The sequence below is a fragment of the Microbacterium sp. MYb66 genome (genome assembly GCF_002979435.1).
Classification (GTDB): domain Bacteria; phylum Actinomycetota; class Actinomycetes; order Actinomycetales; family Microbacteriaceae; genus Microbacterium.
The window spans coordinates 54,807-166,851 of the sequence record NZ_PCOV01000007.1 but is presented as its reverse complement, the minus strand read 5'-3'; the positions used below and the strand labels follow the sequence as shown (position 1 = coordinate 166,851).

Here is a 112,045-nt window from a genome sequence, read left to right as displayed (position 1 = left end):
GCAGCTGTCGCCGCACGATCTGATCGCGCAGCACCGCTGCCAGCTGGTCTCCGAGCGCCGGCGCTCGGGTGGGCCTCATCGTGACCACTGCGTCACCCCTTCGTGTACCGTTAACGATCGACAGTTAACTGGAATCGATTTCAGAAGTCAACTCGACGCATGAAAAGCCCCGCCTCGCGAGAGCGGGACGGGGCGGGCGATTCGGCCGGCGCGAAGGCCGGAGAGAATGTGGCGGGCGCGACTGTGCGGTCAGGCGCTCCCGCGCGGATCCCAGAGCACGACCTCGGTCGAGCGGCGCAGGCGGCGGCCGGTCGGCATCGGGACGACACCGGCGGATCCGGCGGCGAACACCCGCACGCCCGGACGGTTCTCCCGCTCGGCGCGCAAGGCACTTTCGAGCACGGCGATGCGATTGCGCAGCATCCGGTTGTCGTCTTCGAGATCGAGCAGACGCGCGATCGCGGGAAGGCTCACGCCTTCGGAGGAGAGCTGGGCGACCTCGCGCAGCTGCTCGATGTTGCGGGGCGAATAGCGGCGGGAGCCGCCGGAGGTGCGTCCGGGGACGACGAGACCCATGCGGTCGTACTGACGGAGGGTCTGCGGGTGGAGACCGGAGAGTTCGGCGGCCGCGGCGATCGCGAACACCGGGGTGTCGGCGTTCATCATCAACGCCTCCGCCCCCGGTGCCCGCTTCGACGACTGGTCATCGCCGTGCCTTCGCCATCAGCTCGGCCCGCGGGTTCTCCTCGGGCTCGAGCTCCTGGAACTTCTGCAGCGCCGCGCGTGCGGCCTCGTCGAGGTGCGTCGGCACCGCGACCTGGAGTTCGGCGAGCAGGTCGCCCGTCCCCTTCGAGGTCGCGACACCGCGTCCCTTGACGCGCAGCACCCGCCCGGAGGGGGTGCCGGGCGCGACGCGGAGCTTGACCACGTCGCCGCCGAGCGTCGGGACCTCGATCGTCGCGCCGAGTGTCGCCTCGGTGAACGTCACCGGGACCACGACGCGCAGATTGAGACCGTCACGGGTGAAGACCGGGTGCGGCCGCACCGCGATCTGCACCACGATGTCACCGTTCTCCCCGCCGTCCGGCGAGGGGCGGCCCCGGCCCCGCAGACGGATCTTCTGCCCGTCGGCGACACCCGCAGGGATCTTCACCTTGAACGGCTTGCCGTCTTCGCCCTGCAGGGAGATGGTCTCTCCCTGCACAGCAGTGACGAAGTCGAGCGTGGTGCGGGCTGTGACGTCGGCGCCGCGCTGCGGACCGCCGTAGCCGCGATAGCCGCCGCTCGGCTGTCCGAACCGGCCGTTGCCGAAGCTCGCACCCTGCCCCTGGTTGAACATCGCGAAGATGTCCTCGAAGTCGGCGGACTGTCCGCGACCCTGCTGACCGAACCGACTGAACACGTCTTCGAAACCGCCGGCCCCGGCACCGCTCGCTGTGAAGCGAGCGCCCGAGCCCATGGCGCGGATCTCGTCGTATTCCTTGCGCTGTTCGGCATCGGAGAGCACCGAATAGGCCTCGCTGATCTCCTTGAACTTGGCCTCTGCTTTCGCATCACCCTGATTGGAGTCCGGGTGGTACTTCCGCGCGAGCTTGCGATACGTCTTCTTCAGATCCGCATCGCTGACGTCCTTGGAGACCCCGAGGGTCTTGTAGAAGTCCTTGTCGAACCAATCCTGGCTGGCCATCGATCACCTACTCCGCAGGGACAGCGACGACGACCTTCGCGGGACGCAGCTCGACATCGCCGAGGCGGTAACCCACCTCGACGACCTCGAGGATCGTGGTCTTCTCCGCGCCCGGGGTGGGCTGCTGGAAGATGGCCTCGTGGCGCTGCGGGTCGAACTCCTCGCCCTTCTCGCCGTACGCGACCACTCCGAGGCGCTCCACCACCGTGCGCACCTTGTCGGCGATCACGGCGAACGGCGTGCCGTCGACGAGGTCGCCGTGCTGAGCGGCGCGGTCGAGGTCATCGAGCACGGGGACCAGACCCTTGGCGGCCTCGCCCTTCGCCCGCTCGATCTCGACCTGGCGCTGCTCTTCCGTGCGGCGACGGTAGTTGGCGTACTCGGCCTGAAGGCGCTTGAGGTCGTTCAGCAGCGTGGACTCGAGGTCGGCGAGCACGGCGTCTTCCGCCGCGGCCTCGCCGGTCTGCGTGGCTCCGAGGATGTCGTCGACCGTCAGGTCGTCGGGCGCGCCGTCGACCGGGGTCTCGTCCGACCCCTCGGCGGCTGCCGCCTCAGTGGAATCCGGGTTGCCGAAATCCGGCTGGGGGCCGGACGCGTTCACGTCCGACCCCTCTTCCGGAACTCCGGCGTTGTCGTCGAAGTTCTTGTCCGTCATGATTACTTCTTCTCGTCCTCGTCGTCGACGACCTCGGCGTCGATGACATCTTCCTCGGAGGAGGAGGAATCACCGGCCGGAGCGTCGCCCTCGGGTGCGGCGCCGGGAGCGGCATCCGCCTGGGACTGCGCGTAGATGGCCTCGCCGAGCTTGCCCTGCGACTGGTTCAGCTTCTCGAACGCGGTCTTCACGGCCTCGTCGTCTTCGCCTGCCAGCGCCGTCTTGAGCGCGTCGACGTCGGCCTTGACCTCGGTCTTCACGTCTTCGGGCAGCTTGTCGTCGTTCTCGGTGATCAGCTTGTCGATCGAGTACGCGAGCGTCTCGGCCTGGTTGCGGACCTCGGCGGCCTCACGGCGCGCCTTGTCCTCAGCCGCGTGCTCCTCGGCCTCGCGCACCATGCGCTCGATGTCTTCCTTCGACAGCGAAGAACCGCCGGAGATGACGATCGACTTCTCGGTGCCGGTGCCCTTGTCCTTGGCGGACACGTGCACGATGCCGTTGGCGTCGATGTCGAAGGTGACCTCGATCTGCGGGATGCCGCGAGGGGCCGGGGCGATACCCGTCAGCTCGAACGTGCCGAGCGGCTTGTTGTCGCGCGTGAAGTCACGCTCGCCCTGGAAGACCTGGATCGCGACGGACGGCTGGTTGTCGTCTGCCGTGGTGAAGGTCTCGCTGCGCTTGGTCGGGATGGCCGTGTTGCGCTCGATGAGCTTGGTCATCATGCCGCCCTTGGTCTCGATACCGAGGCTCAGGGGGGTGACGTCGATGAGGAGGACGTCCTTGCGCTCGCCCTTGAGGACACCGGCCTGGAGGGCCGCGCCGACGGCGACGACCTCATCCGGGTTGACGCCCTTGTTCGCGTCCTTGCCGGTCTCGCGCTTGACGAGCTCGGCGACCGCGGGCATACGCGTCGATCCACCGACGAGCACGATGTGGTCGATCTCGGACACCTTGATGCCGGCTTCGCGGATGACGTCCTCGAACGGCTTCTTGGTGCGGTCGAGCAGGTCCTTCGTCAGGTCCTCGAACTTCGCGCGGGTGATGGTCTCGGACAGCGACACCGGTCCGGACTCGGTCAGCGACAGGTACGGCAGGTTGATGCTGGTCGAGGTCGAGGAGGAGAGCTCCTTCTTGGCCTGCTCCGCGGCCTCCTTGAGACGCTGCAGGGCGATCTTGTCACCCGAGACGTCGACGCCCGTGGTCTCCTTGAACTGCTTGATCAGGTAGTCGACGAGACGCTGGTCCCAGTCGTCTCCACCGAGACGGTTGTCACCGGCGGTCGCACGCACCTGGATCGTGGAGAAGTCGTCGTCCTTGCCCACCTCGAGGAGCGAGACGTCGAACGTTCCGCCACCCAGGTCGAAGACCAGGATGAGCTCGTCTTCCTTGCCCTTGTCGAGGCCGTAGGCCAGAGCGGCCGCGGTCGGCTCGTTGATGATGCGCAGGACGTTGAGGCCCGCGATCTCGCCAGCCTCCTTGGTGGCCTGACGCTCGGCGTCGTTGAAGTACGCGGGGACGGTGATGACCGCGTCGGTCACGGTGTCGCCCAGGTACGACTCGGCGTCGCGCTTGAGCTTCATGAGGATGCGCGCGGAGATCTCCTGCGGCGTCCACTTCTTGCCGTCGACGTCGAAGGTCCAGTCGGTGCCCATGTGGCGCTTGACGGAAGCGATCGTCCGGTCGACGTTGGTGACGGCCTGGCGCTTCGCGGTCTCACCGACGAGCACCTCCCCGTCTTTGGTGAAGGCCACGACCGAAGGGGTCGTGCGGAAGCCCTCGGCGTTGGCGATGACCTTGGGCTCGCCGCCCTCGAGGACGCTGACGACGGAGTTGGTGGTTCCGAGGTCGATACCGACAGCACGTGCCATGTGTTCTCTCCTTTGTTGGAAGTTTCGTTCTGGTGGGGAAATCTGCGGCGACCAGAGAAACCTGAGTCGCTATGGCTCAACTGTACTCCGCCCCCTCGGACCTGTCAAATGAACTTGATAGGAGGTGGCTCAACTTTGCGGATCTGCACCCCGGTGCTCCCGGCGCTCCTTCGCGGACTCCGGCTCAGAAGGGTGCGGGCGCACAGTCTTCGACGAACGTGACGGTGTTCTGAGGCTGCGGTCGGTCGATGTAGACCCTGCCCGTCGGGCTCGTCCAGACATAGGCGCCGCCACCCAGGGGCTCGACCGCCCACGGCGAGTGGTGCTTGAGCATGTGATGGCGTCGACACAGATGACCGAGATTCGATTCAGTCGTGGGGCCCCCGAGCGCGGCATCGTGATGATGGTCGATGTCGCAGTCGGTGGACGCGTACCCGCAGGCGGGGAATCGGCAGCGTTGGTCCCTGGCCCTCAGATGCCGTTTCAGCTCCGACCCCGGGCGATAGCGGTCGACGGCGAGGAGCGCTCCGCTGATCGGGTGAGTGAGGATGCGATCCCAGCCGGATGCCGCGTCGGCGAACCCGCGGGCGGTGGCCGGGTCGATCGGGGTGCGGCCGTTCAGCTCGGCCGCGGTCGCGTCGAGCCCCATCAGCGTGGTGACGGGAACGGTGACCGACACCGAGCCACGAATGGCTCCGAGGAGCCCACCCGGCACGTCGTGTCCGGCCGGAGCGCCCGTGAGGAGCAGATCGAGGGCGAGGTCGGCGCGGAGGTGCGCGATGGTGCGCGGGTCCGGCTCCCGCGATGCGAGCTCAGGAGAGGCGAGCTCCCGGGAATCCGACTCCTGCACAGCCGTGGACATCTGCGTCAGTCGCTCGAAGACGCCGTGGACGAGCGCCGACGGACCGAGCAGCCCGAGCTGCGTCATCCCGTCACCGAGGTCTCTCATCCACACGGATCTCTTCTCCCGTGCGTCGCGGTGGCGCTCGGTGATCGGCCGCGACGGGAACCGCTCGGCCACCCGCCGCGCCATCCGGCCGACCCGCGCCGGGGCTTCCGTCTCGGCGAAGACGATCATCTGCGTCGCATAGGCATCGCGGATCGCGGCATCGTCGAGGTGTTCGCCCGCTTCACAGACGGCGCGGGCGTGCGCGGCGCTGATGAGACCGGAGCCCTGCGCTTCCCACACCAGCGGGAAGCGCTCCACGACCCAGGCCGCATCCGCCATGCGGCGCTGCACCGTCCGATCACTCACGCGCAGCGCCGTGGCGAACTCTGCGGCCACGGTGCGCGCCGACATCTCCCCGTGGTCGGGATGCTCCGCCTGCTCGGCGACCTCGAGCGCGAGCCGCGATCCGACCGCCAGGATGCCGTCGCGCGCAGCCTGCAGACGGCTGATCGTTCGCTCGACCTCGACGAGCATGTCCGTGAGCGCAGAGAGCGCATCGATCTGCTCGATCGTCGCATCCGCCAGTGCTGCCATGCCTTCAGTGAATCAGTGACCACCGACATTCAAAGCCCCAGATCAGCACGGAAAAGCAATATCTCGGAACGTCGCACGACGCGATGCGATTCCCCGTCCGCCGCACACCCCCGCCGCACCCGAAGCGCACCCGCCCCTCCGCGATACTTGACTCTGACACTGTGGCAGGCGGGAGAACTGAGACATGTTGTCCATCGGAGCGTTCGCGCAGATCGGTCAGGTGACCCACCGCATGCTGCGGCACTGGGACACCGCCGGGCTGCTCGTGCCCGCGCACGTGAACGAGTTCAGCGGCTACCGCTCGTACGACCCCTCCCAGCTGGAGAGACTGCATCGGATCGTCGCCCTGCGCCAGCTGGGCTTCGGACTCGATGACATCTCGGCGATCCTCGAAAGCGGGGTCGACGCGGATCGCATCGCCGCGCTGCTGCGGATCCGCCGCGCCGAGGTCGAGCTCGAGCACCGGGTCGCCGCCGCGAGACTCGTCGACGTGGAACGGCGCCTCCACCTCATCGAGAAAGAGAAGCACATGTCCGACATCGAGATCATCGAGAAGCCCCTTCCCGCCGTCCGCCTCGCAGCCGTCCGCAGGGTCGTCGCCGATCAGCCCGCAGTCGCCGGCGTCGTCGGCCCCGCCTTCGACGCCGTCGCGGAGATCATCGGCGACACCCACTCCCTGGCCACCCCGATCGCCGAGTACGAGACGCTCGACGACGGACTGCAGGTCATCGTCGGCTACGCCTACACCGGGCCGGCGGCAGACGGGTTCGAGATCATCGAGCTCCCCGCAGCGGAGGAGGCGGTGTGCGGCATCCACCTCGGCTCGATGGAGCACATCGCCGAGAGCTGGCAGGCGATCCACGGGGAGATCTTCGCCCGCGGCCTGGTGCACGACGGCCCCTGCCGGGAGCTCTATGTGCGCGCGGTCTCGGAGGACCAGTCCGACTGGGTCACCGAGCTGCAGCAGCCGGTGCGACGCGGCTGAGCAGGATCCGCCCGTGTCGCGGACGGCATCGCGCGCGACACGGCTCTCGCCCGGGCGAACGATGGCAGGATGGGAGTAAGGCGAGCCTTACCGGGTCGCCCGGCGGTGTCGCCTCGGCAGACGCCGCGCGATGAACCGCCCTTCTCGGAAGGACGACGCGGATGACGACACCGGCGACACGCCTGACCGGGAGCGCCGATCACGACGTGCTCATCATCGGCGGAGGACCCGCCGGCCTCTCGGCGGCACTCAACCTCGGCCGCTCGCTCGCACGGGTGCTCGTGATCGACGCCGACCGGCCGCGCAACGCGGCGACGCTGCGCTCGCACGGATTCCTCACGCGCGACGGCGTCCCTCCCCAGGAGCTTCGGCGCCTGGCCAGGGAGGAGCTGACGACCTATCCGAACGTCGAGGTGCGCACCCGGATGCGGGTCACCGCGCTGCGTGCGACCGCGACCGGCTTCGCCGCGGAGATCGGGCGGCGGGACTCGGAGGAGACGGTGACGGCCGGAGCGGTGCTGCTGGCGAACGGACTGCGCGAGACGCTCCCCGCAGTGCCGAACCTGCGCGGCTACTACGGCATGAGCCTGTTCAGCTGCGCCGCCTGCGACGCGTGGGAGCTGCAGGGCCGCCGCCTCGCCCTCATCGGCGAGACGTCCGACCTCGCCGATCGAGCACGCCTCATCGGCCGCTGGACCGAGAGTCTCACCGTCTTCACCCACGGCGCCGACGTCGTGACCGCGACGGAGGAGGCCGAGCTCGCCGCTGCCGGGATCGCCGTGCAGCGGCATCCGATCGTCGAGCTCGTGGGCGACCGCGGCCGCCTCGAGGCCATCCGTCTCGCCGACGGAACCCTGGTCGAGCTCGACGGCGGGTTCGTCCGCCCGGAGTGGGAGAGCACGCTGTCGTTCCTCGACGGCATCGCGCCGACGCTCGACGAGGCAGGCCACCTGATCACCGACCGCTCGGGCCGCACCGACTTCCGCGGGCTCTACGCGGCCGGCGACGCCGCCGCGCCCGGACCTCAGCAGCTGATCGTCGCCGCGGGTGCCGGCGCGCGCGTCGCCGCGGTCATCGTGCACGATGCGATCGGCGTCGCGACCGCGCACTGATCCCCTCTCCCTTGCACCGAGCCACGGCTAAGCTGACCGGCATGACGCCCACCACGTCCGTCCCTCGCCCCCTGCTCCGTCTCACCGCCGCGGCGGTGGTGGCCGTCGCGGTGCTGCCGCTGGCCGGATGCCTGTACTCCCAGATCCCTGCCGCCGGGCCGTCGGAGAGCGCGACGACCGAGCCCGAGTCCACGGATGCGCCGGTCGACGAGCTCGCCGGATCGACGCTGACCTTCGCCGAAGGGCTCGACCTGCCGAGCACCGCCTACATCGAGTGGGGCGACGGCCTCCTCACCGACGACACGTGGGAGACGATCTCGCCGGACGACGGGAACGGCGGGTGGACCTACGGCACCGTCGACGGGACCTGCACCGCGCAGTTCTGGCAGGGACTCATCTCGGACGTGCCGGTCGTGGCCGACGACGACAGCGCCTCCTCCGATGCCATCCTCGGCGTGCTGCTGCAGACCCCGACCGCCGAGATCACCCCGCTCGCGAACACCGGAGAGTTCAGCTACCTCGTCGGCGGCACCGGGGGCGTCGAGAACCGCTGGGTCGCCGGGGAGGACGGAGACCGCTCCTGGATCATGGCCGCACGGGCGTTCACCCGCACCGGTGTCGGCCTCTACGTGATCGTCGACTGCACCGGCGCTGATCCGGAAGCGACGATGGATGCCGTCAACGAGGCGAACGCGATCGTCGTCACACCCTGACTTCTGCGAGCTCGAAGCCCTGGGGACTCAGACCTCGGGGGCTCAGACCCCGCGCGGATTCACTTGCCGCCGGGAGGGCCGACCAGCAGCAGGATGACGTAGAGCGCGACGATGCCGACCGCGAGCAGAGCCGCGAGCACCCACGGGCGCCGCAGGAACCAGCGCATGAGCCGGTCGTACCAGCGGCGATCGCGGGGATCGTCGCTCACCTCGAGTCGCCAGGCGCCGTCGAGCCGCCCGGTGCGGTGCAGCCAGATCTCGGTCGGGATCGTGGCGTACGGGACCACCGCGCTCGCGACCGCGAGCGCTCCGACCCCGAGGTGCCAGCGCTGGTTCAGCGCGACCAGGATCGCCGTCGCGGCGTATGCCAGGAAGACGAAGCCGTGGATGCCACCGCCCACGGTCACCACGACCCCGGGCGCACCGACGGCGCGGGCGATGATCGCGGCGATCAGGATCGTCCAGGTGATCGCCTCCGCGATCGCGAGAACTCGGAACAGGCGGTCGGGGGTGCGGAACACGGGTCTCCTCGGGTGGGGTCCTCCCACCGTATCCGGCGGTCATCCTCTTCGAATCAACCGAATGGTTGAGAACGTCAGGACGATGCGACCCGTTTCGCGCCTCGAAGAAGTCGGCTGCGGAATAGCAGGCCCCGCGGCGGCGTTGCCGAAGGCATGGTGACAGTGGACGCGGACGCGATCTCGCAGGTGCTCGGCACCGTCGATCTGCGCGTCGGCGTCGGTCGGCGGGTGCCGCTGGCATCCGGCGCCCTGCTGCCGATCCCCACCGGCACCATCACCCTCGTATACGTCGCCGAGGGCAGCGTGCACGGGCATCCTCCGCTCGGCGACGGGTGCCGCCTCGACGTGGATCCCGAGTCGCGCCGCATCACGGTCGACCCGCCCCTCCGTCGCGACCTGCTCGTGGCCGGAGACGCGTTCCTGACGCTCGGCGGCTCGCCCTTCGCCCTCGAGGCCGAGGACGCTGCGAGCCTCATGATCGCCGACATCGAGCTCGCCGACGAGACATCGCCGTTGCGCGCGCTGCTGCCGCCGTTCCTCACCGTCACCGGTTTCGACGCCCTGGAGCCCGCTGCGGCGGCCCTCGCCGTGAACATGGGCGTGGTCGATCCGGCCGCCTTCCCGGTGCGTCAGGGCGACCCGGTGATCTGCCGCATGATGGCGAAGACCGTGCTGCTCTCGGTCATCCGCGCCTGGGCGGACAACGGCTGCGCTCCCGCCGGCTGGCCCTCGCTGTCGAACGACCCGTTCCTGGACCGCGTCGTCGACGCCATCCACGAGGAGCCGGGCCGCGACTGGACGGTGGACCGCCTCGCCGGCATCAGCGCCATGTCGCGGTCGACCTTCGCGGAGCGGTTCCGCAGCGCGGTCGGCCGCTCTCCCGCGGACTACGTCACCGAGGTGCGTGTGGACGCGGCGAAGCGGATGCTGGATGCCGGGCGAAGCGTGTCGGAGATCTCGCGCGAGCTGGGCTATGCCTCGGACGAGGGGTTCAGCCGGGCGTTCCGTCGTCGCACCGGCATGACGCCGTCGTCGTGGCGGATGGCCCACCGCACGCCCGTCTCCGCCTGACGAGCGACGCCCGACGAGCGCCGCCCGACCCGCGTCAGGCTCGGCTGCTGAGGCGGTTCGAGGCGCCGAAGAGCACTGCACCGGCGAGCAGCGCGATCGCGCCGATCGCGTAGACCAGCTCGACGTTCAGCGTGTCGACGAGCAGTCCGCCGATGCCCGCCGCGAGCGTGATGGCACCCTGGAACCCGACGACGACGAGGCTGCCACCGGCCTCGAGTCGATCCGGCATCCGGTGCCCGACCCAGGTGTTCGCGACGATCAGCCAGGACGAGAAGAAGAAGCCCCACACCAGCACCACGATGCCGACGCCCAGGATCGATCCGGAGAACAGGATAATCGAGATCACCGAGACGGCGATCACCAAGGGCGCGAACACGGCGAAGAAGGCGAACGTGCGGTCGATGACGAGCCCGATCGTGATGTTGCCGAGGAGGCCGCCGACGCCGAACAGGGCGAGCAGCACCACGATCGTCGAGGCATCGACGTCGGGGATGCGCTCCAGCGCGAGGCGTACGTAGGTGTAGGCGAGGAAGTGCCCGAGCACCACGAGCACGTGCCCGATCATGCCCAGCCCGATGCCCGGGCGACGCAGCGTGTCGACGAGCAGCCGCAGGCTCGACGCCCGCTCGGCCGGCACCGACGGCAGCGTGAACCGCAGGACGACCGCGAGCACCACCATCAGCGCACCCGCGATGGCGAAGACCATCCGCCAGTCGACGAGCTCGCTCAACATCACACCCAGGGGCACACCCGCGACCGTCGCCAGCGAGACTCCGGCGGAGGTGAACATGACGCCGCGGCCGAGGTTCTCAGGCCCCGCGAGGCGGGCGGCGACCGTGATCGACATCGCCCAGAACGCGCTGATCGCAGCGCCCAGGAGGAAGCGCGCCAGCAGCACGATGATCAGGTTCGGCGCGATCGCCACGATGAGGTTCGATACCGCGGCGGCGAGGGCCATCCACACCAGCAGCGACCGACGGTCGAGCCTCGGGAAGATGAGTCCGACCGTCGGCGCGACGACGAGTCCGACCAGTGCCGTCACCGTCACGGTCTGCCCGGCCTGACCGGGAGTGACCCCGAGCCCGTCGGCCATCTCGGTGAGCACGCCGTTGGGCAGGAACTCGGCGGTGACCAGCAGGAAGCCCATCAGCATCAGCACGATCAGCCCGCCGTACCGGATGCGGGTGGCAGCGGTGGGCGGCACGGTCGGGACGGGCGCTGTGGTGGTCATGGTTCCACGGTCGCAGCATCCGGATGCCGCCGCCCGACCGGTCGTCCGCGCGATCCGACCATTCGTCCGACGGCACGGGCACACCGATCTCCCAGCCGGAGCTTGCAGAGTGTGGACATGCATCATCGGGGAGGGGCACGGCGGCGGATGCTGCGCGGCGCCGCGGTCATCGCAGCGATCATGTTCGTCTCCGGGTGCACGCCGCCCGCGCCGGGACCCGACGACTGGGCCCTGGAGCCGATCTCGTTCCAGACCTCCTTCGTCGGCTCCGGACCGCAGGCCACGCCGGCCGGTCCGCCGACCGACCTGACTTACGGGATGCACGTGCTGTCGGCCGATGGGGCGGGCGGGTTCTGGACCGCGTCCTCCGGGTCGTGGCTGCACGTCGGGGCCGATGGCGAGACGCTCGCCAGCTTCGCCACCGAGACCGGCGACCCGCTCTCGCTGATCGGGGCGATGGCGCCGCTGTCGCCGACCGAGCTCGTCGTGGTGCAGGGCGACCGGGCACACGTGATGCCGATGCTCTCGGTGGTCGACACCACGACCATGACGGTGCGAGATCTGCCGGGCGACGCCGTGGGCGACGAGGGCGCTCTCGACTTCGGGGACTTCGAGTTCGGCGACGTCGCCGTGCACGAGGGCGACGCGATCGTGGTGCGCTACCAGCCACGCCCTCCCGAGGACTACCTCGACTACGAGGTGCTGCGCGTCGACCTCGACAGCGGCGCGCGGACCGTCCTGCACAGCGGCCCGGTCGAAGTCGACGACGCTCCGAGCGCTCGACCCGGTGTCCCGCCGATCAGCATCGACGTCGACGATGCGGGGCGCATGTATCTCGCGACCCCGACCGCACGGATCGTGCTCGCGGCCGACGGCACGGAGCTGAGCCGCGAGCCGCAGGTCGCGAACCATCCGCTCGTCGCCGTCGCGCCCGACGGAACGGCACTGTGGTGGGGCGGAGAGCCGGAGCAGAGCGACGTGCAGGGCGTGGTCGTCGGCGGCTCCTCCGAAGCGCGAGAAGCGATCGAGCCCCGCCTGCACTGCGCCGAGACCTCGGGTGACGTCGTCCTCCGCCGCAGCGACGCCCTCCGCCTCAGCGACTCGGGCGGACAGCATCCGTTGCCCTTCCTGTGCGGAGCGAACGCCGCCGCGTGGACGGGCGGGTCCTGGGTGGTCGCGACCGGCGGCGAGGGTGACGGCGTGGTGATTCGGCTCACGCCGCCCGCCGGGACCTGAGGCGCGCCGGGTGGATCAGGCGGCGAGGCGGGCGGCCAGCAGCGTCACGAGCTCGTAGACCACGTGACTCGCGGCGATGCCGGTCATCTGCGCGTGGTCGTAGGCGGGCGACACCTCGACCACGTCGGCGCCGACGATGTTCTGCGAGGTCAGGGCACGCAGGATGCGCAGCAGCTCGCGGCTCGTCAGGCCGCCGGCCTCGGGGGTGCCGGTGCCGGGCGCGTGGGCGGGGTCGAGCACGTCGATGTCGATCGAGACGTACAGCGGCTTGTCCCCGATGCGCTGCAGGATGCGGGCGATGCCGGCCTCGACCCCGTGCTCCTCGATGTACTCGCTCGACACGATCGAGAAGCCCAGACGCTCGTCGTCTTCGAGATCCTGCTTCGAGTACAGGGGTCCACGGGTGCCGACGTGGCAGCTCGCGGTGAGGTCGATCAGGCCCTCTTCGCTCGCGCGGCGGAAGGGGGTGCCGTGCGTGATGGGAGCCCCGAAGTAGGTGTCCCACGTGTCGAGGTGGGCGTCGAAGTGCAGCACCGCGACCGGGCCGTGCTTCGCCGCCACCGCCCGCAGCAGCGGCAGAGCCACCGTGTGATCGCCGCCGATCGTGACGATGCGCTGCACCTGCTCGCCGAGGGCCAGCGCCGCACGCTCGACCTCGGTCACGGCCTCGGTCAGGTCGAACGGGTTGACAGGGATGTCACCGGCATCCACCACCTGCGCGATCGCGAACGGGGACACGTCCTGCGCGGGGTTGTACGGCCGCAGCAGGCGTGACGACTCGCGCACGTGCGACGGACCGAACCGCGTGCCCGGCCGGTAGCTCACGCCGGAGTCGAAGGGGATGCCGACGACGGCGATGTCGGCGCGCGGCACGTCTTCGATCCGCGGCAGCCGCGCGAAGGTCGCGATGCCGGAGTAGCGGGGGTTCACGGACGCATCGACGGGTCCCACGTTCTCGGTCATTGCTCGTTCCTGTTCGTCGGGGAGAGGGTTCATCTCGGAGTGCGGAGGTCAGAGGGCGTGCTGCGGGATGTGCACCAGCTGCACTCCCCCGTCGGCGATCGCGGCGCGGATGCTCGACGCGATGTCGTCGCGTCGCTCGACGCGCCGTCCACTCGCGCCGAAGGCCGTGGCGAGCGCGGCCCAGTCCGGCTGCACCAGGTCGACGCCGACCGGCGTCATGCCGCGGTCGACCTCGTTCTGACGGATCTCGGCGTAGCCGCCGTTGTCGACGCATACGACCGTGACGTCCAGGCGCTGCTCGACCGCGGTCACGAGCTCGTTCACGCAGAACATCAGGGCGCCGTCGCCGATCACGGTCACGACCGGGTGCTCGGTCTGCGCGACCCGTGCACCGATCGCGGCGGGGAGGCCGTAGCCGAGGGTCGCGTAGGTGGGCGTGTACAACAGGGAGTGGGGATGCTCGGATCGCAGCACGCTGCCCAGAGCCATGTACACGATCTGGGACGAGTCGCCCGCGACGATCGCATCGTCGGGCAGAGCTTCGGCGATGATCTCGGCCAGGGCCACCGTCTCGGGTGCGGTCTCCCGCATCTCGGCGTCGATCGCGGCACGTTCGGCGGACAGGTCGCGCGGCGGGCGGGCCTCGGCGGGGACCGCGGTCAGCAGCGCCTCCAGCACGGCGGCCGCGTCACCCGTGAGGCCCACGGTCGCGGCGAGGTTCTTGTCGCGCTGCGTGGGCGAGATGTCGATGCGGATCACGGTTCCGCGCGCCTCGAGTCGCGGCGCCCACAGCTCGGCCTCGCCCAGCTTCGACCCGACCACGAGGAGCACGTCCGCGTCTTCCGCGATCGCGCGGGCGGCGGCGAGCCGCAGGTTCGAGCCGAGGGAGAGCGGGTGATGCTCGTCGACCACGCCCTTGCCGTTCAGGGTGGTCAGCACCGGGGCTCCGAGGCGCTCGGCGAGAATGGTGACCTCGTGCGCGGCATCCACCGCTCCCCCGCCGGCGACGATCACCGGGGTGGTCGCGGCGGCCAGCAGCCGTGCCGCCTCGGCGAGCGCAGCCGGCTCACCGGAGACCCGCGGAGGGACCGGACGCGGCTGCCGCGCCTCGGCGGGGACGTCGGCCGGAGCCTCCAGCACGTCGAGGGGGATCTCGATGTGCACGGGGCGAGGGCGACCGGTGCGGAACAGGGCGAACGCGTCATGGACGGCTTCGACCGCCTCGGCCGCGCTGGTCACCCGGCGCGACCACTCGGCGATGGCGCCGACCATGGCCGTGGCATCCTTCGTCTCGTGCAGCGTGCCCACATCGGCGAACTCCGCACCGAGCGGCACTCCCGGGGAGAGGACGATGAGCGGCCGCGACTCGCAGAACGCCGTGCCGATCGCGCTCATGGCGTTCTGCAGTCCGGGGCCGGACGTCGTGATGACGACGCCGGGGAGGCCGGTCTGCTGCGCCCAGCCGTCGGCGCCGTAGCCGGAGCCCTGCTCGTGGCGGTTCGTCACCGCGCGGATGCCGAGGTCGGCGAGCGGCCGGTACAGCTCGAGGTTGTGGGTGCCGGGGATGCCGAAGATCGCGGTCACACCGTAGGCGCGGATCGTCTCCAGCACGGCCCGTCCGGCGGTATCGGCGTACTGCTCGGCGGGCGTGGTCTCGGGGCTCATCGAATCATCCTCACACCCGGTGACGGCGCACGCCGTCGACCCAGGTCTCGCGCACCGTGATCGCCGAGATCTCCTCGGCGGGAACAGCCAGCGGGTCGCCGGACAGCACCGCGAAGTCGGCGTACTTGCCGACCTCGAGCGAGCCCAGGTCGTCTTCGCGGCCGATCGACACCGCGCCCTCGATCGTGTGGGCGCGGAGGGCTGCCAGTGCCGAGACGCGCAGGTCGTCGGGGCCGAGCTTGTGGCCTCGGCGGGTGACGCGGGTGACCGCGGTCTGGATGGCCTCGAGCGGGATCGGCTCGGCGACCGGAGCATCCGACGAGATCGTGAACGGCACGCCGGCACGCTCGAACTCGCCCAGCGGATTGAAGCGCTCGCCCGGGGTGCCGATGGCCTCTTCCACGCCCTCGCCCCAGTTGAAGTAGTGCTGGGTCTGGTTGACCGGACGGATGCCGGACACGGCCATCCGCTCGATCTGCTCGGGCGTCGGCAGGCCGCAGTGCTCGATGCGGTGGCGGGCGTCGGCATCCGGATGCTCGGCGAGCGCTGCCTCGATCGCCGACACGACCATCTCGATCGCCGTCGGCGACTGCGCGTGCGTGGCGGTCTGGAGTCCTGCGGCGTGGGCCTTGCTGATGAGCCCGGCGTACTCGGCGGGCTCGTGGTAGAGCTGACCGGTGCGGCAGGGGTCGCCCACGTAGCCGTCGGGGAAGTACGCGGTCCAGCCGCCGAGGGTGCCGTCGGCGTAGAACTTGATGCCCGCGAAGCTCAGGTGCGCGTTGCCGAACTGGCCGACGAGACCCATCTCGAGCGCCTCGTCGAGCAGGTGCGAGAGCAGGTACATCGACACGCGCAGCTCGAGGCGCCCGGCCTCGGCGAGGCGCAGGTACATGTCGAACTCGCGCCGTGTGACCTGAGCGTCGCCGATCGAGGTGACGCCGCCGGCGAGGAAGCGCTGGGTCGCGGCGTCCAGCTGGCGCAGGTGCTCCTCCGGCTCGTCGGCGAGGTGGAAGTTCGGACCGTGGTGGCCGATCTTCACGCCGTGCACGCCGGTGAGGATGTTGCACGCGGCATCCGACAGCTCGCCCGTCAGCTCGCCGTCCGCATCGCGGAAGAACTCGCCGCCGTCGGGGTTCGGGGTGTCGCGGTCGACGCCGTTGACGGTGAGGGTGTGGGAGTTCACGACCCCGCCGTGACCCGACGCGTTCATGAGGTACACCTCGCGGTCGGCCGCGACCTCGTCGAGTTCGAAGCGGGTGGGATGCCGCTTCTCGGCCAGGTTGCGCTGCTCGTAGCCGTAGCCGCGCACCGGGCGCCCCTCGGGGAGGTCGGCGGCCGCCGCCTTCAGCAGGGCCACGATCTCGGGGATGCTGCCCGCCTTCTCCGGCCCGCAGTCGACCCAGCTCATCATCTGCCCGAACATGAGCGGATGCGCGTGGGCGTCGACGAAGCCGGGGACCACGACCGCGTCTCCGAGGTCGATGCGCTCCGGGGAGAGCCCACCCCGCTCGGCCGCCGCCTCGCACTCGGCGGGGGTGCCGATGGCGAGGATCCGCCCGCGCTCGGTCAGCATCGCCGTGGCCGTCGTGGCCGCGGCATCCGCCGTGTGGATCGCGTGCGCGGTCAGCAGGACGGGTGCCGTCTGGGCCGAGCGGTCGAAGGGGGTGAGCTTTCTCATGGCAGCCTGTTCGCGGTCGTGTCGGTGCGGGCGGTGAAGGACGCGGTGACCGGAGCCTCGTCGGAGTGCTGCGGCGCGAGGCGCGTGCAGATGCCGGCGATCACGGCCATCCCGATGAACATCGCGATGACGGCCCAGATGCTGCCCGTCCAGGCGATGAGCTGCGTCGCGAACCAGGGCGAGAATCCGGCCCAGATCGCGGCACCCACGCCGTAGGACAGCGCGATCGAGGTGTAGCGGGCCTGCGGGCGGAACATCTGCGAGAGCAGTGCGGCGATCGGGGCATACGTCGCACTCATCGCGATGCGCACCAGCGAGGCGAACAGGAAGATGAGCGGTTCGACGCGTCCCGGCAGGATCAGCAGGAACGGCACGAACGTGAGCACCGAGGTGATCAGGCCGATGTACATGACGTTCTTTCGACCCCACTTGTCGCCCAGCCAGGCGACCGGGAGCGTCACCACGAACTCGACGAACGAGGCGATCGTCATGGCGTCGAGGATGACCTGCTCGCTGATCGCGACCGTGTCGCCGGTGGCGTACGCCGTGGCGAAGGTGGTGGCCAGGTAGTAGCCGCCGGTCGAGATCGGGAGGATGCCGATGCCGAGGAGGATCGGACGCCAGTTGGTGCGCAGCGCGAAGGCCAGCGGCATCGACTGCTTGCGGCCCTCGATCTTCGCCTCGAAGACCGGGGACTCCTCGACGCGGTAGCGCACCCAGAAGCCGACGCCGACCAGCACGATCGACAGCAGGAACGGGATGCGCCATCCGCCGTTCATGATGAAGTCGTCGCCCATGCGGGTCATGATCGCGAAGATGCCGGAGGCCAGCAGGGCACCGGCCGGGTTGCCCAGCTGCGTGAAGCCGCCGTAGAACGTCTTGGACTTCTCGGGGGCGTGCTCGACGCTCATGAGCACCGCGCCGCCCCACTCGCCGCCGACGGCGAGGCCCTGCACCGCGCGGAGCAGGATCAGGAGGATCGGGGCCAGGATGCCGATGTTCTCGTAGGTCGGCAGGCAGCCGACGAGCACTGTGGCCGCGCCCATCATCAGCAGGGTGATGACGAGCGACACCCGGCGTCCGAGCTTGTCGCCGATGTGGCCGAAGATGATGCCGCCGAGGGGGCGGACGAGGAAGGCGACCGCGAAGGTCGCGAAGGCCGCTGCGGTCTCGGCCAGCCGGTCGCCGCTCGGGAAGAACAGCGGACCGAAGACGAGCGCCGCGGCGGTCGCGTAGACGTAGAAGTCGTACCACTCGATGGTGGTGCCGACGAAGGCGGCGATACCGGCACGTCGTGCCCGGCTGTGGGTGCCGCGGGTGGGGGTGGTGGTCATGGGGGTGCCCGCTCCTTTGCGGAAGATGTCGGATAGCGAAGGATGCTACGGACGTGCGGGGCCGTCAGCAAGGGCAGAACTCCAGCGAGAACGAGGATTCACTGGACATCTGATCGCGCGAGCGTGCATTGCGTGCCTTCCCGGCGGCGAACAGCCCGCTTACACTGAACATGCGCGCGCCGAAGCGTGCGATCGCGGGAAACTGAGGAAATGGGCGGAACCATGGATTTCGACGCTGAGCTGATCCGCGCGCTGCAGGAGGACGGGCGCGCCAGCATCCTCTCCCTCGCCCAGCGACTCGGGCAGTCGCGGGCCGCTGTCGCCGCCCGACTGCGCACCATGCTCGCCGACCGCACGGTGCGGGTCGTCGCTGCGGTCGACCCCGTGTTCCTCGGGCAGCACGTGCTCGCCCACGTCTCGATCCGCACCGACGGCACCGTCGAGCTCGTCGCCGAGCACCTTCGCGACATGAGCGAGACCGTGCTGGTGTCGGCGGTCGGCGGCGCGCACGACGTGGTCACCGAGGTGCGCGTCGGTTCGATGTCGGAACTGCACGACCTGCTCGCCCTGATCCGCGCGATCGACGGCGTGCTCGACATCAGCACGATCATCTACTCCACCGTGATCAAGGGATTCTTCGTCTCGGAGTATCACGGCGGCGTCACCCTCGACACGATCGACGAGGCGCTGATCGAGCGCCTCCAGGCCGATGGCCGCGAGAGCTTCCGTGCGCTGGGCGAGGAGGTGCGCCTGTCCCCCTCCGCCGTCGCCACCAGGGTGCAGCGGCTGATCGACGCCGGGGTCATCAAGATCAGCGCGGTCGAGGCGCGTGGCCTCGCGCACCGGCAGCTGTCGATGGGGGTCGGCATGACCCTCGGCGACGACGACGAGGCCGTGATCGACGAGCTGCGGCGTGGGCGCGGGGTGGACTTCGCCGCGCGCACGCTCGGTCGGTTCGATGCCGTGGCCACGCTGGTCGAGCCCTCGGCCGGCGCGCTGTACGCCAGCCTCGAGCGACTGCGCGCGCTGCCCGGAGTGACGCGCATCGAAGCCTGGCTGCACCTCGCGGTGCTCAAGGAGGACTACGCCCGCACGCTCCGGCCGCTGCGCACGGACTGAGCGCAGCATCCCCTGCACTCCCTCCCGTCGGCGGCAAGGAGGTACAGGGGATGCTTCGCGAGATCAGCGCTCTCCGGTGATCGACCAGAGGTCGTAGGAATAGAGCGAGTCGCAGGTGGCCTGGCTCCAGTCCTGGTCATCCACGGTCGGCAGGCTCGAGCACGAGCTCGTGAACACGACCTCCGGCGCGTCCGGCGATGCCAGAGTCCCGGTCCACGTGCGCACCAGCCCCGCGTTGTGCACCCGGTCGAATCCGGTCAGCTCCTCGTCGATGTCGCCGGACGGCGTCCACGTGCCCGCTCCGCGCAAGAAGTCTTTGAGCGGCATCCGATCCACCTGCACCGAGGGGCCGATCCACCAGGGGTTGTCGTTCGGGTACGGGTGCTGCTCGCGCACGACGACGATCTCCTTCCGCGCGGCGTCGAGGGCCATGTCGAAGCCGTTGAGATAGTCCGGGTCGCCGTCGGCGCCGGTCAGCCCGGCGATGGAGATCTGGCGCTCCGGCGCGACGCGCATCCGATCCGGCTTCGACAGATCGATCGTGGTGACGTAGGCGCGCGTCGAGGTGTCTCCCCGCGTGTAGCCCAGCAGGATTCGGCCGGATTCGGCGGACAGCGAGACTGCCGTCGGCTGCCCCACACCCCAGCTCGTGCCGTCGGGGGTGGTGATCACGGGATCGGGATACTTGACCCAGGGCCCGTCCGGCGTCACCGCGAATGCGACGCCGATCTGGTTGTGCGCGCTGGCGTCGACGTCATTCCCGAGGTAGAACATCGCGTACCGGTAGCGCGTACCGGCGTAGTCGAATCGGCCCTTCACCACGCTCGGGTCGCACGTGTGGAAGCTGTCCCAGGCCGGGGCCGGCGACGCCTGGAGCACGGAGGCCGTGCTGACGACCGATCCCGCCACGCGCTTGGTCAGGTAGATGTGATCCTCGATCACACGGAACTCGTCGTTGTGGCAGGTCCAGATCCATTCGGTGTCACCGTCGCGCACCACCGACGGCGCGTACGCGTAGTACCCGTCGGCCGGCGCGTACACCGATTCGACCGTGCCGGGATCCCAGTCGATACCGCCGGGCACGTCGGCTGCAGCCTGCGTCTGCACCGCGAGCGCCGCCACCACGACGGCCGCCGCTGCTCCCGCCCCCGCCATCGTCCATCGTCTCTTCCGTCCGAGCATCATCGCTCCTCTCCTCCGGGCACAGCGCCCGATCAGTGGTTCAACGGCCCCGCGTAGGTGCGGGGCTGCGGGTCGCGCAGGGTTCCCGTGGTCGACCCCTGCCACCCGGGCGGGACGAATCCGCAGTACAACGCCGGCAGCGCCTCCTGGAGAGCGCGCTCGTACTGCTCGGGATCGTCTCGCCGGAAGACGCGCACCCCGTCGTCGGCGACCACGTCGGTCTCGAACGTGTACAGCCCGGTCTCGTGCGTGCGCGCTCGCGCGGGGACGAGCTCGTTCGCGATCACCTCGTCGTCGGCGACGACGTCTGCGGCGTCGATGATCCGGTGCGTGCCGTCGGCGCGACGCACCAGCGCGGATCCGGAGACGATCATCCAGGCGGCGGTCTCCCATACCGCGTGCCGACGCTCGTACACCCGGCGTGCCACCGCGGGCGAGGGATCCTCATCGAGGGCGCGGAGGAAGTCGATCCGCGTCTCGCCGCCGAGCCCGTACAGGAGATAGCGGCGGAGGGCGGGATGCATCTGCTCGATCCAGGCGAGATCCTCGAGCCACCACACCGTGTTGTGGGCGTCGAGCGTGTAGCAGTCGACATCCGAAGCGCACGGATACAGCGCGAGAGGGAGCCCGGAGTCGACCACCCGGCGGGCGGCGATCGGATCGAGGTAGATGTTCCATTCGAGGTAGTCGAGAGTCGTCGACCCGGCTGACAGGTGCACCGCCGCGACCTTCTCCCGCATCAGCTCCGGGTCGCGGTTGAAAGCCACGGCGATCGGTCGCGCCGACCCGAACGACATGATGTGCACGGGTTCGCTCGACGTCCGCAGCACTTCGAGGAGCAGCTCCGGCCCCTGCTGCTGGAACCCCGGCACATCGCGCATCTCGTCATCGAGGCAGCGCATGCGGGCGAACGGCGAGATCCCCCACGGCACGCGCGTCCCGAAGAGCGCGTTGAGCTGCGCAACCGGGACCACGCCGGGGTCTCGGGGACCCGGATAGCCGATCACCCCTTCGCGCACGGACTCGCGCTTCTCGATGGAGACGTCGAGTATCACGGCGCGCAGGTCGACCCGTTCCGAGGCGAAGGGGAACAACAGATCGAAGTTGTCACCCGGGTCCTCCGGGGGCAGGTAGAGGTCGGTCACGACGACGACAGGGGTGGGCATGGCGTTAATCTACTCGAATAGACTCGCAGAACGAAGACATACTTGACTCGGGCAGTCCACCCGGAGAGGAAGCACCCCGTGCCGAAGCAGGATGCGCAAGAGCAGCCCAAGAGGGCGGCGACCCGCACGGATGTCGCCCGCCTCGCCGAAGTCAGCACGGCGGTCGTGAGCTACGTCGTCAACAACGGACCGCGCCCGGTCGCGGCATCGACGAGGACGCGGGTGCTCGCGGCCATGGAGGAGCTCGACTACCGACCGAACGCCGTCGCCCGAGCCCTGCGCATGCGCAGCGCACAGGCGGTCGGACTCGTGGTGCCCGATGTGAGCAACACGTACTTCGGCGCTCTCGCCCGGGAGTTGTCGGTACAGGCTTTCACCGCCGGCTACGCACTCCTGCTCGGCGACGCCGACAACGACATCGACCGCGAGCGCGCCCAGGTCGAGTCCCTCGTCAGCCACCAGATCGACGGCCTCGTGATCGTGAGCCTCGATCCGGCATCCGTCGCCGAGACGGGCACGACACCGACCGTGTTCCTCGACCAGCGCTCACGCCCCGGCCAGCTGTCCGTCATCGTCGACGACCGGGGCGGTGCGGCGCAGGCCGTCTCGCATCTGATCGGTCACGGGCGCACGCGCATCGCCCTGCTCAGCGGTCCCGTCGGTGCGCCCGGCGTCTCCGAGCGTGAGCAGGGCTGGCGGCAGGAGCTCGAGACCGCCGGGCTCCCGACCGGCGACGACCTGATCGCACGAAGCGAGTTCTCGCGCGCGGGCGGCTTCGAGGCGGGTCAGGATCTGCTCTCGCGCGCGCAGCGGCCGGACGCCGTGTTCGTGACCTCCGACGTGCAGGCGCTCGGGCTTCTGGCCGCGGCCCGACGGCGCGGAGTGGAGGTGCCCCGAGATCTCGCCGTGGTCTCCTTCGACGGCACCGAGGACGCCCTCTTCAGCGACCCGCCGCTGACGGCGATCGAGCAGCCGATCCACCGCATCGCCGAGGCCGCCCTCAGCGCCGTGCTGGAGAAGGGGCTGGAGCACTCGCCGCTGACGATCCCGGTCGAGCTCGTCGTGCGGGACTCGTGCGGCTGCGAGAGCACCGACGCCGAGAGTCGGTAGCCCGCGTCACCCCGCCTGCGTCCCGATCCATGCGCGCAGCTCCTCCGCGGTGGGATACGACGACTGGGTGCCCTCGCGGGTCGCGGCGAACGCCCCGACCCGGACCGCATGCTCCGCCGCCTCGGTGAGCGTGCGACCCGCGGCGAGCCTCTCGACCAGCGCCCCGAGGAACGCGTCGCCGCAACCGCTGGTGTCCACCGCCGCGACGGAGACCGCGGCCACCGACGTCACCGTACGGCGCTCGACCACCACGGCGCCTCGCGCTCCTCGCGTCACGACCACCGCCGTCGCCTGGAGTTCGGGAGGGACCTCCGGCGTGATCGCCGCGCCGTCGGAGGCGTCGTCGAGCACTCCGCCCAGCAGTGCGAACTCGTGTTCGTTGACGACCAGCACCTGCGGATGGGGCATCCCAACGGGCAGCGGACGATACGGCGAGGGATTGTGCACGACGATCGCTCCCGCAGCAGCGGCGTGCTCGGCCGCGGCGACCGCGACCGCATCCGTCAGCTCGTTCCCCGTCACCACCACGTCGGCGTCCGCAAGGTCGTCGCGCACGTGCTGCGGGTCGACCGACGCGTTGGCGCCGCCGTCCACGACGATCATGTTCTCGGCGGAGCGGTCGACCACGATGGTCGCCTGACCGGTCGCCCCCGGCACCAGACGCACGGTGGAGACGTCGACTCCCGCCTCGCGGGCGGCGGCGGTGAGCATCCGGCCGGCGGCATCGTCTCCCACGGCTCCGACGAGTGCCACGCGCGCACCGAGGAGCGCGGCGGCGACGGCCTGGTTCGCCCCCTTTCCTCCGGGCGAGCACAGAGCGGGCGCGGAATGCACGGTCTCCCCCGGCGCGGGCAGCCGATCGACGCGCAGGGTGCTGTCGAGATTGAGCGAGCCGACGACGACGATCCTTCCCGTCATCCCTTCAGCCCCGTGGTCGAGAGCGACTCGGTGTACTGCTTCTGGAAGAACAGCAGCAGCACCATCGGGATGACGCTCAGCACGAACGACCCGGCGAGGATCTGCCCCAGATCGACCGTGAAGGCGGTGCTGAGGTTCGCGAGCACGATCGGTGCGAGCTGACGCTCGGGCGAGGTGCCGATCAGCAGCGGCCACAGGTACGCCTGCCATTGCGAGAGGAACAGCATCATTCCCGCGCCGATCAGAGCGGGCTTCGACAGTGGCAGCACGATCCGCCACAGGGTGCCGAACCGGCCGAGTCCGTCGACCTCGGCCGCGTCGATGAGCTCGCCGGGCACCCCCATGAAGAACTGCCGCAGCACGAAGATCGCGAAGCCGTTCGCCAGCGCCGGCAGCACCAGACCCGCATACGAGTCGCTGAGACCCCAGCCCTGGAACAGCGACGACAGCGGGATCGCGATGGCATCGAACGGGATCATCGCGACCACGATGATGAAGCTGAAGATGATCCCCCGTCCGCGGAACTCCATGGTGGCGAGAGCGTACGCGGCGGGGATGGCGATCGCGAGACCGACGAGGATCGTCAACGCGGCCACGAGGAAGCTGTTGAACAGACCCAGCAGGAACGCGCCGGATCCGAGCGCCGAGTAGTTCGTGAAGTCACCGCCGATCGGGATGAAGGCCAGCCACGACAGCGGGGCCATGTTCTCGACGTAGCTGTTGCCCGGTCGCATCGACGAGGCGAACACCCACCACAACGGGAGGAAGACCGAGACGGCGACCAGCGCCGCTGCCGTGGTGAGCAGGATGGTGGCTCCGCGCCGACGCCTCATGAGCGGTCCTCCTTCAGGAGCCGGAACTGGACCAGCACGATGACCGAGAGGATCAGCATGAGAACGACCACCTCCGCCTGCCCCACTCCCATGTCGCCGAGCAGGTAGGCACGGTTGTAGATGTCGTACATGATCAGGTTCGTCGAGCCGTTCGGCCCGCCCTTCGTGAGGATCTGCACGGGCGCGAAGAGCAGGAACGACCCGACCGTGCAGGCGATCAGGACGAATGCCATCGGCCGCTTGAGCAGCGGGAGGGTGATGGCGAAGAGCCGCCGCCACCAGCCGGCACCGTCGAGCGCGGCTGCTTCATAGAGGGATCCGGGGATGTCCTTGAGACCCGCGATGATGAAGATCATCCAGTAGCCGAGCGCACCCCAGGTCACCATGATGCCGATCGAGAACGCCGCCTGGTTGGCCGAGGTCAGGAACGGCTGGGCGGGGAGGCCGACCGCTTCCAGCAGACCGTTGACCAGACCGTCCGGCTGGAGCGCGGTGCTCCAGATCAGCGCGACGACGGCTCCGGGCACGGCGGCCGGGACGAAGATCATCGAACGCCACAATCCCACCAGCGGGATGTTCTGCACGAGCAGCAGCGCCAGTGCGGTCGAGACGATCACGATCACCGGGTTGAGCACGAGGTTGAAGACGAGCGTCACCACGAGCACGGAGTGGAAGTTGGGATCGCCGAACAGGTAGATGTAGTTCGCGAGCCCGTCGAAAGTGGTCTCACCGGTGGCCAGGGACACGTGCTGGAAGCTGAGTCCAACCGCGCTGACCAACGGCACCACGCGCATCATCACGAGCGTGACGAGCGCCGGCGCGAGCATGGCCAACGCGATGAGGGTGATGCGCCGGGCTTTGCGGCGGCGGAGCGGACGGAGGTCGCCGCCCGCAGCGACCGGGGCCGGGGCCCCGATCGCTGCGGAACGGTCTGCACGGGTCTTTGTCATGTCACTTCACGGTCTGTGGCGGGTCATGCCACGTCGGGGCGGGTCACTTGAGGCGGGCGATCTGCGCTTCGATGTCTTTGTCCGCCTGAGCCGCCCGCTCTGCGGGATCGGATCCGTTGCGGATGTCGGAGAACATCTGGTTCGCCCCCGGCTCGAAGACGCTGTAACCGACGACTCCGGGACGGTGCACGGCGTTGTTCTCGAGCTGATACTGCATGATCGCCCCGAAGTTCGCGGTCGCGTCTCCGCCGACCGCGCTCATGCTCTCGGCGTAGGCGGCGTACGCTTCCTTGTTCGTCGGCGCGATGCCGGCGACCTCGGCCGATTCGGCATTGCCCTTCGGATCGATCGTGAGGTACTCGAGGAACTCCCTCGCTGCCTCTTCCTTGGCGGACTTCGCCGAGATCGCCACGGACCAGGAGTCGGTGGAGGTCGCGGCCTCGCCGCCCTCGAAGTAGGGGGCGGGGGCGACACCGTAGGCGATGTCACCGGCCTCCGCGACGCTCACTCCCCATGGGCCGGAGATGATGAACCCGGCTTTGCCGGTCTGGAATAGAGCGCCGTTCTTGTCGTTCGTGATGCCGCGGGGAGACAGGCCGTCCTCGAACAGGTCGTGGTACCAGGTCAGCGCCTTCTGCCATCCGTCGTTGGAGAAGTCGACATCACCGTCGGCATCGATGCCGTCACCGCCACCTGCCGAGGCGCCCACCATCTGCAGCTGGTAGTACGAGTCCCACTGGTCGAAGAGGAACGGATACTCAGCGGCTCCGGCATCCTTGATCTTCTGCGCGGCGGCGGTGAGTTCCTCGTACGTCCACGGCTGCTCGGGATCGTCGCTGGGCAGCTCGACGCCGGCCGCAGCGAGGATGTCGGGGTTGTAGTAGAGGAACTGCGACGTCGTCCAGGTCTCGAGCGCGTAGAGCTTGCCGTCGGCTTCCCGCGCGGTGACCATGTCCTCGCTGACGGCGGCGGCGACGGCGTCGTCCTTGAGGTCGGAGATGTCGGCGAGGAACCCGCGGTTCGCCCAGTCGAGCACCGCACCACCGGCATCGACGACCATGAGGTCGATGTCGCCGCCACCGCTCGTCATGCGCTGGTTGATGGTGCTGGTGTACTGCGCATACGGGATGTTGAGCTGCTTGACGGTGATGTTCGGGTGCGACTTCTCGAACGCCTTGATCACGACGGCCCAGGTCTCGGCCGGATCGGCGTTGGCGAAGGTCAGCGTGACTTTCTCGTCGCCGCCGGAACCGGCGTCGGACGGCGCGCAGGCGGCGAGGCCGACGGTGCCCATCGTCAGCGCCGCGGCGAAGGCGCCGAAACGGAGTGCTGTGGTCTTCATGGTGTTCTCCTCATTGAGTGGTGTTCGGGTTCGGTCTCGAAGGGGTGGGTCAGGGGCGGATCTGCGCGGCGCGCAGGATCCGGCCGAGGATCTCCGCAGCCACGGCATCCGCATCCATGTCGACGACGATCGAGTGCGGGCCTGCCCCCGGAGTGAAGCGGGTGCGGCCGGCGTCGACCCCGTCCGTCTGCACGGTGATCTCCCCCTGCGCGACCTCGAAGAGATCGGGACGGGCGAGAGTCAGGACGGCGATGGGGTCGTGCGGCACGTTGTAGTCCTGCTCGGCGAACGACCAGAAGCGGCGCATCTCCGCTCCGATCATCGCGCCCAGCGGTCCGGCATCCGCGATGCGGTCGAGTTCGGCGTGTGCGAGTCGGATCCGCTCGGTCTGCTCGAGCCCGACCGCCAGCGTCGGCACTCCCGAGCGGAAGACCGCATCGGCTGCGGCGACGTCGCAGCGAATGTTGTGCTCGACGACGCCCGCGGTGAACTCTCCGCCCATCATGACGATCCGCCGGATGCCGTGACCATCGGTCTCCACCGCGGCAGCGATGTCGGTGAGCGGGCCGATCGCGGCGATGGTCGCGGCCGCGGCGAGCTCGGCGACGCCGTCGCGGTCGGCGGCGTAGGTGTGCGCGGTGAGGTCGGCGATGGTCTCACCTTCATGACCGGGCCACCAGACCTCGCGACCGGAGCGGGTCTCCCGCTCGCCGAGCGCGATCGGCGGAGCCGGACGACCCACCGTCGAGAAGACGGCCGCTACGATCTGCGCACGCAGGTGCACGTCGCCGTATACCGTGCAGACCGCCTCGAGATCGAGCTCTGGACTGCCGAGGATCATCGCGATCGCGAGCAGGTCGTCGACATCCGTCCCGATGTCGGTGTCGAGCGTGAAGGCGGTGGTCGTCATCTGCATGTCCAGGACTCTACACGAGTAGACAGATGTGCTTCAACCCTCTTGTCGGCGCACCACCGCAGTCCGCCCCGCGGCGCGTCGTCACCCGCCGTTCACCGGGCGCGGCCAGACTTCGATCATGAGCGAACCCGAACCTCGCCCGGTCGTTCCGGAGCCCGTGGCGACCGCGAACAGCGGCGCCGTCGCCGTCGTCGGCCTCGATCTGCGCGGCGAGACTCCCGCCCCGAAGAAGCAGGTGTACTCGTGGGCGCTGTGGGACTGGGCGACGCAGCCCTTCAACACCGTCATCCTGACGTTCGTGTTCACGGCGCTCTACCTCGTCGGCGAGGGCTTCCTCCCCGCCGATATCGCCGCCCTCGATACGAACGACCCGGCTCGAATGGCCGCGGAGGCAGACCTCGCCTCCGGCCTGGGGCTCGGCTCGACCATCGCCGCCTTCGGGATCCTGCTGCTCGCCCCGGTGCTCGGACAGCGGGCGGATGCCGCAGGGCGCCAGAAGCTCTGGCTCGGCATCGGCACCGGAGCCCTGATCCTCTGCATGCTCGGCCTGTGGTTCGTCGAGCCCACCCCGAGCCTGTTCTGGCTGGGCGTCGCGCTGATCTCGGCCGCGACCGTGTTCCAGGAGATCGCCGCGGTGAACTCGAACGCGATGCTCATCGGCATCGCGAACCCGAAGAACGTCGGCCGCATCTCGGGGCTCGGGTGGGGCTTCGGCTACCTCGGCGGCATCATCGCCCTGGTGATCGTGGTCGTGCTCGACACCTTCGACTGGTTCGGCATGTCGACCGACAACGGCCTCGCCTATCGGCTGATCGCCGTCGGATGCGCCGTGTGGGCGATCATCTTCAGCATCCCGATCTTCCTCAACGTGCCGGAGCCGTCGCTCGGCCGCCCGGAGCGCAAGGTCGGCTTCTTCGCCTCCTACCCGCTTCTGGTGAAGGACGTCGCGGGGCTGTACCGCAACGAAGAGACGCGGCCCACGTTCTGGTACCTGCTGGCGAGCGCCGTCTTCCGCGACGGCCTCGGGGGCGTGTTCGCATTCGGAGCCATCATCGGCACGGCCGTCTTCACGTTCGACGCGCAGGAGATCATCATCTTCGGCATCGTCGCGAACCTGATCGCCGGCGTCTCCACGATCGCCGCCGGCCGGTTGGACGACCGGCTCGGCCCGAAGCGGATCATCCTCGCATCCATCGGATCGATGATCGTCGCCGGACTCGCGGTCTTCTTCCTGCGCGACGCCGGACCGATAGTGTTCTGGATCGGCGGCCTCATCCTGTGCGCCTTCGTCGGTCCGGCCCAAGCGGCGGCACGCTCGTTCCTGGCCCGCGTCACCCCGGCGGGGCGCGAAGGCGAGATCTTCGGCCTCTACGCCACGACGGGTCGAGCCGCGAGCTGGATGGCGTCCGGCGCCTGGACGGTCCTGATCGTACTGACGAGTCAGACCGCCTACGGCATCCTGGGCATCGTGGTCGTCCTGATCGCCGGCTTCCTGCTGCTGCTCCCGGTGAAGGCGCCCCGCTGAGGCCTGAACGCCCGCGGCGGGAGTAGCCTGACCGCGTGACCGTGATCCTCGCCTTCCTCGCCAACATCCTCGTCGCGGTGGCGAAGACGATCGCCGCGATCATCACCTCCTCGGCGTCGATGGTCGCCGAGGCGGCGCACTCGTGGGCGGATGCCGGCAACGAGGTGTTCCTCCTCATCGCCGACCGCCGAGGCGCGAAGGCGAAGGATGCCCGGCATCCGCTCGGATACGGGCGCAACGCGTTCGTGTGGTCGCTGATCGCCGCGTTCGGCATCTTCACTGCGGGGTCGATCGTGTCGATCATGCACGGCATCCAGGAGCTGTCCGACACCGGCCCCGTCGAGAGCCCGATGGTGGCCTACATCGTGCTGGGCATCTCGTTCGTGCTCGAGGGCGCGTCGTTCACGCAGGCGATGGTGAAGTCGCGCCGCCTCGCCAAGGAGCGCGGGGCCTCGACCTGGGACTTCGTGCTGGAGACGAGCGACACCACGCTCCGCGCCGTGTTCTTCGAGGACTCCGCCGCGCTCATCGGACTGGTCCTGGCCGGCGGCGCCATCGCGATGCATCAGATCACCGGCGTCGCCGCGTGGGATGCCGTCGGCTCGATCCTCGTCGGTGTGCTGCTCGGGGTGGTCGCGGTCATCCTGATCCGGCGGAACATCGCCTTCCTCGTCGGCGCTTCGGCCGCCCCCGAGCTTCGGGCCCGGGTCGGCACCGCCCTGTTGAGCCTCGATCGGATCGAACGGGTCACCTACCTGCACATCGAGTACGTGGGACCGAACCGGCTGTTCATCGTGGCCGAGATCGACCTGGCCGGCGACGCCCGCGAGCACGACGTGGCACGGCGCCTGCGCGAGGTCGAGCAGCGGATCGAGGCGCACGAGGCGGTCGAGACCGTCGTGCTGTCGCTCTCGGTCGACGACGAACCCTCACTCGACTTCGCGCACGTGTAGAAGTCGGAGCTGCCCGTCGTCGGCGAACTCGTTCAGCGCTGCCGGTCGTCGGCGAACTCGTTCAGCGCTGCCAGTTGTCGGCGAGCTTGTTCAGCAGCCGGGCGAGTTCGGCGCGCTCGTCATCGGTGAAGGACGAGAGTGCGGTCGAGAGCATCTCCCGGCGTTCGCCGCGCATGCCGCGGGCGAGTCGGCGCCCCTCGTCGGTCAACGCGATCCGGGTGCGACGCGCGTCGTCGGGGTCGGCCTCGCGCCGCACGTAGCCGTGGTCGACGCCCTGCTGCACCAGTCGCGAGGCACGCGGCTGGTCGACCCCGATCGCCGTACCCAGCGCGCTCACACTGAGCGGGGTGGATGCGGCGGCGAGCGCCTCGAGCATCCGCATGCGGGCAGGTCCCCCGAGGCGTCCGGAGGGATCGGCCATCCACGGCGGCATCCCGGGGTGTCCGCGGTGGTGCTCGAAGTGATCGCGCGGGTCCTCCCCCGGCCCGCCACCGTGGGGCCCTCCGCGCCAACCGTGGGGGCCACCGTGTCCACGTCCGCCGGATCCCCGCTCACCGGGACCACCCGGACGACGACCCCGCAGACGGGACAGCGCCCTGGCGATGGCTTCGGCGGGATCCTGCGCGGCGGAGTCGTGCGGTTCGGTGGTCACGTCTTGATTTTACATGCGACTTGACATGTATAACGACTCCATGTCACACTACATGTACATGCACTGTGACATCCACATGCACACTGACAACCAAGGACTTCCCATGAACACCTCTGAATCACAGAACCCCGAGAACACCACCCGCCCCTTCGGCTACTGGCTGAAGGCCGCCGACCGCCTGATGGCGGCCGAGTTCGCCGCCGCCTTCGACGGAGAGCATGCGAGCCGCCGTGATTGGCGGATCCTCAACATCGTCGACGGCACGGTCGCGTCCGACCGCCCGCTGAACGCGCACAAGCTGCACGGACTCGTCGAGCGCGGCTGGGTCGCCTCCGAGGGCGACGGCTGGACGCTCACCGACGAGGGACGTGCGGCGAAGGAGCGCCTCGGCGCCCTCGTCGACGGCATCCGCGCGAAGGTGTCGAGCGCCGTCTCCGACGAGGAGATGGCCACGACTCTCGCGTCGCTCGAGAAGATCGCCCGCGCCTTCGGCTGGGACGAGGAGACACCTCTTCCCCGCGGCCGTCGACACGGCTTCGGCGGACCGCGCCACGGCCGGGGCTTCCCGCGCGGGTTCGGTCGCGGCTTCGGTGCCGGCTTCGGTGCCGGTCACGACCGCGGCTTCGAGCACGGACACGACTCCGAGCACGGGCGCGACCGCGGCTTCGGCCCCGGACACGGGTTCGGGCCCGGACACGGATTCGGGCCGGATGCCGACTCCGAGCACGGATGCCGCGACGGCGAGCCGGGCTCGGACCACCGCGACCACGGACGCGGTCGCGGCCACGGACACCCCGGGCACGGCCACCGCGGCCATGGCCCGCACCGTGCCGAGCGGATCGCTCAGCATGCGTTCGAGCGCGGTTTCGACGCGGGCTTCACCCGCGGGCGCGACGCCTGACGCCTGCTCCGCTCCGAACCACACAAGGTCGAGCCACCCTGTTCCGTGCGAGCCACCCTCTTGAGTGCGAACTCAAGAGGGTGGCTCGCGTATAGGGGGGTGGCTCGGCGAGGTGGGCAGGACGGCGGCGGCTTCGGAAGTCAGCGCGAAGCGCGCCGCACCAGCGGGACGACGGCAGCAGCCGTCACCACGACGGCCGCCACGAGCACCGCCGCCACGAAACCGCCCGTGACGAGGACGGCGGCGATGGTCCCGAACACCGCGATGCCGAGCCCGCCTCCGAGCGCGAATCCCACCTCCTGGATCGCGCCCACCTGTCCGGCCTGATCCTCGGTCGTCACCTCGAACAGGGCGGTGGCGGCGAGCGTCGCTCCGACTCCGAAGCCCAGACCCACCAGCACGAGCGGCACCGCCACTACGGCGGGATCGAACGCGAGCCAGACCAGCCCCACCGCCTGCAGCATCAGCGCCAGGACGGTGAGGGCGTTCGCCGAGAGCCAGCGCAAGGCGAGCGGCGCCACGACACCGCCGATCGCGATGGCTACGGCCTGCGGCAGCAGTGCGATGCCCGCTTCAGCTGCACTCTGGCCCCGCGAGTCCTGCAGGTGCAGGCTCACCAGCAGCACCGACGCCGACGACACTCCGCTGCTCACGATGATCCGGATGATCGCGGGACTGAACCCGGGCATGCGGAACAGTCCGGTGTCGATGAGCGGGTCCCGCAACCGCCGCTGCCTGCGCACGAAGAACACCAGGCTCAGGATCGCGACCACGGCAGCGACCCCCGCCGACACCGGCGCCGCGAGAGCCTCGTGGAGCGCGAACACCAGAGCACCGAGCGCGACGATCGACGACAGGATGCTGGGCACATCCCACGAGGGCCGCAGCGAGCTGCGCGAATCGGGCACCAGCCACAGCGCCAGCACGCCGGCGAGCACCGCGAGCGGCACACTGCCCAGCAGCAGCCAGCGCCACCCCGGCCCCTCCGCCAGCACTCCACCGAGCACCGGCCCGAGCGCACTGCCCGTGCCGAAGGTCGCCGTCCACAGCCCGTATGCGAGCACACGTTCGCGCGCCTGGAACTTGGCGCCGATGGTCGCGACGACACCTGCGATGACGAACGCCTCGGCGACTCCCAGCAGGGCGCGCACGACGATGAGCACCAGCCCGCTGGTGGCGAGCCCGCCGACCACATTGAGGACCGCGAACCCCGCCAAGCCGATCAGGATGATGGTCTTGCGCCCGAACGCATCGCCGATCCTGGCGGCGACGATCAGGGTCGCCGCCAGGGACAGCGCGTACACGTCGACGAGCCAGAGTCCTTCTGTGCCGCTCAGGCCGAGGTCGCCGCGGATCGCGGGGAGGGCCGTCGAGACACTGCTGATCGCGAGGGCGCCGATGAGCACCCCGAGCAGGAGCGGGACCATCGCGAACCAGAGACGGACGGACGAACGGGTGCTGACGAGAGTGGGGGTGGAAGTCACGGTCTCAGTCTGTAAAGTACAGGCAGAGGCCACAAGTACGGTCATTTCTGATACGTACTGACACTTTGGATACCAAGGGAGCCGTACCGTGCGTGAGAAGACCGAGCGGATCGTCCGCGAGTGGACCGAGACCTGCGACGCCGAGGTGTCGATCGCGGTGCTCGGAGGGGCCTGGAAGCCCAGCATCCTGACTCTGCTCGGCGAGCACGAGGTGCTGCGCTTCGGCGAGCTCGGGCGCCTCCTGGAGAACCCGACCGCTCGCGTGCTCACCCGACAGCTGCGCGAGCTCGAGGAGGACGGCCTCATCACGCGGACCGTATACCGGGAGGTGCCGCCCAAGGTCGAGTATCGACTCAGCGAGCTCGGCGCGAGCGCCGGGCACCTGCTGACGGAGCTGACGCGGTGGGGCACCCTCTACGCCGGTCGGCAGCGGAACGCCGTGGACGAGCGTCTCGTCGCGGAGGCCACGCGCGAGCCGCTGAGCGAGGCGACCGCGTGATCACGTGCGTCGTGACGTACACGATCGACCCCGCCCGGATCGAGGCCTTCGAGGCGTTCGCGCGCGCATGGATGGACCTCGTGGATCGCCACGGCGGCATCCATCACGGATACTTCCTGCCGTCCGAGGGAGCCAGCGACGAAGCCCTCGCGCTGTTCACCTTCCCCTCCCTCGCGGATTACGAGGTGTACCGGACGAGGTTCGGCGTCGATCCGGAGTTCATCGCGGCCGACCGCATCCGCGACGAGAGCGGATGCGTGCTGCGCTACGAGCGCACGTTCATGCGGCCGCTGCTGCCGTCGGACCTCTGACCGAGGAGTCGACCGGCCCCCGGCGGACCGGCGTCAGATGCGGCGCGGTCCCGGCCCGTCGATGCCGAGCGCATCGTCGGGGTTCAGCAGACGGCACGCCTTGAGCGACAGGCAGCCGCAGCCGATGCAGCCGGTGAGCTCGCGCCGCAGGTGCTCGAGCTGCGTGCGTCGGAGGTCGAGCTGCTCGCGCCACAGTTTCGCGACCCGCTGCCAGTCGCGCTGCGAGGGCGGCTCATCCGTCGGCAGGCTCTGGAACACCTCGTGCACGTCGGTGAGAGGGATGCCGAGGCGCTTCGCGACCACGATGAGCGAGATCCGTCGCAGCATGTGACGCCGATAGCGGCGCTGATTGCCCGCGGTCCGCGTCGACACGATGAGCCCGAGCTGCTCATAGAAGTGCAACGCCGTCGCGGGCACGCCGCTGCGGCGGACGACCTCGCCGATCGCCAGCAGATCGTCGGGTTCCAACGACATCCGCACCCCCTCTTGACCTCGAGTTTACTCGAGGTATTAGCGTGACGATCGGCCGCCGAGGGACGGCGCCGCCGGGCGGATGACCGCCTGCTTCCGACGCCACGAAGGGCACCCCATGACCCACACCCCCGAGCGCAGCGCCACCGCAGGGAGCTGGCGCGAACTCCTCGGCAGCCGCTACGCCCCGATCGCCTCGGTCCTCGCGGGAGGCGTGCTCCTCGAGGCGAGCAACGTGTACCTCACCACCAGCCTGCTCCCCACGATCGTCGGAGATATCGGCGGCGCGGAGTTCTACGCCTGGACGATGATGACGTTCCTCCTGGCATCCGTCGTCAGCGCGATGATGGTGAGCAGGATCCTCACGCAGCAGGGCGCCGTACGCGCCTACCTGCTCGCCCTCGGCCTGTTCGCGCTCGGGTCGCTGCTGTGCGCCGCGAGTCCGTGGATGTGGGCGCTGCTCTCCGGCCGCGCCGTGCAGGGACTAGGCGGCGGACTGCTGGGCGGCCTGGGTTACGCGCTCATCCAGCGCGCCCTGCCCGAGCGGCTCTGGGCTCGAGGCGCGGCACTCGTCTCGGCCATGTGGGGCGTGGGCAACATCGTCGGCCCCGTCGTGGGCGGCGTGTTCGCGCAGTTGGACGCCTGGCGGGTGACGTTCGTCGGGCTCGCCGTCGTCTCCGCACTGATCGGCATCGTCGTGGTGCGCGCCCTGCCGAGGACCGCCCGAGCCCGTTCGAGTGAGTCGATACCGTGGACCTCGCTCGTCCTCCTCTCCGGCGGTGTCGCCGCCGTCGGCATCGCGAGCGTCGTCCCCACCGGCCTCGGCACCGGGGCCGCCCTGGTCGTCGGCGCCGTGCTGGGCGGATGGTTCCTGCGTCACGAGCGCCGCGGGCGCACCGGCATCCTCCCTCGTGTCACGTTCGTCTCCGGCTCGTCTCTGGGCTGGGTGTACCTGACGGTCGCGGTGCTGGCGTTCGCGATCGGCACCGAAGCGTTCATCCCGCTGTTCGGCCAGGAGATCGGCGGGCTGATGCCGTTCGTCGCCGGCCTGCTCGGCGCCGCGCTCTCGCTCGGCTGGTCCGTCACACAGATCTTCACGGCGAACGCGACGGGGATCCGCTCCCGTCGCGCGCTCATCACGATCGGCCCCCTCGTCGTCGCCGCGGGCCTCGCCTCGTTCGGCCTGCTCCAGCAGCAGGGCCCGTCCGCGCTCGTCATCACCCTGTGGTTCGTCACCCTGTTCCTCGCCGGCGCAGGTATCGGGCTCAGCTTCCCGCACCTGACCGTCGCCGCACTGGGCAGCACCTCGGGCGAGGAGGAGGGAGCGAAGGCGGCCGCCGCCGTGAACACCGTCTTCATCATCGCGAGCGCGTTCAGTGCCGCCCTGGCCGGAGTCCTGGTCAACCTCGCAGCCCCTGACCACGTCGCGTCGGCGCAGCTGCTGATGTTCGTCTTCGCCGGAATCACCGCGCTCGGCGCGTTCATCGCGCGCGGCGCCAGTTGGGGAATCGGTCTCGCCCGCGAGGACGAGCACGCGTCCACCACCCCGGCAACCGACTGAACGAAAGGAACAGACACATGAGCACGGATAGGAACACGAGAAGCGCCACGCGGGTCACGGTGGTCGGCCTCGGCAAGATGGGCTCCGCGATCGCGAAGGCCCTCCTCGATCATGGTCACCCCACGACCGTCTGGAACCGCACCGCGAGCAAGGCGGCTCCGCTGGCCGCGGCCGGCGCCGAGGCCGCCCCGACGGCGGCGGATGCTGTGGCGGCGAGCCCGCTCGTCATCCTGTGCCTGCTCGACAGCGCCGCGGTGGACGCGGTGCTCGGACCGCTCGACGGGGCGGTGGAGGGGAAAGTCGTGGTGAACGCGACCAGCGGCTCCCCCGCGCAGGCGCGACGCATCGCGGAGTGGGCCCGCACGCACGGCGCGAGGTACGTGGACGGGGGGATCATGGGAGACCCGGCGGAGGTCGGCACACCGAACGTCCTGCTCTCGTTCAGCGGCGATCGCGACGGCTTCGACGCCCACCGCGAGGTGCTGGACGACCTCGGCACCCTCACCTACTACGGCGAGGATGCGGGACTGGCCGCCGTCGAGTTCCTCGCTCAGGTCGCGGTCGGCTACGAGTTCCTCCTGGGTCTGCTGCACACGTTCGCCCTGGTGAAGGCGGAAGGCGCCGACGTCGAGGGGTTCGCCGCACGCGTCGCCGGTTCGGTCGGCGGCTACGTGCCCCTGGTCAACGCCTTCGGGGCCGCTGTGACGAGCGGGCAGTACGGCCCCGACCTCGGCCCGCTCTCCGTGCAGGCGGCGCTGATGGACGACCTGATCGACCACCGCGAGTCCCTCGGCGTCGACACCCTGCGCATGCGCGAGGTCAAGCGCCTGATGGACCGGCGCATCGCCGACGGCCACGGCGACCAGGGGTTCTCGAGCCTGTTCGAGCTGCTCGGCGGCGAGTGAGCGGCGCGATGCCGTGCGCCGCCCCGAGGTCAGGGCCGCGGCATCCGAGAGGCATCGGCGTGGTCGACGAGAGCGATCTCCTCGCGGAGGATGCGCTCGCGCAGCGACCGACGGCGACACCGTACTCGTGCTGATCGGCTTCGCCGTCGCTTACACGGGGATCGGCCCGGTGGCGGCGCTCGCGACCGACCTGGTGGTCGGGTCGGCTCCGCCGGAACGGGCCGGATCGGCGTCGGCGCTCAGCGAGACGAGCACGGAGATCGGGGGGTCGCTCGGCATCGAGTGATCAGGCGGGATCCGCGCCGCTTCCGAGCCGCCTGACCATGTCGAGGAACCCGGCGCGCTCCTCTTCCGCCAACGGCGCGAGGAAACGCTCCTGAGCGTGGTCGACGACCGCATCGAGACGGGCGAGCTCGGCGCGGCCGGGAGCGGTGAGCGCGACCAGGATCCGGCGCCGGTCCGAGGGATGCGGCGCACGCGTGACGAAGCCGCTCGCCTCGAGGGCGACGAGGGCGACCGAGACGTCGCTGCGATCGAGTTCGGCGGCTCGACCGAGGTCGGCCTGACTGATCGGCCCTGCTTCCTCGACCGCGGCGAGGAGTCGATAGTGGTACGCACGGGCGCCCGCGTCGGCGAAGAGTTCCTGCAGCAGCGCGTGCGCGCGGAGGTGCGCGCGGCTGACCCACCAGGTCGCCCTGCCCTCGAGTCGGTCCATGGCGTCACTCTACTCGTTGGTGATACCAATGATCTGTTATCGTTGGCGACACCAACGATATGGAGAAGTCATGATCCCCTTCGGACCCCCACTCATCGGACAGACCGAGAAGGCGCTGGGCGCTCTGCTGCAGACCGTCCTCGCCCGCCGCGACCTCACCGAGCGGGAATGGGTGACCCTGCGGCTCGCCTCGCAGTCCGACGGCGACCTCGACGCCTTCGTCGCCGAGCGGCTGCACGATCCGGACGCCGGTCTCCTCATCGCCGCTCTCCGTCGGCGCGGACTCCTCACCGGCTCCTCACTGAGCCCCGAAGGGGCGGCCCTGGTCGCCGACATCGGCGACGAGATCGCGGCGCTCACCCGGCCGCTCTGGGAAGACATCGAGCCGCAGGATGCCGAGGCCGCGGCGCGCGCGCTGAACATCGTCCTCGAACGGACCAGGGCGGTGCTGCGGGGGTGAGGCCGCCGGCCCCTCGAACGGAGGGGCCTCATCCGCGGGATCTCCGCATCACAGACGACGGTCGGCGGCGAGCGCTCCCAGCCAGGCGAGAGAAGGCTTCGGGGTGCGGGCGAAGGTCTCCCTGTCGACCGCGATCAGCCCGAATGTGGGCTCCCAGTTGCCCCACTCGAAGTTGTCGAGCAGGCTCCAGTGGAGGTATCCGCGCACATCGATCCCCTCCTCGAGACAACGGCCGAGACCCTGCAACGCGTCGCGGGTGTACGCGATCCGCTGCGAGTCATCGCGAGTCGAGATGCCGTTCTCCGTGACGAGCATGGGGACTCCGGGGATCACATCAGCGGTATGGCGGATCGCCTCTTCGAGCGCAGCGGGGTAGTACTCCCAGCCGGTGGTGGTGCGCGCGACGTGCGCTTCCGGTTCCACCTTCCCCTCCGGGCCGAAGACCGTGCGGGTGTAGGCCTGGACGCCGATGTGATCATCTTCCGCCGCCGCGCGCAGCCACACGTCCTCGATCGCCTCCCGGTACGCCGATGCGCGCTCCTCACCTCCGTCGACGAACTGCACCGCCTGGTTCGCCACCGACCACCCGACACGGAGTCCCCGGTGGCGGGTGTGCAGGAACTCTCTAGCTCCCTGGTGCACCCGGATGAGTGCATCCCTCACCCCTTCGTGCGGTAGCGGGAGCCCGCCCCCGAGACCGTTGTCGAGGTGGGCGTCTCCGGCGAGCACGCGGTGCATGATCGCGACCATGTTCGGCTCGTTGATCGTGATGACGCGTTCCACACCCGCGTCCAGTACGGGCGCGATCCGTTCGAGATAGGAGACGAAGCGTCGAGTGGCATCGGAATGCAGCCATCCGCCGCCGTCGACGAACCACGCGGGGTTGGTGAAGTGGTGCAGTGTGACGATCGGCTCCAGGCCACGCTCCCTCGCGCCGACAACCATCCGGCGATAGTGCTCGACGGCCTCGTCGGAGAACTCGCCGTTCACCGGCTCGATGCGAGACCATTCGATGCTGAAGCGGTATGCCTGCAGCCCTGCGGCGGCGAGAAGATCCATGTCCTCTGGCCACCGATGGAAGCTGTCGCAGGCTGAGCCGCTGGGCTGGAGGCGATCCGGGTGCGCTTGCTCGTATGCCCACCAGTCGCTGGCGGTGTTGCCGCCCTCGATCTGGTGCGCGGCGGTCGATGCGCCGACGATGAAGCCGTCCGGTAGAGCGGGGGTGTCCGCGCTCATGCGCCGAAGACCTCGACGGAGCGGTAGTACGACTCGAACCCGAGTCGTTCCCAGACCGAGGCCTGGGCGGCCGCGGCGGCGATGACATCCTTCCGATCGGCGCTCTCATCCCAAGCGCGCTGGGCGATCAGCGCCAACCGTGGGAGCAGCAGGGTGGCGACATCGTCGAAGTCGCGCACGGTCTCGCACCACAGCGCCGCTTCGATGCCGGCGACCCGGACACCGGCGTCGACGATGTCCTCCTGCGTCGACGGAGACCACTCCAGCACGGAGGTCGTCGAGGTCGCGTCGTAGCCCGGATTGCCCAGGCGCGCCCAGACATCATCCTGGGCGCGGTCACGGCTCGAGTCGGATGTTCGGCGATCGAGGTACAGCGGATCGCTGGATGAGACGATGGTGGGGATTCCCGCCGCACCGATGAGAGCCGCATCCTCGACCGAGAGCGCGAATAGCTCGGCCGCCTGGGTGAGGAGCGGGTGATACTCCTCCGGGAACGTCCTCTTCGCCTTGTCGAGGTCGAAGCGATCGCGCTCCGCGATCCACAACTGCACGAGGTCGCGATCTCCGAGCGCGTCCGCCCGCACCGCTTCCTGCCAGCCGAGAGGGGTGCGGCCGAGGCCCCGGATCACCTCGGCGCTGGCTCGAACGAACCGCACGTACTCGTCGTGCGGCGCCCCGAAGGCCTCGTCTCCCCCGAGATGCAGATACGGGCTCGCGAAGTGCTCGGCGAGCACCGCGAAGCCGTCCCGCACGAACCCGGCGACCCCGGCTCCGCCCCAGGTGAGGTAGCGGACGAACGGGTGGTCGCCTTCGACGACCTCGATGCCATCCACCTCGACGAGCGACGCGGCGACATGCCCCGGGACGTCGATCTCAGGCACGATCGTCACGTATCGAGCGCGCGCGTAGTCCTCCAGCACGCTGAGGTCTTTCAGCGAGTAGGACTCCCCCGGAGCAGCGACGCCGGGGTGGTCGGGAACCTCGAAGCGCCACGCCTGCGAGTCGGTGAGGTGCAGGTGCAGCACGTTCATCTTGTGCACGGCGAGGAGGTCGATGATCCGGGTGACCTCCTCGACCGGGAACCACCGTCGCACGACATCCAGCGAGAGCCCGCGCCAGCCGTGATCCGGGTGGTCGTCGACGTGCAGGGCGGGGAGGGTGCCGTCGGTGACAGCCCCGACGATCGTGAGGAGTCCACGGAACGCGCCCTCCCCACTCGCCGCGGTGAGCAGCAGCCCATCCTCTTCGACGCGGATCCGATAGGCCTCGGATTCGCCGCGGCGGTCAGCGGGACGCGGGTCCGCGCCCGTCGGTGCTGAGGTTCCTGCGTCGTCGTATCGGAGCACGACATCGGCATCCTCATCGACCACGACGATCACGATTCCGAAGGCGGCTGAACTCACGGCGGAGGCGGCCTCGATCATCGACGACGGCGCGGTGCGCACGCGCAGAACGCCATCGCGGAGCCCACGCAGCGTGCCACTCGCCTCCATACTCTTCGGAAGCGGGATGATTTCGGTGACGGTCATGCGGTGGCCTCTCTTCGGAATGTCTGATCGAATGCCTCACGACGTGCACGCTGGCGAGCGGGGTCGACGACAGGGGCGGCGAGCAGCAGCTTTCGGGTGTAGTCGTTCTGCGGGTTCTCGGTGACCTCCACGGTGTCGCCGTGCTCCACGATCTCCCCGCGATAGATCACCGCCACGCGGTGGCTCATGTGGCGGACCACCGTGAGATCGTGCGAGATGAAGAGGTAGGACACCCCCGTGTCTTCCTGGATCTCAGTGAGCAGCTCGAGCACGCGCGACTGCGTCGTGAGATCGAGGGCGGAGACCGGCTCGTCGCACACGATGAGCTTCGGCGCGAGCGCGAGTGCCCGTGCGATCGCGATGCGCTGGCGCTGGCCGCCGGAGAACTCGCGAGGGAGCCGCCCCGTCGCCGATGACGGCAGCTTGACACGGTCGAGGAGCTCCACGACCCGCACGCGGGCTCGCGCTCCTGAGACGCCCTGCGCGATGAGCGGCTCGGCAAGCGTGTCACCGATGGTGAGCGCAGGGTTGAGCGAAGTGTACGGATCCTGGAACACCACCTGGATGTCTCGCGAGAGCTCGCGGCGACGCCGACGCCGCGCGGTGTCGATACGCGTCCCCTCGAAGGTGATGGTCCCGGCGTCGATCGGGACGAGTCCGAGCACGGCACGACCGATCGTCGTCTTCCCCGAGCCGGACTCGCCGACCAGCCCCAGCGTCTCGCCTCTTCGGATGTCGAGGGAGACGCCCCTGAGCACCTCGTTGCGCGGCGCGCGCAAACCCTTCCCGGGGAAGGACACCCGCACCTGATCGATGGACAGCAGCGGAGCGATCATCGCACTCCTTCCTTCGCGGTCGTTTCTTGCCATGGCGAGCGCGTCACAGCTTCATCGGGCACCGCGGCGACGAGCTGCTGCGTGTACGGATCGCGGGGGCGGGTGAGAACGTCATCCACCGCTCCCTCTTCGACGATCCGGCCGCCGTTCATCACCGCGACCCGATCGCACAGATCGGCCACGACGCCGAGGTTGTGGGTGACGATGAGCACGCCGACACCACGCTCATCACGGAGCCTGCGCAGAATGCCGAGGACTTCGGCCTGCACGGTGACGTCGAGCGCCGTGGTCGGCTCGTCGGCGATCAGCAGATCCGGATCCGTGGACAACGCACCGGCGATCAGCACACGCTGAGCCATTCCGCCGGAGATCTCGTGCGGGTAGGAGGAGAACACTCGCGCGGGGTCGGCGATCTCGACGGCGGCGAGCAGTTCCAGCACCCGGGAACGGGCAGCAGCCGCCCCGACTCCGCTGACGCGGAGGGGCTCGGTCAGCTGCGAGCCGACGGTGAACGACGGGTCGAGGTTGCTCATCGGCTCCTGCGGCACGTAGCCCAGCGCGCGACGCGATCGCCGTGCGGTGTCTGCAGGAGCGTCGACGACCTCGGCGCCCTGGATCAGGATGCTCCCGGCGCTGACATATCCCCCGGCGGGAATGATACCCAGCGCGGAGAAGGCCGTCTGGCTCTTGCCGGACCCGGATTCGCCGACGAGTCCGACGATCTGGCCTCGCGCCACGTCGAGATCGACGCCGTGGACCACCTCGATGTCGTCATTCTCCGCCTGCCGGTACGCCACCCGGAGTCCGCGGATGGAGAGCAGATCGCCACGCCCCTGGCCCGGGAGCTCGGCCCTCGAGGCCGAGCGGTCTCGCGACGCCTGATCGCGGGAGCGCCGCGATACCGACCGCAGCTCTCCACCGCGGTCGTCGAGGGCGTCGCGGACGCCGGATGCGAGGAGGACCAGTGCCGCGCTGGTGAGCCCGAGCGCGAGGCCCGGCCACACCAGCAGCAGAGGCGCCCGATTGAAGTTCGTGAAGGCCTCGTTGAGCATCGCGCCCCAGGTGGGGATGTTGCCGCTGCCGATCCCGATGAACTCGAGCCCGGCCTGCAGCCCGATCGCGATGCCGGCCACGAGCGCGATCTGGATGATGACGGGGGCACGCACGACCGTGAGCACATGACGGCCGATGATCCGGGCGTCCGAGAGTCCGGAGACGCGTGCGGCGTCGACATAGAGCTCTCCACGCACTGCCGCGACGGCGCCACGTACGAGCCGGAAGAACGAGGGGGCGACGAGGAAGCCGAGCACGATCATGAGCACCCACACCGTGGGGCCGAGCACGGCCCTCGATGCCAGCAGGATGATCATGGCCGGAAGGGACATGACCAGGTTCGTCACCCAGTTGGACGCCGAATCGAACCAGCCGCCGTAGTACCCCGCGAGCAGACCGGACGGGAGCCCGACGACCAGAGCGACGACAAGGGCGATGACCGCTCCCCCCATCGTGTTCTGCGCCCCGTAGAGCAGGCGGGAAAGGACGTCGCGGCCCGCCGAGTCGAACCCGAGGAGATGACCGGCCTCCGGGCCGCCGAACGCGTTCTTCGGAACGGCGAAGTTCGCGTCGAAGGGTGCGAGGAGCGGCGCGAAGATCGCTGCGAGCACGATCAGGGCGAGCACGATCGCCGCGGCCACCGTGAGCGGCCGCGAGAGCAGCGCACGCCAGACGCCCCGCGGACGGATCTCGCGCAGTGCCGCGGTGGTGTCCGCGACGGGTGCGATGGTCTCGGTGGTCATGACACTCTCGCCTTCGGAAGCAGCCAGCCGATGCCGAGATCGACGAGCAGGTTGACGATGACGACTCCGATGGCGGAGAGCATCACCAGGCCCATGATGATCGGGATGTCCCCACGCGTCGTGTACTGGATCGCCATGCTGCCGATGCCGGGCAGACCGAAGATCTGCTCGACGATCACGGCGCCGCCGAGCAGCCCGACGAACTGCATACCGAGCACGGTCAGCGCCGGGGCCGACGCGTTGCGCAGCACGTGACGGAACAGGATGCGGCGCGGCGGCAGTCCGCGAGTTTGCAGGGTGCGGATGTAGTCGGAGCGGACCACTTCGATGACCGAGGAGCGCACCTGCTGCGCGATGCCGGCGACGGCGGAGATCGACAGGGCGATCACCGGGAGCGTGATCGTGGAGAGCCATCCGGTGAAGGACTGGGTGATCGGGATATACCCGATCGCCGGAAACCAGCGGAGCTGCACCGCGAACACGATGACGATGACGATGGTCACGAGGAAGCCGGGCAGGGCGTACCCGGCGACACTGAAGATCTGCACGAATCGGTCGATGCGTCCTCGGCGTACTCCCGCCCAGACACCGAGCAGGTAGCCGACGACGGCGGTCACGAGGGTCACACCGATCACGAGACTCAGCGTCACCGGAAGGCGATTCCCGATCGCGATGGTGACCTGCTCGCTGGAGAACCAGGAGCGACCGAGATCGCCCTGCATCGCGTGGGCGAGCCAGTCGAAGAACCGGATGAGGATCGGTCGGTCGAGACCGAGCTGGGCGTTCTTGGAGTCGATCGCGGCCTGCGAGGCGTTGATGCCGAGCAGCTGCCGACCGACGTCCTGATTCGGAATCGACAGCAGGACGAACGTGAGAAGGGCCGTCACGAACAGGAGCACGACGCTGGCGCCGAGTCGTCGCGCGATGAAGCCGACCATGGGGTCTCCGGGGGGACGGGTCGTGGGGCCGACTTGGGCCGGCCCCACGACAGGATCAATCAGTGAGCGAGTAGTTGTAGATCGACGGCACAGCCATACCCGACTGGGGCTGGGCTTCGATCCCTGCGACGGTGACGAGCTTGTACGTCATGCGGTAGAAGGGCAGGAACCACGCCTGTTCGACGATGTGCTCGTTCATCTGCGTGTACAGATCCGCAGACTCGTCCGTCGGGAGCGCGCGCGCCTCGGACGCCAGCTCCTGCACCGTGTCATCGCTCGTGCCGAAGAAGTTGAAGGTCCCGGGAGCGATCAGGCTGGTGTAGACGATCCAGTCATCGGACGACTGCCCCATGTTCATGACCATGCCGGAGAACTCCTTGTCGACGAAGATCTGCTGCAGTGCCGTGGCGCTGTCGATGTCCGCCCAGGTGAGGGTGACTCCCACCGCCGCCAGATCCGTCTGCAGAGCCGTGGCGATGTTGTCCGTGACGATCGTGGTGAGTCGGGGGAGCACGAGCTCGAAGCCGTCTTCGTAGCCCGCGTCTTCAAGGAGCTCAGCAGCCTTGTCGGGGTCATAGCCGTAGTAACCGTCCAGCGCCTCGTCGTACCCCTGGGTATCGACGCCCCATACCTGGCTGGTGATCTCGCCGCGTCCGTCCCGCACCACCTGGAGCAGAGTCTCGCGATCGATCGCATAATTGAGCGCCTGACGCACCTTCGGATCGGCGAGGGCGGGGGTGATCACGCCGTCTCTGTCGAAGAGCAGCACCCCCTGGAAGTCGAAGAGCACGTCCTGCAGCGTGAGGTTCGCGTCCTGCTCTGCTGCGAGCTGTTGGTCGGCCACCTGCAGCAGCGCCGAGTCGAGCTGACCCGTCTTCAGTCCGTTGACCATAGCGTTCTCGTTGTCGAAGACGGAGATCGTCAGCGTCGAGAAGTCGGGCTCGTCTCCCCAGTAGTCCTCTCGGCGGTCGTACGACCACGTGGTGCCGATGGCGGTCTCCTCGCTGTCCAGGACGAATGGCCCGGTGCCGTCGGGGGTGGTGACGAGGGCGTCGTCGGTGTCGAACTTCGACGGGTTGGCCATGAGGCCGGCCGAGTCGGACAACGAGAAGAGCAGACCGGGGTCCGGCTGAGGCAGCGTCAGAGTCACATGCGTGTCGTCGACGACAGCGACTTCGATGCCCGCGAGGTAGGCGGCGTTCGGCCCGCCTCCGTCACGGAAGCGGTCGAGGTTCGCCTTCGCGGCCGCGGCGTCGAAGGCTGTTCCGTCGTCGAAGGTCACGTCATTCCGAAGCGTCAGGGTCAGCACCGTCTGCGTGTCGTCGTACGACCATTCTTCGGCGAGCATCGGCTCGTAGGCGCCGTCGGGCGTGCGGTGCAGCAGGGTGTCGTATACCGCCTGGAAGAAGGGTAGACCGCTGCCGATCGCATCGATCGGATCCAGGCTGGTCGGTACGGTCATGGTGCCCAGGCGAAGTGCGTCGTCATGGCTGGCGGTCTCCGCTCCGCCCGCGCATCCGGACAGGACGAGCACCGACACCAACGCGGCACCGATGCCGCCGAGAGTTCTCTTCTTCATGTACAGACTCCGTTGTGTGCTGTGATTACGAGCGTTCCGGACGTGGAGCGCGGGGACAGTATTACACATTTTCTACCACGTGGTAGATTTTTGATTCCGTACCGAGGAAGGGCGAACATGAGCGAGGCGAAGATCGTCCGTCGAGGCACCAAAGGCGAGCGGACACGTGAGCGGATCCTCCAGGCCGCACTCGAGCTGTTCAGCGAGCAGGGGTTCACGGGCACGTCGGTGCGCGACATCGCCGCACGGGCGGAGATGACCCACGCGGGACTCCTCCATCACTTCCCCAGCAAGGACGGGATGCTCGTGGAGATCCTCCAGTACAGCGAACAGCAGGACGAGATCAATGCCCGCCGCTTCTCGGACTACGGGATCGACCGCCTCTTCGCGTGGATCATCGACGTCGTGGAGGTCAACGTCAGCCGGCCGGATCGCGTCACCCTGTACGTGCGGCTCTCCGCTGAGGCGACTGACGCGGAGCATCCGGCACGCGCGTACTTCACCCGCCGCTACACACGGATCGTCGCCGCGCTCGAAGGCGCCTTCGCCGAGCATTTCGTCGTCTCGCCGCCGAGTTACGAGCTCTCGGCCCGCGAGGCTGCGGTGAGCATCGTCGCACTCATGGACGGACTGCAACTGCAGTGGCTCCTGCTGCCGGGGACCATCGACATGCCGACCTTGGTTCGCACCCATCTCGCCTCTCTCGGCATCCACGTCCCCGCACACCCCTGGATCGAAGGACCTTCCCGTGACTGAACCGACGTTCGACGACAAGGCGCGACTCGTCGCCGGCGCATCGACCTGGAAGACCGTCGACGGCGGCCCCGGTCTGCCGCCACTTCTGCTTGCTGATGGTCCACACGGCCTTCGCAGCCAGGGCGCCTCGGGTGACTCGCTGGGAATCGGAGACAGCCTCCCCGCCGTCGCCTTTCCGCCCGCCGTCGCCCTGGGTTCCACGTGGAATGTCGAACTGGTGGAGCGCGTCGGACGAGCCCTCGGCGACGAATGTCGACGACTCGGCGTCAACGTCCTGCTCGGACCGGGCATGAACATCAAGCGCTCGCCGCTGGGTGGCCGCAATTTCGAGTACCTCTCCGAGGATCCTCGGCTGACTGGCACGCTCGCCTCCGCACTCGTGCGCGGCATCCAGTCACGAGGGGTGGCTGCGACACCGAAGCACTTCGCAGTCAACAATCAGGAGACCGATCGCATGCGGGTCGACGCGATCGTCGGCGAGCGTGCCCTCCGTGAGATCTATCTCGCTGGCTTCGAGCAGGTCGTCCGAGAGGCGAAGCCCTGGGCGATGATGTCGGCATACAACCGCATCAACGGAACATTCGCCAGCGAGAGCCGACACCTCCTCGAGGACATCCTTCGCGGGGAATGGGGTTTCGATGGTCTGGTGATGTCGGATTGGGGCGCCGTCGACGACCCTGCGGCCGCCGTGTCGGCTGGACTCGATCTCGAGATGCCACCAAGCGGGAGGCACCGGCGGATCGTCGACGCGCTCACCGCCGGAGAGCTCGACGAAGCGGTCGTCGACACGTCGATCGAGCGCCTGCGCGTGCTCGCCGCCCGGACGACAGAAGTGCTCCCGGTGGCTCCTGGCCCGGCAGCCGAGCTCGTCGCAGCAGAAGCGGCCAGGGAGGCGATCACCCTCCTGGAGAACGACGGGATCCTCCCTCTGACAGCAGAAGCCTCGACGCGGGTGCTCGTCATCGGCGAGTTCGCCCGCACGCCGCGCTTCCAGGGCGGAGGCTCATCGCGAGTTCGCCCGACGCGTGTCATCGCGGCGCTGGACGTCCTCCGCGAGCTCTCCGCGGCGACGATCGATTTCGCCGCCGGATTCACACTCGACGCCGGCGAGGAGACAGCCCTCGCCGACGCCGCGGTCGAAGCCGCTTCCTCGGCGGATGTGCTCGTCCTCTTCCTCGGCCTGCCCGACCATGCCGAGTCGGAGGGCTTCGATCGATCCGACATGCTGCTGCCGGCTGATCAGCTCGCACTCCTGGAACGCCTCAAACGCCTGGACGTGCCCATCGTGGTCGCCCTCTCGAACGGCTCGGTCATCGACATCGCCGGATGGCGCGACGGCGTGGCAGCGATCGTGGAAGGGTGGCTACTCGGCCAGGAAGGCGGGACGGCGATCGCCGAGGTGCTCGTGGGGCACACGAACCCGAGCGGGCGACTGGCGGAGAGCATCCCCCTGCGCCTTGAGGACTCTCCGAGCCACCTCACGTTCCCCGGTCAGGATTCGCAGGTGATCTACGGCGACGATATCTACGTCGGCTACCGTTCATACGACTCCCTGGGCACGCCCGTCGCCTACCCCTTCGGTCATGGCCTGTCGTACACGCGCTTCTCTCACGACGGGTTGGTCATCGCCGATCGCGGCGACAACTGCTGGTCGGTTCAGGCGACGATCCGCAACATCGGCGATCGCGACGGCGCCGAAGTCGTACAGCTGTACATCGCATCGGAGACCGACAGGATCCGCCGACCCGTCCATGAGCTCCGCGGGTTCACGAAGGTGCACCTTGCAGCCGGCGAGGAGAAGACCGTGAGCTTCGACATCACGCCGCGCGACCTCTCTTACTGGAACGCGCGTACCGGACGCTGGCAACTCGAGCCGGGGAACTACCGCGTCGAGATCGGGGCATCCTCGCGCGACATCCGCCTCGAGGGTACGATCTCGAGCGCCGGCGACGGAGTGATCGACCCTCTCCGGACCGATTCGACGCTCGCGGAATGGGCACGCAACCCGGTGAGTGCCCGGGTGCTCGACACGATCAAGGCGGGCCTGCCCGCGGGGCTGGCCGAAAAGGCACCCGAGCTGGTCGCTATGGTCCAAGCGACCCCCGTCATGAAGCTCACTACCTGGGGACTCGGTCTCACCGAGGACATCGTGCATGATGTGGTCGCGCAGGCCAACGGCGCGCTCGGCGCGGACACCCCGTGAGCACCCGCAAACGTCAGAGAAGCAGCGCGAACGTGGACTGCGAAACGGCGTCGGCCGCACCCGCGAAGGGGAAGCTCGTCGTGTTCAGCAGGTACACGCCCACGGCGATCGCGGCGACGAGGAGCAGGAACAGGAACGCGAAGATCACGATCGTGAGCACGCGGTAGCCGCCCGACGTCGGCACCTCGGGCGCGACCGACGGCTGCGCCCAGTCGTCGGCGACCGCGGCGGGCTGCTCGCCGTCGAGGATCGCCGGGGTCGGGCGCGGACGATCGGAACCGCGGCGGGTCGCCTGCGGAGACGGCGGGATCACCGCGTCGGCAGGAGGGATCTCCGACGGCGGCGGGGCGAGCAGGCCGTCCGGGATCGGGATCTCGGGCGGAGGCGGCGGGATGACGGCATCCGCGGGCGGGATCACCGGCTCGTCCGGAATCGCGCTCTCGTCCGGGATCGCGCTCTCCACCGGGCTGCCCGGCTCCGGCGAGGCGACCGGCTCCTCCGGGATGCCCGACTCCTGCGGGGACGTGCCGCTGCCATCGCTCATGTCAGCCTCCGACTGCTCCGATGTCGGTGGTTCCGACATCCGTCCGGTGGAAGTTCTGGAACGAGCGGGATGCCGTCGGTCCCCGCTGCCCCTGGTACCGGTTGCCATAGGGGCCCGAGCCGTAGGGGTTCTCGGCGGGCGAGGTGAGGTTGAAGAAGCAGAGCTGCCCGATCTTCATCCCCGGCCACAGCTTGATCGGAAGCGTCGCGACGTTCGCGAGCTCGAGCGTCACGTGGCCGGTGAATCCGGGGTCGATGAAGCCGGCGGTCGAGTGCGTGATGAGTCCGAGGCGCCCGAGCGACGACTTGCCCTCGAGGCGGGCGGCGATGTCGTCCGGCAGCGTGACCTGCTCGAACGTCGCGCCCAGCGCGAACTCGCCGGGGTGCAGGATGAACGGCTCGTCCGGGTCGACCTCGATCAGGCGGGTGAGTTCCGGCTGATCCTCCGACGGGTCGATGAACGGGTACTTGTGGTTGTCGAACAGCCGGAAGTACCGGTCCAGACGCACGTCGATGCTCGACGGCTGGATCATCCCCTCTTCGCGAGGATCGAGGCCGATGCGGCCGGAAGCGAGTTCTGCCTTGATGTCGCGGTCGCTGAGAAGCACGGCACCAGCCTAGTTGTCGACGCTGATCCCTTGGAGGTTCATCTCCTCGCGCATGCGCAGCACCGCGCGCCGCAGCGGCTCCACCATCGAGTGCGGCCACCGCTCGTCGGTACGGCTGGTCGGCATCGTGATGCTCAGCGCAGCAGCCACGCCGGTCTCCTCCGGCCACGTGAGCGGCATCGCGACGCACCGGCATCCGTCGATGAACTCCTCGTCGTCGACGAAGAACCCCAGTCCCCGCCCCTTGTCGATCACCGCGAGGATCTCGTCCGGATCGGTGATCGTGCGGGCGGTCAAGCGCGGGATCGCAACCTGGTGCAGGCGGCGGATCACGTCGTCGTCATCGAGGGTGCTCAGCAGCGCCTTGCCGATGCCGGTCGCGTGCGCGTGCAGCCGCATCCCGACGTTCGAGGCGAGACGCATCGGATTCGGGGAGGGACTGATCGCGATGTAGACGTTCTCCACGCCATCCAGCCGAGCCATCTGCACCGTCTCCCCCGTCTCGTCGGTGAGAGCACGCATGAGCGCCGGCCCCGACTCGAGCAGCAGGCGGTGCCCGTCGTAGCGCTGCCCGATCTGCCAGGCCTTGAGGCCCAGCGAGTAGCGCTTGCTCACCGGGTCGAACTCGACCCACCCGGCGTCGACGAGCGTGCGGAGCAGACCGTGCGCGCTCGAGCGCGGAAGCCCCAGTGCACCGAGGAGTTCCGGAAACGTCTGGGCGTCGGTCGCGGCGAGGTGCTCGATGATCTCGAGGGCCCGACCGGCGGATTTCACGGCACTCGGCGCCTGCGCGATGTCTGTCATGTCTCCCCCGGTGGATGAATTGTGTCCGACGCGAACGTGTGTCACACTATCGCGCGTTCAGGTCTGAGACATCAGATTCACATACGTGAACGCATTGGATTCCCTCGTCAATGGAGATGCACCGATGTCCACCCAGTCCCCCGCGCGGTCCGAACTCGCCGCCATCGTCCGCAAGGTCACGCTCCGGCTGATCCCGATCCTGCTCCTGATGTACATCCTGGCCTTCCTCGACCGGGCCAACCTCGGATTCGCGAAGGCCGCCTGGCAGGCCGATACCGGGATCTCGGATGCCGCCTACGCGCTCGGCGCCGGCATCTTCTTCCTCGGCTACGCGGTGTTCGAGGTTCCCTCGAACCTCATCATGCGCAAGGTCGGAGCCAAGATCTGGCTCGCCCGCATCATGGTCTCGTGGGGCATCGTCTCCGCGCTCATGATGTTCGCCACGAACGAGTGGATCTTCTACATCCTGCGTGTACTTCTCGGCATCACCGAAGCGGGCTTCTTCCCCGGAGTCATCCTGTTCCTCACTTACTGGATCCCGCTCAAGTTCCGCGCCCGCGTCAACGGCCTGTTCTACTTCGGCGCACCGCTCGCCTTCATCTTCGGCGGACCGCTGTCAGGCATGCTGCTCGACCTCGACGACAAGGTCGGCATCCACGGTTGGCAGCTCATGTTCCTCGTGACCGGCATCCTCACGGTGCTCGTCGGCATCGTCGCGTTCTTCTATCTCGACAACGGCCCGAAGGACGCGAAGTGGCTGAGCGACGGCGAGCGCTCGACGCTCCTGGCCGCCCTCGCAGCGGAGGACACCGCGAAGGAGAACCACTCGCCGCGGGGTGCCCTGCGCGCACTCGCCAACCCGGTCGTGCTGTACTTCGCCGCGATCTACCTCACGATCCAGATGAGCGTCTACGGGGTGACCTTCTATCTGCCCACCCAGATCGCCACGATCGTCGGCAAGCCCGTCGGTCTCGAGGTCGGTCTCCTCACGGCCGTGCCGTGGACCTTCGCGCTGATCGTCACCTTCGTGCTCTCGCGGCTCGCGGACAGCACGGGTCAGCGACGTCTGATCGCCACGTGCGCCCTCGCCGCGGCCGGCGTCGGCATCGTGCTCTCCGCCGTCATCCAGGACCCGCTGATCGCCCTGGCCGCGCTCAGCGTCGGTGCCGCGGGGTTCATCTCGGTGCAGCCGGTGTTCTGGACGCTGCCGACCTCGTTCCTCCTGGGGGCGGCGGCCGCGAGCGGCATCGCGCTCATCAACTCCCTCGGCAGCCTCGGCGGCTTCCTCGCCCCGGTGCTGAAGAACTGGGCCGATGCCACGTTCGGCGACAGTGCCGGGCTCATCATCCTGGCCGCCATCGCCCTGCTCGGCGCCGCCCTCATCGCCCTCAGCAAGGTCGTCAGCCCCACCGTCCGTGAGACGGACGGCGTCGGACTCGCCACGACCACCACCACCGGCCAGCGCTGACCGCGCCCGGCAGATCAAGGAGACACACGCCCATGCGCGAGCTCGTCCTCACCGAGATCGGACACCTCGACGTCCGTGAAGCCCCGACCCCGCAGCCCGGCCCCGGCGAGGCACTCATCCGGGTGGCCGCGACCGGGATCTGCGGATCCGACGTGCACGGCTACACCGGCGAGAACGGACGCCGCTTCCCCGGGCAGGTGATGGGACACGAGTCGAGCGGGACGATCGCCGCACTCGGCGCCGGTGTCGAGGAGCTCTCGGTCGGCACGGCCGTGACGTTCAACCCGGTCGTCGTGCCTGCCGCGGACGCCGCCGCATACGCCGGGCGCGAGCAGCATCATCCCGGCAAACACGTGATCGGAGTGGCGAAGGACATCCCCGCCGCGTTCGCGGACTACGTCGTCGTGCCGGCGCGCAACGTGGTCGCACTGCCCGATGGTCTGCCGATCGAACTGGGCGCACTGATCGAGCCGCTCGCCGTGGCTGTGCACGCCGTGCGCCGCCTCCCGGCCGGGAGCCTCGGACGCGTGCTCGTGATCGGCGGAGGTCCCATCGGCCAGTCCATCGTGATCGCCCTGCGCGACGCGGGTGCCGGGACGATCATCGTGAGCGAGATGGATGCCGCGCGCCGCGAACTCGCTCGGCGTCTCGGTGCCGAGACGATCGATCCGGCCGACGGTCCGGTCGCGGACCAGCTCCGGGCGAGCGGCGGGCTCGCCGATGCTGCGCTGGACGCGGTGGGGATCACCCCGACCCTGCGGGACGCCTTCACCAGCACGACTCTGGGAGCGCCGATCTGCCTGGTCGGGATGGGGGCCCCGCAGGTGACCATCGACGCGTTCCTGGTCAGCACCGAGGAGCGCTCGCTCATCGGCAGCTTCACCTACGGATCCGACGACTTCGCCGATGCCACCGAGATCATCGGCGCCGACCCCGACGTCTACCGCGCGCTCATCAGTCGCGAGATCGATGTCGCCGACGCAGACACCGCCTTCTCCACCCTCGCGGCGGGCGACGGCACCCCGGGCAAGGTCCTTGTCCGATTCGACCGAGAGAAAGAGACACGATGACCGGCACCCCCACCATCCGCGAGGTCCGCGCCTACACCGTCCGCGGCGGCGGAGCGGACTACCACGACCAGGGCGCCGACCACTGGATCGACGATCACATCGCGACGCCGATGAGCGTCTACCCCGAGTACCGGCAGTCGCGCCAGAGCTTCGGGCTGAACGTCCTCGGCACCCTGGTCGTCGAGATCGAGGCCAGCGACGGCACGGTCGGCTTCTCGGTGACGACCGCCGGCGAGATCGGCGCGTTCATCGTCGAGAAGCACCTCGCCCGCTTCCTCGAGGGTCGCAAGATCACCGACATCGAACGCATCTGGGATCAGATGTACAAGTCGACGCTGTACTACGGGCGCCGCGGCGTGGTCCTCAACGCCATCAGCGGTGTCGACCTCGCGCTGTACGACCTGCTCGGCCGCGTGCGACAGGTGCCCGTGTTCGAACTGCTGGGCGGCCCCGTGCGCGACGAGTTGCAGTTCTATGCGACCGGCGCACGCCCCGACCGCGCGAAGGAACTCGGCTTCCTGGGCGGCAAGATGCCGCTGCACCACGGCCCCGCCGAGGGCGAGGAGGGGATGCGGAAGAACATCGCCCTGCTCGCCGACATGCGCGAGAAGGTCGGCGACGACTTCTGGCTCATGTATGACTGCTGGATGTCGCTCGACGTCGAGTACGCGACGCGCCTCGCCCACGCCGCCGCCGAGCACGGGCTGAAGTGGATCGAAGAGGCGCTCATCCCCGACGACTACTGGGGATACGCGGAGCTGCGCAAGCGCGCACCCTCCACTGTGCTCGTCACCACCGGCGAGCACGAGGCGACGCGGTGGGGATTCCGCCAGCTGCTCGAGACCGGTGTCGACCTGATCCAGCCCGATGTGGGATGGTGCGGCGGCATCACCGAGCTGCTGAAGATCTCGGCCCTCGCCGACGCGCACGGCACGATGGTCGTTCCACACGGATCGTCGGTGTACTCGTACCACTTCGTCGTGACACGCACGAACAGCCCGTTCGCGGAGTTCCTCATGATGCACCCGACAGCCGAGGAGGTCGTACCGATGTTCTCGCCGATGCTCGTGGGCGAGCCCGTGCCCGTGAACGGCCGACTCAAGGTGCCCGAGACTCCCGGCTTCGGCGTCGAGCTCTCCGATGCCATCGACAAGCACCGCCCCTACACGCACTGACCCTGGAGACACGACACATGGAATTCCTCCGACTCGGCGCGGCCGGTGCCGAACGGCCCGCCGTGCGCAACGACGGTCGCATCCACGATCTGACCGCTCTCACCGACGACATCGACGCCACCTTCCTCTCCCGCGATGGCATCGCCCGCACGCGGGAGGCCCTCGCTGCCGGCATGCTCCCCGTGCTCGACGGTGCGGAGGCGCTGCGGGTCGGCCCGCCGATCGCGCGGCCGATGGCGGTACTGTGCATCGGCCAGAACTACGCCGCGCACGCCGCGGAGTCCGGCGACGCCCCGCCCACCGTGCCGATCCTCTTCCACAAGCACCCCAACACGATCGTCGGCCCGTTCGACGACGTGCTGATCCCGCCGGGGGCCGAGAAGGTGGACTGGGAGGTCGAGCTCGGCGTCGTGATCGGCACCACCGCCCGCTACCTCTCGAGCCCCGAGGAGGCGCTCGCGCACGTGGCGGGATACGTCGTCTCGCATGACGTCTCCGAGCGGGCGTTCCAGGTGGAGCAGTCCGGTGGGCAGTGGTCGAAGGGCAAGAACGCCGAGACCTTCAATCCGCTCGGCCCTGCACTCATCCCCGCCGATGAGGTCGATCCCCAGGCGCTGCGGCTCTGGTCGACGGTGAACGGCGAGGCGCGTCAGGACTCGAACACCGCCGACATGATCTTCACCGTGGCCCAGATCGTGCACCACCTGTCGCAGTACCTCGTGCTCGAGCCTGGCGACCTCATCAACACCGGCACCCCGCAGGGAGTCGCGCTCTCCGGACGCTTCCCCTACCTGCGCTCCGGCGACGTCGTGGAGATCGGCATCGACGGACTCGGGAGCCAGCGGCAGCGCCTGGTCGACGCGCGACGCTGAGTCGCACTTTGGCCAACGCCCGTGTGGCAGGTAGGCTTGCCCTCACCTGCTCTCGGGCGGGTTCGGGACTGTAGTTCAATGGTAGAACTTCTGCTTCCCAAGCAGATAGCGCGGGTTCGATTCCCGTCAGTCCCTCCAAGTACTTAATCCCAGGTCATCTCAGTTTTCCTAGCGGCCATTGTGGCCCGAAATCGATGATTCCGGACCAATGCATGCCACAGACGTGCCACTAACCGCCCGATTCCGACATACTGAGCACCATGGCACTGTTCACGCCCCCGGAGCCCCAGACGGTCGTGGATAAGTACCTGCGCGCCCTTCGCACGCCACACAAGTTGCTCAGCCTGCACCCAAGAGGGGTTGGGCATCCCGGCAACGCCGCGGTGCTGAGCCCCGCCATAGTTCTGACGTCAATCTCTGCGTTTGAAGGATTCGCCGAGGACTTTCTGGCAGTGACATTGGCTCACCAAGGCGCCGGGTTCGCTGAGATTGCGAAGGCGGTTGGCGCCTGGAACAATCCGGCGCTCCCGGAGTTTGCCGACCGGATGAGGGCCGTGGTTCCTCCAGCGGCCGCGGACATCGACAGTGCTGCAACGGTGACAATCCCAGTGTTCCCGACGATGAACTACAGGAGCCCAACACTGCGACCCTTCGGCTGGACGGAAGCGAAGAAGCAAAGTCGCGCCTGGATGCAAGTCAGGCACGCGCTGACCCATGGACTCACGACCGGCTGGCGCGCGGAGCAGTGGCCTCCGCCACTTCGTCAGAACGACCCTCACGCCAACACAGTATTGAGGCCTATGCGCCACGGTGATTACTCTTTGGTAATCGCAGGCTCGATCAGTTGCGCACGTATTTACTCTTTTGGGGCCCAGAAAATAGCCAATGCAGTAGCGGACGCGAATGGCTGGACGCTCAACTGGGACGCGATACCCGATTTCGACTGACGGGCGCCTCGGCCAGCGAGCGGGCGCCTAGCGCTCCTGTCAAGTAATCCATGCCGACAGCAATCGTCGCGTTCCGCTCCTCCGCCGCGTGTTGGTAGATGAGTGCCGCGCGCGCGGTCCGGTGACCGGCACGGGCCATGAGTTCACGCGTCGTGCCCCCGGCCTGGGCGGCCAGCGTGAGCCCGGCGTGCCGGACGTCATGGACGTGGAACTGCCCTAGCCCGACGCCGCGGGCCGCTTTCCGCCAGGCATGACTGAGGGCGTTTCCGGTGATGGCCTCGCCGTCCTGCCGGGGGAACATGGGGGACTTGGGGAATCCGGTCGTGCTGGCCAGATGCGCCTCGACCTCAGCGGCGATGCTCGGCGGGAGCACCACCGTGCGGGCCTCCCCCGTCTTCGTGGGGGTGATGGTGCCCTGACCTCGAACGTAGATGCGCTGGCGCTCGACCCGCACCGCCCCGTTGGCGTAGTCACCGCGCTGGAGCGCTTCCAACTCCCCGACCCGCAGGTGCGCTCCGAAGGCCACACGGATAGGCAAGTGCCACTTCTCCGGCATGGCCCCGACAATGGCGGCCAGGTGCTCCGGCGAGAGGTACGGGCGCTCCGGATCATTGACCTGCCCAGCCCCTTCAATCTGACAGGGGTTCTCACTGATGAGGCGGTCCTTCACCGCGGCGGTCAAGACCGTGCGGAGGAGGCTGTACGCCTGGCGGAGGCGGGCCTCTCCCGTGGCCCCGGGGCGATTCTTCACCGCCTTCGCCAGCACTTTTCGGGTGCGGGTGTACCAGGCGCGCACGTCCGCCGGGGTGATGGCGGACAGTGCACGGTCATGGAGCCCGGCGAGGGGGCCGGTCAGCAGGTCCTCATACAGCGCCTGAGTCTTGGGGGCGAGGCGTCCACGGGTGCCACCGTTTGCCACCCACTCGGCGGCGTAGGGGCCGAACGGCTGGAGTCCGGCGCGGTGGTCCCGGTAGGTGCCGCGCATGCGGTCCGCGCGAACCCCGGCGATGTGGTCCAGTGCCTCCCGCTTCGTGGGGAAGGTGGTGGGCGCGGTCATGGGCCGCCCGGCGGGGTCTGGGTAGCGGGCTTGCCAGCGCCCGGAGGGCAGTTGCCGGGTGCTCCCGAACGCCTGTCGATTGGCTTTCTGCCGCCGCTCTGCCATGGTTCCTCCGTCCGGGCCAGGTGGTGACACACTGTCACCAATTTAGACTCTGGCCTGGGGTTTTGTGTTTGCAACCCCAGCATACCGTGTGTTACCGTCGTGCCTCACAGGGAAGCGCCACCGACGACGCGACCGCCATCCAGGAAGGACCTGGGCTAGCCACCGCTAACCCGAAAGGACCTCCTGATGATCACCGCGACACCGAGCACCAGTGCCGCCACCCTGGCACGCATCCGTGAGACCCCGCCCGCGTTCCTGAAGGTCCCGGACGTGGCGATCCTCCTGGAGTGCCACCCCAGCAACGTCTACAAGATGGTGGCCAACGGCACCCTCCCGGCCCAGCGGTTCGGCAAGGCCATCCGCATCAGCACAGTCGCGTTCCTGGCCTTCATCGACGGCGAGGGCTGAGGTGACTACCGCCAGGGGCGACAACACCGGACCGGGCAGCACCTACCGCGGCGTACACGAGGCCCTTGTTCAGGCCCGCGGCTCCGCAGTAGGCCGCCCCTGCCATGGGTGCGGTCTACCGGCGAGAGGGTGGATGAGGATCGGCCCCGCAACGCACATAGGCCGGGACTCACATGGGAAGCGGGTGAAGTGGTCCACCGACCTGAGCGCCTACGCCCCCGGATGCGCCCGGTGCAACGCGCGCGCCGATCACGGCGGCTCACTGGTGCTCTGTCCCCGCAAACATGTGCGGGCGGCATGGGGCACCACTCCGAAGGGCGAGTGCCGCGGGTGCGTGCGCGAGCGCCGACGGAGGCTCTGATGGGGTTCGCGACCCTGGACCGCATGAAGGAAGCGCTCCTTTCAGCGCCCGTATCCCCGCTGGAGCGGATCGTGCTCCTCGACATGGCCGTGGCCGTCCAAGACGGCGCTCCGACCTACACGTGGGGGCATGACCGGCTGGCGCTGGCGCTGGGCCGTGAGCCGGGGCTGAAGGCGACCAAGAGCGCCCTGGAGCGCGTGCTGTCCGCGCTCACCAGCCGCGGGCTCATCGTCCGCACGGGAGCGGCGCACCGCGGCCGCCATGCGGAGTATCGGCTGGCCGTCCTGGACCTGAAAGGGCCCCGGTCTGAGCGAGGCCCATTCGTCGCGGATCCCGCCGAGAAAGGGCCCCGGTTCGAGGAAGAAAGGGCCCCGGATTTCCCGGTAAAGGGCCCCGGTCTGAGCGGGGCCCCACTACCTGTATCACTACCTGTTCCACTACCTGGTAATGGTCACCGCACGCGGCGACCGACCGCGAAGGTTGCTCCGCCTTCAGCCAAACAGCGTGCACACCTCGCGGACCTCCGCGCCGCACTCGAAGGGCTGGAGACGGAGCGCGAGCGCGTCACAGGACCGGCCAGCACCCAGGAGGCGGACGACCTCATTGGCCTCTACCGCGCTGAGGCCCACCGGCGAGCCCACAACGGCGAGCCCTTCGACTGCCCCATCACCGATCTGTCGCCGGATGCACGGCGCTACTACGAGGGCCGTGGACTCGCGGACCTATTCCCCGACCCCTGGGTCACTGAACGAGAGGAGACGGCATGAGCCCCGACACCATCACCATCGCCCGCGAGGAGGTCGCGGCGTTGCCGGGCCTCCCTGTGCCCGATCTGCCGCCGGACGTGGACCTCGCCGAGTACGCCCTCGGTGACACCCCCGGCCGCGCCGCCGCATGAAGCGCCTGGATCGGCTGACCCGCCGCGCCGAGGCATTCATGCTCCACCGCACAGGCGTGGCCATGACCACCATCGCCACGCAGATGGACGTGCACCCGAAGACGGTCCAGCGGTGGATTCGGGAGGAGGTTCAGCGCATCCCGGAGGAGGAGGCGGACGCTATCCGCACCCTGGAACTGGCCCGCCTCGACGCCATCCTGGTTCCGCAGATGCGCCTGGCCCTCGCTGGTGACGGGTTCGCGGTGGACCGGGTGCTGAGGATCATGGACCGCCGCGCGAAGTACCTCGGCCTGGACAACGCCAAGCCGGGCGGCTTCGAGCAAGTAGGCGCGCTCCTCGACCGGCTGGTCATGGGGGAATGACCATGGTCTACGCGCCCCGCCGCCCAAGCGCCATCGGCAACGCCACCCGGTCGAAGCGAGAAGCCCTGCCGGGATACCAGGCCGCGATGGACGCCATCCCGGCGCACCATGCGGACGCCATCCGGGCTTACATCGCGAGCCTCCACCAAGAGGCGGCCGTCCAGCGCACCGCCGCCGCACGTGCACGTGCGGCCCTGGAATCCCGAGCACAGGACGACGGAGATGCCGCTGACCACCCTCGACCTGACCCCCTCTCCAACCCCTCGCCCACCACGGGCAACCTCAACCGACAAGGAGCACAAGCATGACCCGCACCGACCTCACCACCACCGCCGTCCAGGCCCGCCGGGACCTCGCGGCCGCCGCCACCCTCAGGGACACTCACCTGACACCGGAAGGGCTACGAGCCCGCCAGCGCGCCGACGTGGACCGCATCCGCACCACCGTGCGCGCCGCCATCCCAGCGATCCCGGAGGCACCCGACCGGGGGCCGGTCCTGGACACCCTCCGCCCGCAGACCGCGGACGACCACGCCGCCCTCAGCCGGGAGCGGGAGAAGGTCCGCGCCCTCGTCTACGCCGGACAGGACCCCTCTCAGGGCTTCGAGCGTGAGCCGGGCATGCGCCTCCAGGACGTGATCGCCCGGGCGGACCGCACCCGCCTGGCGGCCATCCTGGACGATCTGGAAGTCATGCCGCACCTGCTGGTGCACGACGACCGGGACCGGCTCCTCGCCGCATACGAGGGCCTCGTCTGGGAACGCCTCACCCAGGTGGACCCGGCGGCGCTTGCTATCGCTGAGCAGGAGAGCGCCGCCGCTGAGCCCGCCGCGTGGGCCGCGGTCCTCACGGACCTGGCGGACACAGGGGACCTCACTCCGGAGTCGCTGGCACTCCTGCATGACGCTGACCTCGACGCCTACCGTCTCCTGGTGGACGGGGACCGGGTGCACATCGATGTGCCCGGCTCGCAGTCCGCCATCCCGTCCATGCTGGCGGGCGTGGACAGCGCTACCGCGTAGCGGAACTCGCGCACGGGCGGTCCGGGTTCCATGGTGGTGGCCGGACCGCCCTTCTTCGTCCGCTGAGCGGCCCTCTGCGCCCCACTGGCGGCCAACAGCGCGTCTTGTGCTTCACGGTGAGGGGAGCGCTCACCAAGGCCTCTACGGGCACAAAAGGTCACGCAGTGCTGGTGGAGATAGCGCCTCTGACCGGGTGGAAACCCTGCGGCGACCGGTTCAGGGAGCACACCGTAACCACCTCTGCCGAGCGGCGGAGCACACTCCACCCCCGCCGCCCCGCGGAGCCAGACGCAACCCCATGTAGGAACGCTCCCGCGGGTGACCTGCCTTACGTGTTCCGCTTCTTCGAGGGATACACCTCATGCTCGGCGTCCCACCACACGACATGGAAGACGTGCTCCCTGAGGAAACCGTAGAGCCGTGGACGACCGCCACACCTGAGCCGGACGATCTCCGTTTCGTCGTCTCGCTCAATCTCGCCCAGACGCTTGAGCGCGCGGGATGGGAGATCCTCGACCACGTAGCGCTTGCCGTGTTCCGAGCCAGGTTTGAAGATCTCCCCGAGCGTCATCGTTTCGAAGTCGCCCATCTTCTTCAGCAGATCCCCCATGGCATCCGCCCCGATAGCGGCAGGCGGCCAATCACCAGCCGCATCGATCTCACGAAATCGCCATACGAGACGACGGGAAGAGACTTCCGGATGATCGATATCCAACACGATGGCGCGCTTCTCGTCGCTCACCTCAGGGGTACTGGGCACGCCCTTTTTCTTGGCTTGCCAACCGCCCTCGGGGACTGTGACCTTGACGCGCTTTGGTTTCGGAGGCATTGCCGTCCGCGGGTCAGGCGGTGCGAGCCGAGTAGTACTCGTGCATCGAGGCAAGTGTGATCGGTCGGTTACTCCGAGCCCCGTCGCTCAGCCCTTCGCGTGCCATCAACCAGGGGTCTTCTTGGTGAGTCATCTCGCTCAACTGGTGAGCCGTGAAGGGAAAGTATGCGTCGATGACGGCATCGATCGAGCCCGTTTCATCCGCGCTGAGGTGCGACACATCACCCTCGGGCCAATCCGAGACTCGAAACTGGCCGGAGTGCTTCCGGTACAGGTCGTACACCACAGGGCCGTTCGCCCAGGCTTGGATTTCCTCATCAAAAAGAGGGCGCTCTGACCAGACGAGGTGCCAGGCCTGTGAGTAGTACACAAGTTTCTGCAACTTCATCGCGGTCATCTCGCCGCACTTCGTCACGATATACGCGGCAACATCTTGCACGTTGGCCATGGCTCCCCCTTTCCGACTGGCCCCAATGTAGCAGTGACACCTGATCACCGGCTGGGCCAAGACGTGGTGTCGGATGAGTGACGTTACACGCGACGTCGGACATGGAGCGCGGATGACTCTCCTTGTGCACAAGCGCAAACCTGCCTCCCCGCCGCTGGAGCCGTGCCAGAACCGTGCCATTAGAGGGAGGTACGTGCCACTAACCGGGGGTACTGGACGGTAGGCCTGCCCGTGGAGAGTGCGCCGTTCCGGGGTCAGGAGAAGGGCCGCCACCTGCTTCCCAAGCAGATAGCGCGGGTTCGATTCCCGTCAGTCCCTCCACTTAGAAACACCCGATCGTCGCGTATTTTCGGGTCGCTTCGGTGGCTGTATTGAGAGCGAGTTCAGACCCTCTCGTAACCTCCCGTGCACTCACGGGACAAGCGAGAGGCCAGAACATGGCACTTGAACACCCGTCCTCACCCGCCGCCCGCATCTCGTCCCAGGCCGGACTCGCCACTATCCGCAAGGGCGGCGCTCCCACGCCAACCCCAGGCGGACTGCTCACCCTGATCGACGCCTACGCGACCGCACGCGCCGTCCGCGACGAGAGCTATCGAGAGCACGCCGCACGGGCATTCGACGACGCACACGCGGCGATGCTCAACGCACGCGCCGCCGTAGCTGACGCACTCGGCATTCCCGCCGCGATGCTGCCGCCACTGAGCGATCCCATCAGCCACGAGGGAAATGCGCGTCTCGCCGCGACGGCGGGTGATGACCTGTGACCCGCCGCGTGAAGACCGCCACCCGTCGCGCGCCCGGGGCGCTCGGCACCGTGCGCCAACTACCCTCCGGGCGCTGGCGCGCGTTCTACCGCCGCGAGGGCCGAACGTTCAACGCGCCCCGCACCTTCACCACCAAGGCCGAAGCTGAGGCGTGGCTCGCTACCGAGTTCGCGGACCGGGTGCGCGGCACCTGGCGCGACCCCGAAGCCGGACGCGTAACCCTCGCCGCTTACGCCTGGGATTGGCTGGGATCGCGCCCCGACCTCGCGCCGCGCACACGCGACTTGTATCGCCGCAACCTCGATCGGTGGATTCTTCCGCGCGTCGGCCAGCACGACTCATCTCGCGGCGTCGAACTCGGGGCCATGGATGTCAGCGATCTGACCCCGGCGACTGTGCGCACCTGGCGCGCGGCTACGCTCACCGAAGCTCGCGCATCTGCCACGCGACAGTTGACGCGCGAGCATGAGCGCGCCGAGCACCCTGCGCGCGTCTGGGCGCGCAGCAAAGGCATTCACGTCGCCACCACGGGGCAACTGCCCGCCGCCGTCACGAAGGCATGGCGCGCGGCGGGCGAGCCACAGCCAGCACGACGCAAGTCGCCTGTCGTCGTGCCGATTGAAACAGCGGGGGAAACGACCGCCGCTCAGGCATACCGCGTGCTCCGCTCGATCCTCTCCACCGCTGTCACCGATGGACTGCTCACAGCGAACCCCTGCCAGATCAAGGGCGCGGGTCAGGTCGCGCATCGCGAGCGCCCCACCGCCAGTCCCGCCGAGGTGGCGCAGATCGCCGCGCACATGCCGTCGCGATACGCGGTTGCGGTGACGCTCGCCGCCTGGAGTGGGCTTCGCTACGGGGAACTGTTCGCTCTCGCGCGGCGGCACGTTGACCTCGCGACAGGTACGGTTCGGGTTGAGCGAGCACTTGAGCAAGTGCCAGGCCAGCCGATCCGATTCGGCAAGACGAAGACGGCGAAGAGCTACCGCACCGTTCACCTACCCGCGTTCATCGTCACGCAACTTCGCGAGCACATGGCCGCGCACGTCGCCGTCGAAGCGGACGCGCTGCTGTTCCCGAACGCGGACGGCTCCCCCACCGCGAACGCCACGCTCTCACGCCACTTCCGTGCCGCCCGCGCCAACGTCGGACGCACCGAACTGCGGTGGCATGACCTTCGCCATACCGGAGCAACGCTCGCCTACCGCGCGGGAGCATCCGTCCCTGAGGTACAGGCGCGACTCGGGCACGCCACCATGCGCGCGGCAAACATCTATGCGCACACTGCAGCCGAGTCAGATGCCGCCCTGGCTCGGAACATGGATGCCCTCTACGGGAAGCTCGCGGCGTCTGCCTGACGACAGCACAGCGCATCGCTCGTCAACCATTGGTTGACGCCAGAACGGCCCTTGCCTCACGGTGAGGGCCGTCTCTCGTCATGCAGCCGCTCTTGCAGCTCGAAGCCGAATAGGGCGACCCGTCCCAGGTCCAGAACGCCGACACGCCGAAGTTGCGGCAATGCGCCGTATGTGCGTCTCAGTACCGCTACTCTCGTCCCGAGATAACGTGCGGATGTGGCGTGTACCCGAGCCCATCCCAGACGGACATGTTCCTTCTGATCGTGAGATGTGCAGTTAGGCGAGGAACGGTACGCAAGCAAATGCGTATGACGGTTCTAGTCGGATAGTCCGGCGTATGTGTAGACCCCCACGGGAATGGGTCAGGGCAGTTTCTGTTGCCCGGGATGCGGCTCGATGCCGCGCCCGGGAACGGTCTGCCCAGACACATACGAAGGGCAACCCGCCATGGGCACTCTGCACCCCACCGAAGAAACCGAGTTCACTCTCTGGGACGTGAACGAAACCGCCGCCGCAACTGGTTTGGCACCGCGCTACGTGCGCAAGATCATCGATGAGCGACGTCTCCCCGTCGTCAAGATCGGACGATACGTCCGACTGCGCCCCGCCGATGTCCGCGAGTACATCGCCGCAAGCACACTCGCCCCAACGACGGGCGGTGCACGATGACCGCGCCTCGCGCCTCGTGGCATGTGCTCCGCGAACCGCGACCGTTTAGCCCACTCGCTGAGGCCGCTCCACTCACTGCCCAGTATCTGCACGGGGCGCTTGCCCACCTTTCGCCCTCAGTCGTCCGCGCCGTGAGCAACGAACAGGAGAACTCTCGACTCGTCCGGCTTGCCCTCGCGCAGTTCGCGGCCTTCTCGGGTCTGAGCGTGATGCCCTCGCGCGCAGATGTGTCGCGTGGTGCCGCGTATCTGCGGAAGGTGGGCGCACTGTGAACCGTCGTCCGCATCCCGCACACCGCCCGCGAGCGCTGCTGCTGTCGGGGCTGCGCTCGGTTGAGGTGACACTGCCCAGTGGGCAACCCGAGTATGTGCGCGCCGCCGCATACGCGTACTCGCAGTTCAATCACGACGTGCGAGGAAGCGTGCGCCGTGGCGACTACACGGCCCGAGTCGAAGCCGCATTCACGGCGGTCGAACGCCGGGGCGACGTGCTGCACCCGCTCACAGAGGTGGAGCGGCGGTCAGCCGTGCAGATCCTCTCTCGCCTGAATCGGGAGATGGGGTGTCTACGATGACTGGTTACCTGCTCCCGTCCCGAGCGGATGCGCTGCGGCTCGCGGCGAAGGGGTGGCCCGTGCTGCCCCTCAACGGCAAGGTGCCGCGAACTCGGCACGGCGTAAAGGATGCGACGACCGACGCGGCGCAGATCGCACGTTGGTGGCCGAACGGCACGGCTCACAATGTCGGCGCTCGCGTGCCGTCATCGCTGCTGGTGCTCGATATCGACCCTCAGAACGGCGGTTCGCTCGACGCACTTACGGCGGCGGCAGGCGAGCCTCTCCCGGCAACTCTGACCGTACACTCGGGGCGTGGTACGGGCGGGCGACACCTGTACTTCCGGCATCCAGGCGGGCAGGTCTCCGCCGTCCGACTGCCGTCTGGGATTGATGTGAAGACCGATCGCGGGTACTGCGTGATGCCGCCGAGTTTGCACCCGTCGACCGGCGACCCGTACCGGTGGGAGCATCACCCGGTGGCCGACATCCCGGCACCCTTGCTCGCGCTGTTGCGCCCCGCCACTGTCCGCACACCGACACACACGGCAACGCGGCAGGGCGTACCCCTATCCGCGCGAGCATTGCATCTTGTGGAGGCCGTGCAGGGTGCCGCCGAAGGCAAGCGCAACGAGATGCTGTTCTGGGCCGCATGTCAAGCCGTCCGGGACGGACACCCCCCTGAGACGTTCGACCTACTCGAAGGTGCCGGAATCGTCGCCGGACTGTCCCAAGTCGAGTCCGCTCGCACCATTGCCTCTGCCCTCCGAGCGCAGGGGCGCGGCCTGTGACTGCGAACGATTCGCCGCGCGCACCCTCACTGCCGCCCGCCACCGCGTTCTGGGACAGTGACCGCCCGGAACTGGTTGCGTTGCGATGGGAAGCGCGACGGCGAATCGCGTCACCGTGGGCGTTGCTCGCGATCGCACTCACGCGGGCACTGCTCACGATCCCGCACCCGGTGCGGTATCGCTCGGCACTGCGCCCCGAGGGGTCTCCAATCAATCTGGCGGTGGGTCTCGTTGGCCGCTCGGGCGCAGGGAAGTCAACGGCGGTGAGCGCCGCTGAGACCGCCGTGCATTGGATCGGTGAAGACGTACCCGAGAGCACGATGGTGCGCAGTGGTGAGGGCATCCCCGCGCTTCTCGGATACATGAGTGCAGACAAGGGGAGCGACGGCGACCCGGCACTGGCATGGCGGCGACACGACCGGGCGGCGTGGCTGCACTGGGATGAGGTCGGTCAACTCGGCGCTCAGGGTGCGCGAAGCGGATCGACCGTACTCGACTCCATCAAGTCGCTGACATCGGGTGAACGGCTGGGCGGGCAGAACTCGCGCGGTGACGGCCTCTCGATTCCGCCCGGTTCGTATCGCGCAGTGGTCACAATCGCCGTCCAGCCACGCCGTGCCGAACCTCTGCTGAACGAGTCCGCCGTGGCAGGTGGACTTACAGCGCGGTTCCTGTGGTTCTCAACCGAGGACGCGGAAGCCGCTGACGCTATGCGCCCCGGCGCTGAGACCGACGCGGTCGCAGTACCGCTAGATCAGTGGGATAGCGTGCGCTACGTCGATGCCCTGCCTGAGATGGATGCAGCGCACGAAGCGGATCAGCGGGCGGCCATGCGCGGAGAGCGCGACCCCGAGGACAGTCGCCGTGTCCTGAACCGTGCGTTCATCGCGATTGCGCTCGCGAACATGGCCGGACGATCCGTGCTCACCTCCGAGGACTGGCACCTGGCAGGCGCGGTACTCCGTCACTCCGATGACACGCTGGCTGATATGCGCGCAGAAGCGCTCGCGCCCGACCCGAGCGAGCTACGTGCGGAGGCCGCCCAAGAGGACCGCATCGTCGCCAAGGTGGCGGAGGTGCGGGCGACGGGCGCAGCGTGGGGCTACGTCAAACGGGCGCTTACACGTGGAGACCGGCCCGTGCTCGATCAGATGGTGCGGGAGGGGCTGGTGATCAAGTGGTGAAGTCATGTGCTAATCTCTTGAAACCGCGAGTTCCCGATAGGGGGGAAAGGGGGGTGCTATGTTCTCACTAGGCAGAGCACCCAGGCCAACCTCTTGCCTCAGGCACACATCTAGAGTGCATGACTTCATGTGAGCAGTCGCCCCGGGACCGAACCGCAAGGATCATCCCGGGGCGATTGTCTCTGGCGTGTGGCGATGTGGCGGTGTGGCAGACGATCAATCTGACGCAAGAACGCCACAACACCACAACATCACTCGCCGCCACAAGCAATGATGACTTCTGATCAGGTGATTTATGACCCTGTGGCGATGTGGCGTGTGGCACGCCCTCCCGCGCGAAACCGTTGCGTCAGTAGGTCTATGCAGCCACTGGCATGACACCTTCTGCCGCAAGCTGCGGCGGAGCATCGATGCTGACGATGCGGTAGAGGATGAGAGGGCGTTGACTTGGACGATCGAGGATGTCGTCGGTGAGTCTTTCCTCGTACATGATCACGGCTGTCTCTGGCATGGCGCGGAGTCTAGGGTGCCGCTTCGGCATTCGGCCCACCTTTCGCTATCAGTCTGGTTTCGACGCGAGCGCTTCGCTCACACGTACCAAGCTAGGCGAGATATCCGGCCTTAATTCTGGGCCTCGGTGCACCTTCTCCGGCGAGCATGAAGCATAGAGCGCGGCTGACCCAGGGGCAACGCAAGACCCTTTTTTAGTGGCCGCGAAGCAACCCCCGCCTATGGCTCTACAGGCGTGTTTTTCCCCGGAACATCAGTAGATGCCCGCCTGGGGGAAGCAGCGATCGCGTGGTGACAACTCACCCAGGGTTCGACGCAATCCACTCTTCGACGCCAACACAAGCGGGCTGGGTTTCACTTCCCGTACACCAGTGCTGAAGGTCCTCAGGGCTTAGGTAGTCGGTGCCGGTAAGCCCTGCTATTCCTGGATACTTGTTCGCCGCCGCCCACCAATCGGCGGGACTCTCGCAGTTAGCGTAGACGGGAGCATAGATCGCGGTCCATTGCGCCTCTTCATCCGCTTGCAAAGCCTCGTATGCGGCGAACTCCTCGTCGCTTGCATCGACGCCTGGGACAGCAACATCCCAAAGCGGATGCGTGTCGTACAGGTTTTTCTCGGCGGCCAGGACGTCCACAACCGTCTGCTCGCATACCGCCGACGGGTCCCCCGGTCCCGAAGAGCAAGACACAAGACCCGCTGCCAGGACCGGCAACACCATGAGCACAAGGAACCTTCGTTGACCAGCCACAGTCCGAGCGTACCGATTCTCCATGCTGTGCCTGCCGATGTATGCCCCAAGAGTTGCTGAAGCGCGCCAAGCCGCCGTCTAGTGTGCGACAGTCAGAGCCAGGAACTCAACGGCATCTGCCGTCTTTCGGACCGCCGCAGCTAGCTCGGCGGCGGTGCTGAACTCAGCGGCGGCACTTACGTCGCCACCCGCAAGTTCCCATGTCAGTGGCCCCGCACCCTCTCGGTGCCAACTCACTCGAATCCCCGGGGTTACCTGGTAGACCTCGGAGGCGTGCAACCATCGATCGGGCGCGCCCTCGGAATGCTCGTCCCAACCTCCCCGACACCATGAGATGGGGCACTCAAAGACCCGATCGTGTGCTCTGCTCACCATGCCACCGCCTCCACCAGAGCGCGCATCTTCTCGTCGCTGATCTGGACGTAGCGTTGCGTCGTTGCCGGGGACGAGTGCCCTAGCAGCCGCTGAGTACTCAGGAGGTCACGGTTCACGTTGTACACGCGGGTGGCGAACCGATGCCGCAGCGTGTGCATCGTGATCCCCGGGGGCAGGAGCTCAGCGATGCGCTTACCCATGTAGCGCGGCGACAGGTGCCCGTCACTGGTGGCGTGCGCTTGCATCTCTACCATCCGACCGGGGAAGACATAGCCCGGCGACAACTCACGGAGGATAACCGCGAGTGACGGAGGGACCGGGAGAACACGGATCTTTGCCCCCTTTCCATGCACCGTCAGAAGGGACCGCCCCGCCGCATCTTGGCGAAGGTCCTTCGTGTGAATGCGCACGACCTCAGCACGCCGCAACCCCATCTCAGCCGCAAGCCTGAGGGCGAGATGCCAGCGCGGATCGCGCGCGGCCCGCAGGGCACTCGCGTACTCGTCGTCGGTGGCGGGGCGAGCCACCGGGTCGCCAGCCTTGACCTTCGGCAACGCGCGTGTCGGATCGCTGTCGGTTCGCCCAGTGTCAACAGCCCAGCCATAGAACGTGCGCAGGAGACTCTTGGTATTTCGTCGCGTCTCCCGCGCCCACCGCTTGCCCGCCATCCATTCGTACAGATCATCGGCGGTCACGTCGTAGGGCGCTCGCGTGGCCTGGGCACGCGCAAAGGTCCGCAGGCGCTCCCCCCAGGAATGCACCGTGGACGGCAGCATTCCCAGGGCGAAGCATTGCCGCTCAAACGCAACTAGCTCAGGACGCCACTGCTCAGGAGTCGGCAACCGAAGCCGGTCGCGCCCGAGGGCTTGGGTCGGATCGGATGTCGCCCGCCCGTCGGCCAGCCCCCATCGATAGAAGGTCCGCAGCGATCCACGCATCGTCGCACTCGTTGTCGGCGCGAGCGAACCGAGCGATTCAGTCCACGCCTGAACATCTTCGGACGAGACGTGCCACGGCGAGACATGAGCGTGCAGGGCGAATCGCCGGACGTGCTTGATGCGATTCGTGATCAGCCCCGCGCTAACGCCACGCCCTCTCTGCGCATCAGAGAACGCCGCGAGAGCTTCGATCCACCGGGAACGAACCTCAGGGCGAAGGGCGTCAGCGGCGCGCCAGGCGCTTGTGGTTAGTACTTTCGAGTCCATGCCGGGGACCTTAACGCGGATGACTTGCCGGTGTCGACTTCGTGCACTCGCGTGCACTCCAGGAGCCGCATTCAGATGCACTGAGAGGTACTGACGTGTTAAGGTTAATCGCCGCTGATCTCGGGTTTCCGTGTGAAATCGGTAGTCCCTGAGAGGGTTTGAATTAGATTCCCAAGCAGATAGCGCGGGTTCGATTCCCGTCAGTCCCTCCACCTCTCCCTTTCCAGCGATTCCGGACGGCCTTTCGTCTGGCTTCTGCCTATGGTGGGTCGACGACGGCTTCGGTCACTGACACTTCTCCGGAGTCCTGACGACCCGAGAGCAAGGAGCTGGTGCTCATGCCCGCCATCGTCTGGATCTGCGTCATCGCCGCCTCCTGGCTCGGGGGAACATGTGCGCAGCTCAGCAGCGTGCTGAACGTGCCGTCGCCCACCGTCGGTGCAGCGCTGTACTGGCTCACGATCCTGCAGCTGGGCAGCATCCCCGTCACGCTGCTCGCCACACTGCCCCTGCTTTTCCTGAGCGGGGCATTCGAGCGACGGGAGACCCCTCTGCGAACGAGGAGTATCGCGCTCACGCTCACAGCACTCGCCACTCTTGCGATCTCCATCCTCGGATACGTGGTGCTGAACGGGGCCTCCGCGGGCCCGCTGGACGACGGGAATCCCTTCGACGGCATCGCTCGCGACGCAGCCACCCTCACGGCTTTCCACCTCATGCCGCTGCTCGTTCTCCTCGCCGTGCAGGCCGCGAACCCGGTGGCGAGAGCGCGTCGAGCTGACGGGAAGACTGCGACAGCAGCCCAGAGCATCCGCCGCTAGCGCGGAGCGAGGGCCGAGGAGCACGTCGTCACGTCAGTTTCGGGAGTTCCTTGATCGCGTCCACGACCAGGTCGTGGTCCTGATCGGATGCCAGTCCCGACACCGTCGCGACCGCGACGACGCCTGCGCCGCGAACACGGATGGGGACGGCACCGCCCGCCACCGCATAAGTGCCGGGGTCGAGCCAGCCCGGCTCGTACATGTCCCGCCCGCCGGCATTGATGCGTGCCTCCAGCAGCGCGGTGGCGGCTTCGAAGCGAAGGGCGGTCGCCGCCTTCTTCGCGACCCACGTCTCGTTGTCGCTCGTGGCGCCGGGCAGCGACGCATGGAACAGGATGCCGGCGGCAGTGCGCACGTCCACGGCGACCGGGTAGCCCGCGGCCAGCGCCTTGTCCGCGAGGTAGCGGCCGAGCTCCCAGGCGTCGCTGCGCTCGAAGCGCTCCACCGTCAACGTCTCGTGCTGCTCTTCCAACTCGGCCAGTCTCGCCTTCGCCTCGTCGCTCATCGGCTGCACCTTTCCCGTAGACGGTCGACTGCGACTGTACTGCGCAATCCGGGAAAGGAGCGCTGTCGGTTCGGCCGGTGATCGCTGCTCCTACGACGTTCCCCCATCGTCCCGTGCTCGTGAGGCAGGGAGTACAGCTCGAAACGCTCTCCTGACGGTCAGTTCGTGGCGCTCGCAGCGAGGGCCTTCAGGGCAGCGAGATGGTCGTGGAACGCGCGCCGCCCCGAGGGGGCGAGATGCACCCAGACTCGGCTCTTCCCGCCGCGGGTTGCGCGACGCTGCGCGACGTAGCCCGCGTCAGCTCCTCAGGGGAAACAGACGAGGGCACCCACCGCATAGTTGCCCTTTGGGAAACTACCTGTTAGTTTCTTGAAAGGAAACAATGAGGAGGGAAGAAGACATGGACCGCAGCGAAGCAGCAGCCCGACTCGCCGAGGTGCAGCGGGTGAACCGCCTCTCGGCCGGCAGGGGCGCGTGGGTGACGTCCCTCGTCGCGTCTGTCGGCGCGGTGGCGATCGGGGCGGCGATCGATCTGGACCTGGTGTATCTCACGGGACTCATCGTGCTGGCGGTGGTGGCTCTGCTGTCGATCCGGTCGATCCGGCCGCGATTGGCCTGGTCCGATCGCGCCGGTGCCTGGTTGGTCGGCGGCGGTGCCGCTCTGGCCCTCGCCGCGTACGTCGCTGTGCAGTTTCCGGTGCGCGCGGCGGGATGGAGCGCCCCCAACACGATCGGAGCCCTCGCCGCCGCCGTGATGATCCTCATCTTCTGCCGGGCCGGTCTGCAACGCCTCGCGAACGCCTCCGCGGCGGAGGCATCCGGAAAGATACGATGAGCGACGAGCAGGGAGGGAACGCGGCCGCTCTGCGTCTCGATCCATTGCTGCATGAGCCGGTGCGATTGACCATCCTCGCCGCTCTCGCGCCCACGGACTACGTCGAGTTCTCGACCCTCCTCGGCATCGTGGGAGTGAGCAAATCCGCGCTGTCGAAGCACGTGTCCGCTCTGACCGATGCGGGTGTCGTCGTCGTCACGAGCAGCCCGACCGACAGGCGCGCCCGGCGCATCGCGCTCAGCGAAACGGGTCGGGAGTCGTTCAACGCCTACCTGCGACGACTGGAGGACATCGTTCGATCCGCACGAGGGTGACGGCGCACCCGGATCACGGGTGAGCAGCGGAGAGCGCCGTCACGCGTCCACGCGCTGCAGGCCGCTCTCCCCGTACTTCGCGATGTAGTAGTGCACAGCCCGGGTCGCGACCTCGGTCATCACCTCGACCATCTCGGCACGCGACCACGCCGCCTGCCGGAAGTAGAAGCTCCCCCGGTTGAATCTCCCGTCCTCGCCCTCGGGAACGACGTTGACGCGGTTGAGCTCGCCGAACATGGCGATCGTGCGGACCCGGTCGAGGATCGAGCTCCCATCCTGGAAGTCGTACCCGTAGCCGAAGCAGACGAAGGGATTGATGCCCTCGTCGAGCATCATCGTCCGGAAGCCGATGACGTTCTTGCCGAGCCGCTCGATGGCGTTGCCCATCGCATGCGCCTTCTTCCCCTCGGCGAGGCGGAGGTCGTTGGTCCCCTGGTTCTTCACCTCGGTGATGAGGATCGGCAGGGACTTCCCGTCGCTGGAGACCACCGAGAGGATCCCCCCGTCCGGACTCATGCTCGACCTGGGGAGCGGATCCTGAAACGGCACGGTGGGGAACTGCGCCCGGAGGTCGGCGACGATCTCCGAGATGAGGATGCTCTTGCGCTGGACGAGCCTGAGCCCGAACTTGGCCGTGACCGCCTCCGTCGTCTCGAGCATCGCCTCCGCCAGCTCGATCTCCTGCTTGGAGGAGGTGACGTTGATGACCGTGCCGTAACGGTTCTGTCGAAGTCGGTCTTTCTGCGCCACGGTTTCTTCTCTCTCTAGCCTCGGTCCAACAGGAACAGGTGCTCGTTGACGTGCACGTCGCGGTCGCGGAGGTTCCGGCTCCCGCGGAAGGTGTTGTAGGGGATCACGACCTCCTCCACCGTGCCGTGCCGCTCCATCTCTCCGCGGAGCTCCTCGGTCGCGACATATCCCTCGGCATTGAACGAGACGAGCAGGAACCGCGCGGGGGCCGTCGCGACGATGTCGGCGAGGAGCGGGAAGGAGCGCTTGCGGACGTTGAAGCCGGAGCGGTTCCAGTCGGTGGGGATGCCCGACACCGCGCTGACCTCGGCCGGAGCTTCGTATCGCGCGACGAGATTGAGCATGAAGTAGTTCGAGCCGTAGGGATGCTGATTGTAGGGAGGATCGAGATAGACGAGGTCCTGCTCGTCGAGCGCCTCGACCGCCGCGTTGGCATCGGACTGCATGACCTCGGTGGCGGTGGAGAACCGGCTCAGAGTGGGCATCTCCAGCCGGATCGGCTCGAGGATGCGCTTCAGCGCGTCGCCGGCCGCACCGCCGAACTTGCCGATCCCGGTGTGCTTGTCCTTGTAGAAGCCCTTGAACACCCCGCTGGTGTTCGCGTGCATCGACGCCCGGGACAGCAACGGCCCCAGGACCAGGTGCCGCAGGTGCTCGGGCAGCTCCGCGACCTCCTGGGAGAAGAAGTCGAGCCGTCGTGCGTTCTCGTTGGTGTAGAAGGCGCGCTCGCCGGGCTGGATGTCCTGGTCGTCCGCGGGAGAGTACAGCTCCGCGAAGAAGCCCGGGTGCGAGGCGCCGCCGTCGGCATCGCGGTTGAGACGGTCGATCACGGCGGCCAGCTCATCGAGCGGAGCATCCTCGCGGTTCGTGAGGAAGCAGCGGTTCACCTCGTACGAGTAGAGCTCCAGGTCGTTCGCGATCACGCGCGACGAGTGCTGCTTCAGGAACCGGGCCACGTAGCCGGTGCCGGAGAACAGGTCGACCGTGCGGAGCGGCCGGCCGCCGAGGCGTTCGCGGACGGTCCCGACGGCACGGGCGAGGTGCTTTCCGAGCGCCCGCTTGTTGCCGAGGTAGGTGATCAGCTGGCGGCTGAGGAACTCCGGGTCCTCGTACTGCTCCTGCGCCTCGTCGCCGAACAGGTCGAGCATCGGCGGTTCGAAGGAGGTCACCTTGGCATCGTATTCGAGTGCAGGACGCTCGCACCTCGACGAGGCGCGGCACCCGCCTCCGGGCTCACCCCGGCCCGTCGCTCGTCGCCGCGAGAAGGGTCGTCACCACATCGCCGACCGGTGTGGGGATGCCGTGCGCGCGGCCGAGGCGAGAGACGACGCCGTTGCGGATGTCCCACTCCAAGGGCCGAGACGATTCGCGGTCGGTGAGGATCGACGTGCTCATGTCGGCGGGCGACGACTGGAAGCGCGCCAGGATCTCGCCGGGAACGTCATCGCCGAGCCGTGCACCCTCGGCCCGCGCGACGCTCAGGCACTCCTGCAGATAGGCCAGCGTCAGATCGGCGACGTCGTGACGGGCGAACACCCCCGACCGGCGGCCGGTGAGAGCCATCAGACCGGCCGCCGCATTCTGGAGCAGCTTGCGCCAGGCGACGGAGGCGAAGTCGGACGACACCTCCACGGTGCAGCGGGTGCCCTGCAGCGCCTCGACGACCCGCTCCGCACCCGTCGCCTCCGGAAGGGTCAGCCGCGGCTCTGCGCGCAGCCGCACCGAGCCGTCGGCCTCCGCCTGGGCGGGGAACCACACGACCGACGGAAGGACCACCGTCCCGGGCGGAACGTGGGGCGAGACCGTCGACGTCTGCTCGACCCCGTTCTGGAGGACGCACAGCACGGTGTCGGGACCGCAGAGCGCCGTCAGCCACGGCGCCGCCGCGGCGATCTGCGTGGCCTTGACCGCGAGGAACACCACCTCGGCCGGCCCCTCCACCGCCGCGGGATCGGTGAGGACCGGACCCGGGACGAGGATGCGTTCCTCGCCCGCGAAGACCTCGAGGCCATCGCGTGCCGTCCGCCCGAACAGACCGGGCGAGCGACCGACCTCATGGAGGACCGCGGCGATGGTCGCGCCGATCGCGCCCGGGCCGATGATCGCGACCGGCGGGGTGTGCCCGCGCGCCGCGCCGTGCGGGTTCTGGGGTTCCGTCACAGCCACTCCGTCTCCTCGGTGCTCAGCATCCTGTCAGCCCGAACTCCTCACGCCGGCAGCGTCGGCACGAGTTCCTCGAGGTAGGCGGCGGTGTCCTCCCACCCGGTCACGGCATGGCACGCCACGCCCAGGGCGAGCACGGGGTAGTCGTTCCCCTCGGGGTCGAGGCGGTCCCCGACGAAGAGCATGTCGTCGAGCGGGATGCCGCTCTGCTCGACGAGTCGGTTCATCCCGTAGGCCTTGTCGATGCCGCGTTCGGTGATGTCGATCGACGTCGACCCCCCGGAGCGCACCTCCAGCCGGGGCAGCCGGGCCGCGATGGCGGCGCGCAGCGCGTTCTTCTTCTCGCCGGTCGGATCCCACGCGGACTTCGCCTCGATCGGCGCCCGCTGCCCGAGGGCCGAGAACGTGATCTGCGACCCGCGGTCCTCGACGATGTCACCCCAGGTCTCGTCGGCCCAGAGTCCCAGCCGCCGCGCCTCCTCCTCGACCACGACCATGGCCTCCGCCCGCTGCGCCGCGTCGAGGTCGAGCGCGTACACGGTCTCGATGCCGTCGGGGCGGATGCGGTAGTACTGGGTGCCGCACGCCGGCAGCAGGTGGAAGCGCTCGAGCGTCTCGGCACTCGCCGGCGGCAGCCTGTCGACGACCTGCGCCGTGAACTGCTCGAGCCTGCCCCCGGAGATGATCGCCACCTCGACGCGCTCCGCGAGAGCCAGCAGCAGCCTGCCGATCCGGGGGTCGATCGCGCTCTTCGACGGCGCGAGAGTGTCGTCGAGATCGAACGCCACCAGCCGCGGAGGGGCGGCGTTCACTCGCCGACCTCAGGCGCCGCATCCTGGCCGCGGACCGGTCCTGTGCTTCCCCGGACGATGAACTCGACCGGGGGCAGGTCGACCGCACCCGGCTCGCCGCCCTCGACGATCGCGACGAGGGTGCGCGCACAGGCGCTGCCCCACTGGAACACGTCCTGGCGCACCGTGGTCAGCGGCGGGATGATGTACGGCGCCAGCGGGATGTCGTCGAAGCCGATGATCGAGAGGTCCTGGGGAACCCGCACCCCCCGGTCGATCGCGGCGGAGATGCCCGCGATCGCCATGATGTCGTTGGCGTAGATGATCGCCGTCGGCGGTTCGGGGTGATCGAGGAGCTCGTGGGTGGCGCGCGCACCCGAGGCGCCGGTGAAGTCGGCGACCGCGATGCCCCCGGGTTCGAGGCCGAGCCGGCGCACCTCGGACTCCCACGCCTCGCGGCGCACACGGGAGTGCACGTACCGATCGGCGCCCGCCACGTGGGCGATGCGCTGGTGTCCGAGCGCGTGCAGGTGACGCACGGCGCGGCGGATGCCCGCGGCATCGTCGAGACCGATGGGCGCCGTGTCTTCGCCGCCGCCCGATCCGAGCAGCACGCAGGGCATGCCGAGAGCCGCCAGCTCCGCCGGCCTCTCGTCCTCGATGCGCAGGTCGGTGAGGAAGACTCCGTCCACGCGCGCCTCATGGGCGAAGCGCGAGTAGGCGTCATGCTCGGCCTGCTCGCCGTCGACGACCTGGAGCACCAGTGCATAGCCGACCGTCGACAGGTGGCTCTCCACTCCGGCGACGAACTGCGGGAAGAAGGGGTCGGTGCTGAGGAGCTCCGGCTCGCGTCGGATCACCAGGCCCAGCGCCTGCGCCCGACTGCGAGACAGCGCGCGCGCCCGAGCATCCGGCCGCCATTCGAGCTCGCGTGCGGCCTCGAGGATGCGCTCCCTGGCGCCCTCGCCGACGCCCGGGCGTCCGTTGAACACGAACGAGACCGCGCTCTTCGACACCCCGGCCCGTGCGGCGACGTCGCCGATCGTGATCCGGCGGTCGCGAGGCGCGCCCGCAGGAGAGGCGGATGCCGTTGCTCCGGCGCCTGGTTCGTCGGGCGAGATCGCGTTCATGATTGGTAGTGTAGCCGACCGTTTAGCGATATTTAGTCAGGGATCGCGGCGAGAATATCCGCTTCATGACGGTGCCTCGGCGCGGATCTTCCCCCTCCGCTGGTGCAGGTTGACCCTCAGCGCCAAAACCGGTTTACTAAGAGGGTTGTCAACGCCGGGACCCCACCGAAGCTCGATGTGCGGGCACCGGCGGACGGTCGTATCAGTGAGGAACAAACGCCATGGGCAGTGACGCACCAGCGCAGGAATCGACGGTCGGGGTCCGCCGACGCGGGAGCACGCTGCGTCGCTGGCTCGGCGAGAATCCGCTCGGCCTGCTGCTGAGCGCCCCCTACACTCTCTTCGTCATCGTGGTGTTCCTGATCCCCTTCGGCTTCGGGATCTGGATGTCGGTGCATGACTTCTACTTCACCGCCCCGGGCGTGGAGGTGCCCCACCCCTTCGTGGGCTTCGAGAACTTCGCGACGGTCCTCGGCGACCCCGTCGTGCATCAGGCGTTCGGCAATCTCCTGATCTTCCTGGTCATCAACGTGCCGCTCACTGTCGTCCTCGGCCTGGTGCTCTCGTCCGGACTCGACGCCGTCGTGCACTGGAAGGGCTTCTTCCGCATCTCGTACTACGTCCCGTACGTCACGGCATCCGTCGCGACGCTCGCGGTCTGGATCTTCCTCTTCAACGGCAACGGCGTCGTGAACTCGATGCTCGGATCGCTCGCGCCCGATCCCTCGTGGCTCGCGAACCCGGCTCTGATCATGCCGCTCATCGCGGTGTACGTCACGTGGAAGAACCTCGGCTTCTACATCCTGCTCTACCTCGCCGCCCTGCAGAACGTGCCGAAGGAGCTGCACGAGGCCGCGCAGCTCGACGGCGCGGGACGCTGGCAGCGCTTCCGCTCGGTCACGCTCCCCGCGGTGCGCCCCGTGACCTCGCTCGTCGTGCTGCTGTCGATCATCACCACCGGCCAGATCTTCACCGAGCCGTACCTGCTGACCGGCGGCGGGCCGAACGGCGCATCCATGACACCGGCCCTGCTCATGTACCAGCAGGGGATCCAGCAGGGCAAGCCCGACATCGCCGCCGCGATCGGGATGATCCTCGTCGTCGCCGTGATGATCGTCTCGCTCGTCTCGCGCCGCATCACGGAAGGCAGGACCCGATGACCGCCGAGACCACCCGGACGACGCGCTCCGGCCGCAGCGGTCGAGTGATCTCCGCCCTGCGATTCGCCCTGCTCCTCGTCGGAGCCCTCGCCGCACTCGTGCCGTTCTACTACATGGTGATCGGCGCCCTCCAGCGCAAACGCGACACCAGCCTCCTCGGCCTTCTCCCGCTGCCGCAGAACCTCACCTTCGACAACTTCGTCGAGATCAACGAATCGGTGAACCTGTTCGGCTCGCTGCTGAACTCGCTCATCTTCACCGCCGGCGTGGTCGGCTGCACGCTCGTCTTCGGGCTGCTCGTGGGCTACGCGCTCGCGGTCCTGTCGTTCCGCGGACGCGGACTCGTGTTCGCGCTCGTGCTGCTCGTGCAGGCGATCCCGTTCCAGCTGCTCATGATCCCGCTGTACGTCATGGTCGTGCGCTACTTCGGCCTGGCCGACAACTTCATCGGGATGATCCTGCCGTTCGCGATCAACTCGGTCGCCGTGCTGATCTTCCGCCAGTACTTCCTGCAGATCCCTCGTGACGTGTTCGACGCCGCTCGCATCGACGGAGCCAGCGAACTGCGCATCCTGCTCCTCATCGCGGTCCCGCTCGTGCGCCCGGCCGTGCTCACGGCGATGCTGGTGACGTTCATCGGTCCGTGGAACGAGTTCCTCTGGCCGTTCCTCGTCACCAAGGATGCGACGAAGCAGACGCTCGCCGTCAGCCTCGCGAACTTCTCGCAGACGAACGGCTCGTTCCTCGAGAACCCGATGGGAGCCGTCCTCGCGGGTGCGTGCGTGCTCGCCGTGCCCGTGGTCGTGCTGTTCCTGATGTTCCAGCGACACTTCACGTCCGCGAACCTCGGCTCCGCCATCAAGGGCTGAGCCGTCGACCCCGAAACACCCCGAAAGCAAGGCAATGACCCCATCCCCCTCCCCCGCTCCGACCACGGCCATCCCCTACGCCCTGACGCGACTGGGGACGATCATGACAGCCGATCCCGCCGACCCGCTCGAGGTCGAGGGCGTCCTCAACCCCGGCACCGCCTGGGGACCGGACGGCGAGCTCTACCTCTACCCCCGAGTCGTGGCCGAGGGCAACGTCTCGCGCATCGCCCGGGCGCGCGTCCTCATCGACGACGGCGTGCCGACGGGGGTCGAGCGCCTCGGCGTCGTGCTCTCCCCCGACGAGCAGTGGGAGCACGGCCACCAGAACGCCGGAGTCGAAGACCCGCGCATCACCTTCCTGGAGCCGCTCGGCCTGCACGTCATGACGTACATCGCCTACGGACCGCTGGGGCCCCGACCGGCGCTCGCCTACTCGCGCGACACCGTCACCTGGCACCGTCTCGGCCCGATCCAGTTCGCCTACCAGCCCGAGCTCGCGACCGACCTGAACCTGTTCGCCAACAAGGACATCGTCTTCTTCCCCGAGCCGGTGCCCGGTCCTGACGGGAAGCCGCGCATCGCCGTGCTGCACCGTCCGATGTGGGATCTCGACTGGTTGCGACCCGGCGAGGGCGCACGACCCCCGGCGGGCATCGACGAGGTGCGCCCCTCGATCTGGATCGGCTACATCGACCTCGACGCGGCGACGGCAGACGTCACGGCCCTCACCCGCGTGCACGACTCGGCGATGATCGTCGGGCCCGAGATGGCCTACGAGAGCGCGAAGATCGGCGCCGGCCCCTCGCCGCTGCGCGTACCGGAGGGCTGGCTGCTGCTGCACCACGGCGTCTCCGGCGCCACCCCGAAGGGCTTCGAGCTGGCGTACGGCTCGCGCTACTCGGCCGGCGCGATCCTGCTCGACGCGGAGGACCCGCGCCGCGTGCTCGCCCGCTCAGAGGAGCCCCTGCTCGCACCCGAGACCGCGGAGGAGCTGCAGGGAACCCTCGGAAACGTCGTGTTCCCCACCGCGGTCGAGGAGATCGGCGGACGGACGTTCGTCTTCTACGGCATGGCCGACTCGTCGATCGGTGTCGCGGAGCTCACCCGCCTCTGATCCGAAGCCTCAGAAGGGCCGCCTCCCGCCCGGGGAGGCGGCCCTTCTGCATGTCCGGTCCCCCACCCCCCCACACAGGGCCAGGCGTTCGTGGAGGGCATGACGAAGGGGCCGCCTCCCGGAGGAGACGGCCCCTTCGTCGGTTCCGCCATTCAGTCGCGGGGCTGCCGTCGCGCCTTCATCGCTGCGGCGCCCGAGAGCAGCAGCAGCAGCGCCATGGCGAGTGTCCACGGCAGCCAGGCGAGGTCGCCCCCGGTGGCGGGGAGTGCGCCGGATCCGTCGGTTCCGCCGCCGGGACCACCCGGAGCACCGGGGCCCCCTGCCGCCGCGATCCGCACCGATGTCGAGGCGATGTCCGCACCGCCGAGCATCACGACGAGCGTGTGCGCGCCGGCCTCGATGTCGTCGGGCACGACGCCGCGGAAGGCGAAGGTGCCGTCTGCCTCGGCGGTCACGGTGCCGAGATCGGCGGGAGTGGAACGCAGCTGGACGGTGTACTCGACCCCCGGCTCGAACCCGACGCCGCTGACATCGATGCGTCCGCCGACCTTCGGCGAGCCTTCGACCGTCACGCGCGGGGTCACCACCTCGGGATCGACCGCGACGACGACCGGGGCGGAGGGCACGGACCACCCGCCCGCGTTCTGCGCCCGCACCGTCACGGCGTACTCGCCGGCGGCGAGCCCGGTCACGGCTGCGGTGAGCACGGCACCTTCGGCCTGCACGACGCGGTCGCCCACGGCGACCTCGTACGCGATGATCGGCGATCCGCCCACGCTCTCGGGCGCCGTCCACTGCACGTTCACCCGGCTGCCGGAAGCGGTCGCGATGACATCGCGCGGCGCGCTCGGAGCGGCATCCAGTCGGACGAGCCCGGCGAGTGCCGCCGCAAGAGCGTCGGCCGCCGCATCCACCTGCGCCTGCGGTGACCCGGGCGCGGCCAGCACGTCCTTGGCCGCCTCGAGCGCGGGCAGCAGCGGCTTCCAGCTGGCCGGCGTGTAAGCCGTGCTGTCGAGGGTGTTCGCCGCGTCGACCTGCGCCTGCAGCCCACCCGTGTCGGCGACCACCGTGACCGTGCACCAGGCGATCTCGCTGCCGCCCTGGTGGCGGATGCCGACGGTCGTGCGTCCGGGTTCGCGGGTCGCGAGGTCGACCTCGACCCGGCCGTCTGCCGAGACGCGGGCGTCGCCCTTCACGGTCGCGACGGAGTCGTCCGTCACCACTGCCGAGAACGTGTCGGCGGGGTTCACCGGCGACACCGTCGCGGCGACGACCGCCGTGCCGTCGCGCCCGGCCGAGACCGGTCCCGCACACTCGAAGGTGTACCCGCCGTACAGCTCGAGCTCCCAGATGTTCAGCCCGTACTGCGTCGCCGGCATGCCGGACAGGCGCACGTACCGTACGTCGGTCGCCGCGAAGTCGTGCTGATGGATGAGCGTCGGCTGCGCCGCCTGGACGCGCGCCATGGGCACCCAGGTCGTTCCGTCGACCGAGCCCTCGATGCGGTAGTCGTTGGACGTGCCTGCCTCCCAGGCGACCACGGCGCGCGAGACCGACCGCACGCTCTCCAGGTCGACCTGCAGCCAGTGCTCGGCGGCCGCTCGGGCCGACGACCACTTGGTCGAGCGGGAGCCGTCGGTCGCCTTCGGCCCGGTGATCGTGGCGTTGTTCTGGTGGACGCTGTCGGCCGTCGTCGGGCGGCCGAGCGCGAGGTTGGCGTTGCCCACCGGCACGGCGGGGGCCTCGGCGACCAGCCGGTCGGAGAAGATCTCGAACTCCCACAGCGAGGGTCCGTAGTCGAGAGCACGCGTGACGGTCTGCATGCGCACGAAACGGGCGCTCTGGTCGTTCAGGGTGATCACATCGACACCGCCGTCGCTCCCCGCGGAAGGGGTGACATAGGCGTCGCGCCAGCTCCGGCCGTCGTCGGACAGCTGGATCCGGTACGCCTTGGCGTACGCCGCCTCCCACGAGAGGCGCACCGTCGACACCGGCTTCGATTCGCCGAGATCGATCTGCGCCCAGGCGCTGTTGGCGTTGTTGCCGCGCCAGCGCGTGGACGGATCGCCGTCGGCGAGGGCGTGGACGAGGTTGTATCCCGCGTAGCCCGAAGCCCGCGTCGCACTGTCGATCGAGAGGTTGATGCTCGACGCCACCGACAGCTCGCGGATGCCGTAGGCCTCTCCCTCGCCGTCGAGCAGCAGTACGCGCACGTGCTCCGCCGGGGTCGGGTCGAGGGGGATCTCGTCGACCCCGCCGTCGCCGTCGGTGACATGGGCCCGGTCGGCCCAGTCGACCCCGTTCCGCGATGTCTGCACGACGAAGTCGCCGGCGGGAGCGTCCGTCCAGTCGATGGTCGCCTTCGTGACCCACGATCCGCGGGGCAGCGTGACGGCCGCCCACTGCGTGCCGTCACCGGCCGATCGCCACGCGGTGTCCCGGTCGTCATCCCCGAGCGCAGCGACGGACGAGCCGTCGGCGGTGCTGCTCGCCGAGAACGCAGAGGTCGCCGGCAGCGGGCCCGCGGCGAGTGCGGAAGTGACGGTCCTGCCCATGTTCTCGCCCGACCCCAGCGCGAACCTCGCGTGCCGGTCCTGGCCGGCGCCGGTGAGGGAGACCCCGACGGACAGCCCGGGGCGGTCGGGGTTGGAGAGGCTGACGACGGGGGTCTCGCCGCGCTCGTCCAGCAGGACGATGCTGGGCTGATCGACGGTCAGCGCGCGGCCGCCGCCGAGGTCCAGCGTCCCGGCGGCGTAGAACGTCGCCATGGTGATCCCCGCCGCGTCGTGCCGCACCGCCTGCACCGAGGTGTCGTTGCGGAGCGTCCGCATGGCGGGCTCGTCGGCGAACGCCTCGACCTCGGCGGGGGTGGCCGCCGGCAGCACCGTGTAGTCGTACGTGCCCGCGGTCGGCTTGGTCCCGTGGTCCACGTACAGCGTGAACGCGTCGCGACTGACGGCTTCCTGACCCTCCCAGCTGCCGGACTGGGCCCGGTTCGAGACCTTCACGTCCTGGCCGCCTGCGAAGACGTATCCGACCTCGTCGTTGTAGGCCCACCGGGCTCCACCGACACTCTGGCCGTCCGCCTCGCCCGCGACGGGCTTGCCGCCGACGGTCGCGTTCTCCTTGGCGGAGGCCTGATTGATCGTCGTGTGCACGGCGGCGTCACTCGTCGAGGCGATGCCGGCGCCGAGCGCGACCATGCCCTCGTCGAAGGTGAAGTAGCTCTTCCGCGCGCCGGTGCCCGCGGCGTCGAGGGTGAGCACGCTCGCGCCGAACTCCCCGTCGGACGTGCCGCCGGTGAAGCTCGCGCCGTCTCCGTTGCGGCCGCGGTTCTCGAACCCGCGCTCCGTGCGCTTCTCGTCGGGTGCGGTCACTCCGGGGTAGTGCCACCAGTCGAACGCGGGTCCCAGATCGAGGTACTCGCGGTTGTTGACCTGGATGGCGGTCGAGCCCATCGCGTTCCAGAAGACGGGGTTGCCGAGATCGTCGCGGTAGGACGTGCGCAGCTCGACGCCGAACGTACGAGACGAGTTCAGGCGGGTGAAGATGCCGTAGTCGTCGCGCTGGTGAGAGGCGAACTCGGAGCGCCAGAAGTACTTCGCGCCGGTCACGCCGTTCGTCTCGGTCTTGCCGAGCACCCCGTCGAGCACGGCCTGGTAGGCGGTCGAGTAGAGGGCGTCCGTGCGCACCATGCGCTGCAGCGGCTCGATGAACTCGGAGGCGTGGCTGGTGATGTCGCTCACGGTCTTCGGCGGTCGATAGTTGAGGTAGAGCATGCCGATCTCGCCGCGGATGAGCCAGCGGGTTCCCTCGATGAAGTAGAAGGCGATCGAATCCAGCTGCTCGCGCGTGAACGCGAGTCCGGTGCCGCGGGCGACGTCCGACCACAGGGCCGCGTAGGTGAACAGCACCATCCCGTAGCCCTCGCTGTACAGCTGCGCACCGTGGGCCCAGAAGCTGGCGTCCGGCTGGACCGCCTCCTTCACGGTGCCGGAGTGGTCGACCGCGATGGTCGCGACGATCGTCGCGAACCCCTCCTTCACCTTGGCGATGTCGCCGGTGGAGAGGGCTTCGAAGATGTAGTTCGAGGTGCGCCATGCGCCGTTCGCCCCGACGGGGTCGAGCTTGCCGGTGTTGTGCGCGAGGCTGACGCGGAAGGCGTCCTCGCTGAGCTCGGAGCCGAGGAACATCGAGATGCGTCCCATCGCGATCGACTCGCCGATCTCGGTCTCCCACCAGTTGGTGTTGCCGGGGTTCACCCGGTCCCAGTGCAGCAGCGCCCGCTGCACCGCCTCGACGAGGCGCTTGTCACCGTGGCCCGCGGCCTTCGGGTCCTTGTACGCCTGCGTCATCGCGAGCATCCGGTAGAGCGCGGTGTAGGCCGACCAGACGCTGCCGTTCGCCGAGCTCGTGCGATCGGCGTAGTCCACGTCGGCCCACGATCCGTCCTCCTTCTGCGACGCGACGTACTCCAGCGCCTCCGAGGTCTTGGCGAGGTAGATGCCGTTCGCGATGATGATGTCGTCGCCCTGCCCCAGGTAGTACTCCTCGAGGCGGTCGATGACCGTCGCGACATCGTCTTGGGGGGCGGCGGAGGCCGGCGCCGTGGTGAGCGCGGACGAGCCGATGACGAGGGCGACGGTGAAGGCGATGAACGCGGTGATGCGTCTCATGGCTGGGCTCCTTTGCCGGTGTGCCGAAGGGCAGGCGAGGCGGACGCCTCGGAGGGAGGGAGAACGCGACCGCGCGCGCCTGCGGGTGCACGGAGCGGAGCCCGGGGTGCGCGATCGCGCGCACCCCGGGGTGATCGGCGGGGGAACCGATCCGATCGATCAGCCCTGGGCGATCAGGGCGTCGATCTTGTCTGCGGCGGTCGAGAAGGTCTCCTTCAGATCACCCTCGCCGGCCTGCACGGCCTGACCCCACGCGTCGCGGAAGGTCTGCCACATCTCGGTCGCACCGGCGACGTTCGGCACGTCGACGGTGAGCGGGACGGAGGCGGCGAACGTCGACAGCACCGGGTCGCCGGCCAGGAAGTCCCCGGCGATCGCGTCGATGTCACCGCGGATGGGGAACTGCCCGGTGGTCTCGAGCAGGGCGAGGTCGTTGTCGGCATCCATCGAGAACTTCACGAAGTCCCAGGCGGTCTGCTTGTTCTCGCACGAGGTGTAGAGGCCGACGTTCTTCGAGTCGCCGAACGTGTAGGTCTCCTCGGGCGCGGTGCCGTCGGCGGTCGGAAGCGGCACGATGCCGTAGTCGACCTTGCCGTCGAACGCCCCGGCGCCCCACGGGCCCGCGATGCCCATGGCAGAGACCCCGTCGGCGAAGGGCCCGGCCCAGGCGTCGCCGCTGTACGCCTCGGCCGAGGAGTAGCCCTCGGCGTAGAGGGTCTTCCAGAACTCGAGGGTCTCGAGGCCCTCGTCGCTGGTGAACGCGGCGGCGCCGTCGCTGACCAGCTGCGTGCCGCCGGAGTTGGCGAGGAAGAACGGATAGAAGTCGAAGAGCGCGTTGGTGTAATCGCCGGATGCCGGCGGGTAGAGCGAGAAGTCGGCGGCACCGCTCTCCTTGATCGCCGCCGCGGCCGCGAGCACGTCGTCATAGGTCGCCAGCTCGGGGTTCTCGGGGTCGAGTCCGGCCGCCGCGAAGACGTCCTTGTTGTAGTAGAGCATGAAGGGGTTGGCCTTCCACGGCACCTGGTACAGGTCGCCGTCGGGCGAGCGGAAGCCGTCTGCCGCGGCCCCCGACCGCTCGGTGATGAACGACTCCCCGTCGTCGAAGGTCGTCGAGATGTTGACCAGTCCACCCTGCTTCTGGAAGGCGGGCACTGCGGCCGGGGCCGTGTTGTAGACGAGGCACGGCGTGTTGCCCGCCGTGATCGCCGCGCCGATCGCGTCTTCGGACGACTTGCCGGACGGGATCGCGGCGGCCTTGACCTTCTCATCGGGGTGATCGGCATTCCAGGCCTCGACCACGGCTTCCGCCCAGGCGATCTCCTGCTCGTTCGTGGAGTACCAGATCGTGATCGGACCCGAGGTCAGCTCTGCGCTCTCGGGGGCGTCGCCGCCGCCGGTCGAGCCGCAGGCGGCGAGGGGCAGGGCGAGGGCGGCCAAGGCGAGGACACCTGCATAACGCTTCATTGCGAGAAACTCCTTCGTTCGGAAGCTCGGGTGCCGGCTTCCTTGCTGTGCGGCGCACGGCCTTTACGGGAGGCCGAACACGCTTAGTAAACCGGTTTTGCCGACTTAAGTCAACAAGGCGAGTCAGCGCCCGAAAGTCGGCGCGAAAATAGGCATACAACGTGGTGGGTTGGGATTCGAATCCACTAAACAGACCTAAACCACGAGATGTCGCGCGCGGTAGGAGACCGCCGGCGCCTCCTCAGCCGGCGTACATCTCCCCGACGGGGACCGCCACCGGGAGCACGTTGCCCGGCTGCGCCAGGGGGCAGGCCCACGCGGGGTCGTAGGCGCACGACGGGTTGTACGCGAAGTTGAAGTCGAGCACGATCGTCCCGCGCTCGGCGTCGGAGCCGAGGTCGGCGCCCTTGACCGTGTCGAGCAGGTAGCGTCCCCCGCCGTAGGTGCCCCCGGGGCGCCCGGCGAGCGCATCGCGCACCGGCACGAAGAGACCTCCGCCGTACGACTTCAGCCGCCACACGTCGAGCGATCCGGCATCCGGGATCTCGACCCTGCCGACCCGCTCGAACGGCACGACGCCGTCGGTTCCGGTCGCGAACTCGAACCCGCCGGGATCCGCGGGCACGATCGGAAGCTCGAAGCGCCACTGCGGATCGTACGAGGCGATCGGCAGCCCCTCGAACAGCGCGCGCGCGTCCGGCAGCAGGGGCGTGGCGGGATGCCGGAGCATCAGGTCGTCCCGTTCGATCCGCCAGAGCTCGTGCGCCTCCTCCGGCTCGTCGGCGTGACGCACCGCGGCATACAGGGCGAAGACGCGGCGCCGCCAGTCGACGACCTCGACGGCCGTGCGTGCAGGTGTGATCGTCATGGCCCCAGGCTACGGCTCGCGCGATCCATCGGCCCCCCGAGGTCAGGCCGCGACGGCGACGCCCATCCGCCGCGGGTCGCCGCACGACCGCATCTCCCCGGTGACGGGATCGATCGTGATGCCGTCGAAGTTCCCGGCCATCGAGTTCCACGGCCCGATCTCCCGCGTCCAGAGGCGATTGCGCCCGGCCCAGCGCTGCACCTCGGCCAGCACCGTGTCGGGGAAGCCGGATTCGAGCGTCGTTCCCGGCACCCATCCCCGGGCGGGCTCGTGCGGGCGCGCACCGAAGCGCGGCTCGGCGACGCTCTGCTCGATCGGCATGCCGAAGTCCATGAGGTTCACCAGGTTCTGCAGGACGCAGGCCACGAGAGACACCGAGGGCGACCCCGACGCGATCACCGGCGCACCGTCGCGCAGGACCATGCTCGGTGCCAGATAGATGGTCGCGCGCTCACCCGGCTGCGGCATCACGCGCTGGAAGAAGGATCCTCCGCCGGCGAGCTGGAACCCCTCGGCGAACAGCCCGTTCACCCACGGGGAGGCCATGTGCGAGTGGGTGAGGGTGGCGACGTTGTGGTCGGCGTCGACGACGGACAGGTGGATGGTGCCCGGCGAGGGCGGCGCAGCTCCGGCGGGGCCGGCGAGCGTGTCGAGCAGCTCGAACCGCTGGCGGCCGTACTCCTTCGACAGCAGCACGTCCATGATGCGCTCGTTCTCACGGAAGCGCCGTTCGCGAGGGGCCGCGTAGTAGACGGCGTTGTGGACGGCGATGAGCGCCGACAGCGTCTCGGGCGAGGCGCTCGCCGGACCCAGTGCCGCGAGGTCGAGGTTCTCCAGGATGTTGAAGGCCTCGACCAGCTGCAGCCCGCCGTCGTCCGGGGGAGCCGAGCCGATGACCTCGAACCCCCGATACGTCCCCCGCACCGGGTCGGCCCACTCCGGCCGGTACGCCTCGAAGTCGGCCCTCGAGATGACCCCGCCGTCCGAATCGCTCGCCGCGCAGAAGGCCCGCGCGAAGTCGCCGAGGTAGTAGCTCATACCCTCGTCGCGCAGCCGCTCCAGCGTGCGCGCGACCCGCTCCTGCACGAGGGCCTGGCCCGGACCGATGATCGACCCGTCCCGGAAGTACATCTCCCGGGACTCCGGGTTGCGCCCGAGGTTCTGCCGCGCGTTGTACATCTCGCCGAAGAGATACGGCGACACCGCGAAGCCCTCCCGCGCCGCATCGATCGCCGGAGCGAGCAGTCGGCCCACCGAGAGCGATCCGAAGCGCGCGTGGGCGGCCGTGAACGCCGGCCACCATCCGGGCACGGGCACGCCGCGCGCCCGGGTGAGGTCGGCGCCGCCGAAGTCCGACAGCTCCGCCAGAGGTGCGTTGACGTTGCCGGAGAGATACGCGGCAGCGCCGGACGACGCCTCGCGGTACACGAGCGAGATGCCCCCGGTGAGCGAGGTCATGTGCGGCTCGGTCACCAGCTGCGTCGCGGCGACGGCGAGCGCGGCATCCAGGGCGTTGCCTCCGTCGCGCAGCACGGCGGCTCCCGCCTCGACGGCGATCGGCTCCGAGCTGACCACCATCCCGCGCGTGCCGACGGCCACCTCCTTGGCGCCGTACCGGCCGGGCGTCGCGTACTCGGGCCGCATCACAGATCTCCTCCCGGAGACCACACGGACTCCTCCGCATCGCGCCGCGCCCGCTGCGCCACCGGATCCGGCACCGGGATGGCGCCGAGCAGCGTGCGGGTGTACTCGTTCTCCGGGTCATGGATGACGTCGGCGGTCGCGCCGCTCTCGACGATCCGCCCGTCCTTCATCACGAGCACCCGGTCGGAGATGGTCGACACGACGTACAGATCGTGGCTGATGAAGATGCAGGCGAAGTCGTGCTCGCGCTGCAGACGCGCCAGCAGCTCGAGCACGGTCACCTGCACCGTCACGTCGAGCGCCGAGGTCGGCTCGTCCGCGATCAGCACGTCGGGGCGGTGCGAGACGGCCCGGGCGATGGCGACGCGCTGCCGCTGCCCGCCCGACAGCTCGTGGCGTCGGCGGTCGATCCAGGTCGGGTCGAGATCGACGTCGACCAGCAGCTCGCGCGCACGTCGCCGAAGCTCCCTGGTGTCGCGCACGGTGCCGCTGCGCCAGAGCGGCTCGGTCACCACACGCCAGAGCGGAAGACTCGGATCGAGCGACGAGGTGGGGTCCTGGAAGACGACCCCGAGTCGCGAGAGCGCCCGTCGGCGACGACGACCGCGCAGTCCCACGAGCTCGACGCCCGCGAGCGAGACCGAACCGCCGGTGACGGGCGCGAGCCCGAGGATCGCCCGCGCGATCGTGGATTTGCCCGAGCCGGACTCCCCCACGATGCCGAGGGTCTCGCCGCGGGCGACGGTGAGCTTCCCGTCCTGCACCGCGGCACGCCGGTTCTCCTCGGTCCGCGGGCGCCGCAGCCCCGAACGCCGGTACTCGACCACGAGGTCGCGCACCTCCAGCGCCACGGCAGGCGCCGCATCCGACGTCGGTGTCTGTGCGGCCGACTCCGACTCCGGCACCGACTCCGGCACCGACTCCGACCGGGCCGTTCCGGCGGCATCCGCATCATGGGCGACCGTCTGCTCGTGTGCCGGGGCCGCGATGTCGGCCTGAGCGCCGTGCAGCGCGCGGGCCGCGCCCAGCAGCGAGCGGGTGTAGTCGTGCTGCGGGCTCGCGAAGATCGAGTAGACGTCACCGGTCTCGACGACGAGGCCGTCGCGCATCACCACGACCGAGTCGGCGATGTCCGCGACGACACCCATGTCGTGCGTCACGAAGATCATCGCCATGCCCTCGCGGCGCACCACCTCGCGGAACATCGCGAGCAGGTTCTTCTGCGTCGTGACGTCGAGAGCGGTCGTCGGCTCGTCGGCGATGAGCAGCTTCGGCTCCCACGCGACGGCGCCCGCGGCCATGATCCGCTGACGCTGGCCACCGGAGAGCTGATGCGGATAGCGCCTGAGGAGGTCGTCGTACCCGCCGAGCCCGACGAGCTCGAGCAGCTCCTGCGGTTCGCGGCGGCGCCCGGTCGTCGCGTTCTCATGCGCGCCGATGGCCTCCGCGAGGAAGTCGCCCACCGTGTGCAGAGGGTTCAGCGCCGTCATCGGCTCCTGGTACACGCAGGCGATCTCGGCGCCGCGGTAGCGCTGCATCTCCGCCTCGGACGCGTCGAGCAGCTCTTTGCCCTCGAAGCGGATCGAACCGCCGCGGGTCGTGCCGGGCGGGAGGAGATCGGGGATCGCCATCGCCGTCATGGATTTGCCGGCGCCCGACTCCCCGACGATCGCGACGACCTCGCCGCGGGCGACGGTGAACGAGGCGCCGTGCACGATCGCCTTGCCCGCGACCCCGATGTCGAGGCCGGAGACCGTCAGCAGGTTCTCTCCCTGAGCGTTCATGCGTTGACCCCTTGTCCGGACGGCAGGCTGTTGCGGCGCTGTGCGGCGATCGTCCTCGCCGGACGACGACGCCGGGTCACTCCGCGCGGATCCAGCAGATCGCGCACCCAGTCGGCGACGTACCCGAGCGAGACGAGCAGGGCGACCAGGACGATGCTCGGGATGAGCAGCTGCCAGGGACTCTGCATGAAGTACTGCTGACCGGTGGCGATCATGAGGCCGAGCGAAGGACGCGGCGGCGTGATCCCGAGACCGAGGAAGCTGAGGCCCGACTCGAGTCCGACCGCGAAGGCGAGGGTGAGGAATCCCTGCGCGAGAACCAGCGGGCCGACCCCGCGCAGCAGCGGGCCGCGGATGATCTGCCAGCGGGTGCCGCCGAACAGCTCGGCCGACTCCACGTACAGCGCCTGGCGCAGCGAGAGCACCTCGCCGTAGGTGAGACGGGCGAAGCTCGGGAAGAACGCGATCGCGCAGACCGCCACGACCGTCAGGTCGCTGGCGCCGTAGAGCGAGACGATGAGCATCGCGAAAACGAGGTTCGGGAAGGCGAGCACGACGTCGACGACCCGCATCAGCAGAAGGTCCGCGAACCCGCGGAAGTAGGCCGCGAGGATGCCGATGAGCGTCCCGATGAGCGCGGCGAGCAGGGTGCCGGACGCGCAGACGATGATCTCGGTCCGCAGTCCGACGATCAGTCGGGCGAAGGTGTCGCGACCCAGGTTGTCGGTCCCGAGCGGGTGGCCGGGGGTCCCGATCGGGGCGAAGGCGTTCGCGACGTCCTGCGTGAGCGGGTTGACGACGCTGAAGAGCGGATAGATGAAGATGAACAGCAGCACCACGAGCATGACGCACGTCGTGATGAAGAGTCCGGGGCTGGACCTGTTCCAGACGGTTCGAAACGCGTTGCGCATCGGGATCAGCCCTCCACTCGGGGATCGAGGAATCGGTAAAGGAGATCGACGACGAGGTTCGTCACGATGAACACCACGGCGAACAGGATGACGATCCCCTGCACGAGCGGATAGTCGCGGCCGTTGATGGCGTTGAGCAGCGTGCTGCCGATGCCCGGCCAGTTGAAGACCTGCTCGATCAGGACGGTGGCGCCGAGCAGTCCGCCCAGCTGCAGGCCGGCGACGGTCACCACCGGGTTGACCGCGTTGCGGAAGACGTGACGCCGGAACACCCGCGTCCGCGGCAGGCCCATCCCTCGAGCGGTGCGGACCCAGTCCTCGCGTCTCACGGAGAGGATCGACGTCCGCATGACCCGTCCGACGATCGCGAGGAAGCCGAACGACAGCGCCAGGCTCGGCAGGAAGGCGTAGGAGAGGAACGGGCCGATGCCGTCTTCCGGCGGACTGTAGCCGAGAGACGGGAACCAGCCCAGGCTGAGGCCGACGACGAGGGAGAGGAAGATCGCGATCACGAAGCCGGGCGTCGAGACGGCCACCGAGATGAGTCCCGACAGCACCCGATCGACGACGCTCCCCGGCCAGTTGCCCGACACGACGCCGAAGGCGACACCGACCACGCCGCCGATGACGAGCGCCATGACGACCAGGGCCACGGTGTTCCCGAGCGGCGACGCGATGATCTCGGTCACCGGCGTCGCGTACTTGATCGAGTCGCCGAGGTCACCGCGCAGCAGGTCGCCGAGGTACGTGAAGTACTGGACGAGCAGCGGCTGGTCCAGCCCCAGCTCCTTCTCGAGGGCGGCGACGGCGGCGGGGTTGACGTCCCCGCCGCCGGCACCCCCCTGGAGGATGATCGATGCCGGTCCGCCGGGGACGGCGTGCAGCGCCAGGAAGACGGCTGTCACGGCACCCCAGACGGTGACGACACCCAGTCCGAGTCGAAGCAGTATGTAGCGAATCATTGAGAACCCATTCGAGTCAGAGGGCGCCGTCGTGGCGCGGCTCAGTCGGTGAGCCGTGCTCCGGCCAGGCTGTACATCGACGAGTAGACGATCGGCCCGCTGAGCATCTCGAATCCTTCCAGGTCGTCGGAGTACGCGTAGGCGGCAGCACCCTGCCCCCATGTCACGAACGGCACGTCCTCGAGGTAGATCTCGCCCAGCTCGTGGTAGATCGCCTTGCGCTCCGGGCCGTCCGCGGTCTTGGCGCCTTCGTCGAGCAGGCTCGCGTAGAGCTCCTGGTCGATGCCGAAGCTGCGGACGAAGGTCGGACCGCCGATGAAGGCTCCGGTGAGGGCGGAGGGGTCGTTGATCGCCGCGGGCGGTCCCCCGATCATGAGGTCGTACGAGCCGCTGTTGCCCTTGGCGATCTGGTTGGCGTAGTCGCCGGTCTCGATCTCCACGGTGATGCCGATCTTCTCCAGGTCGCTCTTGATGACCTGCGCCCGCTCGCTGTAGCCGAAGTACTGCGAGTTGGTGAGCAGCGTCAGGCTGAAGCCGCCGTCGGCGTACCCGCCCTCGGCGAGGAGATCCTTCGCCTTGTCGACGTCCTGGGCGAAATGGTTCGCCTGCTCCTCGTCGAAGTACTCGCTGTCCTCCGGGATCGGCAGGCCGCCGTTCGAGGTGCCGTATCCGAGGGTGCCGACCTCGTTCAGCGACTCCAGGTCGAGCGCGTAGGCGATGGCCTGACGCACCTCCGGAACCGCCAGCGGGCCCTCGGTCAGGTTGAACTGGAGCGCGCCGTAGAGACCGTGCGCCGTGTCGAGCGTGACGCCGTTCGCGTTCTCGAGGGTGGCGTAGTCCGCTGCCGGCACGTAGTCGATGAAGTCGACCTGACCGCCGACGAGCGCCTTCACACGGGTCTGCGCGTCGGCCATGAACGTCATCACGATCTTGTCGAGCTCGACGGAGTCGGCCTCGTAGTAGTGGGGGTCGGCCTCGAGCGTGTACGAGACGCCCTTCTTGTAGTCGGTGACCATGAAGGGTCCGGCACCGACGGGCACGCCGTCCGCGTCGACGGCCTCTTCGGGCACGATCGCGTTCAGGGGGTTGGCGATCACCTTCGGCAGCGCGGTCTGCGGCTCGGAGAGCGTGAGCACCACCGTGGTGTCGTCCGGCGTCTCGATGCCGGCGATGTTCGCGAACGAGGTCTGGTCGGCGGCGCCGTTCTCGGGCACGGCCAGGAACTCGAAGGTCCGCTTCACGTCCTCGGAGGTGAGGTCCTCGTCATTGGAGAACGCGAGTCCGTCGCGGAGGGTGAAGGTGTAGGTGAGTCCGTCGTCGCTCACCTCGTAGTCGGAGGCCAGCGCGGGGACCACCTCGCCGTCGGGGCCGTACGAGAGCAGGCCGCGGCGCACGAGAGTGGTGAGCTGTCGGTTCGCCGACCCCTGGTCGACACCGGTCTTGAACCCGGGGGGCTCGGCCGAGAACCCGATCTTGAGGGTCTGGTCGGCGGCGGCCGCACCGCCGCCGCTGTCGGAGCCGCTCGCGCAGCCGGCGAGGCCCAGGGTCAGTGCCATCGTCGCGGCGCCGACCAGGCCGATGATCCGCGCCCCGCGAGCGCGGGTGCCGCGCGGGAATCGGGTGGTGAGAGTGTTCATGCTGTGAGTCCGTCTCTTGAGGGCCCTTTAGGGCGGGAAGAAGAGAAAGTGCGTGCTCGGCGTCGATGCCGAGAGCCGGGCTGTGGACGCGGTGAGCCGTTCGGGTGCTCGCTCGCCCGCTGTGACCGGGTTCTGCGGTGAACCTCCTCCTCCTGTCTTCTTCGGTGGGAGAAACTGCATTTCAACACCATATTGGGAACGTTCCCGCTTGGTATTCGTCTTACTCTTACGCACGTTGGGAACGATGTCAATATCATTGAGGAAGATTTACCGCACGGTGATCTGCCGCGATGGTGGAGGACGTCTCGTCCGCTACGATGCCATCGACCGACGAGGGGACCACGCATGGCGCACGGAGCAGTGACGATCATCGACGTCGCAGAGGCCGCGGGGGTGTCCAAGTCCGCCGCGGCGCGCGTGCTGGCGCAGAACGGGTCGGCCAGCGACAAGACGCGCAAGAAGGTCCTCGAGGCCGCCGACCGCCTGGGCTACCGCCCGAACCAGCTGGCCAGGGCCATGAAGTCCGGCGCCACCAACACCATCGGCATCGTCGTCCCGGACGTGGCCATCCCGTTCTTCTCGGCGGTCCTGCGCGGCCTGGCCGACACCGCCAGAGCGGCGGGATTCGAAGTGCTCGTGAGCAACACCGACAACGACGCCGACATCGAGGCGCGCTCGCTGGAGCTCCTCGCCGAGCAGCGGGTGGACGGCATCGTGATCGCGCCCGTGTTCCAACCCGACCCCTCGGCGATCATCCGCCTCGAGAGCGAGGGCATGCCCATCGTGCTGCTGGACCGCCGGATGCCGGGACTCGAGAACCTGCCCCTGGTCTCCGTGGACCACGTCGACGCGACCGAGCAGGCCGTGCGAGCGCTCATCGCCGACGGCCACCGCCGGATCGCTCTGGTCACCGAGGCTTCGCAGGTGCGCTCCACGCTCGAGAGCTTCACCGATCGACCGGCGGAGGACTTCGACCTCTCGCTCCTGAGGCCGTCGGCACAGCGCCTCGTCGGCTACCTCCGTGCGCTGCGGCAGGCCGACATCGAGATCGACGACGCCCTGATCATCCGCTCCGGTTACACGACCGCCGACGCGCAGAAGGCGGTCGAGGAGTTCTTCGCGCGCGGCATCGAGGCCACGGCGCTGCACGCCACCGACGCGGTGCTGAGCTCGGGCGCGTTCCGCGGCATCCGCTCCGCCGGTCTGGTCATCCCCGACGACCTGTCGTTCATCGCCTTCGACGACCAGGACTGGACGACCATGGTGCAGCCGGCCGTCACCGTCATCGAGCAGCCGCGTCAGCGACTCGGGGCGACCGCGACGACGACCCTCGTCGGGATCATCCGCGGAGGAACGGCGGAGCCCGCGCGCCAGATGCTCACCGCCGAGCTGCTGGTGCGGGACTCCGCCGCGGCCGTCTGAGGAGACGCGGCTCAGTCTCGGTGCCGTCGGGCCGTCTCCGCCGACACCCGGCCGTCGCGGACGTCCGCCTCGAGGGCCGCGTCCGGACGGGCTGCCGGATCGCCGTAGCCGCCCGCTCCCGCGGTCTCGATCGAGGCCCACTGCCCCGGCTGCAGCACGGTGTAGCCGTGATCGATCGGGGTCGCGTCCTCGCTCAGGGTGCATCGCGCCGAAGCACCGGAACCGCCGCCGAACACGCCCCAGGGCTGCGACTTCTGCCGGCTCGTGTCGAGCCAGAAGTGCACGTCCTCGGCCTCCGCCCGGATGCGCCGCCGGATGCCCATGCCCCCGCGGTGCTCCCCCGTGCCTCCGGAGTCCTCGATGAACTCGTAGGCCTCGACCATGAGCGGGTACTCCGTCTCGAGGCTCTCGACCGGCAGGTTCGAGGTGTTCGTCATGTGCACCTGCACGCCGTCGAGACCGTCCTTGTTGTACCGGGCCCCGCTGCCGCCGCCGATGGTCTCGAGGTAGACGAAGTCCCGGCCGCGCGCACGGTCGTGCCCGGAGAAGTGCACGCCGGTGTTCGCACCGTTCGACGCCCCCGTGATGCGCTCGGGCACCGCCGGGGCGAGTGCGCCCTGGATCAGGTCGACGATGCGCTGGCACGTCTCGCTGCGTCCGTTCACCGCCGCCGGCGCCGAGCAGTTGATGATCGACCCCTCCGGCGCTTCGATCGTCACCGGCCGGTAGAGGCCCGCGTTCGGCGCGATGTCCGGATCGATCAGCGTCTTGATCGTGTAGTAGACCGCCGCGTACAGACCGGTCCACACGACGTTGACGCTGGCGCGGACCTGCGGAGGATTGCCGGCGAAGTCGAACAGCATCCGGTCGCCGCTCACGACGATGCGGACACGGAGGGTGAGCTCGTCGTCCAGCTCCGGGCAGTCGAAGCGATCCTCGAACGAGTACTCCCCATCCGGGAACTCCAGGATGGCGGCACGGGTCCGGCGCTCGGTGTAGTCGAGCAGCTCCGCGCCGATCGCGCGCACGACGTCGACGCCGTACCGCTCGCACAGCTCGCGGTAGCGGGTGTCCGCCACGCGCAGCGCGGCTTCCTGAGCCCGCAGGTCGGCGATGCGCTCCTCCGGCACCTGGCAGTTGAGCAGGATGAGCTGGAGCAGCTCGTCCTGCCGCACGCCCTCGCGCACCAGGTGGACCGGGGGGATGCGGATCGCCTCCTGGAAGATGTGCGCGTGCCCGCGGTCGCCGAAGTCGGCGTGGTGGGCCAGCGTCGCCGCCCAGGCGGTGAGCTCCCCGTCGACGAAGATCGGGGTCGCCAGCACGATGTCGGGAAGGTGCGATCCGCCACCCGTGTAGGGGTCGTTGCCGATGAACACGTCTCCCGGTCGGATCTGATCCAGCGGGTACTGCTCACGCAGCGCGGACACGATGCCCATGAGCGAACCCAGATGCAGGGGCGAGCCGCCCTCGTCCTGGGCGATCGCCTGCCCCTCGGCGTCGAACAGGCTCGCGGTGCAGTCGCGACGCTCCTTGATGTTCGGCGAGTACGCCGCCTTCACCAGGGTCTCGCTCATCTCCTCGACGATGGTCGACAGCGCGGAGCCGACGACCTCCACCAGCACGGGGTCCAACTCGACAGCGGTCATCGCTGTTCTCCGATCTCCACGATGAGGTTCCGATATTCGTCGACGCGGCACGCGTCGGACGGCAGCAGCACGGTCGTGGTGTCCATCTGCTCCACGATCGCCGGCCCGGTGAACACGTCACCCGGGGTGAGGAGGGAGCGGTCGTACACCGGGGTGTCGACGTATCCCTCCGCAGGGTCGAAGCACGTGCTCCGTGTCTCCACGATCGCCTTCGCCGGATCCGACGGGCTCGTCTCGTCACGGCGGACGTCGACGTGCGCAGCCGAGCCCGAGGCCTCCAGGCGGAAGGTGACGACCTCGACGGCGGCGTCTTCCGAGCGGTAGCCGTAGACGCGCTCGTGCGCCTCATGGAACAGCTCGATCACGGCGCCGACCCCGTGCTCGACGAAGCCGTGTCCCTCGGGCACCTCGACGGCGAGCTCGAAGTTCTGGCCGCGGTAGCGCAGGTCCATGCGCCGACGCAGCTCGCGTCCGCCCTCGTCGACCTCCTCCTCGACGAACCACTCCTGGGCGCGCCGGGCGAGCTCGTCGAAGACCGCATCCACGGTCGCGGCGGACGAGTCGTCGATCGCCGTGATCAGCGTGCGCATGAAGTCCGTCTTCACATCGGTCATGAGCAGGCCCAGGGCGGACTGCGCTCCCGGGATCTCCGGGACGACGATGGTGCGCATCCCGAGTTCGCGCGCGAGCCGGGAGGCGTGGAGGGGCCCCGCCCCGCCGAACGGGACGAGAGCGTACTCGCGGGGGTCGTAGCCGCGCTGGACGCTGACGACGCGGATCGCCCTGGCCATGTTGGCCGTGACGACCCGGAGGATGCCGAGCGCCGTCTCCTCCACGGACAGACCGAGCGGTTCCGCCAGGCGCTGCACCGCGGCGACCGAGGCGCTGCGGTCGATCTTCATCTGCCCGTTGAGCAGGTACTCCGGGTTCAGCATCCGCAGCACGACGTTCGCGTCGGTCACCGCCGCGTCATCGCCGTTGCCGTAGCACGCGGGTCCCGGGAAGGCCCCGGCGCTCTGCGGGCCGACGCGCAGGTGGTTCCCGCTGTCGATCCAGGCGAGCGATCCGCCGCCCGCACCGACGGTGTGGATGTCGAGCATGGGCGACCGCACCGGGCGTCCATCGAGCTCCATCCCCGCCGTCACCTTCGGGCGGCCCTCCTGCACCAGCGAGATGTCCGAGGACGTGCCGCCCATGTCGAAGGTGATGATGTCGTCGAACCCTGCGGCCGAGCAGATCTGCGCAGCGCCCACGACCCCGGTGCTCGGGCCCGACAGGACGAGCCGCACGGGCAGCGCCTCGGCGGTGGAGAACGGGATGACGCCGCCGTTGCTCTGCGTGACGTGCGGCACCGCGGTGAGTCCGCGATCCGCGAGCACCTGCCGCAGACGCGCCAGGTAGTTCGCCACGACCGGGCCGACGTAGGAGTTCGTGACGACCGTGGACAGCCGCTCGTACTCGCGGAACTCGGGCAGCACGTCGCACGACAGCGAGACGTAGACGTCGGGCATCTCCTCGCGGATGATCTCGCCGATGCGGCGTTCATGATCCGCGTTCAGGTAGCTGTAGAGGAGGCAGACGGCGATCGAGTCCACGGCCGCATCCTTGAGCTCCCGCACGGCACGACGCACGTCGTCCTCGTCCAGAGGAGTCTCCACGAGACCGGTGTGACGGACCCGCTCGGTGACCTCCATGCGCAGATGACGCGGAACCTGCGGCGTGGGCTTATCGGCCTGCGGGTCGTACATGCTGGGGCGGCGACCGCGGCCGAGCTCGAGCAGGTCGCGGAACCCGCGGGTGGTGATGAGTCCCGTGCGGGCACCGCGGCCGGTGAGGAGCGCGTTCGTGCCGACCGTCGTGCCGTGCGCGAAGTAGCCGACCTCGTCGATCGTGCGCCCGCCGATCTGGTCGAGGATCTCGGTGACCCCCTGGACGATCGCGCGCCCCGGGTCGTCCGGGGTGCTCGAGACCTTGCGCACGTGCACGCGCCCGGTCTCCTCGTCGAACGCGCAGACGTCCGTGAACGTCCCACCCGTGTCCACTCCGATGCGCAGGCTCATGCCTTCACCGCTTCCTGGTCGTCGTTGCTCTGTCGTGTGTTCCCATGCTGGCGGCGCACGGCCTCGGCGTCGAACGGGATCCCGTGCTCGAAGGCGCCGTTGACCTGGCAGACCTGGGCGGCCTGGGCGCTCGCGGCGACCAGCGTGGAGCGGATGTCGCGGCCCGTGCCGATGCCCACGAGCACTCCGGCGATGAACGCGTCGCCCGCGCCGAGGGTGTCGCGGACGTTGACCCGGTCGGCCGCCTGCTGGCTGATCCCCTCGGCGGAGCCGAGCAGCGCCCCGTGTGCGCCGAGCGTGACGAGCGCGTATTCCGCACCTGCGTCGAGAACCCGCTGCACGAGCATCCGCGCCTCTTCCCCGTCCATGTGCCCACCGGAGAAGCTCGCGAGGTGGAGGTGCGACAGGTACGGCCGCACCTCCTCCGCGTCGAAGCGGCTTCCGAAGTCGAACGAGACGCGCGCCTTCTGCGCCATGTCGGGGATGCGCGTCAGCAGCGGCCCGGCGTATCCCGAGTGCACCACGTCATAGTCGGCCATCGCCTCGAGCTGAGCGTCGTCGAGCTCGAAGAGCGCCGTCGTGCGATCCGAACGGAGGAAGACACGATCGTTGCCGACCAGCTCCACGTCGGCAGTCGCGTTGGGCGCGTGCACGACCCGCGTGAGGGCGGTGTCGACGTGCTCGGCCTCCAGCGCCCGCAGGATCTGCCGCCCCGCCGCGTCATCGCCCAGAACGCCGAGGTAGCCGGCGCGCGCACCGAGCCGGGCGGCGAAGACGGCGACGTTCACGGCGTTCCCGCCGGGGTACAGCATCGCCTGATGCAGGTATCGATCGGCGACGTTGTCACCGGCACCGAGGACTCTCATCGGAAGCTCCCGCCCGCCGCTCAGTAGGCGATCTTGTACATGTAGCGGCGCTGGGACGTGTCGTGCCCCCGGCGCGCCGCCACGTGATCGAGCACACGGCGCTCCGCGCTCATCAGCGCGATCACGCTCAGGTCGGGGCGCGAGTCGGCGGGGATGCCGGGCAGCGAGAACTTCGCGGTGTCGACCGCGGCGGAGTTGCGGGTCTGCTTCTCGGCGAAGCGGACGACGCGCTCGCCGAGCTCGCGGCTCGCGTCCTCGGCCACGAGCGTGACGACCGTGGTGTCCTCGAGCACCATCTCCAGCGGGCCGTGGAAGAAGTCGCCGGCGTTGAGAGCGGCGGAGTTCATCCAGCTCATCTCCTGGAAGTAGCACCACGCCATCATCTTCGCCATGCCGTAGGCCGGCCCGCCTCCGACGATGTAGCTCAGCGGCGCATCGGCGGCGGCGAGGAGGTCGGCGACCCGCTCGCCTGCCTCGGCGACCTCGTCCTTCACCGCACGCAGCGCGCCTGGGAGGGCCGGGATGCCGGCCCGCAGCTCGGCAGCCTTCTCGGGCGCACCGTAGGCGTCCAGCAGCGCGGCGGCGATCTGCTCGTTGTGCACGAGCTTCGGCTCGGTGATCGAGATCGTGTCCGGGTAGTCGAGGTGCACGTCGCCGATGCGGGAGAGACCGTTGTCACCCTGACGCGAGATGCCGGCGACGAGGGCGCCGCGCACCTTCGCGAACTCCGCCGCGGCGACGGTCTCGGGGGTGTTGCCCGAGTGCGATGCGGCGACGACGAGCGCCTTTTCGTCGAGCCCGATCGGCGCCCGCGAGGTCAGCTCGGCGCTGGTGATGCGCTGCGAGACGATGCCGGGTGCGTAGCGGTCGAGCAGGTCGAACGCGGGGTAGGTGCCGAAGTGCGATCCGCCGCAGCCGACGAGGTAGACGCGCTCGACGCCCCGCTCCACCGCCTGCTCGACCAGGGAACGCGCCTTGCCGTCCTGGTCGATGGCGTGCTGCACGCATGCCTCGAAGTCGTCGGGAACCGGGATCAGGTCGCTCATCGATATCGCTTTCTCTGCGGTGGATCGTCGTGATGACTAAATGTGGAACGTTCCCACGTCAGTACTCTTGCGCAGATTGGGAACGGTGTCAATAGTCGCGATCGAGGAACGGGAGTGCGCGTCGAGATGCGTCGGGGCACGCGGGATCGGCGGGACCCCGCGTGAATCCGACCGGCGTCAGCGGGTGGAGACCGGCGTCCAGGCCGCGCTGTCTGCCCCGGCCGCGACGATGCCCGTCGAGAAGCGCTCGATCCGATAGGGCGTCAGCACCGGCGACGGGTTCCCCGTGACGAGCTCCTCGGCGACCAGTTCTCCGAGGATGAGGCCGAGCGTCGCGCCGGAGTGCGTGAACAGGACGGACAGGCCGGGCACCGCATCCACCGCGCCGACGACGGGCTCGCCGTCGCCCGGGATCGGCTTCGGACCGACGCCGATGCGTCGCACCGTCAGGGACGGCTGTCCGGCGAGCACCTCCGCCGCCTCGGCGAGCAGTCCGTCGATCGTCTCCGCGGGCGCCGTGAGCGTGCCGTCCGCGCCGACCACGATCGAGCGCTCCGCCCATCCCGCGTCGAGCGACACGCCTCCGTCGGGCATCGGGCGGACGGCGACGCGCGGCGTGTTCAGCACGGTGCGAACAGGGGCGGGCAGCGGCTCCGTGACGACGATGCACGCGGGAACCGTCGCATCCGGCACGGCGACGCCGAGCGCGGCCAGCTGCGCGGGAGCCCCGGCCCCCGTCGCGAGCACGACCCGATCCGCATCGATCCGCTGTCCGTCCGCGAAGCGCACGCCGCGAACCCGGGCGTCGTCGACCACGACGTCGACCGATCCCGTGTGCTCCAGGATGCGCGCCCCGCCCGCGACGGCCTCGGCCACGAGACCGGGGATCAGGTGCGGCAGATCGACCCACCCCTCCCCCGGGTTGAAGATCGCGCCCTCGTCGGGGACCGCCTCCGACCGCACGTCCGGCAGTCGCGCCGCGACCGCGTCACGGTCGAGCCAGACGGCGTCGTAGCCGCGCGAACGCTCACGGTCGAAGGTCTCTCGCAGGCTCTGCCCCGGTCGCGCCCACTTCAGCGCGCCGTCGAAACGGAGGAATCGGGCGCTGTCGGGATGCCGCGCACTCCAGGTGCGATACCGGTCGAGGCCCAGCAGGCGCAGGTAGTGGTAGTCGCGGGAGCGTTCGCCCGAGGAGTTGAGCCAGGACAGCGAACGCCCGGATGCTCCATCGGCGAACGTCGCGGCGGCCAGCATCGTCACACGCGCCCCGGCGCGGATCAGGTGCGCGGCGGTCGAAGCGCCGAGGATGCCACCGCCGACGACGACGACGTGAGGCGGACGGGGCACGGGCATCGCTTCCTTCGTCGAGAGACTCGGACGTCGCCAGTCTGGAGGGAGAGTGGGACGACTGCAACCCACCACCCCGGTCGCGCCCATGTTCACCGCCTAAGCTCCCGGGTGCGGCGGGATCGGATCGACGAGGCGGGGGTGACCGACCCGTCGAGGGGGAAGACATGAAGACACCGGAATGGGTGAGGCGAGTCCTCGGCCTTCCCGGCGCGGCCTCGGTCGCGCGCCAGAGCACCGTGGTGGATGCCGCGCTCGAGAGGCGTGAAGCGCTGCAGGGCCTCACCGCGGAGCAGTTGCGGGAGCGTGCACAGACGACCGCATCCGACTCCCCGCACGCGGAGGTGCTCGCCCTCGCCGGGGAGGCCGCACAGCGGGGCCTGGGGACCGAGCCGTTCCGCGAGCAGTACCTCGCGGCGGCCGCGATGCTGGACGGCTCTGCGGTCGAGATGGACACGGGCGAGGGGAAGACGCTCGCCGGGGCCCTCGCCGCCGCGGCGTTCGCGCTCCTCGGCCGAAGCGTGCACGTCATCTCGGTCAACGACTACCTCGCCGCCCGCGACGCCGAATGGATGGGGCCGCTGTATTCGGCGCTCGGCATCTCGTCCGCGGCCGTCGCGCAGCCCCACACGTCGAAGGAGCGTCGCGCGGCCTACCGTGCACAGGTCACGTACGTCAGCGTCAGCGAGGTCGGCTACGACGTGCTCCGTGACCGGTTCCGGCTGAGTCCGACGGAGCGAGTGGCTCCGGCGCGCGACGTCGCGATCGTCGACGAGGCGGATGCCGTGATGATCGACGAGGCGATGGTGCCGCTCGTCCTCGCCGGCACGACCCCCGCGTCCGGCGACGACACCGCCGAAGCGGCGGAACTGGTCACCGGACTCGAAGCGGGAACCCACTACGAGGTCGACCACGACGGTGCGACGGTCTCCTTCACCGACGCGGGACTCGATCTTCTGGAGGCGCGTCTCGGAGGTGTCAACCTCTTCGCCGACGAGAACATCCCGACCTTCACGCGTCTCAACCTGGCGCTCCACGCCGACGTCCTCATGCGCCGTGACGTCGACTACGTCGTGGAGGACGGTCGACTCCGTCTCGTGAACACCAGCCGGGGCCGGATCGCCCCCGGGCAGCGGTGGCCGGACGGGCTGCACGCGGCCGTCGAGGCCAAGGAGGGGCTCACCGCCAGCGGGGCGGGCATCATCCTCGACTCGCTCACTGTGCAGGACCTGCTCCTCGGCTACGACCTGCTGACCGGCATGAGCGGCACCGTGATCGCCGTCGCCGAAGAGCTGACCGAGTTCTACAGCCTCCGCTCCGGTCGCGTGGAGCGTCGGCTCCCGCTGCGCCGGACAGACGAGGACGACGTCGTGCTCGCCACGCCGGAGGCCGCGGCCGCCGCAGCCGTCGACGAGGTCGAGCGCCGGCACCGCACCGGCCAGCCGATCCTCGTGGGCACCCAGAGCATCGCGGAATCCGAGCGGATGGCCGATCTCCTCGGCGGACGCGGCATCGAGGCGCGCGTGCTGAACGCCAAGAACGACCGCGACGAAGCGCACACCGTCGCCCGGGCCGGAGAGCTCGGCGCCCTCACCATCTCCACGCAGATGTCCGGTCGCGGCACCGACATCGTGCTCGGCGGCGTCGACGGGGCCGCTCATGACGCGGTGGCCGCACGCGGCGGGCTCGCCGTCATCCAGGTCGGCATGTATCCGTCGCGCCGACTGGATGCGCAGCTGCGCGGTCGCGCCGGCCGCCAGGGAGACCCCGGATCCGCGATCCGCTTCAGCAGCGTCACGGACGAGCTGGTGCTGAACAACGCGACGCGCACGATCCGCGAGCAGGTCGAGGACCCGTCACGTCTCGACGACGCGCGCAGGCACGTCATCACCGAGACCGCCCAGCGCATCTCGGAGGCGATCCGCGCCGACCTGCACCGCTCGACCTGGGGATACACCCGCGCCATCCGCAGGCAGCGCGACACCGTGCTGTTCGAGCGCGAGCGGCTGATGCCTCGGACGATGCGGTGCGCGAGCGGATCGGCGATCTCGGAGGACACTCCCCGGATGCCGCGGCCATCGACGGCATCCGCGAGGTGCTGCTGATGCACCTCGACGACCAGTGGACCGAGCACCTGGGCCTGCTGCAGGCCACACGGGACGGGATCCATCTTCGTGCGCTCGGCGGCCAGAACCCGCTCGACGAGTTCCACACGATCGCGCTGAAGGAGTTCGACGGCTTCTTCGACCGCGCGTACGCCGCCGCCGGCGAGGCGCTCCGCCAGGACGGCGACCTCGACATCCAGGCCGCCCTCGACGCCGGCCGGGCTCGTCGCCCCTCGGCCACCTGGACCTACATGGTCACCGACAACCCGCTCGGAGACGCCTCGTCGCGGGCGGCCGAGGCGCTGCGGGCGATGTGGAAGGGCCGGAGTCGGCGCTGAGACGCGGGGAGCCGTGCCGGAGAGTGCATCGACCGACCCGCGACGAAGGAGTCGGTGTCCGACGTAGGCTGGATCGGTGGCGGATTCCCGGGGTCGAGTGTGGACCGGCGTCCTGCGCGTCGAACCGCATCGCGGCGACCACCGGGTGGCCTTGCGCGCCGCGGTCAGCGTGGCGGTGCCGCTCCTCGTCCTGTGGATGCTGGGCCGTCTCGACCTGAGCATCTACGCCAGCTTCGGCGCCTTCGCCGCCCTGTACGGGCGCCACGACGTGTTCCGCGACCGCATCCGGATGCAGGCGAGCGCGGGCGGCATCCTCCTCCTCGCGATGCTCATCGGCACGGCACTCTCGGTGGTGTCCGCGCCTGCCGCCGTCAGCGTCCTCGTCGTCGCGGTCATCGCGTCGGCCGTGACCCTGCTCGCCTACTCGATGCAGTGGCATCCACCCGGGCCGCTGTTCCCGGTGTTCGCAGTCGGCGCCTGCGCGACCATCCCGGCGACGGCATCCGCTTTCGGTTCCGTGCTGCTCGTCGGCGGGGCGAGCGTGCTGTTCGGCCTGGCAATCACGACGACCGTCACCCTCTTCACCCGGGCACAGGCGGAGACCCCGCGCAAGAGCCTCCGCCCGGTGGAGGCGACCGCGTGGGAGATGTCGATCACCGTCGGCATCGCGACCGTCGCCGCAGGGATCGCGGGTCTGCTCATCATGGAATCGCACTGGTACTGGGCGGCCGTGGGAGCCGTGGCCGCCGTGAGCGGAGCCCACGTGACGGCGCGCGTGATCCGGGGCGTGCAGCGACTCGTGGGCACGCTGCTGGGAATCCTCGTCGCCGCCGGCATCCTCGCCCTCGACCTGCCGCCGCTGGCGATCATCGGGGTCGCGGTTCTGCTGCAGGCGTCCGCCGAGATGTTCGTGGGTCGCAACTACGGGATCGCGATGGTCTTCGTCACCCCGCTGGCTCTGCTCATGGTCGGGCTGGCCGCCCCCATCCCCGCCGACGTCCTGCTGCGCGACCGGGCCGTCGAGACCACCATCGGCGTCGTCGTCGGCACGATCGTCGCGGTCGTGTCCGCCGCGCTCCGCCGACGCCGCTGACCCGCGCCGCGGGGAGCTTTCAGACCCCTGGGCCCCGCCCCGCGGATCCGGCGATCATCTCCGCGTACCCGGTCTCGTACGTGGGGTGGTCGAGGCTCCCCAGCAGGGAGTGGAGCAGGGACCCGTCGTAGACGAGCCCGCTCGGGGAAGCCGAGGGATCGTCGGGCGGTGCGCTCACGTCGAGGGTCCGCGCGATGTACCCGACGACGTCTCCGAGGGGGGCCGGTGCCGCATCGACGGCATGCACGAGTCGGGGCGGCTCATCCATGCGCAGCAGCAGGTCGAGCGCCCGCACCAGATCCGCCTCATGGATGCGATTCGTCCGCCGCCGGTGGTTCACCGGCGAACCCTCGCGCACCTTCCGCAACAGGAACTCCCGACTGGGGCCGTAGATCCCCGCAGGGCGCACGACCACGGCGTCGAACAGCTCGATCGCCGCCCTCTCGCCGTCGTACAGTCCGCGGGATCGCTCGGTCGCCGGCACCGGCTCGTCCTGCTCGGTGAGCGGATGCGCGGCGTCCACTCCCTCGAACACCCCCGTCGACGACACGAACACGGTCCGGGCGGGAACGGCGGGCAGAGCCTCCGCGAGATTCGTCAATGCGGTGCGGTATGCGCTCGAGGTGTCACCGGGCGGCAGGGTGACGAGCATCGCGTCGACCGCGGGTAGCGGGGTCGACAGCGGGAGGGACAGGTCCGCACGCAGTCCGACCACCCCCGGCGGCAGCGCACCGTCGCTGCGCCGCAACGCGATGACCTCGCCCCCGCGCTCGAGAAGTCGCGGCGCGAGGCGAGCGGCGAGCTTGCCCGAGCCGACGAGGAGCGTGCGGCGGAGCGGAGCTTCGCGGTCGGACGGGATCGTGTCGTTCATCTCCCTCAGTCTCCCGCACTCGTCGGGTCGGACCCCGACCGGTTCACCCCGCGGCGAGCGCGGGCAGGGCGACGCCGTGCAGCGCGTCGACCACCGGAGCCAGCTCGGGCTGCGCGGCCGCATCCTCCAGCACCTGCTCGAGGGCGGCGTCGTGGATCGGGCGGGCGCGCTCGTAGAGTTCTCGACCCGCGGGGGTGAGCTCGGTGTAGATGCCGCGGCGGTCGTCCGCGCAGAGGATGCGGGTGAGGAGCCCGCGGTCTTCCAGGCGGTTCACCAGGCGGGTCGTGGCGCTCGGGCTCAGGGCCGCGGCGCGCGCGAGCTGCTGCATGCGCATGTGCCACCCGTCCTGCCGGTCGAGAGCGTCGAGCACGGTGTACTCGACCACGGACAGTCCGATGGATTCGCCGAGGCTGCGCTCGAGCGCGGACTCGATCAGGCCGTGCAGCGCGGCGAGCGTCCGCCACCCCTGCGCGCGCACCTCGACCGCGTCGTCGCCGATACCCATGGTCATCCTCCGAGATAGTTGCTTGCGCTGGATACTTGCGCGTGCAATCATTGTCTTTCGACGCGCAATATGCCGCGTCTGCAAGTATCCCCCTCAATGTACCAGGAGAATCGTCATGCCTCTAGGACTGATCGCCCTCGCCATCGGGGCGTTCGGCATCGGACTCACCGAGTTCGTCATCATGGGCCTGCTCCCCGAGGTCGCCAGCGACTTCGGGGTCACCGAGTCCGCCGCCGGCTGGCTCATCTCCGGTTACGCGCTGGCCGTGGTCGTCGGCGCGCTCCTCCTCACCGCCGCGGCCACACGGCTCCCCCGCAAGCCCGTGCTGCTGGGGCTGATCGTGCTCTTCATCATCGGCAACGTGCTGACCGCCCTCGCCGAGGACTACGGCGTCGCCATGCTCGGCCGCATCATCGCCGCCCTCTGCCACGGCGCCTTCTTCGGCATCGGATCCGTCGTCGCCGCAGGTCTCGTCTCCCCGGAGAAGAAGGCCGGGGCCATCGCGATCATGTTCACCGGACTCACGGCGGCGAACGTCTTCGGCGTGCCGTTCGGCACCTTCCTCGGTCAGGAACTGGGCTGGCGCTCGACCTTCTGGGCGATCTCCGGCATCGGCGTGCTGGCGTTCATCGGCATCGCGGCACTCGTGCCCCGACTCCCCCGGCCGTCGGAGCACGTCAGCCTCCGCACCGAGCTCGCCGCGTTCCGCTCGGGTCAGGTGTGGTTCTCGCTGGTCGTCACGATCCTCGCGTTCGGCGGGATGTTCGGGGCCTTCACCTACATCGCCTACACACTGACCGAGGTGAGCGGCTTCGCCTCCTCGGCCGTGCCGTGGCTGCTGGTGCTGTTCGGAGCCGGTCTCGTGCTGGGCAACTGGCTCGGCGGACGCCTGGCCGACCGCGCCGTCGACCGCACGCTGATCGTGTTCATCGCAGCGCTCGTGGTCGTCCTCGCCCTGTTCGCCGTATCGGCGCAGTCGGGCATCGCCACGATCATCGCCCTGTTCCTCATGGGCGGCTTCGGATTCGGCACCGTGCCGGGGCTGCAGAGCCGGGTCATGCACTACGCCGGCGGGGCGCCCACCCTCGCCTCCGGCGCCAACATCGGTGCGTTCAACGTCGGCAACGCCCTCGGCGCCTGGGCCGGAGGGGTCGGCATCTCCGCCGGGCTCGGCTACACCTCGCCGATCTGGATGGGCGCGATCCTCACCGCCGTCGCCCTGGTGATCATGGTCGTGGCGGCCGCGCGGGCCAAGGACGTCGGTCCCGTGGCCGTGGACGAAGCGCCGACGGCGTCCGTGCCGGTCGGCTGACCCCGACCCTCCCGCGGCCCCTAGGCTGGCCGCATGATCTCCGACCAGGCGACCGGGAAGATCGTGCTCACCACCGCCGACGCGGGAGCCTCCGAGCTCAGCCGACGGTCGCGGCGACGAACACCGGGGTCATGGCGACCATGAGGGCCGCAGCCACGGCGGCGTTCACGGCCTTCGCGACGGCGTCTCCCGCGGGCGAGCCGGCGGTCAGCTGCTCGATCCGCTTCTTGAGCTGACCGGACGAGGCGCCGTTCGACTCCTCACGCAGGATCGCGTGGGCCGCGTTCAGCCCCTGCAGCACGGACAGGAGCGTGAGGTCCGCTGAGGTCGGCGGCGTCGTCCCCGCGAGCACCGCGGCCAGGCGCGAGCGCAGCAGCGCCTCGGGTCCGGGGTCGGCCTCCGGCGTGCGCTCGGCGCCCAGCCCGAAGAAGCCGCGCTCCCCGCGCACGAGAACGCCCTGACCGACGAGCGAGGCGACGACATCGTCGAGCGGGTCGAGCTTCGAGCGCATCAGCAGCGACTGCAGGCGCTTGCCGCTGAGCGGGGCGAGCCGGGTCAACGACGCATCGAGCACCGGATGACCCGTCGGCTCCGCGGAGATGACCTGCACCGCGGGGTTCTTCTCCGCGGTCACCGTCACCCGGCCGTGCAGGGCGAGGTCGACGATCACGGCCGCGATCTCGCCGTACAGCCGGTGCACGCTCGCGGCGCTCTCGACACGTCCGTCGGACCGCAGGAGCAGCAGATGGAGTTCCTCGACGATCAGCATGACTCCACGCTACGGAGCCGCACGGTGTCGGGCATCCCCCGCACGACGGATTCGGACGACGGTCGCCGGATGCCGACGCAGAAGCGCCGCACCCTCCGGGGAGGATGCGGCGCTTCGAGAAGGCGGCAGCGTTACTCGGCTGCGGCGATCTTCTTGGCGTCGTCCGCATTGAGCACGCGGAACAGGATCGCGGCGATCACGCCGCCGACGACCGGGGCGACGATGTAGAGCCACAGCGAGCTCCATGCGAAGTGGCCGCTGACCGAGAGGCCCAGCGCCACGGCGGGGTTGAAGCCGCCGCCCGAGATCGAGCCGACGGTGGCCGCACCGACGAACACGGTCGCACCGATCGCGAGGCCGTAGAAGGAGTTTCCTGCGGTGTCCTTCGAGGTGGCGCTGTTGAGCACGACCCAGACGAGGATGAGCGTGAAGAGCGCCTCGACGAGGAATGCCGGGCCGACCTCGATGACCATGGCCTTGTCGCCGGCGGGCCACACGGCGAGCGCGACGAGTGCGGCCACCGCGCCACCGACGAACTGGGCGATGAGGTAGGCGATGAAGTCGACGACACTGAGGCCGCCGCGCAGGAAGACACCGACCGAGACGGCCGGGTTGAGGTGGGCGCCCGAGATGTGACCCGTCGAGTACACGAGCACCATCAGGGTGAAGCCGATCGCGAGGGGCGTCAGCGGGCTGCCGCTGTTCACCGCTGCGATGATCGCGAGGACGAAGAGGAAGGTGGCGATCGCCTCTGCGAGCGCCTTGCGTGCCGTACCGGTCATGAGAGACCCCTTATTCGTTGGGATTCGAGAGAGGGGAGCCACCCGCTTGCCCGCTCACTCCAGCCGGCGCACCCCTCGTGCGGCACCGACGCTATCGCTGGGCAGAGCGGAATATCAGGATGCCGCGCGGGATTTCTGTGAATCAGCTGAACCTAGGCGCGTGCGGCGATCGCGGCGATGTCGAGGCCTCTCGGGAGCGCACCGAACAGTCCGGCGACGCCGTCGAGGCGGGCGGCGATGAACCCCTCGGCCACCTCCGAGGGGGCGGTCCGCAGCAGCTGGGCCGCCGACAGCGTCAGGGCGAGCGCCTCGACGAGCCGCCGCGCCGAGGCATCCGGCGCCGGGTCTGCGGCGACCTCCGCGACCAGCGCCCTCGTGCGCTCCAGATGCGCATCGAAGCGCGGATCCGCCCCGCGAACGGACGAGACCTCGGCATCGAACGCCTCCAGCGACTCCGGCTCGCGGGCCATCGCCCGCAGCACGTCGAGCGCGATCACGTTTCCCGAGCCCTCCCAGATCGCCATCACGGGCTGCTCGCGGTACCGCATCTCGAGCGGCCAGTCGGTGGTGACGCCGTTGCCGCCGAGGCACTCCAGCGCCTCGGCAGCATGGCCCGGAGCGCGCTTGCACACCCAGTACTTCATGACCGCCGTCGCGAGTCGACGGAAGGCCGCCTCCTGCGCGGACGCGTCATCGTCGTAGGCGCGCGCCAGCCGCAGCGCGACCGCGGTGCCCGCCTCGACCTCGAGCTGCAGGTCGGCGATCACCGCCGTCATGGCGGGCTGATCGATCAGCGTGCGCCCGAAGGCCGCGCGATGACGGACATGCCAGCCGGCTTCGGCCACGCCCTGCCGCATTCCGGCGAGCGAGCCGAGCATCGAGTCGAGCCTCGTACGGGTCACCATGTCGATGATGGTGCGCACCCCGCGCCCCTCCTCGCCCACGAGCGTCGCCTCCGCCTGCTCGTACTCCACCTCGCTCGACGCGTTGGAGCGGTTGCCCAGCTTCTCCTTGAGCCGCTGGAACCGGAGCGCATTGCGCGTCCCGTCCTCGAGCAGACGCGGCATCAGGAAGCACGACAGCCCGCCCGGGGCCTGCGCGAGCACGAGGAACGCATCCGACATCGGCGCCGAGCAGAACCACTTGTGCCCCGTCAGTGCGTACCGCCCTCCGCCGAGCGGCGCGGCAGTCGTGGTGTTCGCCCGCACGTCGGAGCCGCCCTGCTTCTCGGTCATCGCCATGCCGAACAGCGCGCCGGGCTTCCCCGGGCGCAGTTCCGGATCATAGGCGCGAGACA

Annotated in this window: 108 protein-coding genes, 1 tRNA gene and 1 pseudogene (2 of these 110 only partly in view); 47 read left to right on the top strand and 63 right to left on the bottom strand. The window is 69.0% G+C overall.

From position 1 onward, the window contains the following. The 6 genes from CQ045_RS14590 to CQ045_RS14565 all read right to left on the bottom strand — a co-directional run. Positions 1-79, bottom strand: partial view of a GntR family transcriptional regulator gene (locus CQ045_RS14590; RefSeq protein ID WP_105725026.1) — the start only. The gene continues 611 nt to the left of window position 1, outside the view; only the first 79 of its 690 coding nucleotides appear in the window; its start codon is at positions 77-79; the stop codon falls past the left edge of the window. Positions 80-249: 170 nt separating this feature from the next. Next, on the bottom strand, positions 250-663 hold the full coding sequence (locus CQ045_RS14585; RefSeq protein WP_181156587.1) for a heat shock protein transcriptional repressor HspR: 414 nt from the start codon (positions 661-663) through the stop codon (positions 250-252). Positions 664-703: 40 nt separating this feature from the next. After that, positions 704-1,687, bottom strand: coding sequence for a DnaJ C-terminal domain-containing protein (locus CQ045_RS14580; protein WP_105724948.1), 984 nt, complete (start codon positions 1,685-1,687; stop codon positions 704-706). A 7-nt stretch (positions 1,688-1,694) separates the two neighbouring features. Beyond that, positions 1,695-2,342, bottom strand: coding sequence for a nucleotide exchange factor GrpE (locus CQ045_RS14575; protein WP_105724946.1), 648 nt, complete (start codon positions 2,340-2,342; stop codon positions 1,695-1,697). 2 nt (positions 2,343-2,344) lie between these two features. Then, positions 2,345-4,210 carry a molecular chaperone DnaK gene (gene dnaK, locus CQ045_RS14570; RefSeq protein WP_105724944.1) on the bottom strand — a complete coding sequence of 622 codons (1,866 nt, stop codon included), beginning with the start codon at positions 4,208-4,210 and terminating at the stop codon, positions 2,345-2,347. A 184-nt stretch (positions 4,211-4,394) separates the two neighbouring features. After that, positions 4,395-5,693, bottom strand: coding sequence for an HNH endonuclease signature motif containing protein (locus CQ045_RS14565; protein WP_105724942.1), 1,299 nt, complete (start codon positions 5,691-5,693; stop codon positions 4,395-4,397). Positions 5,694-5,877: 184 nt separating this feature from the next. On the opposite strand from CQ045_RS14565, the gene CQ045_RS14560 reads away from it, so the two are divergent. The 3 genes from CQ045_RS14560 (at position 5,878) to CQ045_RS14550 (ending at position 8,503) form a co-directional block, all read left to right on the top strand. After that, on the top strand, positions 5,878-6,678 hold the full coding sequence (locus CQ045_RS14560; RefSeq protein ID WP_105724940.1) for a MerR family transcriptional regulator: 801 nt from the start codon (positions 5,878-5,880) through the stop codon (positions 6,676-6,678). A gap of 161 nt (positions 6,679-6,839) precedes the next feature. Then, complete coding sequence (locus CQ045_RS14555; protein WP_105724939.1) at positions 6,840-7,790, top strand: NAD(P)/FAD-dependent oxidoreductase; 951 nt, start codon at positions 6,840-6,842, stop codon at positions 7,788-7,790. Positions 7,791-7,831: 41 nt separating this feature from the next. Then, a complete protein-coding gene (locus CQ045_RS14550) occupies positions 7,832-8,503 on the top strand; it encodes a hypothetical protein (protein WP_105724937.1) in 672 nt (223 codons plus the stop codon). Between the two features lie 59 nt (positions 8,504-8,562). On the opposite strand, the gene CQ045_RS14545 is transcribed toward CQ045_RS14550, so the two are convergent. Further along, complete coding sequence (locus CQ045_RS14545) at positions 8,563-9,024, bottom strand: DUF3817 domain-containing protein (RefSeq protein ID WP_105724935.1); 462 nt, start codon at positions 9,022-9,024, stop codon at positions 8,563-8,565. Between the two features lie 153 nt (positions 9,025-9,177). Between CQ045_RS14545 and CQ045_RS14540 the strand changes: the two genes are divergently transcribed. After that, a complete protein-coding gene (locus CQ045_RS14540) occupies positions 9,178-10,095 on the top strand; it encodes a helix-turn-helix domain-containing protein (protein ID WP_105724933.1) in 918 nt (305 codons plus the stop codon). A 34-nt stretch (positions 10,096-10,129) separates the two neighbouring features. On the opposite strand, the gene CQ045_RS14535 is transcribed toward CQ045_RS14540, so the two are convergent. Beyond that, on the bottom strand, positions 10,130-11,326 hold the full coding sequence (locus CQ045_RS14535) for an MFS transporter (protein ID WP_105724931.1): 1,197 nt from the start codon (positions 11,324-11,326) through the stop codon (positions 10,130-10,132). A 117-nt stretch (positions 11,327-11,443) separates the two neighbouring features. Between CQ045_RS14535 and CQ045_RS14530 the strand changes: the two genes are divergently transcribed. Continuing rightward, the gene (locus CQ045_RS14530; protein WP_146115254.1) at positions 11,444-12,562 is read left to right on the top strand and encodes a hypothetical protein; all 1,119 of its coding nucleotides are present in this window, start codon (positions 11,444-11,446) and stop codon (positions 12,560-12,562) included. Positions 12,563-12,577: 15 nt separating this feature from the next. Here CQ045_RS14530 and speB read toward each other — a convergent pair whose 3' ends face one another. From speB to CQ045_RS14510, 4 genes are read right to left on the bottom strand one after another with little or no spacing between them, the layout of a single operon-like run. Then, positions 12,578-13,525, bottom strand: a complete 948-nt coding sequence (gene speB / locus CQ045_RS14525; RefSeq protein WP_105724927.1) for an agmatinase — start codon at positions 13,523-13,525, stop codon at positions 12,578-12,580. 48 nt (positions 13,526-13,573) lie between these two features. Further along, positions 13,574-15,190 (bottom strand): thiamine pyrophosphate-binding protein, encoded by a 1,617-nt coding sequence (locus tag CQ045_RS14520; protein ID WP_105724925.1) that lies wholly within the window; start codon positions 15,188-15,190, stop codon positions 13,574-13,576. Between the two features lie 10 nt (positions 15,191-15,200). Further along, positions 15,201-16,868, bottom strand: a complete 1,668-nt coding sequence (locus tag CQ045_RS14515) for an amidohydrolase (RefSeq protein ID WP_105724923.1) — start codon at positions 16,866-16,868, stop codon at positions 15,201-15,203. Continuing rightward, positions 16,865-18,202, bottom strand: a complete 1,338-nt coding sequence (locus tag CQ045_RS14510; RefSeq protein WP_105724921.1) for an MFS transporter — start codon at positions 18,200-18,202, stop codon at positions 16,865-16,867. Before CQ045_RS14510 ends, CQ045_RS14515 begins: the two co-directional genes overlap by 4 nt. 210 nt (positions 18,203-18,412) lie before the next feature. Here CQ045_RS14510 and CQ045_RS14505 point away from each other — a divergent pair, with 210 nt between their 5' ends. After that, positions 18,413-19,321 carry an Lrp/AsnC family transcriptional regulator gene (locus CQ045_RS14505; RefSeq protein WP_258131080.1) on the top strand — a complete coding sequence of 303 codons (909 nt, stop codon included), beginning with the start codon at positions 18,413-18,415 and terminating at the stop codon, positions 19,319-19,321. Between the two features lie 63 nt (positions 19,322-19,384). Here CQ045_RS14505 and CQ045_RS14500 read toward each other — a convergent pair whose 3' ends face one another. Further along, entirely contained in the window at positions 19,385-20,506 is a 1,122-nt protein-coding gene (locus CQ045_RS14500; RefSeq protein WP_105724917.1) for a sugar-binding protein, read from the bottom strand. A gap of 29 nt (positions 20,507-20,535) precedes the next feature. Further along, entirely contained in the window at positions 20,536-21,669 is a 1,134-nt protein-coding gene (locus tag CQ045_RS14495) for a nucleoside hydrolase (protein ID WP_105724915.1), read from the bottom strand. Positions 21,670-21,747: 78 nt separating this feature from the next. On the opposite strand from CQ045_RS14495, the gene CQ045_RS14490 reads away from it, so the two are divergent. After that, entirely contained in the window at positions 21,748-22,779 is a 1,032-nt protein-coding gene (locus tag CQ045_RS14490; RefSeq protein WP_181156583.1) for a LacI family DNA-binding transcriptional regulator, read from the top strand. 6 nt (positions 22,780-22,785) lie between these two features. On the opposite strand, the gene CQ045_RS14485 is transcribed toward CQ045_RS14490, so the two are convergent. The 5 genes from CQ045_RS14485 to CQ045_RS14465 are packed head-to-tail and all read right to left on the bottom strand — an operon-like array spanning position 22,786 to position 27,738. After that, positions 22,786-23,697: a ribokinase gene (locus CQ045_RS14485; protein ID WP_105724910.1), complete on the bottom strand. Its 912-nt coding sequence runs from the start codon at positions 23,695-23,697 to the stop codon at positions 22,786-22,788. Then, positions 23,694-24,530 carry a carbohydrate ABC transporter permease gene (locus CQ045_RS14480; protein ID WP_105724908.1) on the bottom strand — a complete coding sequence of 279 codons (837 nt, stop codon included), beginning with the start codon at positions 24,528-24,530 and terminating at the stop codon, positions 23,694-23,696. Before CQ045_RS14480 ends, CQ045_RS14485 begins: the two co-directional genes overlap by 4 nt. Continuing rightward, entirely contained in the window at positions 24,527-25,480 is a 954-nt protein-coding gene (locus CQ045_RS14475; RefSeq protein ID WP_105724906.1) for a carbohydrate ABC transporter permease, read from the bottom strand. Before CQ045_RS14475 ends, CQ045_RS14480 begins: the two co-directional genes overlap by 4 nt. Positions 25,481-25,523: 43 nt before the next feature. Then, positions 25,524-26,822 (bottom strand): sugar ABC transporter substrate-binding protein, encoded by a 1,299-nt coding sequence (locus CQ045_RS14470; RefSeq protein WP_181156582.1) that lies wholly within the window; start codon positions 26,820-26,822, stop codon positions 25,524-25,526. A 49-nt stretch (positions 26,823-26,871) separates the two neighbouring features. Next, the gene (locus CQ045_RS14465; protein ID WP_219844432.1) at positions 26,872-27,738 is read right to left on the bottom strand and encodes a nucleoside hydrolase; all 867 of its coding nucleotides are present in this window, start codon (positions 27,736-27,738) and stop codon (positions 26,872-26,874) included. Positions 27,739-27,856: 118 nt separating this feature from the next. Between CQ045_RS14465 and CQ045_RS14460 the strand changes: the two genes are divergently transcribed. Together CQ045_RS14460 and CQ045_RS14455 are read left to right on the top strand one after the other, a co-directional pair. Continuing rightward, complete coding sequence (locus CQ045_RS14460; protein WP_181156581.1) at positions 27,857-29,263, top strand: MFS transporter; 1,407 nt, start codon at positions 27,857-27,859, stop codon at positions 29,261-29,263. A gap of 35 nt (positions 29,264-29,298) precedes the next feature. Further along, on the top strand, positions 29,299-30,216 hold the full coding sequence (locus CQ045_RS14455; RefSeq protein ID WP_105724902.1) for a cation diffusion facilitator family transporter: 918 nt from the start codon (positions 29,299-29,301) through the stop codon (positions 30,214-30,216). Between the two features lie 61 nt (positions 30,217-30,277). Here the strand turns inward: CQ045_RS14455 and CQ045_RS19075 are convergent, their stop codons facing one another. Next, positions 30,278-30,868: a MarR family winged helix-turn-helix transcriptional regulator gene (locus CQ045_RS19075; protein WP_258131079.1), complete on the bottom strand. Its 591-nt coding sequence runs from the start codon at positions 30,866-30,868 to the stop codon at positions 30,278-30,280. A 103-nt stretch (positions 30,869-30,971) separates the two neighbouring features. Between CQ045_RS19075 and CQ045_RS14445 the strand changes: the two genes are divergently transcribed. Then, positions 30,972-31,769: a hypothetical protein gene (locus tag CQ045_RS14445; RefSeq protein ID WP_105724900.1), complete on the top strand. Its 798-nt coding sequence runs from the start codon at positions 30,972-30,974 to the stop codon at positions 31,767-31,769. Between the two features lie 140 nt (positions 31,770-31,909). Here the strand turns inward: CQ045_RS14445 and CQ045_RS14440 are convergent, their stop codons facing one another. Further along, entirely contained in the window at positions 31,910-33,253 is a 1,344-nt protein-coding gene (locus CQ045_RS14440) for an MFS transporter (protein WP_181156580.1), read from the bottom strand. A gap of 88 nt (positions 33,254-33,341) precedes the next feature. Between CQ045_RS14440 and CQ045_RS14435 the strand changes: the two genes are divergently transcribed. Beyond that, positions 33,342-33,752: a helix-turn-helix domain-containing protein gene (locus CQ045_RS14435; protein WP_105725018.1), complete on the top strand. Its 411-nt coding sequence runs from the start codon at positions 33,342-33,344 to the stop codon at positions 33,750-33,752. Beyond that, positions 33,749-34,063 (top strand): NIPSNAP family protein, encoded by a 315-nt coding sequence (locus CQ045_RS14430; protein ID WP_105724896.1) that lies wholly within the window; start codon positions 33,749-33,751, stop codon positions 34,061-34,063. The genes CQ045_RS14435 and CQ045_RS14430 overlap by 4 nt, the downstream gene beginning before the upstream one ends. Before the next feature lie 33 nt (positions 34,064-34,096). On the opposite strand, the gene soxR is transcribed toward CQ045_RS14430, so the two are convergent. After that, complete coding sequence (soxR, locus tag CQ045_RS14425) at positions 34,097-34,537, bottom strand: redox-sensitive transcriptional activator SoxR (RefSeq protein ID WP_105724894.1); 441 nt, start codon at positions 34,535-34,537, stop codon at positions 34,097-34,099. A 115-nt stretch (positions 34,538-34,652) separates the two neighbouring features. Here soxR and CQ045_RS14420 point away from each other — a divergent pair, with 115 nt between their 5' ends. The 3 genes from CQ045_RS14420 to CQ045_RS14410 all read left to right on the top strand — a co-directional run bounded on the left by CQ045_RS14420 (position 34,653) and on the right by CQ045_RS14410 (position 37,286). Continuing rightward, on the top strand, positions 34,653-36,095 hold the full coding sequence (locus tag CQ045_RS14420) for an MFS transporter (RefSeq protein WP_105724892.1): 1,443 nt from the start codon (positions 34,653-34,655) through the stop codon (positions 36,093-36,095). Between the two features lie 17 nt (positions 36,096-36,112). Further along, a complete protein-coding gene (locus tag CQ045_RS14415; protein ID WP_105724890.1) occupies positions 36,113-37,000 on the top strand; it encodes an NAD(P)-dependent oxidoreductase in 888 nt (295 codons plus the stop codon). Between the two features lie 127 nt (positions 37,001-37,127). Next, the gene (locus tag CQ045_RS14410) at positions 37,128-37,286 is read left to right on the top strand and encodes a hypothetical protein (RefSeq protein ID WP_219844431.1); all 159 of its coding nucleotides are present in this window, start codon (positions 37,128-37,130) and stop codon (positions 37,284-37,286) included. Here CQ045_RS14410 and CQ045_RS14405 read toward each other — a convergent pair whose 3' ends face one another. Then, on the bottom strand, positions 37,287-37,715 hold the full coding sequence (locus CQ045_RS14405; protein ID WP_105724888.1) for a MarR family winged helix-turn-helix transcriptional regulator: 429 nt from the start codon (positions 37,713-37,715) through the stop codon (positions 37,287-37,289). A gap of 70 nt (positions 37,716-37,785) precedes the next feature. Here CQ045_RS14405 and CQ045_RS14400 point away from each other — a divergent pair, with 70 nt between their 5' ends. After that, entirely contained in the window at positions 37,786-38,175 is a 390-nt protein-coding gene (locus CQ045_RS14400) for a hypothetical protein (protein WP_105724886.1), read from the top strand. 48 nt (positions 38,176-38,223) lie between these two features. On the opposite strand, the gene CQ045_RS14395 is transcribed toward CQ045_RS14400, so the two are convergent. From CQ045_RS14395 to CQ045_RS14370, 6 genes are read right to left on the bottom strand one after another with little or no spacing between them, the layout of a single operon-like run. Further along, on the bottom strand, positions 38,224-39,411 hold the full coding sequence (locus CQ045_RS14395) for a glycoside hydrolase family 1 protein (RefSeq protein WP_105724885.1): 1,188 nt from the start codon (positions 39,409-39,411) through the stop codon (positions 38,224-38,226). Beyond that, positions 39,408-40,940: a family 20 glycosylhydrolase gene (locus tag CQ045_RS14390; RefSeq protein WP_105724883.1), complete on the bottom strand. Its 1,533-nt coding sequence runs from the start codon at positions 40,938-40,940 to the stop codon at positions 39,408-39,410. The genes CQ045_RS14395 and CQ045_RS14390 overlap by 4 nt, the downstream gene beginning before the upstream one ends. Next, a complete protein-coding gene (locus CQ045_RS14385; RefSeq protein ID WP_219844430.1) occupies positions 40,937-41,776 on the bottom strand; it encodes an ATP-binding cassette domain-containing protein in 840 nt (279 codons plus the stop codon). Before CQ045_RS14385 ends, CQ045_RS14390 begins: the two co-directional genes overlap by 4 nt. Next, positions 41,773-43,572: a dipeptide/oligopeptide/nickel ABC transporter permease/ATP-binding protein gene (locus tag CQ045_RS14380; RefSeq protein WP_105724879.1), complete on the bottom strand. Its 1,800-nt coding sequence runs from the start codon at positions 43,570-43,572 to the stop codon at positions 41,773-41,775. The genes CQ045_RS14385 and CQ045_RS14380 overlap by 4 nt, the downstream gene beginning before the upstream one ends. Beyond that, on the bottom strand, positions 43,569-44,510 hold the full coding sequence (locus CQ045_RS14375; RefSeq protein ID WP_105724877.1) for an ABC transporter permease: 942 nt from the start codon (positions 44,508-44,510) through the stop codon (positions 43,569-43,571). The genes CQ045_RS14380 and CQ045_RS14375 overlap by 4 nt, the downstream gene beginning before the upstream one ends. 55 nt (positions 44,511-44,565) lie before the next feature. Further along, positions 44,566-46,089, bottom strand: coding sequence for an ABC transporter substrate-binding protein (locus CQ045_RS14370; protein WP_105724875.1), 1,524 nt, complete (start codon positions 46,087-46,089; stop codon positions 44,566-44,568). A 117-nt stretch (positions 46,090-46,206) separates the two neighbouring features. On the opposite strand from CQ045_RS14370, the gene CQ045_RS14365 reads away from it, so the two are divergent. Next, positions 46,207-46,845: a TetR/AcrR family transcriptional regulator gene (locus CQ045_RS14365; protein WP_105724873.1), complete on the top strand. Its 639-nt coding sequence runs from the start codon at positions 46,207-46,209 to the stop codon at positions 46,843-46,845. Further along, positions 46,838-49,048, top strand: a complete 2,211-nt coding sequence (locus tag CQ045_RS14360) for a glycoside hydrolase family 3 C-terminal domain-containing protein (protein ID WP_105724871.1) — start codon at positions 46,838-46,840, stop codon at positions 49,046-49,048. The genes CQ045_RS14365 and CQ045_RS14360 overlap by 8 nt, the downstream gene beginning before the upstream one ends. 13 nt (positions 49,049-49,061) lie before the next feature. Here CQ045_RS14360 and CQ045_RS14355 read toward each other — a convergent pair whose 3' ends face one another. From CQ045_RS14355 to CQ045_RS14345, 3 genes are read right to left on the bottom strand one after another with little or no spacing between them, the layout of a single operon-like run. Next, a complete protein-coding gene (locus tag CQ045_RS14355) occupies positions 49,062-49,592 on the bottom strand; it encodes a hypothetical protein (RefSeq protein WP_105724869.1) in 531 nt (176 codons plus the stop codon). Position 49,593: 1 nt separating this feature from the next. Further along, complete coding sequence (gene dcd / locus CQ045_RS14350; protein ID WP_105724867.1) at positions 49,594-50,199, bottom strand: dCTP deaminase; 606 nt, start codon at positions 50,197-50,199, stop codon at positions 49,594-49,596. 9 nt (positions 50,200-50,208) lie between these two features. Beyond that, the gene (locus CQ045_RS14345; protein ID WP_105724865.1) at positions 50,209-51,003 is read right to left on the bottom strand and encodes an IclR family transcriptional regulator; all 795 of its coding nucleotides are present in this window, start codon (positions 51,001-51,003) and stop codon (positions 50,209-50,211) included. A gap of 124 nt (positions 51,004-51,127) precedes the next feature. Between CQ045_RS14345 and CQ045_RS14340 the strand changes: the two genes are divergently transcribed. The 6 genes from CQ045_RS14340 to CQ045_RS18685 all read left to right on the top strand — a co-directional run bounded on the left by CQ045_RS14340 (position 51,128) and on the right by CQ045_RS18685 (position 56,535). Further along, the gene (locus CQ045_RS14340) at positions 51,128-52,471 is read left to right on the top strand and encodes an MFS transporter (RefSeq protein WP_105724863.1); all 1,344 of its coding nucleotides are present in this window, start codon (positions 51,128-51,130) and stop codon (positions 52,469-52,471) included. Between the two features lie 32 nt (positions 52,472-52,503). Continuing rightward, positions 52,504-53,541 carry a zinc-binding dehydrogenase gene (locus tag CQ045_RS14335; RefSeq protein ID WP_105724861.1) on the top strand — a complete coding sequence of 346 codons (1,038 nt, stop codon included), beginning with the start codon at positions 52,504-52,506 and terminating at the stop codon, positions 53,539-53,541. Beyond that, a complete protein-coding gene (rhmD, locus tag CQ045_RS14330; RefSeq protein WP_105724859.1) occupies positions 53,538-54,716 on the top strand; it encodes an L-rhamnonate dehydratase in 1,179 nt (392 codons plus the stop codon). The genes CQ045_RS14335 and rhmD overlap by 4 nt, the downstream gene beginning before the upstream one ends. A 17-nt stretch (positions 54,717-54,733) precedes the next feature. After that, positions 54,734-55,588: a fumarylacetoacetate hydrolase family protein gene (locus CQ045_RS14325; protein WP_105724857.1), complete on the top strand. Its 855-nt coding sequence runs from the start codon at positions 54,734-54,736 to the stop codon at positions 55,586-55,588. Positions 55,589-55,652: 64 nt separating this feature from the next. Further along, positions 55,653-55,726 (top strand) — tRNA-Gly (locus CQ045_RS14320). 122 nt (positions 55,727-55,848) lie between these two features. Then, positions 55,849-56,535: a hypothetical protein gene (locus CQ045_RS18685; protein ID WP_146115253.1), complete on the top strand. Its 687-nt coding sequence runs from the start codon at positions 55,849-55,851 to the stop codon at positions 56,533-56,535. Here CQ045_RS18685 and xerC read toward each other — a convergent pair. Beyond that, positions 56,504-57,592, bottom strand: coding sequence for a tyrosine recombinase XerC (gene xerC / locus CQ045_RS14315; RefSeq protein WP_219844429.1), 1,089 nt, complete (start codon positions 57,590-57,592; stop codon positions 56,504-56,506). The two genes, CQ045_RS18685 and xerC, sit on opposite strands and share 32 nt — an antisense overlap. A 291-nt stretch (positions 57,593-57,883) precedes the next feature. On the opposite strand from xerC, the gene CQ045_RS14310 reads away from it, so the two are divergent. The 6 genes from CQ045_RS14310 (at position 57,884) to CQ045_RS14295 (ending at position 60,747) form a co-directional block, all read left to right on the top strand. After that, positions 57,884-58,105, top strand: a complete 222-nt coding sequence (locus CQ045_RS14310; protein ID WP_071329320.1) for a helix-turn-helix domain-containing protein — start codon at positions 57,884-57,886, stop codon at positions 58,103-58,105. 360 nt (positions 58,106-58,465) lie between these two features. Continuing rightward, entirely contained in the window at positions 58,466-59,233 is a 768-nt protein-coding gene (locus CQ045_RS14305; protein WP_105724853.1) for a hypothetical protein, read from the top strand. Continuing rightward, complete coding sequence (locus CQ045_RS19070; RefSeq protein WP_258131078.1) at positions 59,230-59,364, top strand: hypothetical protein; 135 nt, start codon at positions 59,230-59,232, stop codon at positions 59,362-59,364. Before CQ045_RS14305 ends, CQ045_RS19070 begins: the two co-directional genes overlap by 4 nt. Beyond that, entirely contained in the window at positions 59,361-59,726 is a 366-nt protein-coding gene (locus CQ045_RS14300) for a helix-turn-helix domain-containing protein (RefSeq protein WP_105724851.1), read from the top strand. The genes CQ045_RS19070 and CQ045_RS14300 overlap by 4 nt, the downstream gene beginning before the upstream one ends. Before the next feature lie 2 nt (positions 59,727-59,728). Next, entirely contained in the window at positions 59,729-60,034 is a 306-nt protein-coding gene (locus CQ045_RS18885; RefSeq protein WP_219844428.1) for a hypothetical protein, read from the top strand. After that, positions 60,031-60,747 carry a hypothetical protein gene (locus tag CQ045_RS14295; RefSeq protein WP_105724849.1) on the top strand — a complete coding sequence of 239 codons (717 nt, stop codon included), beginning with the start codon at positions 60,031-60,033 and terminating at the stop codon, positions 60,745-60,747. The genes CQ045_RS18885 and CQ045_RS14295 overlap by 4 nt, the downstream gene beginning before the upstream one ends. 328 nt (positions 60,748-61,075) lie before the next feature. Here CQ045_RS14295 and CQ045_RS14290 read toward each other — a convergent pair whose 3' ends face one another. Together CQ045_RS14290 and CQ045_RS14285 are read right to left on the bottom strand one after the other, a co-directional pair. Further along, positions 61,076-61,507, bottom strand: a complete 432-nt coding sequence (locus tag CQ045_RS14290) for a hypothetical protein (RefSeq protein WP_146115252.1) — start codon at positions 61,505-61,507, stop codon at positions 61,076-61,078. A gap of 82 nt (positions 61,508-61,589) precedes the next feature. Then, entirely contained in the window at positions 61,590-62,024 is a 435-nt protein-coding gene (locus CQ045_RS14285) for a Panacea domain-containing protein (protein WP_105724845.1), read from the bottom strand. A 437-nt stretch (positions 62,025-62,461) separates the two neighbouring features. Between CQ045_RS14285 and CQ045_RS14275 the strand changes: the two genes are divergently transcribed. The 6 genes from CQ045_RS14275 (at position 62,462) to CQ045_RS14255 (ending at position 67,346) form a co-directional block, all read left to right on the top strand. Beyond that, positions 62,462-62,791, top strand: a complete 330-nt coding sequence (locus CQ045_RS14275; RefSeq protein WP_105724843.1) for a hypothetical protein — start codon at positions 62,462-62,464, stop codon at positions 62,789-62,791. A gap of 8 nt (positions 62,792-62,799) precedes the next feature. After that, positions 62,800-64,149: a site-specific integrase gene (locus tag CQ045_RS14270; protein ID WP_146115251.1), complete on the top strand. Its 1,350-nt coding sequence runs from the start codon at positions 62,800-62,802 to the stop codon at positions 64,147-64,149. 447 nt (positions 64,150-64,596) lie between these two features. Next, a complete protein-coding gene (locus CQ045_RS14265; RefSeq protein WP_181156578.1) occupies positions 64,597-64,818 on the top strand; it encodes a helix-turn-helix domain-containing protein in 222 nt (73 codons plus the stop codon). Positions 64,819-65,086: 268 nt separating this feature from the next. Beyond that, positions 65,087-65,392 (top strand): hypothetical protein, encoded by a 306-nt coding sequence (locus CQ045_RS18680; RefSeq protein WP_146115250.1) that lies wholly within the window; start codon positions 65,087-65,089, stop codon positions 65,390-65,392. Next, positions 65,389-66,162 (top strand): bifunctional DNA primase/polymerase, encoded by a 774-nt coding sequence (locus tag CQ045_RS14260; RefSeq protein ID WP_105724837.1) that lies wholly within the window; start codon positions 65,389-65,391, stop codon positions 66,160-66,162. Before CQ045_RS18680 ends, CQ045_RS14260 begins: the two co-directional genes overlap by 4 nt. A gap of 170 nt (positions 66,163-66,332) precedes the next feature. Beyond that, positions 66,333-67,346: a hypothetical protein gene (locus CQ045_RS14255; protein ID WP_219844427.1), complete on the top strand. Its 1,014-nt coding sequence runs from the start codon at positions 66,333-66,335 to the stop codon at positions 67,344-67,346. Between the two features lie 358 nt (positions 67,347-67,704). Here the strand turns inward: CQ045_RS14255 and CQ045_RS18880 are convergent, their stop codons facing one another. From CQ045_RS18880 to CQ045_RS14250, 3 genes are all read right to left on the bottom strand, one after another. Continuing rightward, complete coding sequence (locus CQ045_RS18880) at positions 67,705-67,857, bottom strand: hypothetical protein (protein ID WP_181156576.1); 153 nt, start codon at positions 67,855-67,857, stop codon at positions 67,705-67,707. Positions 67,858-68,155: 298 nt separating this feature from the next. Next, on the bottom strand, positions 68,156-68,491 hold the full coding sequence (locus CQ045_RS18675) for a hypothetical protein (RefSeq protein ID WP_146115248.1): 336 nt from the start codon (positions 68,489-68,491) through the stop codon (positions 68,156-68,158). A 482-nt stretch (positions 68,492-68,973) separates the two neighbouring features. After that, positions 68,974-70,185 (bottom strand): tyrosine-type recombinase/integrase, encoded by a 1,212-nt coding sequence (locus CQ045_RS14250; RefSeq protein ID WP_105724833.1) that lies wholly within the window; start codon positions 70,183-70,185, stop codon positions 68,974-68,976. A 338-nt stretch (positions 70,186-70,523) separates the two neighbouring features. Between CQ045_RS14250 and CQ045_RS14245 the strand changes: the two genes are divergently transcribed. After that, positions 70,524-71,006, top strand: coding sequence for a hypothetical protein (locus tag CQ045_RS14245; RefSeq protein ID WP_105724831.1), 483 nt, complete (start codon positions 70,524-70,526; stop codon positions 71,004-71,006). A 28-nt stretch (positions 71,007-71,034) separates the two neighbouring features. Here the strand turns inward: CQ045_RS14245 and CQ045_RS14240 are convergent, their stop codons facing one another. After that, a complete protein-coding gene (locus CQ045_RS14240; protein WP_105724828.1) occupies positions 71,035-71,511 on the bottom strand; it encodes a heme-degrading domain-containing protein in 477 nt (158 codons plus the stop codon). Positions 71,512-71,669: 158 nt separating this feature from the next. After that, a pseudogene (locus tag CQ045_RS19185) lies at positions 71,670-71,798 on the bottom strand (hypothetical protein); the annotation flags it as partial. Positions 71,799-71,911: 113 nt separating this feature from the next. On the opposite strand from CQ045_RS19185, the gene CQ045_RS18875 reads away from it, so the two are divergent. Next, positions 71,912-72,346, top strand: coding sequence for a hypothetical protein (locus CQ045_RS18875; protein ID WP_181156575.1), 435 nt, complete (start codon positions 71,912-71,914; stop codon positions 72,344-72,346). Further along, complete coding sequence (locus tag CQ045_RS14235) at positions 72,343-72,660, top strand: transcriptional regulator (RefSeq protein ID WP_181156574.1); 318 nt, start codon at positions 72,343-72,345, stop codon at positions 72,658-72,660. The genes CQ045_RS18875 and CQ045_RS14235 overlap by 4 nt, the downstream gene beginning before the upstream one ends. 39 nt (positions 72,661-72,699) lie before the next feature. Here CQ045_RS14235 and CQ045_RS14230 read toward each other — a convergent pair whose 3' ends face one another. From CQ045_RS14230 to CQ045_RS14210, 5 genes are all read right to left on the bottom strand, one after another. Further along, positions 72,700-73,410: an EcoRI family type II restriction endonuclease gene (locus CQ045_RS14230; RefSeq protein ID WP_105724824.1), complete on the bottom strand. Its 711-nt coding sequence runs from the start codon at positions 73,408-73,410 to the stop codon at positions 72,700-72,702. Between the two features lie 14 nt (positions 73,411-73,424). Beyond that, positions 73,425-74,579 carry a DNA adenine methylase gene (locus CQ045_RS14225; RefSeq protein ID WP_219844426.1) on the bottom strand — a complete coding sequence of 385 codons (1,155 nt, stop codon included), beginning with the start codon at positions 74,577-74,579 and terminating at the stop codon, positions 73,425-73,427. Between the two features lie 64 nt (positions 74,580-74,643). Then, positions 74,644-75,570, bottom strand: a complete 927-nt coding sequence (locus CQ045_RS14220; protein WP_258131077.1) for an oxidoreductase — start codon at positions 75,568-75,570, stop codon at positions 74,644-74,646. Between the two features lie 47 nt (positions 75,571-75,617). After that, positions 75,618-76,385, bottom strand: coding sequence for an HAD-IIB family hydrolase (locus CQ045_RS14215; protein ID WP_105724822.1), 768 nt, complete (start codon positions 76,383-76,385; stop codon positions 75,618-75,620). Further along, complete coding sequence (locus tag CQ045_RS14210; RefSeq protein WP_105724820.1) at positions 76,382-77,494, bottom strand: LacI family DNA-binding transcriptional regulator; 1,113 nt, start codon at positions 77,492-77,494, stop codon at positions 76,382-76,384. Before CQ045_RS14210 ends, CQ045_RS14215 begins: the two co-directional genes overlap by 4 nt. 221 nt (positions 77,495-77,715) lie before the next feature. Between CQ045_RS14210 and CQ045_RS14205 the strand changes: the two genes are divergently transcribed. The 3 genes from CQ045_RS14205 to CQ045_RS14195 are packed head-to-tail and all read left to right on the top strand — an operon-like array spanning position 77,716 to position 80,640. Continuing rightward, complete coding sequence (locus CQ045_RS14205) at positions 77,716-78,654, top strand: carbohydrate ABC transporter permease (protein WP_105724818.1); 939 nt, start codon at positions 77,716-77,718, stop codon at positions 78,652-78,654. Next, complete coding sequence (locus CQ045_RS14200) at positions 78,651-79,523, top strand: carbohydrate ABC transporter permease (RefSeq protein WP_105724816.1); 873 nt, start codon at positions 78,651-78,653, stop codon at positions 79,521-79,523. The genes CQ045_RS14205 and CQ045_RS14200 overlap by 4 nt, the downstream gene beginning before the upstream one ends. Positions 79,524-79,557: 34 nt before the next feature. Further along, the gene (locus CQ045_RS14195; RefSeq protein ID WP_105724813.1) at positions 79,558-80,640 is read left to right on the top strand and encodes a glycosidase; all 1,083 of its coding nucleotides are present in this window, start codon (positions 79,558-79,560) and stop codon (positions 80,638-80,640) included. A 152-nt stretch (positions 80,641-80,792) separates the two neighbouring features. Here the strand turns inward: CQ045_RS14195 and CQ045_RS14190 are convergent, their stop codons facing one another. From CQ045_RS14190 to CQ045_RS14155, 8 genes are all read right to left on the bottom strand, one after another. Then, positions 80,793-85,316 (bottom strand): polysaccharide lyase family 8 super-sandwich domain-containing protein, encoded by a 4,524-nt coding sequence (locus CQ045_RS14190; RefSeq protein WP_105724810.1) that lies wholly within the window; start codon positions 85,314-85,316, stop codon positions 80,793-80,795. 159 nt (positions 85,317-85,475) lie between these two features. Then, on the bottom strand, positions 85,476-86,780 hold the full coding sequence (locus CQ045_RS14185; protein ID WP_105724808.1) for a sugar ABC transporter substrate-binding protein: 1,305 nt from the start codon (positions 86,778-86,780) through the stop codon (positions 85,476-85,478). 241 nt (positions 86,781-87,021) lie between these two features. After that, positions 87,022-87,648: a DUF1684 domain-containing protein gene (locus tag CQ045_RS14180; protein ID WP_105724806.1), complete on the bottom strand. Its 627-nt coding sequence runs from the start codon at positions 87,646-87,648 to the stop codon at positions 87,022-87,024. A 42-nt stretch (positions 87,649-87,690) separates the two neighbouring features. Further along, positions 87,691-89,292 carry a gamma-glutamyltransferase gene (locus CQ045_RS14175; RefSeq protein WP_105724804.1) on the bottom strand — a complete coding sequence of 534 codons (1,602 nt, stop codon included), beginning with the start codon at positions 89,290-89,292 and terminating at the stop codon, positions 87,691-87,693. Continuing rightward, positions 89,292-91,076, bottom strand: coding sequence for an ABC transporter ATP-binding protein (locus tag CQ045_RS14170; protein ID WP_105724802.1), 1,785 nt, complete (start codon positions 91,074-91,076; stop codon positions 89,292-89,294). The genes CQ045_RS14175 and CQ045_RS14170 overlap by 1 nt, the downstream gene beginning before the upstream one ends. Beyond that, positions 91,073-91,987, bottom strand: coding sequence for an ABC transporter permease (locus CQ045_RS14165; RefSeq protein ID WP_105724800.1), 915 nt, complete (start codon positions 91,985-91,987; stop codon positions 91,073-91,075). The genes CQ045_RS14170 and CQ045_RS14165 overlap by 4 nt, the downstream gene beginning before the upstream one ends. Positions 91,988-91,992: 5 nt before the next feature. Next, entirely contained in the window at positions 91,993-92,949 is a 957-nt protein-coding gene (locus tag CQ045_RS14160) for an ABC transporter permease (protein WP_181156573.1), read from the bottom strand. A gap of 41 nt (positions 92,950-92,990) precedes the next feature. Next, positions 92,991-94,586, bottom strand: coding sequence for an ABC transporter substrate-binding protein (locus CQ045_RS14155; protein ID WP_105724796.1), 1,596 nt, complete (start codon positions 94,584-94,586; stop codon positions 92,991-92,993). Positions 94,587-94,931: 345 nt separating this feature from the next. Between CQ045_RS14155 and CQ045_RS14150 the strand changes: the two genes are divergently transcribed. After that, positions 94,932-96,008 carry a LacI family DNA-binding transcriptional regulator gene (locus tag CQ045_RS14150; RefSeq protein ID WP_105724794.1) on the top strand — a complete coding sequence of 359 codons (1,077 nt, stop codon included), beginning with the start codon at positions 94,932-94,934 and terminating at the stop codon, positions 96,006-96,008. An 11-nt stretch (positions 96,009-96,019) separates the two neighbouring features. On the opposite strand, the gene CQ045_RS14145 is transcribed toward CQ045_RS14150, so the two are convergent. The 5 genes from CQ045_RS14145 to CQ045_RS14125 form a co-directional block, all read right to left on the bottom strand. Beyond that, positions 96,020-97,654, bottom strand: a complete 1,635-nt coding sequence (locus CQ045_RS14145) for a hydantoinase B/oxoprolinase family protein (protein WP_105724792.1) — start codon at positions 97,652-97,654, stop codon at positions 96,020-96,022. Beyond that, positions 97,651-99,714 carry a hydantoinase/oxoprolinase family protein gene (locus CQ045_RS14140; RefSeq protein ID WP_105724790.1) on the bottom strand — a complete coding sequence of 688 codons (2,064 nt, stop codon included), beginning with the start codon at positions 99,712-99,714 and terminating at the stop codon, positions 97,651-97,653. Before CQ045_RS14140 ends, CQ045_RS14145 begins: the two co-directional genes overlap by 4 nt. Next, positions 99,711-100,580 (bottom strand): PfkB family carbohydrate kinase, encoded by an 870-nt coding sequence (locus CQ045_RS14135; RefSeq protein WP_105724788.1) that lies wholly within the window; start codon positions 100,578-100,580, stop codon positions 99,711-99,713. The genes CQ045_RS14140 and CQ045_RS14135 overlap by 4 nt, the downstream gene beginning before the upstream one ends. A gap of 20 nt (positions 100,581-100,600) precedes the next feature. Further along, a complete protein-coding gene (locus tag CQ045_RS14130; protein ID WP_105724786.1) occupies positions 100,601-101,626 on the bottom strand; it encodes an SIS domain-containing protein in 1,026 nt (341 codons plus the stop codon). A gap of 177 nt (positions 101,627-101,803) precedes the next feature. After that, entirely contained in the window at positions 101,804-102,973 is a 1,170-nt protein-coding gene (locus CQ045_RS14125; protein WP_258131076.1) for an FAD-binding oxidoreductase, read from the bottom strand. 167 nt (positions 102,974-103,140) lie between these two features. Between CQ045_RS14125 and CQ045_RS14120 the strand changes: the two genes are divergently transcribed. From CQ045_RS14120 to CQ045_RS14110, 3 genes are all read left to right on the top strand, one after another. Next, complete coding sequence (locus CQ045_RS14120; protein ID WP_105724782.1) at positions 103,141-105,078, top strand: accessory Sec system translocase SecA2; 1,938 nt, start codon at positions 103,141-103,143, stop codon at positions 105,076-105,078. Next, positions 105,000-105,416 (top strand): hypothetical protein, encoded by a 417-nt coding sequence (locus CQ045_RS14115; protein WP_105724780.1) that lies wholly within the window; start codon positions 105,000-105,002, stop codon positions 105,414-105,416. Before CQ045_RS14120 ends, CQ045_RS14115 begins: the two co-directional genes overlap by 79 nt. A gap of 76 nt (positions 105,417-105,492) precedes the next feature. Beyond that, positions 105,493-106,509 carry an FUSC family protein gene (locus tag CQ045_RS14110; protein ID WP_181156572.1) on the top strand — a complete coding sequence of 339 codons (1,017 nt, stop codon included), beginning with the start codon at positions 105,493-105,495 and terminating at the stop codon, positions 106,507-106,509. Positions 106,510-106,528: 19 nt separating this feature from the next. Here CQ045_RS14110 and CQ045_RS14105 read toward each other — a convergent pair whose 3' ends face one another. Next, positions 106,529-107,380 (bottom strand): sugar nucleotide-binding protein, encoded by an 852-nt coding sequence (locus CQ045_RS14105; protein WP_105724775.1) that lies wholly within the window; start codon positions 107,378-107,380, stop codon positions 106,529-106,531. Between the two features lie 43 nt (positions 107,381-107,423). Continuing rightward, positions 107,424-107,885, bottom strand: coding sequence for a MarR family winged helix-turn-helix transcriptional regulator (locus CQ045_RS14100; protein WP_105724773.1), 462 nt, complete (start codon positions 107,883-107,885; stop codon positions 107,424-107,426). Positions 107,886-108,000: 115 nt separating this feature from the next. On the opposite strand from CQ045_RS14100, the gene CQ045_RS14095 reads away from it, so the two are divergent. After that, the gene (locus CQ045_RS14095; RefSeq protein ID WP_105724771.1) at positions 108,001-109,197 is read left to right on the top strand and encodes an MFS transporter; all 1,197 of its coding nucleotides are present in this window, start codon (positions 108,001-108,003) and stop codon (positions 109,195-109,197) included. Between the two features lie 97 nt (positions 109,198-109,294). Here CQ045_RS14095 and CQ045_RS14090 read toward each other — a convergent pair whose 3' ends face one another. The 3 genes from CQ045_RS14090 to CQ045_RS14080 all read right to left on the bottom strand — a co-directional run. Next, complete coding sequence (locus CQ045_RS14090) at positions 109,295-109,966, bottom strand: GPP34 family phosphoprotein (RefSeq protein ID WP_105724769.1); 672 nt, start codon at positions 109,964-109,966, stop codon at positions 109,295-109,297. A 131-nt stretch (positions 109,967-110,097) separates the two neighbouring features. Next, on the bottom strand, positions 110,098-110,748 hold the full coding sequence (locus CQ045_RS14085) for an MIP/aquaporin family protein (protein ID WP_105724767.1): 651 nt from the start codon (positions 110,746-110,748) through the stop codon (positions 110,098-110,100). 152 nt (positions 110,749-110,900) lie between these two features. Continuing rightward, positions 110,901-112,045, bottom strand: the 3' portion of a protein-coding gene (locus tag CQ045_RS14080; RefSeq protein ID WP_258131075.1) for an acyl-CoA dehydrogenase family protein. 469 nt of this gene lie beyond the right edge of the window; the window shows 1,145 of its 1,614 coding nt (coding positions 470-1,614); the start codon falls outside the window, past its right edge — the gene reads right to left on this strand; its stop codon occupies positions 110,901-110,903.

Excerpts from the sequence above, each read along its gene's own strand:
- CQ045_RS14560 (WP_105724940.1), top strand. The coding sequence starts at position 5,878 with ATGTTGTCCATCGGAGCGTTCGCGCAGATCGGTCAGGTGACCCACCGC.
- CQ045_RS14475 (WP_105724906.1), bottom strand. The coding sequence starts at position 25,480 with ATGACAAAGACCCGTGCAGACCGTTCCGCAGCGATCGGGGCCCCGGCC.
- CQ045_RS14260 (WP_105724837.1), top strand. The coding sequence starts at position 65,389 with ATGACTGGTTACCTGCTCCCGTCCCGAGCGGATGCGCTGCGGCTCGCG.
- CQ045_RS14565 (WP_105724942.1), bottom strand. The coding sequence starts at position 5,693 with ATGGCAGCACTGGCGGATGCGACGATCGAGCAGATCGATGCGCTCTCT.
- CQ045_RS14520 (WP_105724925.1), bottom strand. The coding sequence starts at position 15,190 with ATGAGCCCCGAGACCACGCCCGCCGAGCAGTACGCCGATACCGCCGGA.
- xerC (WP_219844429.1), bottom strand. The coding sequence starts at position 57,592 with ATGACCGCGCCCACCACCTTCCCCACGAAGCGGGAGGCACTGGACCAC.
- CQ045_RS14325 (WP_105724857.1), top strand. The coding sequence starts at position 54,734 with ATGGAATTCCTCCGACTCGGCGCGGCCGGTGCCGAACGGCCCGCCGTG.
- CQ045_RS14515 (WP_105724923.1), bottom strand. The coding sequence starts at position 16,868 with ATGAGAAAGCTCACCCCCTTCGACCGCTCGGCCCAGACGGCACCCGTC.
- CQ045_RS14205 (WP_105724818.1), top strand. The coding sequence starts at position 77,716 with ATGGGCAGTGACGCACCAGCGCAGGAATCGACGGTCGGGGTCCGCCGA.
- CQ045_RS14445 (WP_105724900.1), top strand. The coding sequence starts at position 30,972 with ATGAACACCTCTGAATCACAGAACCCCGAGAACACCACCCGCCCCTTC.
- CQ045_RS14245 (WP_105724831.1), top strand. The coding sequence starts at position 70,524 with ATGCCCGCCATCGTCTGGATCTGCGTCATCGCCGCCTCCTGGCTCGGG.
- CQ045_RS14340 (WP_105724863.1), top strand. The coding sequence starts at position 51,128 with ATGTCCACCCAGTCCCCCGCGCGGTCCGAACTCGCCGCCATCGTCCGC.
- rhmD (WP_105724859.1), top strand. The coding sequence starts at position 53,538 with ATGACCGGCACCCCCACCATCCGCGAGGTCCGCGCCTACACCGTCCGC.
- CQ045_RS14175 (WP_105724804.1), bottom strand. The coding sequence starts at position 89,292 with ATGCGGCCCGAGTACGCGACGCCCGGCCGGTACGGCGCCAAGGAGGTG.
- CQ045_RS14465 (WP_219844432.1), bottom strand. The coding sequence starts at position 27,738 with ATGCAGATGACGACCACCGCCTTCACGCTCGACACCGACATCGGGACG.
- CQ045_RS14180 (WP_105724806.1), bottom strand. The coding sequence starts at position 87,648 with ATGACGATCACACCTGCACGCACGGCCGTCGAGGTCGTCGACTGGCGG.
- CQ045_RS14505 (WP_258131080.1), top strand. The coding sequence starts at position 18,413 with ATGGGCGGAACCATGGATTTCGACGCTGAGCTGATCCGCGCGCTGCAG.
- CQ045_RS14345 (WP_105724865.1), bottom strand. The coding sequence starts at position 51,003 with ATGACAGACATCGCGCAGGCGCCGAGTGCCGTGAAATCCGCCGGTCGG.
- CQ045_RS14310 (WP_071329320.1), top strand. The coding sequence starts at position 57,884 with ATGATCACCGCGACACCGAGCACCAGTGCCGCCACCCTGGCACGCATC.
- CQ045_RS14185 (WP_105724808.1), bottom strand. The coding sequence starts at position 86,780 with ATGAAGCGTTATGCAGGTGTCCTCGCCTTGGCCGCCCTCGCCCTGCCC.
- CQ045_RS14295 (WP_105724849.1), top strand. The coding sequence starts at position 60,031 with ATGACCCGCACCGACCTCACCACCACCGCCGTCCAGGCCCGCCGGGAC.
- CQ045_RS14375 (WP_105724877.1), bottom strand. The coding sequence starts at position 44,510 with ATGGTCGGCTTCATCGCGCGACGACTCGGCGCCAGCGTCGTGCTCCTG.
- CQ045_RS14155 (WP_105724796.1), bottom strand. The coding sequence starts at position 94,586 with ATGAACACTCTCACCACCCGATTCCCGCGCGGCACCCGCGCTCGCGGG.
- CQ045_RS14335 (WP_105724861.1), top strand. The coding sequence starts at position 52,504 with ATGCGCGAGCTCGTCCTCACCGAGATCGGACACCTCGACGTCCGTGAA.
- CQ045_RS14135 (WP_105724788.1), bottom strand. The coding sequence starts at position 100,580 with ATGAGAGTCCTCGGTGCCGGTGACAACGTCGCCGATCGATACCTGCAT.
- CQ045_RS14540 (WP_105724933.1), top strand. The coding sequence starts at position 9,178 with ATGGTGACAGTGGACGCGGACGCGATCTCGCAGGTGCTCGGCACCGTC.
- CQ045_RS14395 (WP_105724885.1), bottom strand. The coding sequence starts at position 39,411 with ATGAGCGCGGACACCCCCGCTCTACCGGACGGCTTCATCGTCGGCGCA.
- CQ045_RS14390 (WP_105724883.1), bottom strand. The coding sequence starts at position 40,940 with ATGACCGTCACCGAAATCATCCCGCTTCCGAAGAGTATGGAGGCGAGT.
- CQ045_RS14090 (WP_105724769.1), bottom strand. The coding sequence starts at position 109,966 with ATGCTGATCGTCGAGGAACTCCATCTGCTGCTCCTGCGGTCCGACGGA.
- CQ045_RS14130 (WP_105724786.1), bottom strand. The coding sequence starts at position 101,626 with ATGAGCGACCTGATCCCGGTTCCCGACGACTTCGAGGCATGCGTGCAG.
- CQ045_RS14300 (WP_105724851.1), top strand. The coding sequence starts at position 59,361 with ATGAAGCGCCTGGATCGGCTGACCCGCCGCGCCGAGGCATTCATGCTC.
- CQ045_RS14535 (WP_105724931.1), bottom strand. The coding sequence starts at position 11,326 with ATGACCACCACAGCGCCCGTCCCGACCGTGCCGCCCACCGCTGCCACC.
- CQ045_RS14145 (WP_105724792.1), bottom strand. The coding sequence starts at position 97,654 with ATGACCGCTGTCGAGTTGGACCCCGTGCTGGTGGAGGTCGTCGGCTCC.
- CQ045_RS14580 (WP_105724948.1), bottom strand. The coding sequence starts at position 1,687 with ATGGCCAGCCAGGATTGGTTCGACAAGGACTTCTACAAGACCCTCGGG.
- CQ045_RS14235 (WP_181156574.1), top strand. The coding sequence starts at position 72,343 with ATGAGCGACGAGCAGGGAGGGAACGCGGCCGCTCTGCGTCTCGATCCA.
- CQ045_RS14120 (WP_105724782.1), top strand. The coding sequence starts at position 103,141 with ATGAAGACACCGGAATGGGTGAGGCGAGTCCTCGGCCTTCCCGGCGCG.
- soxR (WP_105724894.1), bottom strand. The coding sequence starts at position 34,537 with ATGTCGTTGGAACCCGACGATCTGCTGGCGATCGGCGAGGTCGTCCGC.
- CQ045_RS14510 (WP_105724921.1), bottom strand. The coding sequence starts at position 18,202 with ATGACCACCACCCCCACCCGCGGCACCCACAGCCGGGCACGACGTGCC.
- CQ045_RS14210 (WP_105724820.1), bottom strand. The coding sequence starts at position 77,494 with ATGAACGCGATCTCGCCCGACGAACCAGGCGCCGGAGCAACGGCATCC.
- CQ045_RS14530 (WP_146115254.1), top strand. The coding sequence starts at position 11,444 with ATGCATCATCGGGGAGGGGCACGGCGGCGGATGCTGCGCGGCGCCGCG.
- CQ045_RS14240 (WP_105724828.1), bottom strand. The coding sequence starts at position 71,511 with ATGAGCGACGAGGCGAAGGCGAGACTGGCCGAGTTGGAAGAGCAGCAC.
- CQ045_RS18685 (WP_146115253.1), top strand. The coding sequence starts at position 55,849 with ATGGCACTGTTCACGCCCCCGGAGCCCCAGACGGTCGTGGATAAGTAC.
- CQ045_RS14085 (WP_105724767.1), bottom strand. The coding sequence starts at position 110,748 with ATGACCGGTACGGCACGCAAGGCGCTCGCAGAGGCGATCGCCACCTTC.
- CQ045_RS14480 (WP_105724908.1), bottom strand. The coding sequence starts at position 24,530 with ATGAGGCGTCGGCGCGGAGCCACCATCCTGCTCACCACGGCAGCGGCG.
- CQ045_RS14550 (WP_105724937.1), top strand. The coding sequence starts at position 7,832 with ATGACGCCCACCACGTCCGTCCCTCGCCCCCTGCTCCGTCTCACCGCC.
- CQ045_RS14140 (WP_105724790.1), bottom strand. The coding sequence starts at position 99,714 with ATGAGCCTGCGCATCGGAGTGGACACGGGTGGGACGTTCACGGACGTC.
- CQ045_RS14305 (WP_105724853.1), top strand. The coding sequence starts at position 58,466 with ATGGGGTTCGCGACCCTGGACCGCATGAAGGAAGCGCTCCTTTCAGCG.
- CQ045_RS14555 (WP_105724939.1), top strand. The coding sequence starts at position 6,840 with ATGACGACACCGGCGACACGCCTGACCGGGAGCGCCGATCACGACGTG.
- CQ045_RS19070 (WP_258131078.1), top strand. The coding sequence starts at position 59,230 with ATGAGCCCCGACACCATCACCATCGCCCGCGAGGAGGTCGCGGCGTTG.
- CQ045_RS18875 (WP_181156575.1), top strand. The coding sequence starts at position 71,912 with ATGGACCGCAGCGAAGCAGCAGCCCGACTCGCCGAGGTGCAGCGGGTG.
- CQ045_RS14195 (WP_105724813.1), top strand. The coding sequence starts at position 79,558 with ATGACCCCATCCCCCTCCCCCGCTCCGACCACGGCCATCCCCTACGCC.
- CQ045_RS14095 (WP_105724771.1), top strand. The coding sequence starts at position 108,001 with ATGCCTCTAGGACTGATCGCCCTCGCCATCGGGGCGTTCGGCATCGGA.
- CQ045_RS14100 (WP_105724773.1), bottom strand. The coding sequence starts at position 107,885 with ATGGGTATCGGCGACGACGCGGTCGAGGTGCGCGCGCAGGGGTGGCGG.
- CQ045_RS14355 (WP_105724869.1), bottom strand. The coding sequence starts at position 49,592 with ATGAGCGATGGCAGCGGCACGTCCCCGCAGGAGTCGGGCATCCCGGAG.
- CQ045_RS14470 (WP_181156582.1), bottom strand. The coding sequence starts at position 26,822 with ATGAAGACCACAGCACTCCGTTTCGGCGCCTTCGCCGCGGCGCTGACG.
- CQ045_RS14160 (WP_181156573.1), bottom strand. The coding sequence starts at position 92,949 with ATGATTCGCTACATACTGCTTCGACTCGGACTGGGTGTCGTCACCGTC.
- CQ045_RS14165 (WP_105724800.1), bottom strand. The coding sequence starts at position 91,987 with ATGCGCAACGCGTTTCGAACCGTCTGGAACAGGTCCAGCCCCGGACTC.
- CQ045_RS14495 (WP_105724915.1), bottom strand. The coding sequence starts at position 21,669 with ATGCCCACCCCTGTCGTCGTCGTGACCGACCTCTACCTGCCCCCGGAG.
- CQ045_RS18880 (WP_181156576.1), bottom strand. The coding sequence starts at position 67,857 with ATGCCAGAGACAGCCGTGATCATGTACGAGGAAAGACTCACCGACGAC.
- CQ045_RS14150 (WP_105724794.1), top strand. The coding sequence starts at position 94,932 with ATGGCGCACGGAGCAGTGACGATCATCGACGTCGCAGAGGCCGCGGGG.
- CQ045_RS14485 (WP_105724910.1), bottom strand. The coding sequence starts at position 23,697 with ATGACGGGAAGGATCGTCGTCGTCGGCTCGCTCAATCTCGACAGCACC.
- CQ045_RS14420 (WP_105724892.1), top strand. The coding sequence starts at position 34,653 with ATGACCCACACCCCCGAGCGCAGCGCCACCGCAGGGAGCTGGCGCGAA.
- CQ045_RS14275 (WP_105724843.1), top strand. The coding sequence starts at position 62,462 with ATGGCACTTGAACACCCGTCCTCACCCGCCGCCCGCATCTCGTCCCAG.
- CQ045_RS14400 (WP_105724886.1), top strand. The coding sequence starts at position 37,786 with ATGATCCCCTTCGGACCCCCACTCATCGGACAGACCGAGAAGGCGCTG.
- CQ045_RS14250 (WP_105724833.1), bottom strand. The coding sequence starts at position 70,185 with ATGGACTCGAAAGTACTAACCACAAGCGCCTGGCGCGCCGCTGACGCC.
- CQ045_RS14105 (WP_105724775.1), bottom strand. The coding sequence starts at position 107,380 with ATGAACGACACGATCCCGTCCGACCGCGAAGCTCCGCTCCGCCGCACG.
- CQ045_RS18885 (WP_219844428.1), top strand. The coding sequence starts at position 59,729 with ATGGTCTACGCGCCCCGCCGCCCAAGCGCCATCGGCAACGCCACCCGG.
- CQ045_RS14385 (WP_219844430.1), bottom strand. The coding sequence starts at position 41,776 with ATGATCGCTCCGCTGCTGTCCATCGATCAGGTGCGGGTGTCCTTCCCC.
- CQ045_RS14415 (WP_105724890.1), top strand. The coding sequence starts at position 36,113 with ATGAGCACGGATAGGAACACGAGAAGCGCCACGCGGGTCACGGTGGTC.
- CQ045_RS14575 (WP_105724946.1), bottom strand. The coding sequence starts at position 2,342 with ATGACGGACAAGAACTTCGACGACAACGCCGGAGTTCCGGAAGAGGGG.
- CQ045_RS14585 (WP_181156587.1), bottom strand. The coding sequence starts at position 663 with ATGAACGCCGACACCCCGGTGTTCGCGATCGCCGCGGCCGCCGAACTC.
- CQ045_RS14200 (WP_105724816.1), top strand. The coding sequence starts at position 78,651 with ATGACCGCCGAGACCACCCGGACGACGCGCTCCGGCCGCAGCGGTCGA.
- CQ045_RS14365 (WP_105724873.1), top strand. The coding sequence starts at position 46,207 with ATGAGCGAGGCGAAGATCGTCCGTCGAGGCACCAAAGGCGAGCGGACA.
- CQ045_RS14460 (WP_181156581.1), top strand. The coding sequence starts at position 27,857 with ATGAGCGAACCCGAACCTCGCCCGGTCGTTCCGGAGCCCGTGGCGACC.
- CQ045_RS14170 (WP_105724802.1), bottom strand. The coding sequence starts at position 91,076 with ATGAACGCTCAGGGAGAGAACCTGCTGACGGTCTCCGGCCTCGACATC.
- CQ045_RS14380 (WP_105724879.1), bottom strand. The coding sequence starts at position 43,572 with ATGACCACCGAGACCATCGCACCCGTCGCGGACACCACCGCGGCACTG.
- CQ045_RS14285 (WP_105724845.1), bottom strand. The coding sequence starts at position 62,024 with ATGGCCAACGTGCAAGATGTTGCCGCGTATATCGTGACGAAGTGCGGC.
- dnaK (WP_105724944.1), bottom strand. The coding sequence starts at position 4,210 with ATGGCACGTGCTGTCGGTATCGACCTCGGAACCACCAACTCCGTCGTC.
- CQ045_RS14370 (WP_105724875.1), bottom strand. The coding sequence starts at position 46,089 with ATGAAGAAGAGAACTCTCGGCGGCATCGGTGCCGCGTTGGTGTCGGTG.
- CQ045_RS14265 (WP_181156578.1), top strand. The coding sequence starts at position 64,597 with ATGGGCACTCTGCACCCCACCGAAGAAACCGAGTTCACTCTCTGGGAC.
- speB (WP_105724927.1), bottom strand. The coding sequence starts at position 13,525 with ATGACCGAGAACGTGGGACCCGTCGATGCGTCCGTGAACCCCCGCTAC.
- CQ045_RS14190 (WP_105724810.1), bottom strand. The coding sequence starts at position 85,316 with ATGAGACGCATCACCGCGTTCATCGCCTTCACCGTCGCCCTCGTCATC.
- CQ045_RS14500 (WP_105724917.1), bottom strand. The coding sequence starts at position 20,506 with ATGATGCTCGGACGGAAGAGACGATGGACGATGGCGGGGGCGGGAGCA.
- CQ045_RS14405 (WP_105724888.1), bottom strand. The coding sequence starts at position 37,715 with ATGGACCGACTCGAGGGCAGGGCGACCTGGTGGGTCAGCCGCGCGCAC.